Origin of the sequence: Thioalkalivibrio sp. ALE17, from assembly GCF_000425605.1 — a bacterium.
GTDB lineage: Bacteria > Pseudomonadota > Gammaproteobacteria > Ectothiorhodospirales > Ectothiorhodospiraceae > Thioalkalivibrio.
In genome coordinates this window covers 112,861-226,604 of the sequence record NZ_AUDT01000002.1, presented here as the reverse complement: position 1 = coordinate 226,604, position 113,744 = coordinate 112,861, and the positions used below count along the sequence as shown (strand labels likewise).

The 113,744-nt window shown below is 66.8% G+C and carries 100 protein-coding genes and 2 pseudogenes (2 of these 102 only partly in view); 33 read left to right on the top strand and 69 right to left on the bottom strand.

The window, feature by feature from the left end; translation table 11 throughout:
• Together H609_RS0102695 and H609_RS0102690 are read right to left on the bottom strand one after the other, a co-directional pair.
• On the bottom strand, positions 1-190 hold the 5' portion of the coding sequence (locus H609_RS0102695) for a HigA family addiction module antitoxin (protein ID WP_026279226.1). 128 nt of this gene lie to the left of the window's left edge; 190 of the gene's 318 nt are visible here — the first part of the coding sequence; its start codon is at positions 188-190; its stop codon lies off the left edge, out of view.
• A gap of 515 nt (positions 191-705) precedes the next feature.
• The gene (locus H609_RS0102690; protein ID WP_038036019.1) at positions 706-2,529 is read right to left on the bottom strand and encodes an asparagine synthetase B; all 1,824 of its coding nucleotides are present in this window, start codon (positions 2,527-2,529) and stop codon (positions 706-708) included.
• A 267-nt stretch (positions 2,530-2,796) separates the two neighbouring features.
• On the opposite strand from H609_RS0102690, the gene H609_RS0102685 reads away from it, so the two are divergent.
• The 4 genes from H609_RS0102685 to H609_RS0102670 are packed head-to-tail and all read left to right on the top strand — an operon-like array spanning position 2,797 to position 5,750.
• Positions 2,797-3,045: a phosphopantetheine-binding protein gene (locus H609_RS0102685; RefSeq protein WP_017941958.1), complete on the top strand. Its 249-nt coding sequence runs from the start codon at positions 2,797-2,799 to the stop codon at positions 3,043-3,045.
• A gap of 7 nt (positions 3,046-3,052) precedes the next feature.
• The gene (locus H609_RS0102680; RefSeq protein ID WP_028484259.1) at positions 3,053-3,856 is read left to right on the top strand and encodes a hydrolase 2, exosortase A system-associated; all 804 of its coding nucleotides are present in this window, start codon (positions 3,053-3,055) and stop codon (positions 3,854-3,856) included.
• Positions 3,853-4,740, top strand: coding sequence for a hydrolase 1, exosortase A system-associated (locus H609_RS0102675; RefSeq protein ID WP_028484258.1), 888 nt, complete (start codon positions 3,853-3,855; stop codon positions 4,738-4,740). The genes H609_RS0102680 and H609_RS0102675 overlap by 4 nt, the downstream gene beginning before the upstream one ends.
• A complete protein-coding gene (locus tag H609_RS0102670) occupies positions 4,737-5,750 on the top strand; it encodes a glycosyltransferase (protein WP_028484257.1) in 1,014 nt (337 codons plus the stop codon). The genes H609_RS0102675 and H609_RS0102670 overlap by 4 nt, the downstream gene beginning before the upstream one ends.
• Before the next feature lie 24 nt (positions 5,751-5,774).
• Here H609_RS0102670 and H609_RS0102665 read toward each other — a convergent pair whose 3' ends face one another.
• Together H609_RS0102665 and H609_RS0102660 are read right to left on the bottom strand one after the other, a co-directional pair.
• On the bottom strand, positions 5,775-6,470 hold the full coding sequence (locus H609_RS0102665) for a class I SAM-dependent methyltransferase (RefSeq protein WP_028484256.1): 696 nt from the start codon (positions 6,468-6,470) through the stop codon (positions 5,775-5,777).
• Between the two features lie 43 nt (positions 6,471-6,513).
• Positions 6,514-8,127, bottom strand: coding sequence for an amino acid adenylation domain-containing protein (locus H609_RS0102660; RefSeq protein WP_028484255.1), 1,614 nt, complete (start codon positions 8,125-8,127; stop codon positions 6,514-6,516).
• A gap of 257 nt (positions 8,128-8,384) precedes the next feature.
• Between H609_RS0102660 and H609_RS0102655 the strand changes: the two genes are divergently transcribed.
• The 3 genes from H609_RS0102655 to H609_RS14155 all read left to right on the top strand — a co-directional run bounded on the left by H609_RS0102655 (position 8,385) and on the right by H609_RS14155 (position 13,280).
• Positions 8,385-10,187: an ABC transporter ATP-binding protein gene (locus H609_RS0102655; RefSeq protein ID WP_028484254.1), complete on the top strand. Its 1,803-nt coding sequence runs from the start codon at positions 8,385-8,387 to the stop codon at positions 10,185-10,187.
• Between the two features lie 101 nt (positions 10,188-10,288).
• Positions 10,289-11,323, top strand: a complete 1,035-nt coding sequence (locus tag H609_RS13675) for a hypothetical protein (RefSeq protein WP_231369950.1) — start codon at positions 10,289-10,291, stop codon at positions 11,321-11,323.
• A gap of 1,204 nt (positions 11,324-12,527) precedes the next feature.
• Positions 12,528-13,280, top strand: a complete 753-nt coding sequence (locus H609_RS14155; RefSeq protein ID WP_155988712.1) for a hypothetical protein — start codon at positions 12,528-12,530, stop codon at positions 13,278-13,280.
• A 30-nt stretch (positions 13,281-13,310) separates the two neighbouring features.
• Here H609_RS14155 and H609_RS0102645 read toward each other — a convergent pair whose 3' ends face one another.
• Entirely contained in the window at positions 13,311-14,171 is an 861-nt protein-coding gene (locus H609_RS0102645; RefSeq protein WP_028484252.1) for a polysaccharide pyruvyl transferase family protein, read from the bottom strand.
• 103 nt (positions 14,172-14,274) lie between these two features.
• Here H609_RS0102645 and H609_RS0102640 point away from each other — a divergent pair, with 103 nt between their 5' ends.
• Positions 14,275-15,276 carry a glycosyltransferase family 2 protein gene (locus tag H609_RS0102640; RefSeq protein WP_028484251.1) on the top strand — a complete coding sequence of 334 codons (1,002 nt, stop codon included), beginning with the start codon at positions 14,275-14,277 and terminating at the stop codon, positions 15,274-15,276.
• A 27-nt stretch (positions 15,277-15,303) separates the two neighbouring features.
• Here the strand turns inward: H609_RS0102640 and H609_RS0102635 are convergent, their stop codons facing one another.
• The gene (locus H609_RS0102635) at positions 15,304-17,097 is read right to left on the bottom strand and encodes a hypothetical protein (RefSeq protein WP_028484250.1); all 1,794 of its coding nucleotides are present in this window, start codon (positions 17,095-17,097) and stop codon (positions 15,304-15,306) included.
• A gap of 62 nt (positions 17,098-17,159) precedes the next feature.
• The gene (locus H609_RS0102630; RefSeq protein ID WP_028484249.1) at positions 17,160-18,620 is read right to left on the bottom strand and encodes a putative O-glycosylation ligase, exosortase A system-associated; all 1,461 of its coding nucleotides are present in this window, start codon (positions 18,618-18,620) and stop codon (positions 17,160-17,162) included.
• A 206-nt stretch (positions 18,621-18,826) separates the two neighbouring features.
• On the opposite strand from H609_RS0102630, the gene H609_RS0102625 reads away from it, so the two are divergent.
• Positions 18,827-20,422, top strand: a complete 1,596-nt coding sequence (locus tag H609_RS0102625) for an acyl-CoA ligase (AMP-forming), exosortase A system-associated (protein WP_038036017.1) — start codon at positions 18,827-18,829, stop codon at positions 20,420-20,422.
• Positions 20,419-21,654, top strand: coding sequence for a pyridoxal-dependent decarboxylase, exosortase A system-associated (locus tag H609_RS0102620; protein ID WP_028484247.1), 1,236 nt, complete (start codon positions 20,419-20,421; stop codon positions 21,652-21,654). The genes H609_RS0102625 and H609_RS0102620 overlap by 4 nt, the downstream gene beginning before the upstream one ends.
• Positions 21,655-21,721: 67 nt before the next feature.
• On the opposite strand, the gene H609_RS0102615 is transcribed toward H609_RS0102620, so the two are convergent.
• A complete protein-coding gene (locus tag H609_RS0102615; protein WP_028484246.1) occupies positions 21,722-22,684 on the bottom strand; it encodes a polysaccharide deacetylase family protein in 963 nt (320 codons plus the stop codon).
• 721 nt (positions 22,685-23,405) lie between these two features.
• Here H609_RS0102615 and H609_RS0102610 point away from each other — a divergent pair.
• Both H609_RS0102610 and tviB read left to right on the top strand, forming a co-directional pair.
• Positions 23,406-24,536, top strand: coding sequence for a hypothetical protein (locus tag H609_RS0102610; RefSeq protein WP_028484245.1), 1,131 nt, complete (start codon positions 23,406-23,408; stop codon positions 24,534-24,536).
• A gap of 102 nt (positions 24,537-24,638) precedes the next feature.
• Positions 24,639-25,928 (top strand): Vi polysaccharide biosynthesis UDP-N-acetylglucosamine C-6 dehydrogenase TviB, encoded by a 1,290-nt coding sequence (gene tviB, locus H609_RS0102605; protein WP_028484244.1) that lies wholly within the window; start codon positions 24,639-24,641, stop codon positions 25,926-25,928.
• A gap of 126 nt (positions 25,929-26,054) precedes the next feature.
• On the opposite strand, the gene H609_RS0102600 is transcribed toward tviB, so the two are convergent.
• The gene (locus tag H609_RS0102600) at positions 26,055-26,846 is read right to left on the bottom strand and encodes a PEP-CTERM sorting domain-containing protein (RefSeq protein WP_028484243.1); all 792 of its coding nucleotides are present in this window, start codon (positions 26,844-26,846) and stop codon (positions 26,055-26,057) included.
• A 218-nt stretch (positions 26,847-27,064) separates the two neighbouring features.
• Between H609_RS0102600 and H609_RS0102595 the strand changes: the two genes are divergently transcribed.
• The 8 genes from H609_RS0102595 to H609_RS0102560 all read left to right on the top strand — a co-directional run bounded on the left by H609_RS0102595 (position 27,065) and on the right by H609_RS0102560 (position 36,442).
• Complete coding sequence (locus H609_RS0102595; RefSeq protein ID WP_028484242.1) at positions 27,065-30,412, top strand: VanZ family protein; 3,348 nt, start codon at positions 27,065-27,067, stop codon at positions 30,410-30,412.
• 206 nt (positions 30,413-30,618) lie between these two features.
• Positions 30,619-31,389, top strand: coding sequence for a hypothetical protein (locus H609_RS0102590; RefSeq protein ID WP_028484241.1), 771 nt, complete (start codon positions 30,619-30,621; stop codon positions 31,387-31,389).
• A 166-nt stretch (positions 31,390-31,555) separates the two neighbouring features.
• Complete coding sequence (locus H609_RS0102585) at positions 31,556-32,278, top strand: GAF domain-containing protein (RefSeq protein WP_028484240.1); 723 nt, start codon at positions 31,556-31,558, stop codon at positions 32,276-32,278.
• Between the two features lie 40 nt (positions 32,279-32,318).
• Positions 32,319-33,053 carry a class I SAM-dependent methyltransferase gene (locus H609_RS0102580; RefSeq protein WP_028484239.1) on the top strand — a complete coding sequence of 245 codons (735 nt, stop codon included), beginning with the start codon at positions 32,319-32,321 and terminating at the stop codon, positions 33,051-33,053.
• A 255-nt stretch (positions 33,054-33,308) separates the two neighbouring features.
• Positions 33,309-34,082, top strand: a complete 774-nt coding sequence (locus tag H609_RS0102575) for a hypothetical protein (protein WP_028484238.1) — start codon at positions 33,309-33,311, stop codon at positions 34,080-34,082.
• Between the two features lie 52 nt (positions 34,083-34,134).
• Positions 34,135-34,437 (top strand): HPr-rel-A system PqqD family peptide chaperone, encoded by a 303-nt coding sequence (locus tag H609_RS0102570; RefSeq protein ID WP_018876663.1) that lies wholly within the window; start codon positions 34,135-34,137, stop codon positions 34,435-34,437.
• Complete coding sequence (locus H609_RS0102565) at positions 34,434-35,339, top strand: HprK-related kinase A (protein ID WP_018876662.1); 906 nt, start codon at positions 34,434-34,436, stop codon at positions 35,337-35,339. The genes H609_RS0102570 and H609_RS0102565 overlap by 4 nt, the downstream gene beginning before the upstream one ends.
• Positions 35,336-36,442, top strand: a complete 1,107-nt coding sequence (locus tag H609_RS0102560) for a nucleotidyltransferase family protein (RefSeq protein WP_028484237.1) — start codon at positions 35,336-35,338, stop codon at positions 36,440-36,442. The genes H609_RS0102565 and H609_RS0102560 overlap by 4 nt, the downstream gene beginning before the upstream one ends.
• Before the next feature lie 391 nt (positions 36,443-36,833).
• On the opposite strand, the gene H609_RS0102555 is transcribed toward H609_RS0102560, so the two are convergent.
• From H609_RS0102555 to H609_RS0102435, 25 genes and pseudogenes are all read right to left on the bottom strand, one after another.
• Positions 36,834-37,793: a hypothetical protein gene (locus H609_RS0102555; RefSeq protein ID WP_028484236.1), complete on the bottom strand. Its 960-nt coding sequence runs from the start codon at positions 37,791-37,793 to the stop codon at positions 36,834-36,836.
• A 54-nt stretch (positions 37,794-37,847) separates the two neighbouring features.
• A complete protein-coding gene (locus H609_RS0102550) occupies positions 37,848-38,693 on the bottom strand; it encodes a S1C family serine protease (protein WP_038028714.1) in 846 nt (281 codons plus the stop codon).
• A 110-nt stretch (positions 38,694-38,803) separates the two neighbouring features.
• Entirely contained in the window at positions 38,804-39,658 is an 855-nt protein-coding gene (gene purU / locus H609_RS0102545) for a formyltetrahydrofolate deformylase (RefSeq protein ID WP_018878433.1), read from the bottom strand.
• 305 nt (positions 39,659-39,963) lie between these two features.
• Entirely contained in the window at positions 39,964-40,914 is a 951-nt protein-coding gene (gene ispH / locus H609_RS0102540; protein WP_018866652.1) for a 4-hydroxy-3-methylbut-2-enyl diphosphate reductase, read from the bottom strand.
• Between the two features lie 26 nt (positions 40,915-40,940).
• Positions 40,941-41,375 carry a peptidylprolyl isomerase gene (locus H609_RS0102535; protein WP_018876657.1) on the bottom strand — a complete coding sequence of 145 codons (435 nt, stop codon included), beginning with the start codon at positions 41,373-41,375 and terminating at the stop codon, positions 40,941-40,943.
• A 14-nt stretch (positions 41,376-41,389) separates the two neighbouring features.
• Positions 41,390-41,893, bottom strand: a complete 504-nt coding sequence (lspA, locus tag H609_RS0102530) for a signal peptidase II (protein WP_018876656.1) — start codon at positions 41,891-41,893, stop codon at positions 41,390-41,392.
• Entirely contained in the window at positions 41,893-44,739 is a 2,847-nt protein-coding gene (ileS, locus tag H609_RS0102525) for an isoleucine--tRNA ligase (protein ID WP_028484235.1), read from the bottom strand. Before ileS ends, lspA begins: the two co-directional genes overlap by 1 nt.
• Positions 44,740-44,772: 33 nt before the next feature.
• Positions 44,773-45,735, bottom strand: a complete 963-nt coding sequence (locus H609_RS0102520; RefSeq protein WP_018878435.1) for a bifunctional riboflavin kinase/FAD synthetase — start codon at positions 45,733-45,735, stop codon at positions 44,773-44,775.
• Positions 45,736-45,789: 54 nt separating this feature from the next.
• The gene (gene murJ / locus H609_RS0102515) at positions 45,790-47,370 is read right to left on the bottom strand and encodes a murein biosynthesis integral membrane protein MurJ (protein ID WP_018878436.1); all 1,581 of its coding nucleotides are present in this window, start codon (positions 47,368-47,370) and stop codon (positions 45,790-45,792) included.
• Positions 47,371-47,882: 512 nt separating this feature from the next.
• Positions 47,883-48,104: a cold-shock protein gene (locus tag H609_RS0102505; RefSeq protein WP_196794002.1), complete on the bottom strand. Its 222-nt coding sequence runs from the start codon at positions 48,102-48,104 to the stop codon at positions 47,883-47,885.
• Between the two features lie 541 nt (positions 48,105-48,645).
• A complete protein-coding gene (locus tag H609_RS0102500) occupies positions 48,646-49,365 on the bottom strand; it encodes an SDR family NAD(P)-dependent oxidoreductase (protein ID WP_018881048.1) in 720 nt (239 codons plus the stop codon).
• 272 nt (positions 49,366-49,637) lie between these two features.
• Positions 49,638-51,797 (bottom strand): bifunctional diguanylate cyclase/phosphodiesterase, encoded by a 2,160-nt coding sequence (locus H609_RS0102495; RefSeq protein WP_028484234.1) that lies wholly within the window; start codon positions 51,795-51,797, stop codon positions 49,638-49,640.
• Positions 51,794-53,572: a SpoIIE family protein phosphatase gene (locus H609_RS0102490; RefSeq protein WP_028484233.1), complete on the bottom strand. Its 1,779-nt coding sequence runs from the start codon at positions 53,570-53,572 to the stop codon at positions 51,794-51,796. Before H609_RS0102490 ends, H609_RS0102495 begins: the two co-directional genes overlap by 4 nt.
• Before the next feature lie 8 nt (positions 53,573-53,580).
• Entirely contained in the window at positions 53,581-53,886 is a 306-nt protein-coding gene (locus H609_RS0102485; protein WP_018866661.1) for an STAS domain-containing protein, read from the bottom strand.
• 100 nt (positions 53,887-53,986) lie between these two features.
• Complete coding sequence (locus H609_RS0102480; protein WP_028484232.1) at positions 53,987-55,186, bottom strand: methyl-accepting chemotaxis protein; 1,200 nt, start codon at positions 55,184-55,186, stop codon at positions 53,987-53,989.
• 10 nt (positions 55,187-55,196) lie between these two features.
• Complete coding sequence (locus H609_RS0102475; RefSeq protein WP_019583355.1) at positions 55,197-56,270, bottom strand: chemotaxis response regulator protein-glutamate methylesterase; 1,074 nt, start codon at positions 56,268-56,270, stop codon at positions 55,197-55,199.
• Entirely contained in the window at positions 56,271-56,894 is a 624-nt protein-coding gene (gene cheD, locus H609_RS0102470) for a chemoreceptor glutamine deamidase CheD (RefSeq protein WP_028484231.1), read from the bottom strand. It lies immediately after the preceding gene.
• Positions 56,894-57,715, bottom strand: coding sequence for a protein-glutamate O-methyltransferase CheR (locus H609_RS0102465; RefSeq protein WP_019583357.1), 822 nt, complete (start codon positions 57,713-57,715; stop codon positions 56,894-56,896). The genes cheD and H609_RS0102465 overlap by 1 nt, the downstream gene beginning before the upstream one ends.
• 20 nt (positions 57,716-57,735) lie before the next feature.
• Positions 57,736-59,946 (bottom strand): methyl-accepting chemotaxis protein, encoded by a 2,211-nt coding sequence (locus H609_RS0102460; RefSeq protein WP_019583358.1) that lies wholly within the window; start codon positions 59,944-59,946, stop codon positions 57,736-57,738.
• A 24-nt stretch (positions 59,947-59,970) separates the two neighbouring features.
• The gene (locus H609_RS0102455; protein WP_028484230.1) at positions 59,971-60,750 is read right to left on the bottom strand and encodes a ParA family protein; all 780 of its coding nucleotides are present in this window, start codon (positions 60,748-60,750) and stop codon (positions 59,971-59,973) included.
• 20 nt (positions 60,751-60,770) lie between these two features.
• The gene (locus tag H609_RS0102450) at positions 60,771-61,292 is read right to left on the bottom strand and encodes a chemotaxis protein CheW (RefSeq protein WP_028484229.1); all 522 of its coding nucleotides are present in this window, start codon (positions 61,290-61,292) and stop codon (positions 60,771-60,773) included.
• A gap of 20 nt (positions 61,293-61,312) precedes the next feature.
• Positions 61,313-62,524: pseudogene (locus H609_RS14360) on the bottom strand (chemotaxis protein CheA); the annotation flags it as partial.
• Positions 62,525-62,631: 107 nt separating this feature from the next.
• Positions 62,632-63,379: pseudogene (locus tag H609_RS14355) on the bottom strand (Hpt domain-containing protein); the annotation flags it as partial.
• A gap of 2 nt (positions 63,380-63,381) precedes the next feature.
• Positions 63,382-63,744, bottom strand: coding sequence for a response regulator (locus H609_RS0102440; protein WP_018141308.1), 363 nt, complete (start codon positions 63,742-63,744; stop codon positions 63,382-63,384).
• Positions 63,737-64,045: an STAS domain-containing protein gene (locus H609_RS0102435; RefSeq protein WP_028484227.1), complete on the bottom strand. Its 309-nt coding sequence runs from the start codon at positions 64,043-64,045 to the stop codon at positions 63,737-63,739. The genes H609_RS0102440 and H609_RS0102435 overlap by 8 nt, the downstream gene beginning before the upstream one ends.
• Positions 64,046-64,273: 228 nt before the next feature.
• Between H609_RS0102435 and H609_RS0102430 the strand changes: the two genes are divergently transcribed.
• On the top strand, positions 64,274-66,202 hold the full coding sequence (locus H609_RS0102430; RefSeq protein WP_028484226.1) for a GNAT family N-acetyltransferase: 1,929 nt from the start codon (positions 64,274-64,276) through the stop codon (positions 66,200-66,202).
• 13 nt (positions 66,203-66,215) lie between these two features.
• On the opposite strand, the gene H609_RS0102425 is transcribed toward H609_RS0102430, so the two are convergent.
• Both H609_RS0102425 and H609_RS0102420 read right to left on the bottom strand, forming a co-directional pair.
• Positions 66,216-68,231: a methyl-accepting chemotaxis protein gene (locus tag H609_RS0102425; RefSeq protein WP_028484225.1), complete on the bottom strand. Its 2,016-nt coding sequence runs from the start codon at positions 68,229-68,231 to the stop codon at positions 66,216-66,218.
• Positions 68,232-68,389: 158 nt separating this feature from the next.
• A complete protein-coding gene (locus H609_RS0102420; protein WP_028484224.1) occupies positions 68,390-70,309 on the bottom strand; it encodes an ATP-binding cassette domain-containing protein in 1,920 nt (639 codons plus the stop codon).
• Positions 70,310-70,820: 511 nt separating this feature from the next.
• Between H609_RS0102420 and H609_RS14275 the strand changes: the two genes are divergently transcribed.
• Positions 70,821-71,024 carry a hypothetical protein gene (locus tag H609_RS14275; protein ID WP_038036014.1) on the top strand — a complete coding sequence of 68 codons (204 nt, stop codon included), beginning with the start codon at positions 70,821-70,823 and terminating at the stop codon, positions 71,022-71,024.
• Positions 71,025-71,313: 289 nt separating this feature from the next.
• Here H609_RS14275 and H609_RS0102410 read toward each other — a convergent pair whose 3' ends face one another.
• The 9 genes from H609_RS0102410 to H609_RS0102370 form a co-directional block, all read right to left on the bottom strand.
• Entirely contained in the window at positions 71,314-72,654 is a 1,341-nt protein-coding gene (locus H609_RS0102410) for an MFS transporter (RefSeq protein ID WP_018880073.1), read from the bottom strand.
• 155 nt (positions 72,655-72,809) lie between these two features.
• On the bottom strand, positions 72,810-73,880 hold the full coding sequence (locus H609_RS0102405; RefSeq protein ID WP_018876863.1) for a homoserine O-succinyltransferase: 1,071 nt from the start codon (positions 73,878-73,880) through the stop codon (positions 72,810-72,812).
• On the bottom strand, positions 73,880-74,731 hold the full coding sequence (locus H609_RS0102400) for a hypothetical protein (RefSeq protein ID WP_018866677.1): 852 nt from the start codon (positions 74,729-74,731) through the stop codon (positions 73,880-73,882). Before H609_RS0102400 ends, H609_RS0102405 begins: the two co-directional genes overlap by 1 nt.
• A gap of 13 nt (positions 74,732-74,744) precedes the next feature.
• Complete coding sequence (locus tag H609_RS14215; RefSeq protein WP_012983821.1) at positions 74,745-74,891, bottom strand: hypothetical protein; 147 nt, start codon at positions 74,889-74,891, stop codon at positions 74,745-74,747.
• A gap of 24 nt (positions 74,892-74,915) precedes the next feature.
• Positions 74,916-75,491: an isochorismatase family protein gene (locus H609_RS0102390; protein ID WP_028484222.1), complete on the bottom strand. Its 576-nt coding sequence runs from the start codon at positions 75,489-75,491 to the stop codon at positions 74,916-74,918.
• Entirely contained in the window at positions 75,491-76,816 is a 1,326-nt protein-coding gene (locus H609_RS0102385) for a TolC family outer membrane protein (protein ID WP_018876865.1), read from the bottom strand. Before H609_RS0102385 ends, H609_RS0102390 begins: the two co-directional genes overlap by 1 nt.
• A 102-nt stretch (positions 76,817-76,918) precedes the next feature.
• Positions 76,919-77,575 carry a protein-L-isoaspartate O-methyltransferase gene (locus H609_RS0102380; RefSeq protein WP_018866680.1) on the bottom strand — a complete coding sequence of 219 codons (657 nt, stop codon included), beginning with the start codon at positions 77,573-77,575 and terminating at the stop codon, positions 76,919-76,921.
• A gap of 217 nt (positions 77,576-77,792) precedes the next feature.
• Positions 77,793-79,025 (bottom strand): multifunctional CCA addition/repair protein, encoded by a 1,233-nt coding sequence (locus H609_RS0102375; RefSeq protein ID WP_028484221.1) that lies wholly within the window; start codon positions 79,023-79,025, stop codon positions 77,793-77,795.
• 25 nt (positions 79,026-79,050) lie between these two features.
• On the bottom strand, positions 79,051-80,022 hold the full coding sequence (locus H609_RS0102370; protein ID WP_028484220.1) for a complex I NDUFA9 subunit family protein: 972 nt from the start codon (positions 80,020-80,022) through the stop codon (positions 79,051-79,053).
• A gap of 104 nt (positions 80,023-80,126) precedes the next feature.
• On the opposite strand from H609_RS0102370, the gene H609_RS0102365 reads away from it, so the two are divergent.
• Positions 80,127-81,494 carry an NAD-dependent succinate-semialdehyde dehydrogenase gene (locus tag H609_RS0102365; protein ID WP_028484219.1) on the top strand — a complete coding sequence of 456 codons (1,368 nt, stop codon included), beginning with the start codon at positions 80,127-80,129 and terminating at the stop codon, positions 81,492-81,494.
• A gap of 75 nt (positions 81,495-81,569) precedes the next feature.
• Here the strand turns inward: H609_RS0102365 and H609_RS0102360 are convergent, their stop codons facing one another.
• The 8 genes from H609_RS0102360 to dksA form a co-directional block, all read right to left on the bottom strand.
• On the bottom strand, positions 81,570-83,630 hold the full coding sequence (locus H609_RS0102360; protein ID WP_231369955.1) for a diguanylate cyclase: 2,061 nt from the start codon (positions 83,628-83,630) through the stop codon (positions 81,570-81,572).
• A 442-nt stretch (positions 83,631-84,072) separates the two neighbouring features.
• Positions 84,073-84,486: an HIRAN domain-containing protein gene (locus H609_RS0102355; RefSeq protein ID WP_018878507.1), complete on the bottom strand. Its 414-nt coding sequence runs from the start codon at positions 84,484-84,486 to the stop codon at positions 84,073-84,075.
• Between the two features lie 70 nt (positions 84,487-84,556).
• The gene (locus tag H609_RS0102350) at positions 84,557-85,087 is read right to left on the bottom strand and encodes an MOSC domain-containing protein (RefSeq protein WP_028484218.1); all 531 of its coding nucleotides are present in this window, start codon (positions 85,085-85,087) and stop codon (positions 84,557-84,559) included.
• Positions 85,087-86,055 (bottom strand): YafY family protein, encoded by a 969-nt coding sequence (locus H609_RS0102345; RefSeq protein ID WP_028484217.1) that lies wholly within the window; start codon positions 86,053-86,055, stop codon positions 85,087-85,089. Before H609_RS0102345 ends, H609_RS0102350 begins: the two co-directional genes overlap by 1 nt.
• A 4-nt stretch (positions 86,056-86,059) precedes the next feature.
• Entirely contained in the window at positions 86,060-86,536 is a 477-nt protein-coding gene (locus tag H609_RS13660; RefSeq protein ID WP_028484216.1) for a hypothetical protein, read from the bottom strand.
• Positions 86,537-86,771: 235 nt separating this feature from the next.
• Positions 86,772-87,419, bottom strand: coding sequence for a DUF1826 domain-containing protein (locus H609_RS13655; protein ID WP_081659409.1), 648 nt, complete (start codon positions 87,417-87,419; stop codon positions 86,772-86,774).
• Positions 87,416-88,678 carry a zinc metallochaperone GTPase ZigA gene (zigA, locus tag H609_RS0102330; RefSeq protein ID WP_028484214.1) on the bottom strand — a complete coding sequence of 421 codons (1,263 nt, stop codon included), beginning with the start codon at positions 88,676-88,678 and terminating at the stop codon, positions 87,416-87,418. Before zigA ends, H609_RS13655 begins: the two co-directional genes overlap by 4 nt.
• Positions 88,679-88,743: 65 nt before the next feature.
• Entirely contained in the window at positions 88,744-89,145 is a 402-nt protein-coding gene (gene dksA, locus H609_RS0102325) for an RNA polymerase-binding protein DksA (RefSeq protein WP_017940914.1), read from the bottom strand.
• Between the two features lie 115 nt (positions 89,146-89,260).
• Here dksA and folE2 point away from each other — a divergent pair, with 115 nt between their 5' ends.
• Complete coding sequence (folE2, locus tag H609_RS0102320; protein ID WP_081618408.1) at positions 89,261-90,205, top strand: GTP cyclohydrolase FolE2; 945 nt, start codon at positions 89,261-89,263, stop codon at positions 90,203-90,205.
• Positions 90,206-90,490: 285 nt separating this feature from the next.
• Here the strand turns inward: folE2 and H609_RS0102315 are convergent, their stop codons facing one another.
• The 10 genes from H609_RS0102315 to H609_RS0102270 form a co-directional block, all read right to left on the bottom strand.
• A complete protein-coding gene (locus H609_RS0102315) occupies positions 90,491-91,369 on the bottom strand; it encodes a class I SAM-dependent methyltransferase (protein WP_028484213.1) in 879 nt (292 codons plus the stop codon).
• Between the two features lie 31 nt (positions 91,370-91,400).
• A complete protein-coding gene (locus H609_RS0102310) occupies positions 91,401-92,174 on the bottom strand; it encodes a metal ABC transporter permease (protein ID WP_028484212.1) in 774 nt (257 codons plus the stop codon).
• Positions 92,164-92,763 carry an ATP-binding cassette domain-containing protein gene (locus tag H609_RS0102305; protein WP_018866693.1) on the bottom strand — a complete coding sequence of 200 codons (600 nt, stop codon included), beginning with the start codon at positions 92,761-92,763 and terminating at the stop codon, positions 92,164-92,166. Before H609_RS0102305 ends, H609_RS0102310 begins: the two co-directional genes overlap by 11 nt.
• Before the next feature lie 91 nt (positions 92,764-92,854).
• Positions 92,855-93,781, bottom strand: a complete 927-nt coding sequence (locus H609_RS0102300; protein WP_018866694.1) for a metal ABC transporter substrate-binding protein — start codon at positions 93,779-93,781, stop codon at positions 92,855-92,857.
• A gap of 107 nt (positions 93,782-93,888) precedes the next feature.
• On the bottom strand, positions 93,889-95,190 hold the full coding sequence (locus H609_RS0102295; RefSeq protein ID WP_018876879.1) for a TonB-dependent receptor: 1,302 nt from the start codon (positions 95,188-95,190) through the stop codon (positions 93,889-93,891).
• 134 nt (positions 95,191-95,324) lie between these two features.
• A complete protein-coding gene (locus tag H609_RS0102290; RefSeq protein WP_028484211.1) occupies positions 95,325-95,852 on the bottom strand; it encodes a DNA-deoxyinosine glycosylase in 528 nt (175 codons plus the stop codon).
• A 40-nt stretch (positions 95,853-95,892) separates the two neighbouring features.
• Positions 95,893-96,375, bottom strand: a complete 483-nt coding sequence (locus tag H609_RS0102285; RefSeq protein WP_018866697.1) for a Fur family transcriptional regulator — start codon at positions 96,373-96,375, stop codon at positions 95,893-95,895.
• A 49-nt stretch (positions 96,376-96,424) separates the two neighbouring features.
• Positions 96,425-97,453: an alpha-L-glutamate ligase-like protein gene (locus H609_RS0102280; RefSeq protein ID WP_018881857.1), complete on the bottom strand. Its 1,029-nt coding sequence runs from the start codon at positions 97,451-97,453 to the stop codon at positions 96,425-96,427.
• Entirely contained in the window at positions 97,453-98,988 is a 1,536-nt protein-coding gene (locus H609_RS0102275; protein WP_028484210.1) for an inactive transglutaminase family protein, read from the bottom strand. The genes H609_RS0102280 and H609_RS0102275 overlap by 1 nt, the downstream gene beginning before the upstream one ends.
• Positions 98,985-99,533, bottom strand: coding sequence for an ATP-dependent zinc protease (locus H609_RS0102270; RefSeq protein ID WP_038032928.1), 549 nt, complete (start codon positions 99,531-99,533; stop codon positions 98,985-98,987). Before H609_RS0102270 ends, H609_RS0102275 begins: the two co-directional genes overlap by 4 nt.
• A 123-nt stretch (positions 99,534-99,656) precedes the next feature.
• Here H609_RS0102270 and ppsA point away from each other — a divergent pair, with 123 nt between their 5' ends.
• The 4 genes from ppsA (at position 99,657) to H609_RS0102250 (ending at position 104,095) form a co-directional block, all read left to right on the top strand.
• Entirely contained in the window at positions 99,657-102,029 is a 2,373-nt protein-coding gene (ppsA, locus tag H609_RS0102265) for a phosphoenolpyruvate synthase (protein ID WP_019558855.1), read from the top strand.
• A complete protein-coding gene (locus tag H609_RS0102260) occupies positions 102,022-102,852 on the top strand; it encodes a pyruvate, water dikinase regulatory protein (protein ID WP_018866702.1) in 831 nt (276 codons plus the stop codon). The genes ppsA and H609_RS0102260 overlap by 8 nt, the downstream gene beginning before the upstream one ends.
• Before the next feature lie 87 nt (positions 102,853-102,939).
• Positions 102,940-103,503, top strand: coding sequence for a YggT family protein (locus tag H609_RS0102255; protein WP_018866703.1), 564 nt, complete (start codon positions 102,940-102,942; stop codon positions 103,501-103,503).
• Positions 103,504-103,642: 139 nt separating this feature from the next.
• Complete coding sequence (locus tag H609_RS0102250) at positions 103,643-104,095, top strand: DUF4426 domain-containing protein (protein ID WP_018866704.1); 453 nt, start codon at positions 103,643-103,645, stop codon at positions 104,093-104,095.
• 49 nt (positions 104,096-104,144) lie between these two features.
• On the opposite strand, the gene H609_RS0102245 is transcribed toward H609_RS0102250, so the two are convergent.
• Complete coding sequence (locus H609_RS0102245; protein WP_018866705.1) at positions 104,145-104,807, bottom strand: sulfite exporter TauE/SafE family protein; 663 nt, start codon at positions 104,805-104,807, stop codon at positions 104,145-104,147.
• 311 nt (positions 104,808-105,118) lie between these two features.
• Positions 105,119-105,580: a TerB family tellurite resistance protein gene (locus H609_RS0102240; RefSeq protein ID WP_018866706.1), complete on the bottom strand. Its 462-nt coding sequence runs from the start codon at positions 105,578-105,580 to the stop codon at positions 105,119-105,121.
• A 43-nt stretch (positions 105,581-105,623) separates the two neighbouring features.
• Here H609_RS0102240 and H609_RS0102235 point away from each other — a divergent pair, with 43 nt between their 5' ends.
• The gene (locus H609_RS0102235) at positions 105,624-106,265 is read left to right on the top strand and encodes a 7-cyano-7-deazaguanine synthase (RefSeq protein WP_018881586.1); all 642 of its coding nucleotides are present in this window, start codon (positions 105,624-105,626) and stop codon (positions 106,263-106,265) included.
• The gene (locus H609_RS0102230) at positions 106,262-106,501 is read left to right on the top strand and encodes a hypothetical protein (protein ID WP_018876886.1); all 240 of its coding nucleotides are present in this window, start codon (positions 106,262-106,264) and stop codon (positions 106,499-106,501) included. The genes H609_RS0102235 and H609_RS0102230 overlap by 4 nt, the downstream gene beginning before the upstream one ends.
• Here H609_RS0102230 and H609_RS0102225 read toward each other — a convergent pair.
• Positions 106,494-107,234 (bottom strand): HAD family hydrolase, encoded by a 741-nt coding sequence (locus H609_RS0102225; protein ID WP_028484208.1) that lies wholly within the window; start codon positions 107,232-107,234, stop codon positions 106,494-106,496. The genes H609_RS0102230 and H609_RS0102225 overlap by 8 nt on opposite strands.
• A 32-nt stretch (positions 107,235-107,266) precedes the next feature.
• On the opposite strand from H609_RS0102225, the gene H609_RS0102220 reads away from it, so the two are divergent.
• The 3 genes from H609_RS0102220 to cysQ all read left to right on the top strand — a co-directional run bounded on the left by H609_RS0102220 (position 107,267) and on the right by cysQ (position 109,461).
• Positions 107,267-107,980 carry an alpha/beta hydrolase gene (locus H609_RS0102220; RefSeq protein WP_081659408.1) on the top strand — a complete coding sequence of 238 codons (714 nt, stop codon included), beginning with the start codon at positions 107,267-107,269 and terminating at the stop codon, positions 107,978-107,980.
• A 16-nt stretch (positions 107,981-107,996) separates the two neighbouring features.
• Entirely contained in the window at positions 107,997-108,542 is a 546-nt protein-coding gene (nudE, locus tag H609_RS0102215; RefSeq protein ID WP_018876889.1) for an ADP compounds hydrolase NudE, read from the top strand.
• Positions 108,543-108,627: 85 nt separating this feature from the next.
• Positions 108,628-109,461: a 3'(2'),5'-bisphosphate nucleotidase CysQ gene (gene cysQ, locus H609_RS0102210; RefSeq protein WP_028484206.1), complete on the top strand. Its 834-nt coding sequence runs from the start codon at positions 108,628-108,630 to the stop codon at positions 109,459-109,461.
• Positions 109,462-109,488: 27 nt separating this feature from the next.
• Here the strand turns inward: cysQ and H609_RS0102205 are convergent, their stop codons facing one another.
• The 3 genes in view from H609_RS0102205 to purH are tightly spaced (at most 44 nt apart) and all read right to left on the bottom strand, a layout consistent with a single transcriptional unit that may run on beyond the window.
• Positions 109,489-111,975, bottom strand: a complete 2,487-nt coding sequence (locus tag H609_RS0102205) for a glycogen/starch/alpha-glucan phosphorylase (protein WP_028484205.1) — start codon at positions 111,973-111,975, stop codon at positions 109,489-109,491.
• Positions 111,976-112,019: 44 nt separating this feature from the next.
• Entirely contained in the window at positions 112,020-113,309 is a 1,290-nt protein-coding gene (gene purD / locus H609_RS0102200) for a phosphoribosylamine--glycine ligase (protein ID WP_028484204.1), read from the bottom strand.
• Positions 113,310-113,316: 7 nt separating this feature from the next.
• Positions 113,317-113,744: the 3' portion of a bifunctional phosphoribosylaminoimidazolecarboxamide formyltransferase/IMP cyclohydrolase gene (purH, locus tag H609_RS0102195; RefSeq protein ID WP_018878484.1), read on the bottom strand. The gene runs 1,138 nt beyond the window's last position; only the last 428 of its 1,566 coding nucleotides appear in the window; its start codon lies off the right edge, out of view — the gene reads right to left on this strand; its stop codon occupies positions 113,317-113,319.

The window sequence follows — 113,744 nt, the reverse complement described above, 5'->3', positions numbered from 1 at the left end:
AGCGTGCCAGACGCAGCGCCGTGCTTGGGGTAATGCCGCGCTTCTGGTTCACCAGCTCGTTGATGCGCTGATACGGAACATGGAGCGCATCAGCCAGTTGGCGCTGGGAGATGTGCATCGGCTCCAGGAACTCTTTCGCCAGCATTTCACCGGGGTGAGTCGGCTGTCGGTGGGTAGGGATGCGGACCATGATTCTGCCTCAGTGGTAATCCGTGATTTCGACCTGGTCGGGCCCGGCGTCTGTCCAGGCAAAGCAGACCCGATACTGCTCGTTTTTCATGCTATGCCAATACCGGAAAAGGGCGGAGCAGAGGGTAGCGTGGGTGCCATGGTCCGCGGATATCCCGGCTCTCCGCTTCGCTGCGGCCGGGATGACGACAGTGGTGTGCTGCGGCCCGGATGAAAGTGTCTTTCCGTCCAGAGCCTTCCCACTCTTCCATCTTCCTGTGACTCGCCCTTGGCCTGAAGGGATTGAATTCACCACGAAGCACACGAAGGCACGAAGAAATTCTTGTGATGACCTTACAGCACGCTGCGACACCCCGGTGCCGGACGGATCCAGACAGGAAGCGATCACCAGACCTACCACCCCTAATCCAGCCCTTCTCCGTGCCCTCTGTGTCCTCCGTGGTGTAACCGCCCTTGACCTTGCCCTTCTTCGTGCCTTCGTGTGCTTCGTGGTGAACAAATAGCGAGCGCAGGCGGCTAGCGGGCGGCGGGGTGCGACTCCAGCCAGAGGTCGAGCATCATCAGGACCCACACCAATTCGCCGTAATACGCCGCGTGTTCCTCGCGATGCAGGCGGATCAGTTCGTCGATGAAGTCGTCGCGCAGGAAATCGCGTCCCTTCAACCGCAGCAGGCTGTCGTAGGCCAGTTCCTGTAGCGGCGCGTGTTCCTGCATCCACACCCCGAACGGCAGGCCGAATCCGTGCTTCTTCTTGTCGATGATCGCCTCCGGCAGAAAGCCGGTGAACGCCTCTTTGTAGAAGTGGCGCAGGCGTCCTTTCTTCAGCTTCAACGCGGACGGCACGCGGCAGGAGAACTCGACCAGGTCATCGTCCAGCATCGGGAAGGTCACATCGACACCGGCCAGCTGGCACATGCCGGTCACCTTGCGCAGGTCGTTGTCGGCCAGCGTCTGCTGCCAGTCCAGATACATCATGCGATTCAGCGTGGAGGCATCCTCCGGCTGCGTATAGATCCGGCGCATGAGTTCCCATGGCGCTTCACGATCCAGCCCCGCGAGGAAGTCCGGCGTAAACATCGATTCCTGTGACAGCCGGTGCAGGTAGTTGTAGGTCTCCAGCCGGTCCGGCAGCGGGATGCGCGCCTGTTCCACATAGCTGCGCGCCTTGCCGACCACGGGGAGCGCGCGCGGAAGGCGGGTAAACAGTGGATCCAGCAGATTTCGCCGCAAAGGCGCGGGGATGCGTCCCCAGTGCTCGAACACGCCCTGCTTGGCGTACCGCGCATTCCCGGCGAACAGCTCGTCGCCCCCGTCGCCGGCGAGCAGCCGGGTCATGCCGGCGTCTTTGGCCATGCGCGCGCAAAAATAGGCTGGCAGCGCCGAGGAATTGCCGAAGGGCTCGTCGTAGCTGGCGGCGATCCGGGGTACCGCCTCGACGACATCCTCGGGAGTTACGTAGTACTCGTGTGCCTGGGTGCCGAAGTGCTGCGCGGCGATGCGCGCGTACTCCATCTCGTCGTAGCCGGGCGCGTTAAAGCCGATGCTGAAGCTGTCGGCCCCGGGCTGGATGCCGGCGAGCATGCCCGCGACCGTGGAGCTGTCCAGGCCGCCGCTCAGGAAGGCGCCGGTTCGCGGCGAGTCCGCGCGCCGGTCCACCGCGATTTGCACCCGTTCGCGAAGCTCCTGTTCCAGCGCTGCCGGCGCGGCGCTGCCGTCCTCCGCGAAGACGGGGCGCCAGTAGGCGTTCACTTCGGCCCGGTCGCCGTTGTGGATCAGGCAGTGTGCCGCGGGCAGCTTTTCCAGTCCGGCAAACAGACTGACCGGGGCTGGCAGCATGTGGAAGAAGCAGTAGTGGTAAAGCCCCTCGCGCGTTACCTCGGTGGCGACCGCTGGATGGGCAATCACGCTCCCCGCGCTGGTGCCGAAGGCTACGCCGCCATTCAACCGCGCAAAGTGCAAAGGCGTCTGGCCCAGACGATCGGTGCCGGCTACCAGGTGCCCCTGGCCTGCATCCACGATGACCAGCGCGAAGTCGCCGGTTATCTGTTCGAACAGGCCGCTGCCCTGTTGCCGCCAGGCCTCCAGCAGAGCCTGCGCGGGGTCGCGTTCGCGCGCACACTCCGCCAGCGCGGGTTTGCGCCATTGCGGGTGGCCGGTGATCGCGGCGATGACGTCCCCTTCCTGCGCGGTCCAGCCGCCCCGTACAAGGCAGCTACCCAGGCGGTTCGTGCACCGGCATTCAGGCGGCCCGGCGAGCCCCGGCAGGGCCGCCCCCTGGGCCTCGAGGGCGTCGCCCGGGGATGCGGCATTCACCGCGAACCATCCACAAAGTCCCGCCATCCGTCCGCCTGCTGCCTGGTCGGTCCAGGGAAACGCTGATTGATGTACGCACCCGGGCGTGGGCCCGGCGATCCGTGCCGTATGGATCACCATTCTACGTCCGGGGTCGCGCGTTCGAAGGCGGACCGGGTGCAGGAGGTTAACGAGCCGATCACGCGGGACCCGCGGCCTGTCAGCGACGATCTGGACAGCCTGTGCAGATCCGGTAACCTGCCGTTTACTCGCCGCCCCGGCCGGGCACGGATACCCGCCTTCAGGAATCTTCATATGTCGACGCTCGATCACACCCGCAATCTGCTGGACAGCGCCCTCAGCCTGAATGGCCGCGCTCAGCAGTTCGACCGCAACACCACGCTGCTGGGAGGGGTCCCAGAACTGGACTCCATGGCGGTGGTGTCGCTGATCACCGCGATCGAGAGCCACTTCGATATCGTGATCGATGACGACGACGTCAGCGCCGAGACCTTCGAGACGGTCGGCACCCTCGCCGACTTTATCGACGCCAAGCTCGATTAGATCTCACATGGAAGCCGGGTTCCTGGAGGGCAAGGCCGGTCCGGTGTTCCATGTGCTGCATCGACCGGAAGGCCCTTCCGTCCATGGTCGTGTGCTGTTTTTCCCGCCGTTTGCCGAAGAACTCAACAAGTCCCGCCGCATGGTGAACCTGCAGGCCCGCCGTCTGGCGCAGGCCGGGTATGCCGTGCTGGTCCCGGATCTCTACGGATGCGGCGACAGTGGCGGTGACTTCGGCGATGCCGACTGGGACCTGTGGCTGGACGACCTCGCCCGCTGTAATGACCACCTCGAGGCCTGCTGCCCGGCCCCCCTTCTGGTCTGGGGGTTGCGCGCGGGCTGTCTGCTGGCGGGCGATTTCCTGGCCGCGCGTGCCGAACCGGCCGCCACCGCGATCTACTGGGCGCCCGTCACCAATGGCGAACAACACCTGACCCAGTTTCTCCGCCTGCGCATGGCCGCCGGGATGATGGGCGGGCAGAAGGAATCCACCGGTGATCTGCGTTCGCGGCTGCGGGATGGCGAACCGCTGGAGGTGGCGGGCTACACCCTAGCGCCTGCCCTGGCCGAGCGCCTTGCCACCGCCCGCCTGGAGCCGCCCCGGGCGGCATCCGTCGCCTGGTTCGACATCGCAGCACAGGACGATGCCCCGCTGCCGCCGGCGGCCGAACGCCTGATCGAGCGCTGGCGCGAAGATGAGGCGGCCGTAACCGCAACGGTCGTGGGTGGCGACGCCTTCTGGTCCACCCAGGACATCATCGAGGTGCCGCAATTGCTGGAGGCGACCACGCAGCGCCTGGAGGCCCTGGCATGAGCGAGCGCGCCGTTGTCTTCCGGGTGGGGGAGGAGGAACTGCTGGGTATCCTGCACCCCGGCGCGGAGGGCGCCCGGCGTGGCGTGCTGATCGCCGTGGGTGGACCCCAGTACCGGGTCGGCAGTCACCGCCAGTTCCTGCTGCTCGCGCGCCACCTGGCGGCGCAGGGCATCCCGGTATTCCGCTTCGATTTTCGGGGGATGGGGGATGCCTCCGGCCGCCAGCGCGATTACGAAGAAGTCCATGACGACATGAGCGCGGCCATGGATACTTTTGCGCAGCAGGTGCCGGACCTGCGCGAGGTCGTGATCTGGGGCTTGTGCGGTGCCGCCTCGGCCGGCCTGTTCTATGCTTGGCGAGATACCCGCGTGGCGGGGCTGGTGCTGGCCAACCCCTGGGTGCGGACCGACGAAGGCCTGGCCCGCGCGTACCTCAAGACCTACTACCTCAAACGCCTGTTCAGCCGGGATTTCTGGGCCGGGGCCCTGCGGGGCCGCTTCAACCCCTGGACCTCGGTCCAGTCACTCGCGCGCATGGCCGTCGCTGCCCTGCGCCCGCGAGGCACGCAGGGCGATGGGAGTAATCCAGATGCCGCTCGCGCCGATCTGGGCAATGGGCCGCTGCCGGATCGGATGGCGGAGGGCTGGCGGCGCTTCGACGGGCCGATCCTGGTGATCCTCAGCGGCGATGACCTGACCGCGGCCGAGTTTCGCGACGTGGCCACCGCCGCCCCGGCCTGGGAGGGTCTGCTGGCAGAGCCGCGCGTGACCCTGCGCGAGCTGCCGCAGGCCAACCACACGTTCTCGCGTCGTGAATGGCGCGATCAGGTGGCCGCCTGGACACAGGACTGGGTGCAGACGGCCCCCAATCGGGGAGCTACATGACCACGAGCACGCCGCCCAGCATCAATGCGAACCCCGCCGAGGCACCGCGGGCGAGCAGCAGTGTGCCGCGGGTATCGGTGGTGATGCCGGCCTTCAATACCGCCGCCTACATCGCCGAGTCCATCGACAGCGTGCTGGAGCAGGATTACCCGAACCTGGAACTGATCGTGGTGGACGACGGCTCCACCGACGGCACCGTAGAGATCATCCGGGGCTATGGCGATCAATTGACGCTGCTGACGCAACAGAACCAGGGCGCGGCGGTGGCCCGCAACGCGGGTATCGCGGCCGCCACCGGGGAGTACATCGCCTTTATCGACTCCGACGATATCTGGTTGCCGGGCAAGATCACCGCGCAGGTGATGTACATGGAGCAGCACCCGGAGATCGGGTTCACTCACACCCATTTCCTCTCCTGGAAGCCCGGCGCCGACGGCGCATTCCCGCCACCCTCGCAGATGGCGGCCCCCAAAATGCCGGTGCGCGAGGCCCCGGGCGTGGTCGCGGAAGGCTCCGGCTGGGTCTACAACCAGCTCCTGATGGAGTCCCTGCCGCACACCATCACGGTCATGATGCGGCGGCAGCTGGTGGACGAGGTGGGCGAGTTCGATCCGCAGCTCAAGCGCGGCCAGGACTACGACTACTGGATTCGCGCATCGCGGTTATCCGAGTACCGGCAGCTGGACCGCGTCACGGCCCTCTACCGGCTGCACGGCGCCGGCTGCATCACCAAATATCCGGATGTGAACTACGAAGTCGAGGTGGTCCAGCGCGCGCTGGCGCGCTGGGGGCGGGTCGGACCGAACGGGGAGGAAACCCCGGCCGCCGCCGTGCGCAGGCGGCTTGGCGATGCCTGGTTTACGTTTGGCTACCATCACTACTGGAGCGCAAGCCCGCGTATCGCCCGGAATGCGTTTCTGCAGTCCATCCGGCAGCGCCCGCTGCGCGCGAAGTCCTGGGCCTATCTCGGGCTCAGCGCGCTCAAGTCCGTGCGTGCTCCGAGTCGGTAGCAGTTCCGGGCCGCACCCGGGCGATCAAGTACGGCTGCGGTATACCGCAACCCGGCCGATCGGCATTTTGCGAAAGCGCTTGGTGCGGTATTCGCGGTAGGTGACCGGCTCCAGAAACGGAGCCGCGTCCAGCAGCTTTCTCTGGGTTGGATTCTGATACACGACCAGCACTTCCCGTGGCTCGGTCCGCATGGCGTTTTCGAGATTTTCGAGCAACCGCTCCATGATGGCAGCCTTGAACGGGTTGAACAGGTAGATCAGCAAATCGCCCGACGGCAGGTCGTACGCGCCGGCATCGCCGCACACGGTTTCGATCTTCGCTACCTTGCGTTGCGGGTGTTGGTAGAGACGCGCGTTCTCGGTGGCAATGTCGTTCAGGCGCGCGTTGTACTCCACCCCGATCACGCGGCGGAATGGGTGGTGCGAGGCAAGCAGCAGCGCCTTGCCCTTGCCCGAGCCCAGATCAATGAAGGTGTAGCGCCCGTAGGCAATGTCGAGGGAGTGCATGATCCTGTGAAACAGCCTCGGAGGCGCGCCTTCGTAGCCTTCGTGTTCCTGCGGCAGGCCTGCATCGTCCTCGGCCTGCATCCCGGTGTTGGTGCCGTACTTGCGGTCGAAGTCCGTCAGAAAGAACAGGATGTTCCGGGGGATGAGCGTCAGGGTGCGCCAGAACCCGCGCTTGCGCAGTGAATCGCGCAGCCGACCAAACACGTGCGTCATGTCACTGTTCTCCCTTTGCCCGGCTCTGGAATCGCCAGCAGCGTCAGCCTGCGTCGGCGTCCAGGCGCGCGATCAGCGCCTTGCGGTCGACTTTGCCGTTCGCGTTCAGCGGCAGCTCGTGGGTTGCGTGGATTGCGCGGGGCACCATCACGGCGGGCAGGCGCTGGCGCAGTCGGTCGCGCAGTGCCGGTTCCTCAATGTTGTCGCCCACCACAAACGCAACGATGCCGGAGGCGCCACTTTCCGTGCGGGGCCATCCCACGGCCACCGCCTGATCTGTGCCGGCGGCCTCGCGCAGCGCCGCCTCCACCTCGCCGAGCTCGATACGTACCCCGCCGATCTTGATCTGATGGTCCAGGCGCCCGAGAAAGATGATCGGCTCGCCCGGGCCCGGGCGGCGCACCAGGTCGCCGGTCCGGTAGTGCACGCGACCGTCATCCAGGTGCACGAAGGCCTGCGCCGTGCGCTCAGGATCCTTCCAGTAGCCGGGGGTCACCTGCGGACCGCTGATCAGTAATTCGCCCTCGGACCCGACGGGCACCTCCTTTAGGGCCTCGCCCGCCACCCGCAACTTCACCTGGTTGCCCGGATAGCCGATCGGGACCATGCCGTGTTCGCATTCTGTGGGTGATTGCGCCGGGTCCCAGCGGTAGAAGCAGGCATCCACCGTGCACTCGGTGGGGCCGTAGGCGTTGTCGATCCAGGCCTTGGGCGCGGCGGCGGCCATCGCCTCGGCCAGTTCCGCCGACAGTGCCTCGCCGCCAAAGCGGCACAGGCGCAGGTCCGGAAAACGCCCCGGCGCCCAGCCGTTGCGACGGTTCATCCCGTGCCCGGCCGAGGGCGTGATGTCGATCACCGTCAGTGCTTTGTCCGCAATGTAGCGGTTGGGGTTGAACCACTCCTTCGCGGACGGGCAGCACAGGCAGGCGCCAAAGGCCCACGAGACGTACAGATCGAACATCGACGAGTCAAAGGTGATGTCGTAAAACTGCGAGAAGCGGTCCGTCTCGTCAATGCCGAAGTCCCGGTAGCGCTCCAGCGACATCTCCACAAACCGCGCCGCATTGCGCTGGAGTACGCCCACGCCCTTGGGTATGCCCGTGCTGCCCGAGGTGAAGAAGAGGCAGGCCAGGTCGTCTGGTGATACGGCCGCCGGTACCCAGTCCGAGGGGCGATTGGAGTCCCCGATCACCCGAAAGCCGTGTCCGGGCCAGTGCGCCTGGAGCTCGTCCAGCCGCTCGGCATCGGGCAGCAGGATCACGAGCGGGCGGGAGAATGTCCTCAACAGGTCATCGAGCCGCTCCAGCCCCTGATGATCAACCAGCAGCGCCGACAGATCGGCCTGCTCGGCCATCGCCAGTGTGCGCTCCGTCGGGAAGCCCGGATTCAGCGGAACCAGGGTATGTCCGGCCAGCAGCGTACCCAGGAGCCCCTGGTACATTGCCAGCGAGCGCTGGGCCAGCACGCCGATACGGCAGGGCGTGCCATTGCCGTCGACGGACTGCTGCAGGGTGTGGGCAGTTGCGGCGGCAGCCTCGAACAACTCCCCGTAGCTGAGCACCTGACCCTCCACATCCAGGGCCGGGCGCTCCGGGAATTGTTCTACCGAGCGCAGGAAGCCGCTCAGCAATCCGTTCGTTAGCCTGGCGTTTGGCACTGTTGCGGCCCCCGCTTTGCTCGAAAATCCTTTATCCGCGCGGCTTGCCGGCCCTTCCGGCCGGTTGTGGGACGAAGCCCTCGCAGTTTGTCGCGCCCTGGAACGCCTTGGGCGCTTTTCGCCAAGCTTCGGTGATCGGCACATCTCGTACAATCGAGTACATCTACAGGCCGCATGGCCTGGCTAACGGCTGCCTGATGGCGGTTCCTCCTTGGGCCGCCAATGGCCCTTTCATGAAGGATCCGGGTCGGCGCGACATGCTGGAAACCCTGCGCAAGCTGAATGCCCTGCTGGACCCCCGCGACCGCGGGAAGGTCGGGCTGCTGGCGATCCTGATGATCGTGACCGCCTTCATGCAAACGGTGGGTATCGCCTCGGTAATGCCGTTCCTCGCGGTGCTATCCGACCCGGTCATGGTCCAAGACAACGACATGCTGCGCATGGCGTACGATTGGCTGGGGTTCGAGTCCACCAGCAGCTTTCTGTACTTCCTTGGGGTGGCGGCCTTTGCACTGTTCATGACGGGCACGGCGCTGCAGGCTCTGAGCCAGTGGGCGATCATCCGCTTCACCCATATGCAGCAGTACGAGCTGTCCCGGCGGCTAATGGGCGACTACCTGACGCGGCCCTTTACGTTTTACCTCAATCGCAATTCCGGCGACCTGGCCAAGACGGTGCTCCAGGAGACCACGCAGGCGATCAATGGCTCGCTGATGCCAGCGCTCAAGTTGATCAGCCACGGATTGCTGGCCCTGGCGATTATTGCCCTTCTGATTGCGGCACAACCCGGGCTGGCCATGGTCGTAGCCGTCACGCTTGGCAGTGTCTACGCGGCCATCTATATCGTCGCGCGTAGCTGGCTCAGCCGTATCGGGGAGGACCGGGTAGAGGCGAACCGGGAGCGATTCACTGCCGCCGCAGAGGCCTTCGCCGGAGCCAAGGAAATTCGTCTTCTCGGGCGTGAGCGAGACTATCTGGAGCGTTACCGTCGGCCTTCCAAACGCTTTGCCAGCCACCAGGCAAACGCGAGCCTGCTCAAGGACTTGCCTCAATACGCCATCGAGGCCGTTGCCTTTGGCGGGGTGCTCGTTCTGGTTCTGTTCCTGATGGCGGGCGAAGGCGGTCTTGCGCAGGCCTTGCCACTGATCGGTCTGTACGCCCTGGCCGGGCGTCAGCTCATTCCGGCCTTCCAGCAGATCTTCAAGCAGGTCGCTTCGCTGCGTTTCAGTAATGCTGCGGTCGACAACATCCTCAAGGATCTGGGCGCCAGGCCGGAAAGCATATCGCTGCTCGCACGGAATTACCGGCCCGAGCCCCTTGCCCCGGACCACTCCATTGAGGTGGTCGATGCCACCTATCACTATCCGGGGCACGAACGCCCAGCGCTGAACGCTGTATCGCTGGAGGTCGTCGCGCATACCACCGTGGGATTCGTGGGCTCCTCCGGCGCCGGCAAGAGCACCCTGGTGGATCTGCTGCTGGGCCTGCTGGAACCTGACGTAGGCACCATCCGCATTGATGGCCAGCCATTAACCAGGGAGAACGTGCGCAACTGGCAGGCGGCGATCGGCTATGTCCCGCAACACATCTTTCTGGCCGACCAGACCGTCGCCGCCAACATCGCCCTCGGGGTCCCAGAAGACAAGATCGACCAAGCGGCAGTGGAACAGGCTAGCCGTCTGGCCAACCTGCACGACTTCGTCTTGCGCGACCTGCCGGATGGTTACAACACCATTATCGGCGAACGCGGTACCCGCCTCTCGGGTGGCCAGCGACAACGTATCGGTATTGCGCGTGCTTTGTATCGCGACCCCGCCGTGCTCTTTTTTGACGAAGCCACCAGCGCGCTCGACAACGCAACGGAAAAAGCGGTGATGGAGGCCCTACACAATCTTTCCGGCGAAAAAACGATCATTCTGATCGCGCACCGCCTGAGTACCGTCCGCCCCTGTTCTCGTATCTTCGTGTTGGAGCAGGGCAAGGTGGTGGATAGCGGAACCTGGGATGACCTCTCGGGCCAGAGCACCACTTTCCAGAGACTTGCAGCTGGAGCTTCATGATCTCCGCCACCAAAAGGCTCGCGATGGGCGACCGTCGCACCCTGTTACCGAATGAGCGGGGCGGTGTAGTGGCGCGATGCCGTCGATGAACAGCAGATCAAATGAACCACGTCGGCGCCATGGAAAGCCTCGGCCTCGATGGCCTCGCGTCAGCACGAGAACGCCCATTTTTTCGGCGCGTTCCGTTCCTTCTGGCGTTCAGACGCTCGGGCGTGCCTCAACACATACTGAAGAGACGATCTGTAACGATGCTTGAAAACCCGGCCGACTTCCAAGAAAACGACCAAGAGCGACGTACGTTGTCAGTGGGGAGGGCGAGTTGGCACGCTATTTCTCGGGGTGAGTTCGAGACGGTCAGGCAGCTAGCTGGCGGACCCTGGAAAGAACAGTTAGATGGTATTGAACTTCCGTGGTTGTGCTGGCACGTCGACGAACAGTGGTCGTTGGTCCAGCAACGCATGGTGAGCGCCGCCGGCTGGACGCCGGTCGTCGGGAATGATCCGCGGGCGGGAAGGCCGCCATTGATAGATGGTGCCGTATATGTCGACTTTAATGATGGTCTCGGTTTGCCCGCGCTCTCTATGTTGTTTCCGTTGGAATTTGTGTATCTTTTCTCTAGTCGGTTGGCCTTTTGGCACTCTGACTTGTTGATAAGGGAGCCGATGTTTTTTCAGTTGGCAGAGGAGTTCCGCGCTCTGCAGGATGGAGCCACTGCAGCCGTGGATGGCCGGAAGCGGTGGTATCGGAACCTGCTCGGAAAAAGAGGTCGTTATTGGGAGTTGATTGGCTGCACAACTCGAGGGGCGAGTCGGGATCAATATAAAAATGCTTGTGGTTGGTGGCGTCACCAGCACCTCCATCCCAATTGCACAACGGACTCTTCTAAAAGAGTGCGGCAACGTTACACCATCGATCACGGCGCGGGCATCTTGGTATGGGAAGAGCAACATGGAGGCGTCGTACATACTCTTCCGTCCCGCCCTCTCGAAGAAGGGCACTGCACTCGCATCGGCAATAAGCGTTACACACCGCTCTCTCCCAATGATTGGCGCCGGGATCTGAGTAAGGATCTTTCCTTCAATTACGACATAAGAGAGGTGTGTAGCCGTCTGGGTCTGACCAAGTACCTTTTTTAACTATCTACCCCTGACGCGTCACCACAAAAGTCACGGATCCTGGGGGCAAATCTTGGCGCGGCGCTAGCCCGGAGGATTCTCCCTAATGGCGCGCGTCGAATCCAGTATATTGTCTACTTGAGACGCCATGCGAGCATCAACGCCCTCTTCATCAGTCCGAAAGTTGAAAACGGCCGTATCTGGGTGGGCCTCTTTTAGTTTCGTCAGAAAGAAGGCTATTCGTTCACGCGAGAATTCTAGGTCGGAAGGTGTTTTCAATCGCTCATTTCGTCTTCCTCTGTGCTCAATGCGCGCACTGAGAAATTTGGGGTCGCCATCCAAATATATGATTGCGTCAGGCAAGTCTAGATGGACACTCCACATTCGCAACACAGGAGTAATAGCCCACCTAGGGATCCTGGTCCCGAGGCTGCTGCATAGGAAGTTCCATGGCCCTTCCTCCACAAGATAGGATCCCGTCGTTCTCTCGGTGAGCGCATACCAGGCAGCGAGCTTTCGCTGGAACATCCTAATTAGACCATGACGTTTTCGGGGGAAAAGGACAATGAAGGGTGCAAACGACAATGAAACGATAATGGCTTTCCGACGGTGCTTTTCCGTTGGTTTTGGCGCCTTGTCGAACTTGGACGCAGCGAGTTCATGAAAGTGGCTTTTTCCAGACCCTGGCGGCCCCATCAATTCGATGACGAAGCGATTCATACTGCCTCCTACGCAGCCCGTTCGGCGCGCCTCGATCGTACACGAAAGAAACGACAAATGGCGCTCCGCAGGGAGGGTCAGAAGGGATACCACAGATCGGCCCGCACGACTGGTTCCAATCGCTCAGCACGTTTGCGGCTGGCCTGCGCGTCAGCATCGGCATGCGTTCGGCTTTCGTGGTAAGCATTATATGCTGGACACGAATCCGGCCCGCGGATGACAAGGACACACGTTGTGTCCAGTGGAAGTCGCCCACCGAAAGATGCGAGCTCGACGAATGGGCAGGATCTCCTTACTAGGACTCTTTGCGGCTTGTTGTTCATGCGTTGGTGTGTGGATGGCGCCAACCGTACATTCGGAGGATTGAAGTGTGCGACCGCCTAAAAGACTGATTAAGAAGGCCTTGTTGGGCCTTGAAGAGAAATTCGGCGTAACGATAAGGCGTGGGGGTAAGGGTGAGCCGGGAAAGGTTGCAATCTGCCGCCACCCGAGGGAGGCGATGCTAATGAACAGGCGTGGCTATCCGGCGGTCTTCTTAGGTCGTATCTCGAACATTGTGATGCTGAATGGTCTAGGGTTTGGGGAGCGTCAATGGCACCCGTTTCCATGGGCCCAAGAGGAGCTGCTCGTGCAGCCCGACACCCCCTATGGTCAGTCTCGCCTCGTCAAATATTTCCGGGAGTGGAAGCCGCGCCATGCGGCTGAAGCAGTCGTAGGGTTCGATCGCATGCCATCGCTGTTCTTTGATCTTCCTTCGTATGCGTACCATCATTCTCCTTGGGCTGGGGGGACGCCTGAGGATACCAATGCAAAGGTTCGGAGTTTCGTAGAAGCGGACTTCGAGGAGCACGGAAGGCCGGAGCTTAGCGTCGACGTTGACGGGTTTAAGTATCATGGCCCTGTTAGCGATGCATTGGGCGGCTTCGAGCATCGACGGTTGCGTATCGTTCTTGATGCGCTGAGAAAGGAAGGCTTTGATGAAAGCAAGGGAAGGGTAAGTGTGTACGCGCTTAAGAGGGATGGTGAGTTACGGTTTGTTTGCAGAGGTGGCGTACACCGGTTGTCTGGAATGAAGGCTTTGAGTGAAGGTCATGTTCCGGTGAGGTTGTGTCCACCTTATGAGGTCGATGTGGATGAGGCGCACTATTGGCCGGGCGTTCAAAATGGATTTTGGTCAAAGGCGGAAGCGGTTTCCTATTTTGACCATCTTTTTGATTTCCGTTCCATAGAATGGGCTAAGCGAAAAGGCTTCGTGTAATTACAATCCAACGGCGCGAAGGGTTTGTGATTATTTTTGTTTCTGCACACCGGCGAGGTCGTTTTTCTGCATATAATTGAAGATACGAATTTTTTCTTCGGTTTTTAGAAGCCGATTTTCGAGCACGTTATCCGGTCCGAGTTGAAACGTGAAGGTGCGCGCCATTCGGTTCAGCGTTCGGGTGAACATGGTGGATTTTATCTTGGCTGCTGCGTAGCCTCTCAAGGTCGGATCTGGTGTGGGCCAGATGGTCGGAAGTTTCCTGAAAGAAACCTCGATCCCAAGGCTCGAGGCCCAGTCTTTCCACTTGTCCGGAACGATTTCCGGACTTGTTATGACGGGCAGCCAGGGGACGCGGAGCGCCTCGGCGGCAATGGCGCCGTGCATGGCGGAACAGATGAGCTTGTGGCTGCGGCCGATCTGGTCGATGACGTTCTCGCAGGGTGCTTCCGGGTGGATGAAGTGTACACCGGCGTCTTCACACAGCGCTTTCATGCGGTCGTGGCACAGGCCGTGATGTGGCATGAACGCGCAGTCGATGTCTTTTTTTTGGTTGAGGTCTTCCGTGCGGTTCAGCAGGATGCCCGGGTCCGAGATGGCGAGCGACGGATCCACGCCGAGGGTTTTGGCGGTCAGTGGCCCGCGGACAAAATGGATCTTTGCGCGGCGCATCGCGTCTGGAGTGGGTGGCGCACCATAGCCGTAGCCGGTACCGAGGATGTGCAATGTGCCCTGCTCCGGAAGGCGCTCGTTCAGCAGCGTGCCGATCCCGACCAGTACGTCTTCGGAGCCCGGCTCCGGCTCGAGCGGAGCGCGTATGAAACGGGGCCAGAGATAGTCATTCAGCTCGTCGCCGAAGTTGGGCCGTTTACGGTAGCGGTAGAGATACATCCGGGTCTCCAGCAGAATCCACGTGGTATCGCGCCATCCGGGGCGCGGTGCGAAGCGATGCCCGCTGCCATCATGAGAGCCGCCCGCGCTCAGGACAAAACAGATGTCGAACACTGATGCGAAAATTGCCGTCATCGTACCGTATTTCCAGCGCGAAGCCGGGCTGTTGCGGCAATGTGTCCAGTCCGTGCTGGATACCCGGGATGGGCTGTCGGTGCGAGTTCTTGTTGTGGACGATGGCTCGCCGCATTCCGCAGAGGAGGAGATCGGCGATCTGCAGGATGGTGAGACGGTGACCATCATCCACCAGGACAATGCCGGTCCGGCTGCGGCGCGGAATACCGGCCTGGACCGCGTGGGGGATACGCCCTTTGTGACTTTTCTGGACTCCGATGACCAGTGGACGGGCCCTTTTCTCCAGGATGCGGTACGCGCACTGGAACAGGGGTACGACCTGTTTGTCGGCGACAGTCAGCGTGGTGGCGTTCCAAGTACTCGGTTTCACTGGGGGAGCTCACCCGCCGACAATATCCGGCACGACCAACACCGGCTGGTGGATGCGGAGCAACAGCTTTACGAGTTTGTGGGCGATTTCCTCGATCTTCTGGTTCGTCGAAGCAACATTATTAGTGCAAATACGATGGCCTATCGCCTGGAGCGATTCGCGGATATTCGGTTTCCAGCGGATCTGGTGCATGGGGAAGATCGGCTGTTCAAGCTAAGGCTGGGCGCCCGACTACAGCGCGTTGCATTTTCGCCACGCGTGTACGCGGATGAGGGCGAAGGCGTGAATATCTTCGACAAGTCGGGCTGGGATACCGAGGGCTACCTCGGGCTGACCGCCAATTATGTTGCGCTCGCGCATATGATCCTTGCCGAGATCCCGCTGAATGCTCGGCAGAAAGCGTTTGTTCGCCGCCAGCTTGGCAAATCGCGGCGCGGCTTCCTGGCCGGGGTGTTGCATCAGCTACGGCATCGCAAGCCACTGGACTGGTCGGTGGTTGCTAAGACGTTTCGTAATGACCCTGCAGGTGCAATGCTAGTGGGGCCGAATATTCTTCGGTTGATGGCGGATCGCCTGACGAATCGAGGGGATCGCCTGTAGAGCAGGCACGGGCAGCTACGGTTCGCACTAGCGTGACTCGCAAGCGGTTTGAAGACTCATCCATGTGACGATGAGCTGCGCGTGGTAACGGCCGCGTGCTAGTTCAATCGGGGGCAGGCTGCGGCCAATGGCGTCTGCCGTTGCGGATGGCAGTGGTGTCGTGAGCCAGCCATCGGTGGAGCTCGTTTGTCCCTGTTCGGCAAGCCCGGACTCCGCCAGAAAAGACGCTTCGGTGGGTACAGTCCTGGTGAGTGCGTGGCCGCCGGGATTCAGGTAACGCACAACCTGGCCGCTGCGATGCTCCAGGATCAGTGTTTGTTCGATTCGCGGCCGATCCAGGTGGATGGTCCATTCTAGTTGCCCCGTAACTGGCGAAAGCTTAGGGCGGTGCAGAGCGGCCTTGCGGCCCAGCGCGCCGCCCAGCAGGCGCCAGTCAAGCGCGGCCAGCGCGCGCGGGCCCAGGCCGCTGGCGTCGGGGCGTAATAGGGCCCGGGGCTGGCCCGATAGACGGATCCGAACGGTTTGCTCGGCGCGCTCGATTTCACACGAGTCGAAATCGGTAAGGCCGTACAGCATGCCTTCGGTTTCAAAGATCGGTGTCCACCCCGCCAGTCCAGCGTTGCCTTCCAGTGCTTCCCTTGAGATACGGACGGGTGCCGGGCACAACGGGCACCCCTGCCAGGTGACATGCAGCGGTATGCCCCCGGCATAGCGCAGTTCCACCTCGCTGCGGCTGAAGGCCTGAGGTGGTTGGCCGCAACCGGACACCAGGGCGAAGACCGCGCCGGGATCACCCACACGAAACTGCACTGCGTGCGAGTCGTCAGTCGCGGTCGGCTCGCTGGCCCGCAGATCGATGCGTAGAGCGGTGCGGTCCACGCGTGCGGTTCGGTCTCTCGCCCAGGCGACGATCGCGGCCGCCCAGGCGTTGTACACCGAAAGGTGCATGTAGGTGTCCCATCCTGTGCCAGTTGCGTCCTGGTTGGCCGGGTTCAATGCGATGAAGCCGTCCGGTCGGGTCTGTTCCTGCCAGCGCTGAACAATGCCCTGCAACATTCGCCCGGCGGGCGTGGCGCGAGCCTGCGCCTGGTCTGCGCCCAGCAGTATCAGGCTGGCTACCAGGCAGGCATCGCCAAACAAGGCGTGGTTACTGCGGCCGAGACCACCGACATGACCGTGACCGTCCCAGGTTTGCAGGCTCCACTGCAGCAGTCGTTCTACGGTTGGCTGCCAGTCGTTCGCCGCATCGTATTCGGCGGCCGCTACGGCTACGAACAGCGCCTTGTGATGATAGGCGGCGGGGGTGGACCCGGTTCTGGCGCGGTCCGGGTGCGAGGGGTAGTCGATAAAGGCGCCGTTATGGTGGGACCAGTCGCTCAGCAGATGCAGCAGGCGGCGCGCAACGCGCTTCCTGTGGCGTGTGGGTGCTTCCTGGAGTTCGCACAGGCGTGCCAGCAATGCCCAGTTATTGGAAGGGTAGCGCCACGCGAGCGAGCATTCGCCGGCGAGTGCTCGAAGGGAAGCCGCGTCATGCGGGTTTCCGGTTGTAAGGGCGCGATGTTCGGCCAGAAGGTTCAGTAGAAAGCGATTGAATGGCGCGTGTCCACGGTCCGCCGGGGCAAGCGATCGCCAAGCCTCCAGTGCGTGGCGGGCGGCCATCGAATCGTCACCTTCCTGAAGGGTTAGAGCAAGCGCTGCGGCGACCTGGCCGTAATGGTCCGCGGGGCTGGGTGCCTGGTCCTCGGGGTCCCGCAGCCCCGTGCCGGGGCAGATCTGGTCGCGCAGGGCGGTGGTAAGCTGCCGCAGCGCGGACTCCAGCATGGGGGCGTCAAGGTCCTTGTCAGTGCATCCGAGGCATGTCGGTACGCGCCCCCGGGTCGAGTTCATCGGGTGGAGGGCGCATCGCGGCCGGGTTCGCTCATCAACGAACCGGACATAACGGTGCCCTGCGGGTTTGGCGCGGGATCGGGGGGCTGCGGCGGTATTGCTTCCGACTCGGAAGGCTCTGAGTTGGTGACGTTCGGGGTGGTCATGGTCTGCTGGGCCGCCACCGGGACGCTTTCAAGTTCTCGCCGCATGATCACCGCGAGGGCGATGAAGGCATACAGCAGGTTGAAATAGGCCACGTCCAGGAATGCGCCGGCCACCAGATACCCGACCAGACCAATCTGCAACGCCCATGCGTATTCGGACAGCCAGATTTGTCCGGTTCGGCCTCGGGCCGTTTTGCGCACGCGGTTGAGCGTGAAGAAGGTGAAGCCAATGAGCAGGAGAAATACGGCCAGCCCCCCGAAGCCGTGTTGACCCAAAATGCCGAAATAGACGCTATGTGGCGACAGCGGGTGACGCCAGCCGCCTTCGAAATTGGCGTAGGAGACCCACCAGTCATAGCCCATTGCGGTGTTGCGAAAGCCCATGCCGGTGAGGGGGCGTTCCACTGCCATATTCCAGTTAACCCCCCACGACTGGATGCGCTGCATCGCGGATCGGTCTTCCTCGTAAGTCTCGATGGTCTGCCAGCGTTCCACCAGCCGGTCCGGTGCGGTAACGCCGACGACCGCCACGAGGACGAAGCCCACCAGCACCATCAGCCATTTCTTCTGCATGCGCCAGAACAGGAATGGTGCGATTGCGAGCATGGCGACGAAGGCCCCGCGAGAATAGGTCGCGAGGATCGCGATGAAAGTTAGCCAGAAGACGGCGTAGGAAAACCATCCGATCGGCCGCGAGAAGCGGTTCAATAGCCCTACGCCGAGGTCGACCGCCCAGCGTCGGTCGAACATGCGGGCGGTGACCAGGATCAGGGGCAGCACCATGAGCATCGCCAGTCCGATGTAGGTGTTGCCGGACAGATAGGACCCTGTGGGTCCGAGGACGTGATGGGCTCCACCTGTCTGGATCGCGAACAGCCCGCCCTTGAACCCGTAAAAGGCAAGCGATGCGGTAATTACCAGCAGCAGCCAGACGATGCGGCGCTCGCCATAGATCAGCATCGGTGTGACGAAGGTGATCAGCAGGATCTTCATGAAGTGGATCCAGAAGTCCCACGCCCCGCTGGAGTTGACCGCGAAGTAACTGGTCATCGCAAAGTAGCCCGCCAGCACGAGCAGCATGACCGTCTCGCGTGTAAACGGGAACGGCTTTCGGTCCTTGGCCAGGAACAGCGCGACCAATGTCACACCGCCTACGTAGACGGCTAGGGAGGCGCCGCGCATGAACGTCCACGCATGCCACTGGGGCGCGAACAGCCCCACCCAGAACCACGCCAGGATCCCGATCCACGCATAGCGCACGATCAGGGGCAGCAGCACGGCGATGATCAGGGCGAGGAGATAGTCACGCATGCAGTTTGCATCTCGCACCGCTGTCGCGGGCATCTGACGAAAGGGGCAGGCTCGCGGCCTGTCTCGTTGCATGGTACACGCGGCTGCGCGCGTGTAACCCCGCGCCGACGAACGGACTACTAACGGTGCTCGCCGCGCATCCCCGGTGATGCTGGATGCCTGGGGTATGATCGGGCCGTCATTCTCCGATACATCCGGGCGCCGAGATGTCCTATCTCCTTCACGATTCCGTATGGATGCAAGCCGAGCGTGCAGCCGCCGAGCCGGCCTTGCGCCATCGTGATGGCGTGGAGGACTACGCGACACTTGCGGCCAGTATCGATCGCGCCGCCCGGCGCCTTCTGGGCTGTGGGCTCGAACGTCAGGAACGGGTAGCCGTTTATCTGGACAAGCGCCCGGAGACGGTGCACGCGCTGTTCGGCGCCGCCCGGGCCGGCGGCGTATTCGTGCCGGTCAATCCACTGCTCAAGGCGGAGCAGGTGGCGCATATCCTGCGCGACTGCAATGTGCGCACCCTGGTGACCTCCGCGGACCGCCTGGCGGCACTACATTCTGTGCTGGCTGGCTGCCCCGATCTGCACACGGTGCTGGTGGTCGGGCAGGAGGTAGATACCATCCCGGCCGAGCCCGGACATGTACGTGTGGCTGGCTGGGAAGGCGCTCCGGAACGCGATGGCATGCGATTGCACCGAGTCATCGATACCGATATGGCGGCGATCCTTTATACGTCCGGCAGTACCGGGCGCCCCAAGGGGGTCGTGCTCTCCCACCGCAACATGGTGGCGGGTGCGCAGAGCGTTGCCACGTATCTGGAGAACCGGCCCGGGGATCGTATCCTGGCTGTGCTGCCGTTCAGTTTCGATTATGGCCTGAGCCAGCTGACTACTGCGTTTCGCACCGGTGCGCAGGCCGTGCTGCTGAATTATCTGCTGCCGCGCGACGTGGTTCGGGCCGTGGCGCGGTATGAGATCACCGGCCTGGCCGCCGTGCCGCCGTTGTGGATCCAGCTCGCTGGCCTGGACTGGCCCGAGGAGGCGCAGCGGTCGTTGCGCTACCTCACCAACTCCGGCGGTGCGATGCCGAAGGAGACATTGGCCGCCCTGCGCGAGCGCCTGCCGCGTACGGATTGCTACCTGATGTATGGCCTGACCGAGGCGTTTCGCTCTACTTACCTTCCACCCAAGGAGCTGGATCGGCGTCCGGGGTCCATGGGGCGGGCCATCCCCAACGCGGAGATCCAGGTGGTGCGGCCGGATGGCAGCCTCTGTGCGCCGGGCGAGCCGGGTGAACTCGTGCATCGTGGCGCGCTGGTCGCCATGGGGTACTGGAACGACCCCGAGCGCACGGCGGAGCGGTTTCGGCCCGCACCCGGGCAGCCGCCTGGCGTGCCGTTGCCCGAGATCGCGGTGTGGTCTGGCGATACCGTGCGCATGGATGAGGATGGCTTTCTCTATTTCGTGGGGCGGCGCGACGAGATGATCAAGACCTCTGGCTATCGCGTAAGCCCCAACGAGGTGGAAGAGGCGGCCTATGCCTCCGGGCTGGTGGCCGAGGTCGCCGCGCTCGGGGTGGAGCATCCGACGCTGGGGCAGGCCATCGTACTGGTGGCCCTGCCGCAGCAGCCGGATCTGAGCCCGGAGACCCTGATCGATGCGCTGCGCCCCGGCCTGCCGGGGTTCATGTTGCCGGCGCATGTGGGGCTGCGCACCGAGCCGCTGCCGCGCAACGCCAACGGCAAGATCGACCGCAAGGCGCTGGCCGCCGAGTTCGGAGACCTGTTCCGGGAGGGCGTACCGGCATGAGTGATACCCGCCCCGAGCACTGTGCGCTGCATCCGTTCCGGGTGGTGGACGACTGCCTGGAACTTGGCGGGCAGTCGCTGGTGGATCTGGCGGCCCGTGTCGGCCAGACACCCTTCTACGCCTACAGCCGCGAGGCCATGACCGAACGGGTGGCGGAATTGCGCGCCGCGCTGCCGGACGGTCTGTCGCTGCACTATGCGATCAAGGCGAACCCGATGCCGGCGGTTGTGCAGCACATGGCCGGCTTGGTGGATGGGCTCGATGTGGCCTCCAGCCGCGAGATGCAGGTGGCGCTGGATACCGGCACGGCGCCGGGGGATATCAGCTTTGCGGGTCCCGGCAAATCGATACCCGAGCTGGAGGCGGCGGTGGCGGCCGGGATCACCATCAACCTGGAATCGCCGACCGAACTGGAGCGGCTCGGGGCCATTGCAGAACGCACGGGTCGGCAGGCGCACGTGGCGGTCCGAGTCAACCCGGACTTCGAGCTGAAGAGCTCCGGTATGCGCATGAGCGGCGGCCCCAAGGCCTTCGGCGTGGATGCCGAGCGCGTGCCCGAGCTGCTGGCCCGCATCGGCGAGCTGGGGCTTCACTTCCGCGGGTTTCACATCTTTTCCGGCTCGCAGAACCTGCGCCCCGAGACGCTGATCGAGGCACAGACCCAGACCTTCGAACTGGCGCTGCGCCTGGCCGAGTCGGCACCGGGGCCGGTTGAGATGCTCAACATCGGCGGCGGCTTCGGTATCCCGTATTTTCCCGGCGACCAGCCTCTGGACCTGGGCCCCATCGCCGATCATCTGGAAAACCGCCTGCCTGCGGTGCGCGAGGCGCTGCCGGATGCGGAGATCATGCTGGAGCTGGGTCGCTATCTCGTCGGCGAGGCGGGCATCTACGTGGCCGAGGTGCTGGACCGCAAGGAGTCCCGTGGTCAGGTCTTCCTGATCACGAACGGCGGGCTGCACCACCACCTGGCCGCCTCCGGCAACTTCGGCCAGGTGATCCGCAAGAACTATCCGGTGGTGGTGGGCAACCGCGTGCGTGGCCACGAGCGCGAGGTCGTGAACGTGGTCGGCCCGCTGTGCACGCCGCTGGATGTGCTGGCGCAGCAGATGGAGCTGGCGCGCGCCGACATCGGTGATCTGATCGTGGTGTTCCAGTCCGGTGCCTATGGCTATACCGCCAGCCCCACGCGTTTTCTTAGCCACCCGGAGCCGGTCGAAATCCTGGTCTGATGCGAGTGGCGGTGTAGCGTCGCGGTATGCCGTACGGACGTAGCCGGCGCGCGGGCCTTGGCTTCGGTCAGCCCGCGCGCTTCTCCCGCGGCTCGGTGAGGTTGCGGGCCAGGCGCAGGCCGAAGCGCAGGGGGGTGCGATCCCAGGGGGTGAAGCGCGGGAGCTGGAAGAGATCGGAATCGAGACGCGCGGCGCCCGGCGCGGTGGACACGGCGGCCTCGAAGCCGCAATCGCGCGCGATCTGCACATGTTCGGCGGCGTAGTCCTTGTTCGGGCGTCCGTTGGGGTAGGCAAACAGGCGTGGTGCCCGCCCGAGCAGGGCTTCGAGGTCTTCCCGGCCCTTCTCGATCTCGGCGCGGGCGGTGGCCGCGCCCACCTCGGTCAGGATGGGGTGGGTGGCGGTGTGGCCGCCGATTTCCATGCCCGCGTTCGCGAGTTCGCGCACCTGCTGGCCGCTCATCATCAGGTTGTCCGGCAGTAGCACGCCAAAGCGCGTGGCCAGGGCCTCGGTTCCGGCCTGACGCTTTTCGGCAGGCTGGTACTTGAAGCGGCCGATCAGGGCGTGGATCAGCTTTAGCCGGTCGTGGTCGGTCTCCAGCGTCCATTCGCCGAGGCCTTCCGGGCCCAGGTCGGCGTTTTTCGGCAGGCGGCGCACCGTCTCGATCAGGGTGTCGTTGAACATCCGGCCGCCATCGAGATAGCCGGTGGCAATGAAGAACGTGGCCGGCACGCCTTCTTCTTGCAGTATCGGCAGCGCGACCTCGGCGTTGTCCGCGTAGCCGTCGTCGAAGGTCACGCATACGGCCCGTGGCGGCAGGGTGTGGTTTTGCAGGCGTTCGACGGCCTCGGCCAGCGGTAATGGGTTCATGTGGTGGGCGAGCAGGCGCATCTGCCAGCGGAAGTCATCGGCATGCGGATCGCCATCCAGCAGCGGATCGGGCTCCGGCAGTACGCGGTGATAGATCAGGATAGACAGGCGCCCCCTGGAACCACCAGGCGACATCAGGGACAGCAGCGAGCGCAGCAGCATGTCGGCTAGACCGCCCGAATGCCCGCGACGTGGCACCGCCGGGCCCGATCAAGGCTTTGCCCCGGTTCGGGCTTTGTGATGCGCGCAGGTGCAAGGGCTGCACGCATGCTTGGGTATGACTCCGGCATCTGCAATTCGGTGTCCTGCAACAGTGTTTCCCTTGGACTTGTTGCCGATCATAGCGAAGGGAAACGCTGCACAGTGAGGGCGCCGTTGATTGAGCGTTTTTTCGTAGGCGGCACACGGGTGTCCTGCTGCAATCGATCATCGCCTGCGCCGATAAATGCGGCGTGGCCGGGTCCAGTGTTTCGTTGACGGACCTGGCCGGAAGCTTGCCGCCGTATGCCGCGGGCCCGAATGACAGGCGGCCTGTAGCGAGGTCATGCTGCTCGGAGACCGTTTGGTAGGGAGGTCGCATATGTGGGCTGGATTCGCAGTAAAACGCGCGGGATGGGGGACAGCCGCCAGTTATGCCTGGCGCGCGGCCCTGATCACTTTGATCCTTCTGCTGCTGCCGGCTACTGGGCCCGTGGCTGCGGCGGATGGTTCGGGGTCCATAGAGGCAGCGGACGGGGGATGGAACCGGATTCAGGCGATGCCGGAGGACTATCGCGCGGCGGTGGCTGCGCTGGGGCCCGGTGACTGGTTGCAGCTGGAGCCAGGGGACTATCCGCGTTCGCTGCGGTTGCACGGAGTGCGCGGGACGCCGGAGCGGCCCATCGTGATCAGCGGGCCGGCGGCGGGTGAGCCGGCCGTGCTGCGCGGGCGACGTGGGGAGAACACGATCAGCCTGGTGGATGCGGAACATCTGGTGATCCGGCATCTGACGCTGGATGGCGGCGGGGAACCGGTTGCGGGGGTGGTGGCGGAGGCGCGCGGTGACGGGGTGCATCACGTGACGCTGGAGCACCTGACCATCCGCCATTATGACCGTTCGCAGGGCAACACGGGGATCACGACGCGCGTGCCGGCCTGGGGCTGGGTGATCCGGCACAACGAGATCCATGATGTGGGTACCGGGATGTATCTCGGACAGCCGGATGGCACCAGCCCGTTTGTCGGTGGCGTGATCGAGCACAACCATGTGCACCGCACTCTGGGGTACAACATCCAGATCAAGCACCAGACGGAAAGGGAGATGATTCCGGATCAGGACCCGGGCCCGCGCGAGACGCGGATTCGCTTCAATTTTCTGAACAAGGCAGAACGCGGGAGCGACGGGGCCCGGGCCCGCCCCAATCTGCTGGTGGGGCACTTCCCGCCCACCGGTCCGGGCTCTGAAGACCTCTATCGCATCGAAGGGAATCTGTTCTACCAGAACCCGCACGAGCGACTGTTCCAGGGCGAGGGCAACCTCCTGATCCACGACAACCTGTTCGTGAATGATGTCGGCGATGCGGTGCTGGTCCGCCCGCACAATCACCTGCCTCGCGAGGTCCGCATTGTGAACAACACGGTCCTGGCAAGCGGGTTCGGGATTCGGATGGACGAGCCCGACCAGGCATACGAGCAGGTGGTGGAGGGCAATGCCGTGTTTGCCGGGAACCCCCTGCAGCTTTCAGGCGGTATCGCGGGAGCCGAGAATTTTACGGCCTCACGCGAAGCCGCGGCCCGTTACCTCGTGGCCCCGGATGCTGGGCTGGATGCCCTGGATCTCTACCCGCGCGCGGGCGGTTTGCAGGAACGTGGAGACAGCGTGAGTTCGCCCGCAATCGCGGGCGCGGATCGCGATTACAATGGCCGCCTGCGCGAACGACCGGTCTGGGGCGCCTATGCCGGTCCGCCGGGCCCCAATCCTGGGCGTGTGGAGGGGATCGGGCCGCGCGTGCCGGGTTGCGCGCCCTGCCAATAGGGAAACATGGATCCCACGTTTCCCTGAGCCGGACGCGGTCCAGGGACAGAACGGCCCCCGCCGGGGTGCCGCATGACGAAGAGCAACGAGAACGGACATCTTATGCATACGCTTCCCGCGCTGGATGAAGTCACCATTGGGGTCATCGGTCTTGGGTATGTCGGCCTGCCGCTGGCCGTCGAATTCGGCCATCACTGGTCCACCATCGGGTTCGACATCGACCCGGAACGGGTGCAACAGCTGCGGGCCGGGGTGGATCGCACGCGCGAGGTGGAGGCGGACAAGCTGGCGGCCACGCCGCATCTGGAATACACCTCGGACCTGGAGGCGATGCGGGCCTGCAACGTGTTCGTGGTGACGGTGCCGACCCCCATCGACCGGCACAAGCGCCCCGACCTCGGGCCGCTGCTCGGGGCCAGCCGCAGTGTGGGGCGGGTGCTCAAGCCGGGCGATACGGTGATCTACGAGTCCACCGTGTATCCGGGCGCCACGGAGGAGGACTGCGTGCCGATCCTCGAAGCGGAGTCCGGCCTGGTGCACAACCAGGATTTCTTTACCGGCTACAGCCCCGAGCGCATCAACCCGGGCGACAAGGAGCACGGGGTGACCTCCATCATGAAGGTCACCTCGGGCTCCACGCCGGAGGTGGCCGACTTCGTCGACGCGCTGTACGCACGGGTGATCACCGCCGGTACGCACAAGGCCGAGAGCATCCGCGTGGCCGAGGCCGCCAAGGTGATCGAGAACACCCAGCGCGACGTGAACATCGCGCTGATCAACGAGCTGGCGCTGCTGTTCGAGCGCCTGGGGCTGGATACGGAGGCGGTGCTGAAGGCGGCCGGGACCAAGTGGAACTTCCTGCCGTTCCGCCCCGGGCTGGTGGGCGGCCACTGCATCGGCGTGGACCCGTACTACCTGACGCACAAGGCGCAGGCGGTGGGGCACCACCCGGAGATGATCCTGGCCGGGCGGCGGGTGAACGACTCGATGGGCGCCCACATCTCGGACAACACGGTGCGGGCCCTGGTGCGCAAGGGCATCAACCCGGTGGGCGCTCGCATCCTGGTGATGGGGCTGACCTTCAAGGAAAACTGCCCCGACCTGCGCAACACCCGCGTGATCGACATTCACGCCACCCTGGCCGGCTATAACGCCGAGGTAACCGTCTTCGACCCCTGGGTGGACCCGGCCGAGGCCGAGCACGAATACGGCATCACCCCGGTGACCGAGACCCCGGACCCGGGGCAGTTCGATGCGATCGTCGTCGCGGTGCCGCACCGCGAGTTCCTGAAGATGGGGATCGAGGCGATCCGGGCGCTGGCACGCCCGGAGTCGGTGATCTTCGACGTGAAATCGGTCTTCCCGAGGGAGACGACCGACCTGCGCTTGTAGCCGCGGTTCGGGGTGCACTCGCAGGGAGGCATCGAATCCATCGCGTTCGGTGTCGCCCCGGTTTTGCGACGAAACGATCTTCGACGGGTGGCGCAGCGCCCGTCGAAGATCTCTGTGGTGGATGTTTCAGCTGCCGCTGTCGGACTGCTTGCGGCGCCAGAGCATCGATCCGGCTACCAGCAAACCGCTGGCAAACAACACCAGCGTTCCCGGCGCGGGAACGGGCTCTCGCTCAACTTGCTCGAGTTCACCGATGGTCATGTTGTCGAAGCTGAAGATGTCGGTCTGCGGGCCTTCGACCAGGTCAAAGTCGAGCGAAGTGAACAGGAAGTCCTCACTTGAGGCGATTGCGCCGAAGTAGAAGACCGAGCCGTCCGTAGACCCGCCGGATCCCACGGTGTGCGGGACGGTTTCCTGGTGGACGCCTCCCGAGCTCAAGTTGAAATTGATCAGCAGTTGCCCGCCGAAATCACCGATGTCGATCCCGTAGAACCCGAAGGCGGCGATGTCCTGTCCGAAGTCCACACCGAATCCGTCGTCTCCCGTCGCATCGGCCCGCCAGGTGTTGGTGCCGGATACGGAATAACGACCGAAGAAGGCGCTGCCCTCGGAGACGGTCTTGATGCGGCCGTCCCCCGTAAGGGTTGCGTCAAGCGTGCCACCACCGAAGCCGGGGAAGGTCAGATTCAGTGGCGCAGTGGTCCCCGTGGCAAAGCCTTCGAAGTCCTCGGTCCCGACGCCACTGAGCGACCCGAGAAAGGCGCTTTCGGCCGCATCGGAGTTGGGGGTCTCAGACAATGGAACGGTCGCCGAGTTGTTCAGGTCCTCTCCGAAATAAGTGATGAACGCGGCCTGGGCCGAGGTTCCAGCCAGCATCGCGCCCGCGGCGATCAGTGCAATAGCGAGTGGTCCTTTCATGCTGCGACTCCCTTGTTGGCATCCTGGGTCCCGTCCGAAGCAGAAATCGTGCCATTGCGCTGCAAGTCACTGACTTGTCGGGATTCAACGGGGCATACGAGAGGGTTTGGCCTTGTCGGTGTAAAGGTTCGTGACGCTTGTCGCGATTCCTGTGCGCTACTGCTCCGCGGACTCCACCGGGTATACAGTGATGACCCGGTCCCATCCCCGAGCGCCGCATGAACGCGATGGCGAATGCAGACGAGCCCTTGTCCCTGCGCACCTGTGCGCTGTGGGCCTGGCTGTCGCTGGGGGCGGCGATCTATCTGACGCTGCTGCCGTTCGAATTCGGCTCGATGAGTCTGGAACGCGCCTGGGAGATCTACCGCGGCATGAGCCTGACCGGCCCCGGCACCAGCGGCCGCCAGCAGTTTATGGCCAATGCCCTGATGTTCTTGCCGCTGGGGTTCTTCTGGACCGCGTGGCTGACCCATGGCCGCCGCAACCGGCTGACGGCCTTTGCGGTGTTCACCTTTGTGGCGGCCCTGGGGCTGGCGGTTACGGCGAGCGTGGAGTTCCTGCAGGTCTGGCTGCCCTATCGGCACCCCGCGGGCGCCGATATTGCCGGTAACTTTTCCGGGGCCGTGGCCGGTTCGCTCGCCTGGCTGGCCCTGCGCGATCCGCTGGTGCGCTGGAGGCAGGTGCTGGAAGGCGCGGGTGCGCAGACCCTGACCGCCGGCCTGGTGGTCTATGCCGCGCTCTACGTGCTGGTTGGCTTCGTCCCCTTTGACTTTGTACTGGCCGCGGACGAGTTGCGGGCCCGGTTGGCATCGGATGCCTGGGGCTGGTGGGTGGCGGCCGGCGCCTGCACTGGCGGCGTTCGCTGTATCAGCTGGCTGACGCTGGAGGTGGTGGTCAGTGTACCGGTGGGCTTGCTCCTGGCGCTTTGGCTGCAGCGGCGCGGAGCTTCGCTGCTAGGGGCCGGGATTCCCCTGGCCCTGCTGCTGGCGGGCCTGCTGGAGCTGTTGAATCTGGCGACTCTGTCGGGGATTGCCGAAGGACGTTCCGTGCTGCTGCGGGCACTGGGGATGGGGATCGGCCTCGTCCTGTTCCGGCGCCTGCCCGCGCATCCCCATGGCGTGATCCGGACGCTGCAGCAGCTCGCCACGCCGTTGCTTGTGACGGGTACCGTTGCCTACGCCTTGCTGCTGGTCGCGCTCAACCACGGCTTCGGTGCGTTTCACGCCGACGGGGAGGCGGCGCGGGCGCAGTGGGCCGACCTGAACCTGTGGCCGTTCTATTACCACTACCACGTGGACGAGATCCACGCCCTGCGCAGTACCGCGCTGCACCTGGCCATGTACGCGCCCCTGGGGATGCTGGTCTGGCTCTGGCAGTTGCGCCATCCATTGCAACCGGCCGCGTTGAACCTGCTGGCCGTCGTCGCGGGGGCGGTGCTGGCACTGGCGGTCGAGGCCGCCAAGCTGTTCGTGGACGGTGCCCGCCCGGACCCGGCCAGCCTGGTTCTGGCCGGGCTGGCGGCCGGGCTCATGGCGGCCTCGCTGCAGTGGCTGGAACGCGCGAGCGTGGCGGGTGTCGCGCAACCGGCCGTCGCGTCGCGAGACGAGCCCCGCAATGCAGCCCCGGGACCGAGCGTTCCCGGCCCCGTCGAGGGCTCTCTGCAGCGGTTGCGGCAGGCCCTTGGCGGTCTCCTGGCTTTGGTGGCCGTGCTGGCGGCGGTGACCTGGCCGGTGGCGCCGGTCGCGCTGGCCGCGGGGTTGCTGGCCTACGCCGCCTTGCTGGCCTGGCGCCCGCAGGCCTGGCTGGTCGTGATGCCGATTCTGCTGGCCACGCTGGACCTGACTCTCTACCACGGGCGCCTGTTCGTCTCCGAGCTGGATCTGTTCCTGCTGATGACCCTGGCCGTGGCCCTGTGGCGGGGGCCCCATGCGCTGCATGCGGGCGTATCGCTGCTGCCGCGCGGGATCCGCTGGCCACTGGGGCTGCTGGTCGTTTCCACCCTGATCGGCCTAGCGCTGGCCCTGTGGCCGCCCGGAGGCTGGAATCCCGGCGCAGCGGTGCACTTTGCCCACGAGTGGAATGCGCTGCGGGTGGCCAAGGGACTGCTGTGGGCGGTGGTGCTGCTGGCGGTGTTGCGCGTGGCGCCCATTCCGGTCCGGGAGCAGGTGACACGCTGGTTTCTCCCAGGCGTGGCCCTGGCCCTGCTGGCGCAGCTGGCCTTCGTGGTGCGGGAACGGATCACCTACCCCGGGCTGCTGGATTTCGACAGCGGCTACCGGCTCTCCGGCCTGTTCTCGGAGATGCAGGCCGGTGGCCCCAGTATCGAGAGCTTTCTGGTGCTGGCCTTTCCACTGGCCCTGATCTGGTTCTGGAGGCAGCGCCCCGGCCTGATGCTCGCCGGGGCGGCTGCGCTGGCGGTGGGGACGGCCTATGCAGTGGCCATGACGTACTCCCGCGGCGGGTATCTGGGGCTGGTCGTGGCGGTGGTGGTGCTCGCCGGCGGGGTATTGCTGGCGGCGCTGCAGGGGCGCATGCGGGCGCGCGGCGGGGCGCTGATCGGCGTGCTGTTGTCGGCCGCAGCGATCGCCCTGATTGCGGGCACGACCCTGGGTGGATTCGCCGAACAGCGTCTGGGTCAGATCGAGCGCGACTTCGGCAGTCGCGTGGATCACTGGCAGGCCGCGCTCGAATTGCCCGGTGGCGGGCCTCTGGCTCCCCTGTTGGGTCGAGGCGTCGGCAGTTTCCCCGAGCACTATCGCACCGGGAACCGCGACGGGCGCCTGCCCGGCAACCTGGCGTTTACCCGCGAAGAGGGTGAGCCGCGCCTGCAGCTGGGCGGCGGCGATTCGCTGTTCGTCAATCAGCGGGTGGACCTGCCGCGGGAGGGTGTCTATCGCATGACGGTTGAGGCGGCCAGCGCCCGACCCGCGGGTTTTCGTCTGTTCCTCTGCGAGAAGCCCATCCGCCATTCGTTCGCCTGTCGCAGCGAAGGGGTGCAACTGGAGGGGGGCGCGCGCCAGACGGTTGAGTGGACCTTCGATCTCGATCCGATGGGGTCCCGCCCATGGCCGTTCCAGCGCGGGCTGGTGCTGTCACTGGCGGTCGATGCACGGCAGCAGTCTGTCGTCGAATTTTACAACGTTCAGCTCCGGGGTCTGGACGGTCGCGAGTACGTGGCAAACGGCGACTTCCGGCATCTGGGGCGTCACTGGTATTTCACCACGGATCACCTCTGGCCCTGGAGGGTCGAGAACCAGTGGCTGGAGCTCTATTTCGATCAGGGCTGGCTGGGTCTGGTCGCCTTCGTCTGGCTGACACTGGCCGCTCTGACCCTGCTGGTACGGCGCGGGCTGAGGGGCGATGCAGTGGCGCTGGCCATGGCGGCCGCGCTGGCGGGGGCATTGACGATTGGCCTGTTCAGTACGCTGTTCTTCTCGCCGCGTATCGCGCTGTTGTTCTATCTGGTGCTGTTGCTGGGGGTGGCCTCCGCCATCATGCACGTCGAGGAAGAAAGCCGGACTCGGGTCCGGATGCCGGCCGGTTCAGACCCGCAGGGTGCCGGTTGAACACAATGTCTGGATTATTCGACAGGCCTGAACGGATGGACGGTCGGTGGGGTGTCCGATTTTTTTACGCAGCCAGGTGCGTGGTGTGTATCGGTGACGGAACACCCGGAGCGTGTTGTTAAAAAACAGCGGCCTATCGCGGGTGGCATCGTGATTGCTTGCGGGTCGGGCCAATGCCTCGGAACACCGACCAAGGGACGCGACCCATGAAAAAGGCACTTCTGATCGTACCGCTGGCGCTCCTGTCAGTCTCCGCCCACGCTGCGACGGTCGATCCGACCTACCAGTTCTTTGGCGCGTTGCCGGAAGCTGATTTCGGAGGGAGTGGCATCCCCAACGATTCCGTTGCCCAAACCCCGTTCGAGACGGCGGAGGCCCCCGGCCTGCTGGGCCTCTCCGCGGCGCAGCGTTTCGGTTCGCCCGAGGTCACCAACGACGGCGCGGGCACGTTTTTCGCGCAACCGGGTATTAGCGACCCGACCTACGAGTCGAATTTCGGGTCCGGACTGTCGTTGTGGAACCTCAATTTCTACATCGACCCCGGCACTGGGTCCCTGGCGGGCGCGCCGCTGACCTTCGAACTGTATTTCGAGACCGTGCCCGGCCAGATCAGCACTCTGCAGCTGGGGTCGCTGGAAGGGGTTGAGCAGGGTTCGCAGAACCTGGGCTTCAACTGGTTGAACGATCTGGCAAGCGCTCAGGGCAATGATCCGTTCGACCCCTTCGCGGAGGGCCTCTACAGCTTCGGGCTTGCCGCATTTGAAGAGTCTGGTGGTGTTCAGCCCCTCGGGACGATGCAGCAGGAGCGAGTCGCCGAACCGATCCGTGTGGCGGAGACCTGGATCAATGTCCAGGTGGGAGATCCGACTGCGGTGTCTGAGCCGGGCAGTGCGTGGATGCTGGGCACGGGCCTGGGGATGCTCGCGCTGATGGCCTGGGGTGTGGGGCGCCGGCGCCCCGGCGCTGGCACGGCCTGACACCGGCCTAGTCTGCCCCTGGCAACCCCCGGTGCTGGCTTTCGCCAGACCGGGGGTTTTTCGTATCGGGCTCACGTTCGCGCAGACGACTTGCCCCAAGGCGGGTATCTGTCCGGAAATCCCACCTGCTACTCTCGTTTGACCAACCTTCCTTGGATCCCGGGAGATGAACAAGGCCTTCGAGGCGTTTGACGAGCACCTGCTCGAGCTGGCCCGGTTTGTTGAAGAAGCCGAGTCCATGGAGAAGGGGCTGCACCAGTTGTCGGTCCTGGTGGGCCACGCCATGGACTGCCGGCATTGCTCGATCATGCTGGTCAAACAGGATCCGGAGACCGGCGAACCACGCCTTAGGGTCGAGGCGCACCAGGGGGCCCTTGTGCCGCAGGCCTATGGCGAGTTCCAGCGTTTCGGGGCCGGCATCGCGGGACAGGTTGCCGCAGCTGGAAAAGGACTCCTGATCAACGATCTCCATCATTCCGAATTTGCCGATGCCGCCCGGCGTGGCCAGGAGGTGGAGGTGGTCGACGTCATCTCGGTCCCTGTCGTACTCGATGGCGAGGTGATCGGCGTGATTAACATCGACACCCCGAATGATCGGCGGCGGCTGACGCGCGAGGACTTTCGCATGGCATCGATCCTGGCGCTGGTAGTGGGCAAGTCGGTGCTGGTCCATCGCCTGAAGGGGCTGTTGCGCACCAGCTTTACCCAGTTGGCGCTGGCGCGTCAGCCGGGGGCGGCCACGGGCCCGATTACCCACGCCCCGGAGCGGGTGGCCCGGTTGCTGGCGCGCACGTTGTACGACGAGATGAGTCGCGCCGGGTTTTCCCGCGATCATGTACTGACCGCAGCGACCGAACTCATCGGGCAGGTGAGCGAGGACCAGGAATGAGAGGGTGCCCGAGCGTGTCGACAGCACTTGGAGCTGTGCCATGAAAGACACCGGCTTCGAGCGCCGCTGGCGCCAGCGCTTTCTCGAGCGTGGGGCAAGCCTGGAGGATGATGCCGACATCGCGGGCTGGACGCACAGCGGCCTGAACAGTCGCGTGCGGCAGTTCGAACGTCTGTGGCGAAGCGCCGATCTGGCGCCCGGGCGCTGGCTGGATATCGGCTGTGGCGCAGGCACCTACACGCGGATGCTGCAGGCGCAGGGTCACACGGTGTGGGGCCTCGACTATTCAACCCCATCCCTGCAGAAGGCGCGCGCTCGAAGCGATGCCGCGATCCCCTGGCTGGCGGCGGATATCAACCATCTTCCATTGGCGGATGCGGCGTTCGACGGGGTGCTCTGCTTCGGTGTCATGCAGGCGCTGTCCGATCCCGCCCCCGCGCTCGCCGAGATCCGCCGGGTTCTGCGTCCCGGTGGCGAGGCCTGGGTTGATGCCTTGAACCTGCGCTGTCTGCCCACTGCGGCTCGCGAATGGCGTCGCCATCGCCAGGGCCGCCCACCGCATTTGCGCTACGACGATCCCGCGGCTTTTCGGTCGAAAGTGGAGGCCGTGGGGCTTGTGCCCGATGACCTCTACTGGCTGCCACTGGCCCCCGGTCGCCTGGTCCGCCTGCAGCCGCTCCTGGAGAACCGGGGCACCCGGGGTTTCCTGCAGGCATTACCGATCGCCGGGGCATGGCTAAGCCATTCGTTCATCCTGCGTATGCGCAAGGAGTGACGCGCCGCCCGTGCCGTGAGCTGTCGGAAAATTTTGCACTTGTCGGTGCCTGGATCCGCGTTGGATGTTTCGTGTGGCGGGCGGCCCCTCGATATCAGTGAGTTACCCGTTATTCGAAGTGGTGGCATTACGCTTGCTAAGTCTTGGTAGAAAGCGTCTGATTGCAGTGTGCCCCGAGAATTCGCCGATCGCGGTGGACTCGGTTATTCCGGCGCGAACGGCGCAAGGCCGAGTACGGAACTGGAGCAGTCAAGCATGAGTGACGAACACGAGCACAACGATGGCAAGGGCCTCAAGGGCAAGGGCGAAAACGCGTCCGGAACCCCTGCGGACCATGGCTCGGAGTCGTCGGCCCCCCGTAGCCGGAGCCGGCGCCGCCTGACCGCAGCCGGTCTGGGTGGCGCGATGCTGGTGTCCCTCCCCGCCAAGTCGGTCTGGGGTGCACAGGGGCAGTGTTCGCTGTCGGGCAATATCTTCTCCGCCAACGTCTCCAATATCGACCACGAGTGCACCGAGGGCGATGGCTGCACGCCGGGCTTCTGGAAGAACAACTGGTTCGCCTGGGACTGCACCGGCTACTCCCCGGGGACTTGCCATGAGACCAATCCGCCGGGCAACCAGTGCCGCAGCTTCGATGCGACGGTGCATCCCGGTGGCGCGACCTCCTTCGAGTCGGTGTTCGGCTACAAGCCGGAATGCCTGAGTGGCTCGCCGTCGCTGATGGAGGTGCTGCAGGCCAGTGGCGTGTGCAGTGGCTCGCTGGACTGGCATGCGGTGGGCGCGGTCCTGAACGCGGCCTGCACCTCGATCGACTTTGGTGCCTCGGTGGACGAAGTGATCAAGGCCTATTCCATGGCCCGCGAGGATGCGGACAAGTACGCGGCGGTGAAGAATGTCTTCGTCTACATGAACGAGCGCTTCTGTCCGATCAACAGCCAGGGCGATTGCGAGGATGGCTACTCGCGCAACGAACTGGGCGTATGCGTGGAGGTGCGGACCACCACGTCCAACCAGAAGGGCAATCGCTGACCTGCGGGGCGCTGCCCCGGGTACGCCTGGCCGTACGGTAAAAGAGGCGCACTTGTCCGTTCCCGAAGAACCCCTCGAACTGATTTCGCTGCCGGTCGCTCACGTGCGGGCGTGGGGCGAATCCGTGGTCGTCTTTGATCAGCGCTGTGGCGAGACACACGTGCTGCAACCGCCCCTCACCGAGCTCTTCCAGGCCCTGCAAGAGGGGCCGATGACGCCGACGGCCCTGTTCGAGTACCTTGAACAGCGTTACGAAGCCGCCGAGGGGGAGCTGGAGGATGCGATGCAGGCCGGCCTGAGTCAGTTGCGGGAGCATCACCTGATCTGTGATCCGGCGGACTCGCGGGACGCGTGACAGCCCCAGAAGACCTGCGCGCGGGGCTGCGCGGCGCCGGGGTGGCCCTTCAGGTGGGCCCGTTCGTGGTCCGGCTGCGTTCGCGGCTGGACCGGGTCGAACGCGCGCTGGCCCTGTTCTACGACCGGCAGTTGCTGCCGCCGGAACAGGCGGCGTTTGCCGATTTTCACATCACGCTCGCACGGGCCTCCGGTCTGCACTGGCTCTGGCGCCCGCAGGCGCGATTCTTCCTCGACGGTCGATCACCGTTTCGCCCCCTCCCGCTGGCCCACGCCTACCCGCTGTTCGAGTGGGGACTGAACTGGTGCATTGCCCAGCACGCCCACGACTTCCTGATGATCCACGCGGCGGTGCTGGAACGTAACGGTCGGGCGCTGGTGATGCCGGGCGAGCCGGGGGCGGGGAAGAGCACGCTGACCGCCGCGCTGACCCTGTCCGGCTGGCGCCTGCTGTCGGACGAATTCGCCCTGCTTTCCCTGACGGACGGGCAGCTGGTGGCCCTGCCGCGCCCGGTCAGCCTGAAGAATGCAGCCATTGACCTGATCCGCGAGCGCTACCCGCAGGCGGTCATCGGGCCCGCCTCGCATGACACCAGCAAGGGGACCGTGGCGCATCTGAGACCGCCGGATGCGAGTATTCAGAAGATGCACGACCCGGCGCGACCGGCCTGGCTGGTCTTCCCGCGTTTTGCCGCGGGGGGCCGTGACCACCTTGCGCCGCTGGACCGGGCCGTGGCCCTGCAGCGGCTGGTCGGGTCGTCGTTCAACTACAGCGTGGTGGGGGCCGCGGGCTTCGAGGCCGCGGCCGACCTGATCGAGCAGAGTGCGTGCCTCGAGCTCGAGTACGCAGATCTGGATGCCACCCTGGGGCTGCTGAACGACCTGACCGCGGGGGGCGCGTGACATCCTCCGCGCTGACGCAACTGCTCGCGGTCCTGGGCGCTCCGAAGTCGGCCGGGCGGCTTTCGCTGGCGGACTGGGACCTGCTGGTGCGGGTGGCGCGGGTGGCCTCCCTGGAAGGGCGGCTGCATGCATTGATCGAGGAGGCCGGGACACTGCCCGAGGTGCCACCGGCGCCGCGACGGCACCTGCACGCGGCCCGGGTCCTGGCGGACCGTCAGCACGCCATGGTCCGCTGGGAGGTGGCGCGGATCCACGAGGCCCTGGCGCCCGAGGCGATCCCGATGATGCTGCTCAAGGGCGCTGCCTATGTCATGGCGGGCTTGCCCTGCGCCCCGGGGCGTCAGTTCTCCGATGTCGACATCCTCGTCCCGCAGGCGCGGATTGAGCAGGCGGAGCAGCACCTGTTTGTCCAGGGTTGGGTCTGCGAGGGCTACGATGCCTATGACCAGCGGTACTACCGCCAGTGGATGCACGAACTGCCGCCGCTCACGCATATCCAGCGCAAGAGCGTGCTGGACGTGCACCACACCATCCTGCCGCCGACCGCGCGGCTGCATCCCGACCCGGATCTTCTGTGGCAGGCGGCGCTGCCGCTCGACGACTATCCGGGTGTGTATATCCCGGCTCCGGTGGACATGGTCCTGCACAGCGCGACGCACCTGTTCCACGACGGCGAGCTGGAGAACGGGCTGCGGGACCTGGCCGATCTGGATGCGCTGCTGCGGTACTTTGTGGCCGAGGATCCGGGTTTCTGGGAGCGGCTGACGGCGCGCGCCTTCGAGATGGATCTGGCACGCCCGCTCTTCTACGCCCTGCGCTATGGCCGCGAATTCCTGCAGACCCCCGTGCCCGATTCGGCCTTCGCGGCCTTGGCCCGCGCGCGCCCGTCGGCGCCTCTGCGTGGGCTGATGGACGGGCTGTTCCGTCGCGGCCTGATACCCCATCACTGGAGCTGCGATGGCGTCGGGTCCGGCGCCGCGCGCTGGCTGTTGTACGTGCGTTCCCACTACCTGCGCATGCCGCTCCACCTGCTCCTGCCTCATCTGGTGCGCAAGGCGGTCAAGGACCAGCGCAAGGGGAAGCGGGAACGGCCCGAACCCTGAGGGAGACGCTGATTGAATCGCACGTCCGCGTTGGTGCCCCCTGTTTTCCGAGACAAGGCGCGTCGTGCAGCGGGTAGTGGTTCTACCCGCCCGTTTTGGATGGATTCGGGGCGCAACGCAGGATCGGGCCATATTCATTCAGAATCAGGGGGGCACCAACCCCACAAGCCATTGAGAGCAGGGGCTCGGCCGCCCGTTGTTGATCAAAAACGGGCGCGGGAACGGCGTTGCGGTTCCCTTGTGCAGAATGACTGCACGGCAGTCACCGCGCCTTGTTCGCACGCAAAAGCGACTCGAGCGCGGACGTGCGATTCAATCAGCGTCTCCCTGAGGTCCGCGCGCTCCCGAACCCGCAGCTCGACCGCCGCCCGTCTACCCGACCAGCGGGCCCTTACGCGGTGGCTGGGTCTCCATCCAGGCCCAGAGTGGCGAGGGGTGCCAGGAGCAGCTCGGCGCGAAACAGGACGCGTGGGCCGGCCACCAGGCCGAGGCAGCGGTAGCGCTGCTGTGCCATCCCGGAGCCGGCCAGGCCGCGATCCGAGGTGTCCACGTGTTCGGCCGGGCTCACCAGCATATGCAGGGCATCGGCGCTGCGCAGGGCGCGCGCCAGACGCTGGTCGACGCTGATGTGATGCGCGGTATAGATCATGGGGTCGCGATAGAAATCGTGGCCATCGGCATGGGCCTTCTCCAGCAGCGCGCAGGAGATCAGGGATGCCGGAAACATGTCGGGAAAGTTGACCCGGTCCTCCAGCTCGTCGAAGTAGTCCGCCTGGCGCACGAGCGAACCCGACAGCAGATTCTTCGCGTTGCTGTTGGTCATGAACTTGCGCTTGTGGAACCACCCGTTGTCCGGCAGTTCGCGGCGGTCCTCGAACCGGTCGAGGTCGAACCCCGCGGGCAGGGGCAGTGCCGCGTCCGGCAGCGCGCGGGGGGTGGCCGTGTCGCGCACGTGTCCCAGCAGCACCAGACCGCCGGATGTGCGCATCGCGATGCGGTTCGACAGTTGCGGCCGTCCCGCCTCGTCCATGCGCCGGTTCGTGGGCTTGACCACGGTGGTCAGGGCCTCGTCCGGGCGCAGGGCCCCGGCAAAGGTGAACTGGTAGTTCCGGAATGGCCGTTCGCGGATGTTCCCGCTGTCGCCCTCCGCCTGGCGTACCTGCGTGATCAGGGCCTCGGCGAGGCATTCCAGTTGAAAGCCCAGCACAATCGGGCCGCCAAACGGGTTGCCGCGGATCCGCATCCACTTGTCGCCGTCATGGAACGGATTGAAGTCATCGGTGGCGTTGCGCGCCACGTCGATGTGGATCTGACGAAAGACGCGGGGGGCGTCGAGAGGGGGCGCGGCCATGGGCGTGCGTTCTACCGGGCAGGGCCTGCCGTGACGTGTGCGGGCGTCGATGGGTTACTCCCGGGCGTTTGCCAGCAGCGGACGAATCCGGTCCGCTGGCACCGCGTAGCTGATCCCGCTGGGGTGGCCGACCGCCGCCTCGCGTCCGCCCTGGACGAAGACCTGATTGATCACGCCGACGACTTCGCCGCTGTCGATCCGGTAGACGGGGCTCCCGCTGTTGCCGGGGTAGGCGGTGGCATCCAGCTGAAACACCATGGGTGCGCCGGCCCGCAGTTGCCGGATGCGCGCCTCGCTCAGTTCGCTCGAGCGCCGGGCGGTGATCGCCATGGGGGTGCGCGCCGCCACGCTCGCGCGATGGGTCGCGGGATAGGTGCCCAGGACCATGCCGATCGGGAAGCCGGTAAAGGCCAGTTGTTCGCCTTCCCGCACGGCATCGGAGGATCCCAGCTGCAGGGGTGGCAGCGGGGGCCCGGCAATCCGCAGCAGGGCCAGGTCGTCGTCCGCCGAATGGGCCACCAGTTCCGCGCTGTGGATGGAGGTGTCACGGCCTTCGCCGCTGACCACCACGAGTTGTTCGCGGTTCTCGTGATCCAGGGACGTCGGGATCACATGGTGATTGGTGACGATCAGACTACCGTCGCCAACCGCAAAGCCGGTGGCGAGGTAATGGGCCCGGGGGCTGCGCGCGGGCTGGTGGGTGGCGATGCTGACCACCGAGGGTTTGACGCGCTCGATGGTGTCGGGCAGCGCATCGGCCGCGGCCGGGGGCTGGACGACCAGAAGGGCCAGAAGACTGGCCGCGGCCAGGGCCTTCAGCGTCCGCCATTTGCGCGGGCGGGTGCATGGCGCAGAGGCCGGTGACAAGAGGCCGGATCGCGTGCTCGTCGTATTGTTCATGGGCCACCCCCGCCGGTTGATGGTCCAAGTCTAGGCCAGGCGTCTCCGATCGTGGTGGCAGTGCGTTAGGTGACGCGGGTAGTGGCCGGCGGAGGCGTTAAGCCGAATGTTCAGTTGAAGACGATGGTCTTGTTGCCGTGGGTGAGGACGCGGCCTTCGAGGTGGTAGCGCAGGCCGCGGGCGAGGACCCATCGTTCGACGTCGCGGCCCTTGCGGATCAGGTCCTGCACGCCGTCGTCATGGCGGATGCGGGTGACGTCCTGTTCGATGATCGGGCCGGCGTCGAGGTCCTCGGTGACGTAGTGGCAGGTCGCACCGATCAGCTTAACGCCGCGGGCGAAGGCCTGGTGGTAGGGCCGTGCGCCGACGAACGACGGCAGGAAGCTGTGGTGGATGTTCAGGATGCGTTCGGGGTATTCGTCGCACAGCGCGGGCGGCAGGATCTGCATGTAGCGCGCCAGTACGATGGCGTCGGGCGCGAGTTCGGCGAGTCGCGCCTGCAGGGTAGCGAAGGCGGTCTCGCGGTCCTCGCGCGGCACGGGGATGTGCTCGAACGGGATGCCGTAGCACCGGGCCAGCGGCTCCAGGTCACGATGGTTGGAGAGGATCGCCGGGATCTCCATCGGCAGTTCGCCGTTGCTCCAGCGGGCCAGCAGGTCGCTGAGGCAGTGCGGCTCGCGCGAGACCATCAGGACCACACGTGGTCGCGTTTCGGCGCCCGCCAGCCACCAGTCCATGCCGAGATCGAGGGCCAGCTCGTCCAGGCGTTCGCGCAGGGCGGGCTCGGCATCGACGGGCAGCGAGAATACCCAGCGCATGAAGAACCAGCCGGCCTCGGCATCGGTGTGTTGTGCGGCCTCGGTGATCCAGCCATCGGTGTTGGCGATCGCGTTGGCGATGCGCGCAACAATTCCGTGCTGGTCCGGGCAGCGAATACTCAGCCGAAAACGCGGTCGATCATCCATGTCCTTTATGTGTCCCGGATAAGGTCAAGGGCGGGTTTTACCACGAAGCTCACGAAGGCACGAAGAAGGGCAAGGTCAAAGGCAGTTGCACCACAGAGTGCACGGAGGACACGGAGAAAGACGACAAAGGCTTATAAGGGCAGGAAGCGATTCGCTACGCTCATCGGAATCCTGCCTGCCACAAAACCATTCCCAGTTTTCTCTGTGTCCTCCGTGATCTCTGTGGTTAATCCGCCCTTGCCCTTCTTCGTGCCTTCGTGTCCTTCGTGGTGAACACAAAGCGGCGCCAGGAAAGACGGGGCCTGTCAGGCGGATTCGCGGCGCAGGCCGGAGGGGATGGAGAAGGTGATGGTCTCTTCGCGGCCGGCGAGTTCGGAGACGGTATCGACGCCGTGCCCGCGCAGGAAGTCGAGCACCTCGTTGACCAGGACCTCCGGGGCCGAGGCGCCGGCGGTGACGCCGATGCGGCTCTTGCCCTCCAGCCAGGCGGGGTCGATGTCGGCGGCACCGTCCACCAGGTAGGAGGCTACGCCCATGCGGGCGCCGATCTCGCTCAGGCGGTTGGAGTTCGAGCTGTTCTTCGAGCCGACCACCAGCAGCAGGTCGCACTGCTTCGCCAGGTCCTTCACCGCATCCTGACGGTTCTGGGTGGCGTAGCAGATGTCCATCTTGCGCGGGCCCTCGATCTTCGGGAAGCGCGCGGTAAGGGCATCGATGATGCCGGCGGTGTCGTCCATCGACAGCGTGGTCTGGGAGACGAAGGCCAGACGGTCCGGGTTCGCAACCTCCAGATTCTCGACGTCCGCGATGGTCTCGACCAGCATCATGCAGCCGCCCCGGGAGTCGTCGAACTGGCCCATGGTGCCCTCGACCTCGGGGTGCCCGGCGTGGCCGATCAGTACGACCTCGCGACCCTCGCGGGCGTAGCGCGCCACCTCCAGATGGACCTTGGTGACCAGCGGGCAGGTGGCATCGAACACGGTCAGGCCGCGATCCTCGGCCTCCTGCTGCACGCGGCGCGGCACGCCGTGCGCGGAGAAGATCACCACCTGGCCGTCGGGCACTTCGCTCAGTTCCTCGACGAAGCGCACGCCCGCATCCGTCAGGCGGCCGACCACGTGGCGGTTGTGCACCACCTCGTGGCGCACGTACAGCGGCGCGCCGTAGATCTCCAGGGCGCGTTCCACGATCTCGATGGCGCGTTCCACCCCGGCGCAGAAACCGCGCGGATTGGCGAGCTGGGCCTGGATACTCATGGTGTTCTCCTGCGGTCGGCCGCGACCTATTGTGGCTCCCGTACGGATACCACATCCACCTCGAAGGTGAAGTGTTGCCCCGCCAGCGGGTGGTTGAAATCCACCGTCACGGTGTCGTCCTCCACCGCTTCGATGCGGCCGGGCACGGCCTCGCCGGAGGGGCTGTTGAACTCGTAGATGTAGTCCACTTCCAGCGGCAGGTCATCCGGGAACTGCGAGCGCGGCATGCGTTGCACCGCCGCCTGATCCCGGAACGGGAACATGACGCCGGCCTCGATCGCAAATTCCCGGTGGTCGCCGGCCTCCAGCCCGACCAGCAGATCCTCCAGGCCGGGCAGGATCTCGCCGGAGCCGATCTCCAGGGTAATGGGTTCGTCGCCGGTCCCGTCCACTACAAAGCCGTTTTCGAGGATCAGGCGATAGTGCATCTCGATGTGCGCGCCCTTGGTGGCCGTGGTCATACGTGCTCCCGTGTTCAGTGCTTGTCTTCGGAATGGCTGTGGTCACCCTCGATGAAGGTCGCCACGATCAGCGTGATCGCCCCCACCACGATGGCCATGTCCGCCACGTTGAAGGCCGGCCAGTGATAGCCCGCCCAGTGAAAGTCGAGAAAATCCACCACCGCGCCGTAGCGCACGCGGTCGATCAGGTTGCCCACGGCCCCGCCCAGTACCAGGCCCAGGGCCGTCACCGACCACCACGCCCGGCGCGGCAGGCGGGCCAGCCAGCCGATGATCAGCAGCCCGATCACCACGGCGATGCCGGTCAGCAGCCAGCGGCCCCAGTCCCCGGCGCCGGCCAGGAAACTGAAGGCCGCACCGGGGTTGTAGACCAGCGACAGATTGAAGAAGCTCGTCACCTCGACCGGGGCGAACAGCGTCAGCGCGTGTTCCGCCCAGATCTTGGTGACCTGGTCCGCGACCACGATCGCGGCCGCGATCAGCAGCCCCGGGCCCAGACCGGAACCCCGCAGTTGCATCAGGCGAAGTGCCGGGTCTCGCCCGGGCCTTCCACGTTGCTGACGCAGCGCCCGCACAGTTCCGGGTGTTGCGCGTGCTCGCCGACATCCGGACGGCGGTGCCAGCAGCGCACGCACTTGGGCTGTTCGCTCTTGTGCACCACCACGCCCAGCGCTGTCCCGTCTGTCAGTTCGGCGGTATGCGCGCCTTCCGGGGCGGCGCCCTCGGCCAGACGGGCCTCGGAGGTGATCAACACGAAGCGCAGCTCGTCGCCCAGGCGCTCCAGCAGCGCGCGCGTCGCGGAGTCGGCCGGCAGATGCAGGTCGATCTCGGCATTCAGCGAGGCGCCGATGCCCTGTTCGTTGCGCGCCAGTTCCAGCGCGCGGGCGACGTGGGTGCGCACCTCCAGGATGCGGTCCCAGTCACCGTCGGAGAACGTCGCGTCCTCCGGCAGCGGGGCCAGTCCCTCGTACCAGGTGGCGAACAGCACGCTGTCCGGCCGCTCGCCGGGCAGCAGCTCCCAGATCTCTTCGGCGGTAAAGGTCAGGATCGGAGCCACCCAGCGGGTCAGGGCCTCGGCCACGTGGTACAGCGCGGTCTGCGCCGAGCGCCGGGCGTGCGAATCCGCCTGCGTGGTGTACTGGCGATCCTTGATCACGTCCAGGTAGAAGCTGCCCAGCTCCACCGAGCAGAAGTTGTGTACCCGCTGGTAGATCTGGTGGAACAGGTAGTCGTCATAGGCCTTGGTGACCTGGCCCTGTACCTGCAGCGCGCGGGCGACGATCCAGCGATCCAGCGGCAGCAGCTCGTCCAGCGGCAGGGCGTGCTCGGCCGGTTCGAACCCGTTGAGGTTGCCCAGCAGGAAGCGCGTGGTGTTGCGGATGCGGCGGTAGGCATCGGCGGTGCGATCGAGGATGTCCTTGGAGATCGCCATCTCGCCGGAGAAGTCGGTGGCCGCGACCCACAGGCGCAGGATATCCGCGCCCAGGGTGGAGACGACCTCCTGCGGCGCGACCACGTTGCCGCGCGACTTGGACATCTTCTCGCCCTTCTCGTCCACGGTGAAGCCATGGGTCAGCACCGCCTTGTACGGCGCCGCGCCGCGCATGGCCACGCTGGTCAGCAGGCTGGACTGGAACCAGCCGCGGTGCTGGTCCGAGCCTTCCAGGAACAGGTCCACCGGCAGTCCGCCCAGTTCCGGGCGCTTCTCCACCACCGTGGAGTGCAGCACGCCGGAGTCGAACCAGACGTCGAGGGTGTCGTTCAGCTTCACGTAGTCGTCGGCCTTGTCGCCCAGCAACTCCTTCGGGTCCAGCTGGAACCAGGCTTCGATGCCGTCCTGCTCGATGCGCTGCGCGACCGCCTCGACCAGCTCCGCGGTGTGCGGGTGCAGGCGGTTGGTTTCCTTGTGCACGAAGAACGGGATCGGCACGCCCCAGTTGCGCTGGCGCGAGATGCACCAGTCCGGACGGTTGACCACCATGCCGTGGATGCGGGCCTGGCCCCAGCTCGGCATCCACCGGGTGTCGGCGATCGCCTTGATTGCATCCGCGCGCAGCTCGGCGCGCTCCATGCTGATGAACCACTGCGGGGTCGCGCGGAAGATGATCGGTGTCTTGTGGCGCCAGCAGTGCGGGTAGCTGTGCTCGAACTTCACCGCCACGATCAGCGCGCCGTGTTCCTTCAGTACGTCGATCACATGGCCGTTGGCCTGATGCACGTTCTCGCCGGCGAAATGCGGGGTGTCCGGCAGGAAGCGCCCGTCCGGGCCCACCGGGTTTTCCACCGGCAGGCTGTACTGCAACCCGACCGCGTAGTCCTCCTGGCCGTGGCCGGGGGCGGTGTGCACCGCGCCGGTACCGGTCTCGGTGGTCACGTGGTCGCCCAGGATCAGCGGGACTTCGCGGTCCAGGAACGGGTGGCGCAGCATCAGGCCTTCCAGCGCCTGGCCCTTGGCGCGGGCGACGATCCGGCCCTCGCCCAGCGAATAGCGGGCCAGGCAGTCCTCGACCAGGTCCTCCGCCAGCAGGATGCGCTCGTGCTCCAGCTCCACCAGGGCGTAGTTCAGCTCCGGGTGCAGGGCGACCGCCTGGTTGGCCGGCAGGGTCCACGGTGTGGTGGTCCAGATGACCACGCTGATCGGGCCGCGCGAGCCGTCGATGCCGTCGAAGCGGCGCAGGAAGTCGATGTCGTCGACCACGCGGAAGCGCACGTCGATCGCCTGCGAGATCTTGTCCTCGTACTCGACCTCGGCCTCGGCCAGGGCCGAGCCGCAGTCCACGCACCAGTGCACCGGCTTCTCGCCCATCTGCACGTGGCCGCGCCTGAAGATCGTGCCCAGCGCGCGAACGGTATCGGCCTCCACCTGGTAGTTCATGGTCAGGTAGGGGTGGTTCCAGTCGCCCAGTACGCCCAGGCGCTGGAAGTCCGCACTCTGGCCGTCCACCTGTTCCTGGGCGTATTCGCGGCAGGCCTTGCGGAAGGTCGCGGCATCCACGTCGCGCCCGGCCTTGCCCAGGTTCTGTTCCACCTTCAGCTCGATCGGCAGGCCGTGGCAGTCCCAGCCCGGCACGTAGGGCGCATCAAAGCCGGCCAGGGTGCGGCTTTTCACGATCACGTCCTTGAGGATCTTGTTGACCGCGTGGCCGACATGGATCGAGCCGTTGGCGTAGGGCGGGCCGTCCGCCAGCACGAAGCGCGGCCGCCCGGCACAGTGCTCGCGCAGGCGCTGGTAGCGGTCCTCGGCCTTCCAGGCCTCCAGCCATTCGGGCTCCCGCGTCGCCAGGCCGGCGCGCATGGGGAAGGCCGTCTCGGGCAGGTTGAGGGTGTCCTTGTAGGGATTCGGCGGTGCCGGTTTGCGTGCCATGAGCGAGTTCCGGATCGGCCCTGCGGGCCGGTTTCAGTCGAGTTCGGAGAGTTGCATGCGGGCCGTGTCGACGTCGCGCGCGATCTGTGCGCGCAGCGCCTCCAGGCCCTCGAAGCGTTGTTCGCCGCGCACCTGCGCGACCGGCTCGAAGCACACGGCCTCGCCGTACAGGTCGGGCTGGCCCTCGAGCACGTGGGCCTCCAGGCGCTGTTCGGTGCCGTCCACGGTCGGGCGCCAGCCGATATTGGCGACCGCCGGCAGGGACTCGCCGGAGGCGCGTCGCAGCCAGCCGGAGTACACCCCGCGCAGCGCCAGCGGCCAGGGCCCCAGGCGCAGGTTCGCGGTGGGGAAGCCGATGGTGCGCCCGCGCTTCTCGCCATGCGCGACCCGACCGTGCAGGCGGTAGGGCCGGCCGAGCAGCTCGGTCACCCGGGCGAAGTCCCCGGCGACGGCCGCGGCGCGCACCCGCGTGCTGCTGATACGGCCCTCGGCGTCCCGCACCGTCGGGGTGGACTCCACAGTGAAACCGAGGCGTCGGCCGGCGGTCTGCAGCGCGGCCTGGTCGCCCTCGCGGCCGCGTCCGAAGCGGAAGTCGTCCCCGACCAGGACGTGCCGCGCCCCCAGCCGCTGGTGCAGGACCTCCTCCATGAAGGCGTTCGCCGACAGCCCGGCCAGGTGCGCGTCGAAGCGCAGGATCCAGGCGGCATCCAGGGCGCTGTCGCCCAGGGTGACCAGGCGGTCGCGCAGCCGCTGCAGGCGCCCGGGCGGAGCCGGGGCCTGGGTCCGCGCGCCAAAGTACTCGCGCGGCAGCGGTTCGAAGGTCATCAGGAGCGCCGGCGCCTGGCGATCCTGCGCCGCCTCGAGCAGGCGCCCCAGAACAGCCTGATGACCACGATGGAGACCATCAAAGTTGCCAATGGTCACCACCGCGCCGTGCAGGCCGGCCGCCTCGAACGCCTTGCTGTCGGCCGGCCCCAGGCCGCGAATCAGCCGCATCGCCCCGATCCCGCGCAAAACCGCGAGTATAACCCGCCGGGGCCACCCCGGGCATCATTGATCCGCGCCTTCCGTGGACTCGCGCAGCAACAGGTGACGCGGGCGCAGCCCGGCCAGCCACAGCGTGGCGGCGAGCGTGGCGGTCCCGGCCAGAATCAGACCCGCGAGCGCCATAAGGCGTGTATCGATGGACCACTCGGTCCACTGGCCGAACTCGGGCGAGAGCCAGGCCAGCACGCCGATCATCGCGGCCAGGCCCAGCGGCAGCCCGAGCCGCAGCCGGCGCAGGCCCGGGCCCGGCTGGTAGATGCCCTCGCGGATCAGCCCGCGATAGAGCAGCCCGGCGTTGATGTAGGCGGAGGCCGAGGTGGCGAGCGCCAGCCCGGCATGCGCCCCCGGCATACCGGAGAGATACCACGGCAGCACGAAGGCCCCGTTCAGCACCATGTTCCAGAGCATGGCGATGATCGCGATCTTGACCGGGGTCTTCGTGTCCTGGCGGGCGAAGAAGCCGGGTGCCAGGACCTTGATCAGGATGAACCCGGGCAGGCCCAGGGCGTAGGCGGCCAGCGCCATCGCGGTCATGTAGGTGTCGAACTGGGTGAAGGCCTGGTACTGGATCAGCGTGGCCAGGATCGGCACCGCCAGCACCACCAGTCCGACCATGGACGGCAGCGCCACCAGCATCGCCAGGCGCAGGGCCCAGTCCAGCGTACGGCCGAACGCGGCCGGGTCGGCCTGGTTGTACTGGCGCGCCAGGCGCGGAAGGATCACCGTGCCGATGGCGATCCCGAACAGCGCCAGCGGCAGCTCCACGAAGCGGTCGCCGAAGTACAGCCAGGAGATCGACCCTGCGACCAGAAACGAGGCGATCAGGGTGTCCACCAGCAGGTTGATCTGCACCACCGAGGTCCCGAGGATCGCCGGCAGCATCAGCTTCACGATCCGGCGAACCCCCTCGTGGGCGCGCCGGAAGCGGGGGCGGGGCAGCAGTCCCGCGCGCCACAGGAACGGGATCTGGAAGGCGAGTTGCAGGGCCCCGGCGATGAACACGCCCCAGGCCAGGGCCATGATCGGTTCTTCGAACATCGGCGCCAGCCACAGCGCCGCGCCGATCAGCGCCAGATTCAGGAACACCGGGGTGAAGGCGGGCACCGCGAAACGCCCGATGCTGTTGAGGATGCCGGCCGCCATCGCGGTCAGCGAGATGAACAGCAGGTACGGGAAGGTGATCCGCAGCATGGTGGCGGCCAGATCCTCGCGCCCGGCCTCCTGGGTGCCCAGGCCCGGGGCGAATACCCAGATCAGCGCCGGTGCCGCCAGGACCCCGATCAGGGTCACCACGGTCACCACGGTCATCAGGGTGCCGGCGGTGTGATCCAGCAGATCGCGCAGGGCTTCGCGCCCGCGCTTCTCGCGAAACTCGGCGAACACCGGCACGAAGGCCTGGTTGAAGGCGCCCTCGGCGAACAGCCGGCGCAGGAAGTTGGGGATGCGAAAGGCGACGAAGAAGGCGTCGGTCGCGGGGCCGGCGCCGAAGGTGACCGCCAGCACCATGTCGCGCAGATAGCCCATGATCCGGGAGATCATGGTCATGCCACTGACAACGGCGGTGGAGCGGAACAGGCGGTTCATCGCGTGCGGGCGGCCGACGGGAAAGCCCCGCAGTGTACTTGAATCACCCGCACCGGACTGCTGCCTTCGCCACGAAGCCCGCGACGAAAGACCAGGTGAAAAGCGATTTCACCACGAAGGGCACGAAGGCACGAAGAAAGGCAAGGTCAAGGGCGCTTGCACCACGGAGGGCACAGAGGGCACGGAGAAAAACAGGGTTGGTTTGGTGGAAGGGGATGTGGATGAGCGCAGCGAATCGCATCAATCCCAACGGACGGCCCGGCATCGATACATTTCGCATCGCTCACCGCATCCTGCCGCCTCCGGGCCGGTATCCGCCTCAAGTCTTTGCAGCTTTCTCCGTGGTCTCTGTGTGCTCTGTGGTGAAAATGCCTTTGCCCTTCTTCGTGCCTTCGTGTGCTTCGTGGTGAATACAGGTGGTGAGATCAGAATGCCGGGCACGAAAAAGGCCGCCCGGAGGCGGCCTTCTTGGACGGTCCAGTGAAGGAGCCGTCAGCCATGGGAGTGGCGCCTTAGATGGCGGTCACTTCGCCGGCGGCGAGGCCCTTGGCGGTTTCCTGGATCTCAAAGGAGACCTTCTGGCCTTCGGCCAGGGTCTTGAAACCCGAACCGTTGATCGCGGAGAAATGGACGAACACGTCCTTGCCGCCATCATCGGGGGTGATGAAACCGAAACCCTTGCTCTCGTTGAACCACTTCACAACACCAGTATTCACAACTTGTAACCTCTTCATGTAACTAACAAATGTGTTCGCGGCATGCTGCCAACAGATCAACGGGAGCACTGGTTCAGAAACTAGAAACTTCCTAGTGTTGCCGCTCAACCACGAATCACGTCTCCGACTATACGCCGCATCCCCGGCGAAATCCAACGCCCCTCCATGAACTTTTTTTGGCGCTGCAGCGCCGATTTTCCGCACGCCGGTGGGGCAGCCGCGGCTCCACGAGGCAGGGCCAGGTCAAAAGCGGATTGACCACGAAGCTCACGAAGGCACGAAGAAGGGCAAAGGCATTTTCACCACAGAGAGCACGGAGGACACGGAGAAAGGCGGGGGCGGTTTTGTAGCGGGTGGGATGCAGATGGGCGCAGCGAAACGCATCGATCCCGTGGAGCGGCCCGCCCCCGATGCGTTTCGCTGCGCTCAACACCTCCTGCCCCCCGGGGAATCTGTCGCTTTCCTCCGTGTCCTCCGTGGCCTCTGTGGTGCGATTGCCCTTGACCTTGCCCTTCTTCGTGCCTTCGTGAGCTTCGTGGTGACAAAAAGGGGCGACAGATCAGAGCTGGCGGATGTCGACGAAGCTGCCGCGGGTGGTCTGGTGCAGGCGGGGCAGGACGTCGAGGATGGCGCGGGCGGCGTCCTCGGGGTTGGGCATGTCGCGGGTGCCGCGCGCGGCTTTCAGGCGCTGGAGGACCGGAAAGCTCTCGCGGTCGGCCTCGTCGCACAGGTAGTCCTGCATCGCAGTATCCACCAGGCCCGGGGCGAAGGCGTTGATCGCCGTCTCTTCCGGGAATTCGTGGGCGTAGAGCTGCATCATCATGTTCAGCGCCGCCTTGGAGAGCGAGTAGCCGCTCCAGCCGGCATGTCCGGAGACCGAGGCGCCGGAGGAGATGGCGATGATCTGGCCGACCCGCACGCGGTGCTTCAGCAGCGCGTCGAGGATCACCTTGTTGGCGAAGGTGTTCACGTCCATCAGCAGGCGCAGCTCGTCCATCGGCGCGTCCTGCATGCGCTGCATGTGGCCCAGCAGTCCCGCGTTGAGCACCACCAGGTCCAGCGAGTCCACGCCCTGCAGCAGGCGTTCCATCGCGGCCCCGGTGGCGGTGAAGTCGCCGAGGTCCACCCGCTCGTCACCGCTGACCCCGGCCTCGGGGCAGCCGCGACGGCTCATGCCATAGACGTTTGCGCCCTGTTCCAGCAGTACCCGGGTCAGCCCCAGGCCCAGCCCGCTGGAGTTGCCGGTCACGAGCGCCGAACCAAAACGGCCGTCCTGCATATCGCTCTCCTTCAAGGTTTCGAATGTGCGGATTGTCTACCACGAAGCGCACGAAGGCACGAAGAAGGGCCAGGTCAAGAGCATTTGCACAGGAAGATGGGAAGACCGGAAGAGGGATATCGGATGAAGCGCGAGTGCTATGCCGGACTTCTCGGATGTGCCTCGGCCGCCCATCCAGTACCCACCAAAATCCTTCCAGACTTCCCGTCTTCCTGTGAACCGCCCTTGCCCTTCTTCGTGCCTTCGTGTGCTTCGTGGTGGATTAAGAAGGTCTACCCCGGCGTACGGGCGCGTTCGCGCCAATCGCGTTCGAGGTCGGCGGCCGGCATCGGGCGGCCGAGCAGGAAGCCCTGGACCTCGTCGCAGCCCATCTCGCGCAGGAATCGGTGCTGCGCTTCGGTCTCCACGCCCTCGGCCAGCACCCGCAGCTTGAGGGTCTTGCCCAGGCCGATGATGGCGCGGGTGATGGCCTCGTCGTCCGGGTCGTTGCCGATGCCCCAGGTGAACTCGCGGTCGATCTTCAGCGTGGTCAGCGGCAGCCGCCGCAGGTAGCGCAGGGATGATTGTCCGGTGCCAAAGTCGTCGATCGCCACCGACACCCCGAGGTGCACCAGGCGCTGGAGCATGGCCGCGGCCGCGTCGATGTCCTCGACCAGGACACTCTCGGTGACCTCCACCTCCAGGCGCTCGGGGGCGAGCCCGGCTGCCTGAAGCGTCTCGAGGATGCGCTCGGGCAGGTTGGGGTCGGCGAACTGGCGCGCAGAGAGATTGATCGCCAGGCGTAGCGCCGGCAGGCCCTTGCGGTCCCATTCCACCAGTTGTTGCGTGGCGGTGCGCAGCACCCAGTCGCCGATCGGCACGATCAGCCCGGTCTGTTCCGCCAGCGGGATGAAATCCGCCGGCGAGATCATCCCGCGCTCCGGGTGGCGCCAGCGGATCAGGGCCTCGATGCCGACCGTGTCACCCCGATTCAGGCCGGTCTGCGGCTGATAGTGGAGCTCGAACTCGCTCTGGCGCAGCGCGGTGCGCAGCCCCTGCTCCAGTTCCAGTTGCTCGCGCGCCTGGGTGTTCAGCCTCTGCGTGTAGAAGCGACAGGTGTTGCCGCCGGCGTTCTTGGCATCGTGCAGGGCGCTGGTGGCATGGCGCAGCAGGTCGTCCTTGCCCCGTGCATCCTGCGGGAACAGGCTGACGCCGGCACTGATCGTCGCCACATGCTGGCCATCCCCCAGGGCGAACGGCTCGGCGCAGTGTTGCAGGATGGCCTGCGTGCGATCACGGGCCTCGGCCGGGTCCGCGATCGCGGTCAGGACCAGGGCGAATTCGTCCGCGGCCAGTCGTGCGAGGGTATCGCGTGGCTGCAACTGATGCTGCAGCCGTTGTGCGAGTGCGTTCAGCAGGGCGTCCCCGGTGTCGTGTCCCAGGGTGCTGTTGATCGAGGTGAAGCGGTCGATGTCCAGCAGCAGTACCGCCAGTGGTTCCCCCTGGCGCTCGGCCTCGTCGAGGGTGGCGCGCAGGCGGGTGCGCAGCCCGGTCCGGTTGGGGAGGCCGGTCAGGGCGTCGAAGTTGACCAGCTTGAACAGGGCCTGTTCGGTCTTCTCGCGTTCGGTCAGGTCCTGATGGATACCGAGGATGCGGGTGGGCGTCTCCTCTGCGCGTTCGCCTTCGGCCAGCATGTAGCGCTCTTCGCCGTGGGGCAGCAGCAGGCGATGCCGGATGGAGAAGCGGTGGGTCTGGCCGTTGGCCAGGCGCAGCAGGGCGAATGCCAGCGCGGCGCGATCATCCGGATGGGTGGCCTCCACCAGGGCCTCGCGGGTCAGGGTGCGGGGCTGGTCGCCATGTCCGAAGAGTTTGCTTGCCTCGGGCGAGAGGTGGATCTCGTCGGTCTCCAGGTCCAGGTCCCAGTGGCCGATGCGGGCCACACGCTGTGCGGCCAGCAGGCGTTGATGGCTGTCCTGCAGGGCCTGCTCGGCGCGCATGCGTTCCTGCACCTGATGGGTCAGCAGATCGATAGCCTCGCGCAGGTGTTCGGCCTGCTCCGGTGTGTCGTCCGGTCGGTCCGCGCGCTGTTCGCGCAGGACCGCGAACTGCAGCGGCTCTTGGGCGTGCTGGCAGGTCCCGATGTCGATTAGGGCGGGACGGGGCCGGCCGTCCTCGCGGACCAGGTCCACCGGGTCGCGCCGCGGGATCCAGCCCTCTGCCCGGGTCGCCTCGCGCAGCCGCTCGTGCAGGTCGAAGGCCGGGTCTCGCGGCGTGATCAGGCGGGCCAGGTTGCGGCCGTCCAGGCTGCAGGCGGTGGTGCCGAACAGGCGTTCCGCCGCCGGGTTGGCGTAGCGTACGGTGCCGTCGGCCGTGACGAAGAGGATCGCCTCGCTCAGCGCGTTCACCAGATCAAGCGGGGCGGGGCTTTGACGGGTCTCCAGGGCGTAGGTCATGGCGTATCGCCGGATTCGCGCTGGGCGTCGGGGTCCTCTTGCCAGCGGTAGTCCGCCTCGACCCGGTTGCCGCTGCCGTGATAGCGCACCTGCTCGCACAGCTGCCGCACCAGGGTCAGTCCGCGCCCCCACAGGCGCTGGTCGCCGCGACCCTCCAGGGCCTCCTGGATCCGCTGGTGGTCGAAGCCCGGTCCGCTGTCGCGCACGCGGATGCGGATGCAGTGCTGACCATCCAGCGGGCGGTAACTCAGGGAGAGGGCGATCCGGCCGCGGATGTCGCTCAGGGCCGCGGCGCGCTGGTGATAGTACTGCTCGAAGCCCTCCACCGTGGCCTTCATGCCGGAGTCCAGCCGCAGGACGCCGTGTTCGAAGGCGTTGTTGCACAGCTCCGCAATCACGGTCTGCAGGGCTTCGGCATGGCCCCCTCCCAGGTTCGGCAGCCATTCGAGCAGCTGGCTGCGCGCTGCGCCGACCAGGTCGACTTCGGCGAGGCGCTGGTCGCTGGCCTCCAGGGACCAGCGCAGCGTGCCCCGAAGCTCGTGGCTCTGCGGTCGTTCGCTCTCGGTGACCACGCCCGGGCTGCAGTCGATGGTCACCAGAGTCATGTCGTCGGCCGGCGTCTGGTCGCCACAGTGGGTATCCAGTGCCTCGCGGATGCGCTCGAAGGCGGTCCCGGCCGATTCGCCGGCCTGGCAGTGGCGAAGGATTGCGTCCTCGCCAAAGGCCGTTCCGGCGATATCGGTGGCTTCGAGGACGCCGTCGCTGACCAGCGTCAGCCAGTCGCCGTCGTCGAGTTCGTAGCTGCGTGCCCCGGTGTCGAGGTCCAGCCGGGCGAGGATGCCCAAGGGCATGGCCCGGGACTGGATACGCCGGACTCGGTCCTGGCGGGTATTGCACAGCCAGGCGTCCGGCATACCGCCATTCCACAGGCGTACCCGGCGGCCGTCGGCGGAGAAGGTGGCGAGCAGGGCCCCCATGAACATCGCCGGCGGCAGGAAATCATGCAGCACATGGTTCAGCTCGTGCAGCAGCTCCTGGTCGTCCACGCCGGCCTCGGTCAGGGTGTGGAAGGTCTCGCTGACCGGGTAGGCGCCGATCGCCGCGCTCAGGCCGTGGCCGGTGAAGTCGCCCACCAGCACGCGCAGGGCCCCGTCGGGCCTGTAGTCGGACAGCACCACGTCGCCGCTGAAGGTGGAGGCCGCGCAGCGATGCAGCTGCAGTCGGTCCAGCCCGCGGTTGCGGCGGGTGATGGCGCGCGAGAACAGGGTCTCGGCGGTTTCCTCTTCCCAGGCCTGGCGTGCTTGGGCGCGGAGCAGGGCGGCGTTGCGGCTTTGCAGACCGGTGTGCAGATCGCGCAGGCGTTCCATCGCGTGGATCTTGGCTTTCAGGACTGCGAGGTTCAGCGGCTTGGTGAGGAAGTCGTCACCGCCCGATTCGATCGCCCGCAGCAGGGCGTTTTCGTCGTCCAGCGCGGTCAGGAAGATCACCGGGATGAAGTGCGCGCCCATCTCCGCCTTGATCCGGGACGTCGCCTGGTAGCCGTCCATCTCCGGCATCATCACGTCCATCAGGATCAGGTCGGGGGCCTGCTCCCGGCAGGCCTGCACGGCTGCCCGGCCATCCGCGGCCTCGCGCACGTCGTAGCCGGCTCCCTGCAGCATCATGCGCAGCAGCCGCCGGTTGTGGGGGTCGTCGTCGGCGACCAGTACCCGGCCTTCGCCGGAGATCAGGTCACCGGGCGGGGTCGAGCGCGGCTCGGGGGCGGTGTCGTCCACGGGGCCGGTTACTGGATGCGGAACAGGCGGCCGAAATTGGCGATGTCCAGTACCTTGCGCACGCCCTCCGAGGCACCGGTGATGCTGACGTCGGAGAACTCGCCACCGGCGTGTTCGCGCAGCAGGAGCAGCATGCCGAGTGCGGAGCTGTCCATGTACTCGGTATGGGCGAGGTCGACGATGTAGCGCACGCCGGTCCCGCCGGTGTCGCGGTAGGCGGCGCGGAAATCCTGGTGCTGCTCGAAGTCGAACCGGCCCTTGACCCGGATGCGGACTTCCTTGCCGTCGTCGGAGGTGTACTGCTCGATGCTCATATGCGGTTCCTGGCGCTGTGGCGGGCTTCATGCCCGGTGAAAGTTGGATGCGCGGCCCCGGGGTTCGCGATCGGGTACGCGGGGGTTCGACGGAAAAACCTCAGAACAATTCCACCTCGCCGGTGCCCATGTCCTGCTGGTCCACCGCGCGGTGATAGGTCTCCTGGCGGCGTTCGCGCCATTCGCGCACGCGGGTGGCCATGGCCCGCGCATCCTCGGTGGAGCGGGCCTCGTGCAGGATGCTTCGCAGCTCCTGCAGATGTGCCACGGCCTCCTCCGCGGTGCCCAGTGACTGGCGGGCGATGTCCTCGAACTGCAGCGAGCGCACCGCAGTCGCGACCGCCTGGTTCATGCGCTCGCTCAGCTCGGCCTCCTCGCGGATGCGGGCCTCTACCTCGTCGGTGGCCCGCTGTGCATAGCGAAGCAACCGGGTCATGCGTTCCTTCTCGCCCATGCTCTTGCTCATGTCGCGCGAGGCCATGTCGTGCACGGTCCCGTGGACCTTGTTGATCGATTCGCGGGCCTGGTCGATCTGTGCACGGATGTCGTCGTGGAAGTTCGCCGAGCGCTGGGACAGCGAGCGCACCTCGTCGGCGACCACCGAGAAGCCACGCCCGGCCTCGCCGGCCCGCGCCGCTTCGATGCTGGCGTTGAGCGCCAGCAGGTTGGTCTGCCCGGCGATCGCGCCGGCGCTGTCCAGCAGCTTGAACACCCCGTCCATGTGCTGGCTCATGTCCTCCATGTGGTGGGCGCTCTCCACGCTCTGGCGGCTGATCTGCACCAGGGTGTCGATGAACATCTGCAGGGTCTCGTCGGACTTGCGGGTGAGTTCGGTGATGACCTCGGCATGGGTCATCGCCTGATCGTCGCCGTCTTCCTGGGCAAGGTCGCTGGTCATCAGTTCCATCTGGCGGCCGGCGATCTGGTGCATCTCGTTGAAGCTGGTGCCCAGTTCCTGCACGGCCTCGGCGATCAGCCCGCGCTGGCGGCCGATCTCCGCCTCCAGCTGGTCCAGCTCGAAGCGCATCGCCTGGTCCAGCGCGTCGGACAGCTCGCCGCCGCCGGTGGGCTGGTTCGTCGTCGCGGTCTCGCCGGATGCGGCCGGAGGGGTCGGCCCGCGCAGGTGCGTGCCCGCGGCGAGCAGGGCAGCCACACCGGCCAGGGCTGCGGCCCCCAGGGCGACCCAGCCGGCCCCATCCAATGTGGCCAGGACTGCCCCGACCAAGAGCAGGGCGGTAAGGACGAGCGCCAGCGCCTTCTGGGTGGTGTCACGGGTCAGCCATTGCATACGGTGGTCCATTCCGGTGCTCCTATTCGCTGGCTGCGGCGGGGTTGCGGTGGTCCTGGATCAGCGCGGAAGCGATGCCTGCCAGCGGCAGGACTTGCACGGCCGCTCCCCTCTTGACAGCTGCACCGGGCATGCCCCAGACAAGGCTGGTTTTCTCGTCCTGGGCGATGGTGTGCGCCCCGGCATCGCGCAGGGCCCGCAGGCCGCGGGCGCCGTCGTCGCCCATGCCGGTCAGCAGGGCGGCCACGACATTCGCGCCCGCCTGTTCCGCGGCGGAGTTGAACAGTACGTCGACGCTCGGACGGTGGCGGTTCACCGGGGCGTTCTGGTCGAGACGGCAGACGTAGCGCGCACCGTCACGCGCCAGGCGCAGGTGGTAGTCGGTGCCCGGGGCGATGTAGGCATGCCCGGGCACCACGATATCGCCGTCCTCGGCCTCTTTTACGGTGAGCGCGGTGCTGCGGTCCATGCGTTCGGCAAAGGCCCGGCTGAAGCCGGCGGGGATGTGTTGCGTGATCAGGATTCCCGGAGCATCCGGCGGCAGCGCGACAAGCACCTCGCGAAGGGCTTCGGTGCCGCCGGTCGAGGCTCCGAGGGTGATCACGCGATCAGTTGTCTTCAGACGTTTGCTGACTGGTGCCAGGCGCTGCGGATCGACCGTGGCACGGGCGCTGCGTGTCTGAAGGCGTACACCGGCGGCGGTTCGCACCTTGCGGGCAAGCTCGTCGGCGTAGCCTTGGAAGGCATGCGAGACATCGACCTTCGGCTTGGTGACGAAATCCACTGCGCCGACCTCCAGTGCCTCCAGGGTGACCTCGGCTCCGGCCTCGGTCAGGGACGAGACCATCACCACCGGCATCGGACGCAGGCGCATCAGGTTGCGCAGGAAGGTGATGCCGTCCATCTTCGGCATCTCGACATCAAGGGTCAGCACATCAGGCGCGAGCTGCTTGATCTTCTCGCGCGCGTCGTAGGGGTCTGTGGCCGTCCCGACTACCTCGATGCCGGGCGCCTGCGACAGGATCTCGCCTAGCAGCTTGCGGATCAGGGCCGAGTCGTCGACCACCAGCACGCGGACGGTACGGTCTTCGGGCATTCAGAAAAGCTCCACGTCGCCGCCGACCGGCTGGTTCTCCAGGCGGCGCCGGTAGTCCTGCTCGCGGTCGAGCAGGGTGTTGTTGTGCAGGGCCACGAGCTTCTTTACCCGGGCGCGACCGCTTGAGGGGAAAAACACGACCTTGCGCGGCCATGTCCCGCCGACATCTTCGGCCACCAGCCGCAGCCCCTCGTCGCGCATGAACTGGCGCAGGAACTGGATGTTGCGCATTCCCACATCGCTCATGCCCGCCATCACACGACCACCTCCGAACATCTTGACGTGCAGATCCTCGCGGCGTGCCCCCAGTTTCAGCAGTTCATTGACCAGAAACTCCATCGCGTAGGTCCCATAGCGGGTGGCACTCGAGGCAGCCGGCCCCCAGCCGCGGTCGCGATCTCCGTCCGGTAGCATAAAATGGTTCATGCCACCGACACCCGCCTGGGGTGACCATACGCAGGCCGATACACAGGACCCGAGCACCGTGGTGATCAACTCGGACTCCGAGACCGAGACGTAGCATTCCCCCGGCAGCAGTTTCGCGGCGGGGCAGGCGTGCATCCGGTCCCAATAGCGGTTGATGTGCGCGAAGGCGTTGTCGTGCAAGTTCGGTAATCCTGCCATCAGGTGGCCTTCCGGTATAGCGTCTGGTTCAGCAGGCGGAAGTTCTCGGTTACCCGGAATAATGACTCCGAGTGCCCGATGAACAGGTACCCTTCAGGGCGTAGCAGCTGGGCGAAGCGGTCCACGAGCTTTTTCTGGGTTGGCTTGTCAAAATAAATCAACGTATTGCGGCAAAAAATCGCGTCCAATGGCCCCTGAATCGGCCAGGTGTCGAACAGGTTCATCTGCCGGAAGCGCACCATTGACCGCAATTCGTCGCGAATCTTCACCTTGCCCTCGTTGGCTCCGCGGCCGCGCAATAGCCAGCGCTTCTGGCGCCCCCCGGGGATTCCGGTAACCCGGGCGGCGTCATATACCCCCGCATCGGCATGCGCGACCACCCGTGAGTCGATATCCGTGGCCAGGATGCGAGCGCCTTCTGTCGATCCCAGGGCCTCGGCCAGGGTCATCGCGATGGAATAGGGCTCCTCGCCGGTTGAACAACCGGCCGACCAGACCTTCAGCGGTCCGGACGGATTGCGCTTGCGCATCTCTTCGAGCACGGGGCCGCCCAGCATCTCGAAGTGGTGTGCCTCGCGGAAGAACGCAGTCAGGTTGGTGGTCAGGGCGTTGACGAATTCCTCCAGCTCCTGGTCGTCGCCACCTTCGACCCGGTCCAGATAGGTATCGAAGGCATCGAGCCCGAGTACGCGCAACCGTCGTGAGAGCCTACTGAATACGAGCTCCTTCTTGCTCTCGTTGAGCATGATCCCGGTGCGTTCCTGCGTCAGGCGGGCAACACGCCGGAAGTCGCGCTCGCTCAGGCGATCGGAGGCGGCCATCTAACGTCCATCCTCCGTGCTCAAAACTCTTCCCATTCTTCGGAGGCGTTCTGGCGCGAGGGTCCCGCCGCCGGGCGGCTGGGGGCGGCCCCGGCAGTCCCGCCCGCCGAGGTCGGTCGCTTCAGCCCGGTCGCACCCCCGGCTGTCTTGCTGGTGGCTGTGACTGGCCGGGTAGCGGGCTGCTGCATTGCCTGGCCGGCCGCCGATGCCTGGACGCCCTTGAAGAAGCTCATCATTTCGAGGAGTTCGCGTGACTGGTCATCCAGCGACTCGCTAGCGGCGGCGGCCTCTTCGACCAACGCGGCGTTTTGCTGAGTTACTTCGTCAAGCTGGGTGATGGCCTTGTTGATCTCCTCGAGTCCGGTGGACTGCTCCTCGCTGGCCGCGGCGATCTCGGCGATGATGTCGGAGACCTTCTTCACCGAGTCGACAATGTCCTCCAGCGACTTCCCGGAGTTGTCGACCAGCTTGCTGCCCTCGCCGATGCGCTCGACCGAGTCGTTGATCAGGGTCTTGATCTCCTTGGCGGCCTGGGCGCTGCGCTGCGCCAGGTTGCGGACCTCGGTCGCGACCACCGCGAACCCACGACCCTGCTCCCCGGCGCGGGCCGCTTCCACGGCGGCATTCAGGGCCAGCAGGTTGGTCTGGAACGCGATCTCGTCGATCACGCCGATGATGTCGGCGATCTTCTTGGACGACTGGTTGATCTCGCCCATTGCGGCGACCGTTTTCTCGACAACCTCGCCGCCTTCCTGTGCCTTTTCGCGCGCAGCGGCGGCCAGTTGATTCGCCTGCCGGGCGTTGTCGGCGTTGGACTTGACGGTGGAGGTCATTTCCTCCATCGACGAGGCGGTCTCCTCCAGCGAGGAGGCCTGTTCCTCGGTGCGCTGGGACAGGTCGGTATTGCCCTGGGCAATCTCGGCAGAGGCCGATCGCACGTTGCCGGCCCCTTCGAGGATCTGTCCGACCAGGTTGTCGAGGTTTTCCAGCGAGGTGTGGATCGCATCGCGGAACTCGGCGAACTCGCCCTGGAACTCGCCCTCCAGACGTCCGGTCAGGTCGCCCTCTGCCATTGCCTGCATCACCCGCGAGCCTTCGCGCAGCGGCATGACGACCGCATCCAGCAACTCGTTGACGCCCTCGGCGATGTTGCGTGCGAAGCCCTGATAGTCCTCTGGGCTCAGCCGTTCGCCGAGGTTGCCGGCCGCCGCATCCTTGATCAGGGCGTCGATCGCGTCCTCGGCGCGGCGCATCTCGGTGGTGTCACGCCACTCGACCATGTTCCCGGCGTAGTTGCCATCGGCATCGATGATCGCGGTGGCGTTCAGGTTGAAGTAAAGGTCGGCGACCTGGATGTTGGCTTCAAAGGGCAGTCGGGCGGGGTTCTGGAGGATCGCCCGCTGATGCGTCGGATCCTTGTGGAACTGGTCGATGGACTGCCCGATCAGGTTGTCCGGGTCGAAGTTGGGGAACTCCCGGCGCAGCACGTCGCTGCGGCTGCGCAGCAGACTCACCACGGACGGGTTGGCATAGACAATGTTCATGTCCGGGTCGCACATCATCAATGCGGTCTGCGAACCCTCGACCGCCGCCCGCATGCGTGCGCGCTCCTGCTCTACGCGCTCCTGCTCGGTGCTGTCCTGCCACTCGACCATGTTGCCCAGGTAGTTGCCGGCATCATCCAGTACCGCCGTCGCATTCAGGCGGAACTTGAGATCGGCAACCGTGATCCGGGCCTCGTAGGGCAGATTGGCGGGGTTCTGCAGGATCGCGCGCTGGTGTGTCGGGTCCTTGTGGAACTGGTCGATGGACTGCCCCACCAGGTTGTCCGGATCGAAGTTCGGAAACTCCCGTCGCAGGACATCGCGCCGATTGCGCAGAAGCTCGATAACGGCCGGGTTGGCGTAGACGATGTTCATGTCGCTGTCGCACATCATCAGGGCAGTCTGGGCTCCCTGAACGGCGGCCCGCATGAACAGGGCGTTGTGGTCACTGCCGGTATCGGTTTTTGGATTGGCGGCCATGGTGGTGTCCTCACTTCGGTTGTTCGTCTGTCGCGGAGCCGGTTTCCGGCGCCGCGGGGATTGGTTTGGCGTTTCTGCCGGGGGCTTTTCGGGCGCGGAGGGGCGCTCGGTCACAGTCTTGTCATCAGTCGGGTCGGTGGCCTCATCGGGTGAGCCGATCCAGCCCAGCGGATCATTGCCCAGCTTGTTGCGTTTGCGTGTCGTCATGGCCCGTTCTCCCTGGCTCTCGGCTCAGGCATGCGCCGCCGACGGGCGGGTTGTCGCTTGTGCCCCGGCCGCGACCAGGTCGGCGGCCAGCTGTTGAAAATCCGTGGCCGCGCGATGGCGCGGCTGGTACTCGAAGATCGTCTGCCCGAAGCTCGGGCTCTCGGCCAGCACCACCGACTCGCGGATGGTGGTGGGCAGCAGGGCATCGGCGAAGTGTTCGCGGATGCGCTCGCGCACCTCGCGGGCGTGGCGGCGCTGTTCGACAAAGCGCGACAGCACGATCCACTTGCGACGGCTCGTACCCAGGCGCGCCTCGATGCCCTGCAGGATGCGCATCAATCGCGACAGCCCGTTCAGGGCCAGGAAGTCGCCGGCGACCGGGATCAGCATCTCGTCGGCGGCGATAATGGCGTTCATACCCAGCAGGCCGGCCGACGGCGGGCAGTCGATCAGCACGAAATCGAAGGGCTGTTCCAGTCTGTCCAGCGCCTTCTGCAGGCGCCAGCCCCGCTCGGCTCCGCCTTCGTTCAGGTTCTCGACCTCCTGCAGCTGTTCTCCGGCGGCGACGATCTGCAGCCCGTTTCCGGCTTCGCTGAAGGCGTCCTCCAGGCGCGCGCCAAACTGCAGGACCTGATCCAGGCCGGCCGGGTCCTCCAGCCCGAAGGCCATGGAGAGATGCCCCTGCGGGTCGGCGTCGATCGCCAGCACCCGATGCCCGGCCAGGGCCAGGGCATGCGCCAGGTTCAGGGTCACGGTCGTCTTGCCGACGCCGCCCTTCTGGTTGATCACCGCGATGGTCCGCATGGTTCCCCGGCAGCCCCCGGCTACGCCGTGGCCTCCGCTTCGATGGCGTCGGTGCTGGCAATCAGGCCCGGGCCGAGCAGGGTGTCGATGTCCAGCATCAGGATCATCTTGTCGTCGACCGTCGCCAGGCCGCGTACGAAGTCGATCCCGATGCGGGTGTTGAAGTCGGGGGCCGGCTGCATCTCGTCAGCGCCCACGCTGTAGACCTCGGACACGGCATCGACGACGATCCCCATCACGCGCTCGCGGTCCTCGTTGATCACGCGCAGCATGATCACCACGGTGGTCGGGCCGTATTCCATCGGCTCCATGCCGAAGCGCAGGCGCATGTCGATGATCGGTACGATCATCCCGCGCACGTTGATCACCCCGCGGATGTAGTCCGGGGCATTGGGCAGCGGCGTGGGCCGCTCCCAGCCCTTGATCTCCTGCACCCGCAGGATGTCCACGCCGTATTCCTCCTCCGCGAGGATGAAGGTGAGATACTGGTCCTCGCCGGCGGTGGCGGGGTCGTGGATGGACTGGGTTGCGTCGTTCGCCATTGCGTTGGGCTCCTTGATTTTTACGCCGCGCGGGTGTCGCGCCCGGAGGCCATCCGCGCGATCCCGGCGACATCCAGGATCAGCGCCACCTGGCCGTCTCCGAGGATGGTTGCGCCGGCGGTGCCGGGGACCTTGCGGAAATTGGTTTCCAGCGTCTTGATCACGACCTGCTGCTGACCCAGGAGGTCGTCCACGCGCAGGGCGACGCGCTGGTCGTCGGCCTCGGCCACCACCAGCAGGGCGCGCTCCGGCAGCGGGCTGGGCTCGGCCCGGCCGAACAGCGCGGCCAGATCGACGATGGGGATGTATTCGTCCCGCAGCCGGTACAGCGGCAGCTTGCCGAACGCCTGCTTCACGCTCTCCGGCTGCGTCTGCAGTGATTCGACGATCGCGATCAGCGGGATCACAAAGGTCTCGTCGCCGATCTTCAGCAACTGACCGTCCATGATCGACAGCGTCAGCGGCAGGCGGATGGTCAGGCGCGAACCCTTGCCGGGTTCGGATTCCAGTTCGACGTTGCCGCCTAGGCCACGGATATTCTTCTTCACCACGTCCATGCCGACGCCGCGGCCGGACAGATCGCTGACCTGGTCCGCGGTGGACAGCCCCGGCTCGAAGATCAGCTGCAGGATCTCGTGGCGGTCCAGTTGCTGGTTCGGCCCGACGATCCCGGCGTCGCGGGCCTTGGCCAGGATGCGGTCGGCATCCATGCCCTTGCCATCGTCGCGGATCTCGATGACCACGTTGCCGCCGCGGTGGTAGGCCTCCAGGCTGACCTGGCCGGTCTTGGGTTTGCCCGCCGCCGCGCGCGCATCGGGCATCTCGATGCCGTGATCCACGGCATTGCGCACCAGATGCACCAGCGGGTCGCCCAGGTGCTCCATGACCGTTTTGTCGATCTCGGTGTATTCGCCCTTCAGGGTCAGCTCGATCTGCTTGCCGAGCTGACCGGAGATGTCGTGTACCAGGCGCGGGAAGCGGTTGAAGACCTGGGCGATCGGCACCATGCGGATGCCCATCACGCTTTCCTGCAGCTCGCGGGTATTGCGCTCCAGCTCCGCCAGGCCGGTGCGCAAGCGCTCGATCTGCGCCTCAATCTGCGAGGGGTCTTCCTCCAGCTGTTCGCTGATATCGGTCAGCATCGACTGGGTGATGACCAGCTCGCCGACCATGTCGATCAGCGCATCGATCTTGCCGGTGTTCACCCTCATGGAGCTGGATTCCGCGCTGCGTTTATTGCCGGCGCGCGCAGCGGGCGGCTCGGCGGGGGTCTCCGTGGCAGGGGAATCCGGGGGCTTAACCGGTTGCTCTGCCACTGTGTCCGTGGCCGTCTCGGGGACGGCGAGGGGTTCGATCTCCAGATCGCATTCGTCCTCGACCCACTCGAAGACCTCTTCGACCTGGTCGCGGCTCGCGTCCCCTTCCAGTTCCAGGGTCCAGGCGAGATAGCAGTCCTCCGGGTCGAAGGCCTCCGCGCTGTCCGGCAGGCGGTCGGTCTCGCAGTGCACGGTCAGTCGGCCCAGCTCCTCCAGCACCTCGAACATGCGCAAAGGGTCGTTGCCGGTGCGCATCAGGTCCGCGTAGGGGCGGAACTGGATGCGCCAGCCGCGCGGGCCGTTGCCGCCGCCACCGTCGCTATCGGCGGCGGCGTCTCCGCCCGATCCGCCGTTTGCCGTGCCGCCCGGGGCGCTGTCAGCTGGCGCGGCATCATCCAGGTGGGCTTCGATCAGGGTGCGCACCTCGGCCACCTCGCCGGCGTCGGCCTCGCCCCCGTCGCGGGCGGCATGCAGCTGAGCGCGCAGGATATCCACTGCGCGCAGCAACAGATTCACGGTCTCCGGCGCGGCTTCCTGCTCGCCGTTGCGCATTCGGTCCAGCAGGGTCTCGACGCCGTGGGTGAACTCGGAGATGGCGCCGAACCCGAACGTCCCGGCCCCGCCCTTGATCGAGTGGGCGCAGCGGAAGATGGTATTCAGGGTCTCCGGGTCGCCCCCATCCAGCGCCAGGAGTTCGGTCTCCATGCGCTCCAGCCCCTCGAAGCTCTCCTCGAGAAAGGCATCGACGAACTGGGCCATGTCGATCGACATGACTAGCGAAGCACCCGGTTCACGGTGTTCATCAGCTGGTCCGGGTCGAACGGCTTGACCAGCCAGCCGGTCGCACCCGCCGCCTTGCCTTCCTGTTTCTTCTCCGGGCCCGCCTCGGTGGTCAGCACCAGGATGGGGGTGAACTTGTAATCGCCCAGCTTGCGCAGTTCGCGGGTCAGTTGCAGCCCGTCCATGCCCGGCATGTTCACGTCGGTGATCACCAGGTCCGCCTTCGTCCCCTGGGCCTTGCTCAGGCCGTCGTTGCCGTCGCGCCCCTCGGTGACCTCGTGTCCGGCCTGCTTGAGGGTGAATGCGACCATCTGGCGCATCGAGGCGGAATCGTCCACCACCAGAACCTTAGCCATTGATCTCTCCTGAATCGGTATCGTGTTCTTGTCCGGTACTCGCGGCGGATCTTTCCGCGCCGAGCGCCTGGAAGGCCTGTGCGAAGACGGCGCTTGCGCCGTTGATTGAAAAACCCTGCGCATGGCGCGTCGCCGTATGGCGTGCCATCAGCAGCACCTGTACACCGGCCGCGTCGATATCGGCCACGGCCGCCGCGTCCACCTGAAGGTCCTCGCCGGCATCCAGTGCCGCGCGCAAGTCCTGCCAGCAGGCGCTTGCGGTGTCGATGCGCAGGCGTTCGGGCAGCGCTATGGTGGTCATCGCCATTACCTTGCTGTGAGTTCATTCACACTGTACAGGTGTTGTACAGGAACTTTCTATCTCTTCGTAAAAAGTTATACGGCGGCGGGTGGGAAAACTTGAGGACGGATTCACATGGAAACGCCGGCAGCGCGCTGGACTTTCGTCGCGCCAGTGTGACCAGATGCCGTGTGCGCCCGCGCAAGCCCGCTTTTTCCATGCAACCTTCGACCCCGGTGAGATGCTGAGATGGAGGCCCGTTCGCTCTACCGACTACCGGCCGACCCGGCGGCCCGGCAGGCCGCCGCGGCCTGGCTGCGGACCGCCGCAGCCCGGGGTCCGGTGCTCTGGGTGGGACGGCATGTCCCCGGCGGCCTGCCGCACGTGGCGCCGGCACAGGCCGGGCACTGGCTGGGCCACGAAGTGCAGGCCCTGGTGTTCGAGGCCGGGGATCCGCTCGCCGTGGATGCGCTGGTCACGGCGGCTGGGTTGCTCCGCGGCGGTGGCACCCTGGTGATCCTCGACGGGGTCACCGGTGAGGGCGCGTTTGCCCGACGCTGGCGGGCGGCGCTGGCCGAGGCGTGGGTGCGGACGCCCGCATCGGCGGAGGAATGGCCCGAGGTGCCGGCACGTCCGGCGCCCGCCTTTGCGTGGACGCCGGATCAGGCCGCGGCGCTGGATCGTCTCGCGCATCTTGGCGCCGACGAATGCCTGGCGCTGATCGCCCCGCGCGGTCGCGGCAAGTCGACCCTCCTGGGCGAGTTCCTCGGCGGGACACTCCAACACGGCGGGCCCGCGATCACGCTGACGGCACCGAGTCCACGGGCCGTGGGTGCCCTGCTGGCGCGCGCCCGCCGGTGGGTCGACACGCCGGAGCGTCTCTACCGGGCACCGGATATCCTGCTGGAAGCGCCCGAACTCGTGGATACTCTGATCATCGACGAGGCAGCGAACCTGCCGGTGGAACGCCTGCTGCGCCTCGCCCGCCGTGCCCGGCGCCTGGTGTTGTCCACCACGACCGGCGGCTTCGAGGGGAGTGGCCAGGGCTTCCGGCTGCGCGCGCTGCCGACCCTGGAGGCGGCGGGTTTCCGGGTGCGGTTGCAGGCCATGGCGACCCCGGTGCGCTGGGCGCCGGGGGATCCGCTGGAGGACTGGCTCGATCGGCTGTTCCTGCTGGAGGCGGAAAGCCGGACACCGGCTACCCAGGCCGTCCGTCTGCGCTGGACGACCGGGGCGGCCCTGGCGGAGTTGCCGCAGACCCTGGAGGCCGTGACGGGCCTGCTGGCGGATGCGCACTACCGGACCCGTCCGTCCGATCTTCTGCGCTGGCTGGAGGACCCCGGCGTGCGCGTGCTGTGCATGGAGGGCGTGACGGACGGGGCGCTGTTCGGCGTCGCACTGATCCAGGAGGAACCCGGCCTGGATCGGGCCCTGGCCGAGGCGGTGTGGGCGGGTGAGCGCCGTCCGCAGGGGCAGTTTCTGCCCTGCACACTGGCTGCTCTGGGGGGCTTCGAGCTGGCGGCGGAGCGTACCTGGCGCATCCAGCGCATCGCGGTGCACCCGCGCTGGCAGGGGCGGGGCCTGGGCGGCCGCCTGCTGCGGGCGGTCGCGGATCGGGCCGTTGCCGAACGGGTGGCGCTGCTGGGGGTGAGTTTCGGGCTGCAGCCCGCCTTGCTGCGGCTCTGGCAGCGGGAGGGCTACGTTCTGGTGCGCGTGGGGACCCAGCCGGACGCGGCCAGTGGTCAGGTCAGTGGTGTGGTCCTGCGCGCACTCCGGCCCCGCACGGCCTCCGGTCTGCAGCCAATCCAGCGCGCCTTCTGGCGCGACTGGCCGGTCTGGTACCCACGCTTCCTGCCGGCATCCGCCGCGGCCATGGTGAGTGCGGTCCTGGAGGAAACGGCCCGGCCGTTGGCGGAGGCCGACCCGGCCACCGATCTCGCGGAGGTTCGAGCCTTTGCGTACCGCGCGCGGCCGCTGGAATGGGCGTTGCCGGCCCTGTTGCGGCAGCTGGAAGCAGCCCCGCCGGCCGATCCGGAAGGCCGCCTGCTGGCGGCGACCCTGGCCGCGCCCGTTGACTGGGATCAGCGGGCGCGTGAGCTCGGGGTGTCCGGGCGGCGCGGCGTCACCCGCAGGCTGCGCCGCGCCGCCCGGACCTGGCTGGAGGTACGTAGCCCGTAGCCCGTAGACCGGGTCAGAGCCGGAACTGCGCCAGGGCCTGCTGGATCTCCTTTTCCACCTGCTTGAGTTCGTCGGAGGCGGCGCTGACCCGGTCGGCGGTGTTGGCCGACTGATCCGCCTCGTCGGAGATCTGCACGATGTTGCGGTTGATATCCTCGACCACCGTGCTCTGCTGGCGCGAAGCGACCGCGATCTGCTCGGTCATCTCCACGATGGTGGTGACCGACTGCCGGATCTGTTGCAGGGCGCCGTTGACCTCGGCGGTATGCTCCATGGTCGACTCGGCCTCTTCCTGACCCTGTTCCATGGCCTTGACGGCACTGGTGGTGGCGGTTTGCAGGCGCGAGATCATGGACTCGATCTCGTCGGTGGATTCCTGCGTGCGGGTCGCCAGCTTGCGGACCTCGTCGGCGACCACCGCGAAGCCGCGGCCATGTTCGCCGGCGCGGGCGGCCTCGATGGCCGCGTTCAGGGCCAGCAGGTTGGTCTGCTCGGCGACCCCGCGGATCACCTCGAGGATGGTTCCGATCTGCTTGGAGTCCTCGCCCAGCTTGGAGACGGTCCCGGCGGCCTGCTCGACGGTGCCGAGCAGCGAGGCCATGGACTCGATGTTCTTCTGCATCACCTCGGAGCCGTTGTTCACTGCATCCCCGGCCTCCTGGCCGGCCTGGGAGGTCGCGTCGGTGTTGCGCGCGATCTCCTCGGCGCTGCTTTGCAGCTCGTTGATCGCGGTGGCGACACGCTCGGTCTCGTCGCGCTGGCGCGAGACCGCCTCGCGGGCCTCGTAGGCCTCCTGGTTCAGGTTCTCGGTGGCGCGGTTGAGTGTCTCGGTGCTGCCGCGCGCGTGGCCGATGGCCTGGGCGATCTTGTCGGTGAAGCGGTTGAAGGCGCGGCCCAGTTGCGCGGTCTCGATCAGCCCGTTCTCGTCCAGGCGGCGGCTCAGATCGCCATCGCCGTCGGCGATCTCCTCGAGCGCCGCGGTGGAGTGGGCCAGCGCGCGCCGCACGACCAGGATGATGAACACCGCGCCGGCCAGCCCGAGGATCACGCCGATCAGAGCCAGGATGCCCTGGGTCGTCTGGGTGGCGCGCATGTCGGCGGTCAGGGCGGCGGCGCTGCGTTCGGCGCGGGCAGTGATGCGCTCGCTGAGTCCTTGCAGATGATCGCGGGCCTCGACCAGCAGCGGGCCGATCTCGGTCCGAATCAGGTAGGCATCCTGCAGGGCCTGTTCGCTGCCGTGGATCTCGATCAGGTCGTCCAGCGCGGTGTTCTGGGTATCCAGGGCCATCTGGAAGTCTTCCAGCGCGATCTGCTGTTCGAAGTCGAGATCGTCGAACTGGTCCATCAGCTGCGCGGTGATGTCGTTGGTGCGGGTCGAGAACAGGCGCACGTTCTCGCGGAAGGCGTCATCGCGGAAGGCGATGAACCCGCGCAGGTTGGAGGTGACCTGGACCACCGACATGCGCAGCTCATGCAGGGTGTCGAGACGGTCCCAGGAACGCTGGAAGCGCGGCAGGGCCATCTCGGCGTCGATCATCATGTTGGTCTGCTGGGTCATCTCGCGGCTGGCCGGGTTGGCCCGGGCGTTGGCGATTCCCAGGGCCGGCATATTCTCGGCCGCGTTCTCCGCCACCTCGATCAGGCGGTCCTCGAAGCTGGCGAACTGATCCACCAGGCGGCGTACCTCGGTCGCGCTGGCGGCGAGTTCCTCGTCGGCCGCGATGACCGGATTCTCGTTCAGGGCCCGCGTGGCCGCATCGAGCTCGCGCATCGCGTTTTGCCATGCATCGCGATGCGACTGCTCCTCGCTCATCAGGTAGAAGCCGAGAAACGCCGCGCTCTCCTGCAGCAGCTGCTCGACATCGTTGACCCGGGCGACGGCCGGGTAGTCGGCCTGCGTGAGTTGCTCGACCCCCTGACTGCCCGTGCTCATCGCGCGCAGTGCCAGCAGGGAGTTGATGATCAGGATGGCGACGACCAGGCCGAACCCGGCAATCAGCAGCCCCCGAATGGAGAGTTTGTCCAGCATGCGATGACTCCTTCAGCGCGCCCTGTCCCGGGCGCTTCGCGAACCGGCCGCGGTCTCGGAGAGCGCGGACCCGAAAGGTGGCTATTCAACCCCTGTTACGGCAGACCCCCGGCAGAGTTGAGGGGTGGCCGGAAACCCGAGTGTAGACGCGCCGACGCTCAACCGGATTCCAGCTGCTCCCAGCGCTCGAAGCAGTGGGCCAGCTCGGCCTCCACGGTCTCGAGCCGCGCCTGCAGGTCGCGCATGCGTTCGCCGTCGCGCAGGGCCTCGGGATCGGTCATCGCCGTGGTCAGTTCCTGTTGCTCGGTTTCCAGGGCCTCGATCCGGGCCGGGAGGGCCTCCAGTTCGCGCGCATCCTTGTAGGACAGTTTGCGCGGGGTCGCCGGAGCGTTTTCCGATGTCTGCGGCGATGGTTCGGGAGCGGGCTCGGCCCGCGGCTCCGGGGCGCCGGGGCGGGCGGCGGCCGCGGTTTCGCCCTCCAGCAGCCGCCGCGTGACACGTTCGGGCAGGTCGGACCAGCCACCCACGAACTCTTCCACCGATCCGTCGCCCGGCAGGACCAGGGTCGAGGTCGCGACATTGTCCAGAAACGAGCGGTCGTGGCTGACCACGATCACCGTCCCGGTGTACTCGATCAGGAGCTGTTCCAGCAGCTCCAGGGTCTCCACATCGAGGTCGTTGGTGGGTTCGTCGAGCACCAGCAGATTTGCCGGGCGCAGGAACAGCTTGGCCAGCAGCAGGCGATTGCGCTCGCCCCCGGACAGCGCCGACACCGGCTGGCGGGAACGTGATGGCGGGAACAGGAAGTCTTCCAGGTAGGACAAAATGTGCCGGCTCTCGCCATTGACCATCACCCGGTCGCGCCCCTCGCCGACCGCGTCCTGCACCGTGGTGTCCTCGTCGAGATGCGCGCGCGCCTGGTCGAAGTACGCGATCTCCAGCTGGGTGCCCAGCTTCACGTGACCGGCCAGCGGCTCCATCTGTCCGAGCAGGCCGCGCAGCAGGGTCGTCTTGCCCGCGCCGTTGGGTCCGACGATGCCCAGGGCATCGCCACGCTGCAGCAGCAGGTTCACGTCCCTCACGATCGGTTTGTCGTAGCCAAAATCGGCGTGCTCCGCCTCGATCACCAGCCGGCCCGAACGCTGTTCCGGGCTCAGCTTCATCTTGACCTGGCCGCTGCGTTCGCGGCGCTCGGCGCGCTTCTTGCGCAGGGCCTGCAGTGCCCGCACGCGCCCCTCGTTGCGGGTACGCCGTGCCTTGATGCCCTGGCGCACCCAGGCCTCCTCCTGCGCCAGCTTGCGGTCGAACTCCGCGCGCTGGGTGGCCTCGGTCTCCAGGCGTTCGGCCTGACGGCGGCGGAATTCCTCGATCGACGGCGGGTGTTCATACAGCTGCCCGCGGTCCAGCTCCAGGATGCGGGTGGCTACACTCTCCATGAACTGGCGGTCATGGCTGATGAAGACCACGGTCAGGCCGCTCTCGAGCAGGAACTCTTCCAGCCAGCGGATCGCGGCCACGTCGAGGTGGTTGGTCGGTTCGTCGAGCAGCAGCAGCTGCGGGCGCTGCACCAGTTCGCGTGCCAGCCAGACCCGGCGCTTGAGTCCGCCGGATAGGGCGGCGAACTGCGCCTCGGGGTCCAGGCTCAGGCGGGAGATGGTGGTCTCCACCCGGTTCTGCAGGCTCCAGCCATCGATCGCGTCCAGCTGCGACTGCACGGGCCCCATTTTGTCCAGCGCCTCCATGTCACCACTGGCCGCGGCCTGGCTCAGGTGGTGGAAGCGTTCCAGCAGGCGCCCGGCCTCGCCCAGGCCCTCGGCCACGACATCGAACACCGTCCCTTCAATGCCCGGGGGCAACTCCTGGGTCAGGTAGGCGGTGGTGAGGCCATCCTGGCGGGTGATCTCGCCCGAATCCGCCTGTGCCTCGCCGTTGAGCACTTTGAGCAGGGTGGACTTGCCCTCTCCGTTGCGCCCGGCGACGGCGACGCGCTCGCCGGGTTCCAGGCTCAGGTTGATGCCGTCGAGCAGGGCGGCCATGCCGTAGGCCAGGTGGATGTTGCGCAGGGTGAGCAGTGCCATTCGAGTTCCGGTCGCGAGCGAGTGTTGTAGCGGGCGCCAAGCCTATCACCTTGGCGTGCTGGGGCGTGCGGGTGGTTGCGTCCGGCCGCGTGCCATGATGTGGCTGGCCCTGGTTCGTCGTTCGGTGTTTACGGTGGCTCCGGCCGGTCGCCTGCCGATTTTTGGCTAGGCCTGGTTCGTCCTCTGGTGTTTACGGTGGCTCCGGTCCGCATACTGCCCGGCGCTGACTCGCCAGCGCGCCGCGCCCGTTGTTGATCAAAAACGGGCTTCTTTGCTCGTGCAAAGAAGTACCCAAGAAACACGCCCGACTGCCGCGACCCCGGCCCGCTGCGCGGGCCGGGGTTTCCCTCGCTCCGAGGTTTTTCGCGGGCGGCGCTGAACTCGCTGCGCCTTCGGCTCCGCTCAGACATCCAGCGCCTTTTCCCCGCGAAAACCCTCTCCACTCGGCGCGACGACAACGGGGGATTCAAGGTCAAGACAACAGCCGTCCCGACGGTCGTGCCAGGGCAGGATGGCTAACTTTTCGGACATCTTGGGCACGCTCGGCCCTCGGCCGTTGCGTGCCGCGCCCGCAGGGCGGGCGCCAGGGGCTTTCGAGCGGCGTTGCCTATGGTTAGGCGCAAACATGGGGATGCGTTCGGTTTTGACCTTCGCCTCCCGTATGGAGCCCCTCGCGGAGGGCGTGATGGGCCGGGAGAAGGCGCTGGATGTCTGAGCGAAGCCGAAGGCGTAGCGAGTTCAGCGCCGCCGGCCCGAGGGCCCTGGAGCAAGGTCCCCGGGCGAAATCCGGGTGCCCTTCTTTGGGTCCTTTCTTGGGCAAGCAAGAAAGGACCTCGCGGCGCGTTGGCGAGTCAGCGCCTGGCAGTATGTGGACCGAAGGCACCGTGAACACCCGAGGCCGAACCAGGACCAGCCACCACGAGGCAGGCGGCCGGACGGAGGCACGTAAAACCGAGAGCGCAAAGCCTGTCTCGCTGGGGGCGAGGGCAAGAGAGGGCCGCGTGTCAGGCCTCGCCCATGAGCCAGGCGCTGGCGGCTCCGGCCAGACTCATCAGCGCGAGGACGAAGATCGCCACCTCGGTGCCCGCCAGCTGCGCCAGCAGCCCGAACAGCCCGCCGACCAGCAGCAGGGCACCAATGACCGTGTTGCTGACCGCGGTGAACGCGGCCCGGGTCTCCTGCGTGGCCATATCCACCAGATACGTCTTGCGCCCCAGGCGCACACCGGCATGACTGACCCCGAGCAGGAAGAACAACGCCGCATAGAGCCAGCCGCCGGGGACCAGTGCGTGGTCGGTATCCACCGGCACGAACCAGACGCCCACCGCGACCGCAATGCCAAGCCCGGCGGCCAGAAGGCCAGACAGGATCAGCACCCAGCGCGCCGAGCGGTCGGACAGGCGCCCCCAGACCGGGGCGCTGACCGCCGAGGCCAGGCCGCTGGCCAGGATCAGCAGCCCCAGGGTTCCGAGATCGCCGGCGGTGGCGTCCTCCGCGAGAAGGACGTAGAAGGGCAGGGCCAGCGCGGTGCTCATCAGCAGGGCGCGGGTCAGCACGAAGTGGCCAAAGGCGCGGTCGGTCCACAGCAGGCGCATGGAGCGGATGGCCTCGGTCACCGCGTTGCCGCCGCCCTCGGTGGAGCCCGGGTCCTCGCGCAGCCGGGTAAAGGTCGCGGCGGCCACCCACCAGGCCCCGGCCGAGGCGGCCAGCAGGGCGACGAAGACCCCGATGCCGGCCTCTTCGAGGTTCGCCAGCGTCAGGTAGATACCCAGGCCCAGGGTGAAGAAGCCGGCGAGGGAGGCGGCATAGCCCATCACGGTTCCGCGCTGGTGCTTGGCGATGGTCTTGCCGAGCACATCCTTGGAAGCCACCGAGTTGATCCCCCGCGACAGGGCAAAGACGATCAGGAGCCCGAGGATGGCCCAGCCGGCGGCGGCGCCCTCCAGGGTCAGGGCGACGACAGCCATGCCGGCGACGGCCAGGCCGGACAGGACACTGCCCAGCACCCAGAAGCCCTTGCGGATCGCCCGGCGGCGAATGGAGGCGGCAACGAACAGTTGAGGCAGCAGCGAGCCGGATTCGCGGATCGGCACCAGGAAGCCGGCGAAGGCGGCCGGGGCGCCCAGGGCGCCGAGCAGCCAGGCCAGCACCAGTCGGGCCGAGGCGAGCTCGTCGCCAATCTTGCTCAGGGTGTTGGCGACCAGGTGGACGAAGAAATTGACCGGCTGGGCGCGGCAGGCGTTTTCGGGGATGTCCTTGCAGACGCGCGCGTCCTCGTCGCCGGCAATGGTTTCGTACAGTCCGATAATCGGGCGCGGAAGCTTGTCCAGGTCGTTGGCGGTCATGAGGTCTTTCCGTTGCGTTGTCCCGTCATTGCGAGGAGCCGAAGGCGACGTGGCAACCTCCAGATGCTGGCAGGGCGGCGGGATCCGGTGGTGCCGGAAGGCAGATTGCCACGGTGCCTGCGGCACCTCGCAATGACAGGGGCGGGTGCGACGCGCTACCGGCGCCCGGCCAGCGGGTCGCTCGGGTCGACGCTGTCGCGGAACGGCTTGCGCCGGTCGAGGTTGGTCAGCTGATAGACGTTGCCCAGCCAGTTGTTGATCACCGCCAGCGCGGTGTCGTGCCAGGTGTTGTCCAGGCGGTCCAGCAGCAGCGCCTCGGGCAGGGCCGGGATCTCGGTGCAGTGTTCCAGGGCGGCCTCCACGTGCTCGCGGTGCTCGTCGAGGATGGCGGCGGCCTGCGGCATCAGGTAGTTCTCCGGCAGCGGCGGGTAGGCGTCGCGTTCGCCCTGGATATAGCGCACCACCTCGCGTTTGTACTCCTTGAGCAGGCTGATCGAGTCGTATTCCGGGTGGCCCTGGAAGAAGACCATGCGGAAGCCGTCGGGCGAGGCCCCCAGGTGGATCCCGGACTGGTCACTCTCCACCAGCACGCGCAGTCCGTGGCGCTCGAACTGGTCGCGCGAGACGTCGTTGTAGCGCGAGTGCGGCACGTCGAAACGGGTGTTCACGCCGGTGACCAGCGGATGCCCGCGGTCGACCACGCGATGCGGGAATACGCCCCACAGCTTCTCGCCCATATGCCGGCGGTGCTCGCCGTAGCGCGCCTGCAGCACGGCGTGGGTGGCCAGGCAGGAGCACAGGGTGGAGGTCACGTTCTCCCAGGCCCAGTCGACCACCTCGGCCAGCGGTTCCCAGAAGGGTTCCAGGGCCAGGTCCGGCTGGGTCACGTTGGCGCCGGTGATGATCAGCGCGTCGAGGCCCTCCTTCTTCAGGTCCTCGAAGGATTCGTAGTACTGCTTGACGTGGTCGCGCCCCTTCGGCCCGCGCTTGAGCTGCGGCAGGGTGAACGGGTGGATATAGAACTGCGCGATCTGGTTGCTCTCGCCGATCAGGCGAAAGAACTGGCGCTCGGTGGCCGCGAGGGCCGCGTCCGGCATCATGTTCAGCAGCCCGATGTGCAGGGCGCGGATTTCCTGCTGCTGGGCGAAGTCGCTGGGCAGGACGGTCTCGCCCTCGCTCTTCAGGCGGGCAAAGGTGGGCAGGTCGGAGTAGGCGACAAGTGGCATTACAGACGCGCCTCCCGTTCCAGGGCCATGCAGACCAGGTCGTCGAAGTCGGCCGCGTTGCGCACCCGCGCCAGTTCCGTGGTGCTGATGGTGTAGCCGTGACTCTCGGCGATCGCTTCGTAGCGCGGCAGGCGCGCGCGGAACAGCCGCGAGAAGACCCAGCGCACGAAGGCGTCCGGGTCGATCTGGGCGACGTAGTCCAGCCCCTCGTCGCGCATGTATTCGGCCAGCTGCTGGTCGAGGAAGGCCTCGCGGTAGTACAGCGGCTTGGGATCGCTCTCGGCGCGCTCGATCAGCTGGCGCTCGTCCTCGTCGGTCGCCTTGATGTAGAGGATCAGCGTGTGCTCCGCGAGGGTCTCCAGCACGCCGGGGCTGTCCAGCTCGCAGACCGAGCCGCCGGCATCGTTGACGAAGTGCGGATAGCCGAACAGCGTCTGGGACTTGCTGATGAAGTCGGGCACGTCGAGCATGGCCTGCACCTCGGCCTCGTGGTGCAGGGTCTGGCGGCGCTTGAACTCGGTCAGCGGCAGCCCGCCCAGCTCCGGGTTGCCGAGCTTGCCGAGGAAGCTCGCCACCGGGTGCAGGTTGTCCACCGTGATGTTGTTGATGATCTGGATCGAGTCCGAGCGCAGCAGGTCACGCAGGAACGGCACGGCCATCGCCTGGGCCTTGATGTTGTCCAGGATCGGTTCGCTCAGGTAGCGCGTGCCGATGCGGTAGTCGCCGGAGTAGTGGAACCAGTCCTCGCGCCGCAGCATGTTGGACAGGCGCGTCTTGCCGACACCGGACATCCCCAGCAGGGTGATGCGGCGGTGGTCCTGATTGCGGTACTCGTCGGGGGTCAGGCGCATGGCTCGGGTTCGGTTAGCGTCGCAGGATGAACAGGATACCGGCGATCACCGCCAGGCCGCTGATGACGTAGTGGTCGTACTGGAACTGCAGCCCCAGCAGACCGCGCAGGCCGAACAGGATCAGCCAGGCGCCGAGCAGAATATTTCCCAGAATGCGCATCCGTGCGTGTCTCCCGGTTCGTGATTAGCGGATCAACTGGCTCAGTTCGCGGAACTGCGGATCGGCCGCGTCGCGCAGCCACTCGAACAGTACCGATTCGTGATTGGTGATGATGGCGCCGGCGGCGCGCAGGCGCTCCAGTCCGTTGCGTTTGCGCCCGGTGTCGCGCGAGCAGACTCCGTCCTCGACCACGAACACGGTCACGCCCGCCTCCAGCAGTTCCAGTGCCGTCTGGGTCACGCAGATGTGGGTCTCCGCGCCGGTCAGGATGATCTGGTCGCCGCGGGTCAGGCGGGTGTGCAGGTCGGCTTCGGCGCAGCAGGAGAAGGCCGTCTTGTCGGTGACCGCGCCCTCGCCGTCCAGCGCCTGCTGCAGGGGTGCGGTGACCTCGCCGAGGCCTTTGGGGTACTGGCGCGAGACCTCGATCGGGATGCCGAGCTTGCGCGCCGCCTCGATCAGGCGCGCGGCATTGCGCTCGACCTCGGCACGGGCCGCCTCGGGCATCGCGGCCAGCAGGCGTTCCTGCAGGTCGATCAGGACCAGGCGCGAGCGCGCCCGCTCGCAGCGGGCCCGTGGGTTATGCGTGGCGGAGGCGGACATTACTCCAGCAGGTCGTCGATGGCCTCGAGGTCGGCTACGCTCAGGCGACCGGCCGCGCGCTGCAGGCGCAGCGACTCGCCGAGGAAGCCGTAGCGGGCCTCGGCGTAGTCGCGTTCGGCGCGGAAGACCTCGCGCAGGGCGAGCAGGACGTCCACCTGGGTGCGGGTACCGACCTCGAAGCCGGCCTCGGCCGCCTCGAACGCGGACTGGGTCGAAACCAGCGCCTGCTCCAGCGCGCGCACCCGCGAGTTGTTGGAGATCACCGACAGGTAGGCGCTGCGGGTGTCCTGAGTGGTGCGGCGCTCCACCAGCGACTGGCCTTCCTGCGCGGCCTGGAAGTCCTCGCGGGCCTGGCGGGTCAGGGCGCTGACGCGCCCGCCGGTGTAGAGCGGGATCTCCAGTTGCACGCCGACCTGGGCGTCGGTGCCCTCGAAGAAGGCGCCTCTGGCATCAGCTGGTACATCCAGGCCGTGGTAGCGGTTCTCGCGCACCGAGGCGTTCAGGTTGAGCCGCGGCAGGCCCTCGGCGCGCTGGCGCTGGATCTGTTCGCGGGCGGTCTCGGTGCTCAGGCGCTGGGCGGCCAGTTCCAGGTTGTTGGCGAGCGCGATATCGACCCAGGCCTGCGGATCGGCCGGTTCCGGCGGGGTCAGCTCGGCCTCGTCGCGCAGCATGTCCAGCTCGTCCCAGTAGGTGTTGGTGATCACCGCGAGCTGCTCGCGGGTCAGGTCCAGCTGGTTCGCGGCGGCGATGCGCTCGGCCTCGGCGATGTCGCGCTGGGCCTGGGCTTCGGTGACGTCGGTACGGGCGACCAGGCCGACATCGAAGCGGCGCTGGGTCTGTTCCAGCTGGCGCTCGATCGCCTCGACCTCGGCCTCGCGGAAGGCCAGGGTTTCCTGTGCGATGAGCACGTCGAAGTAGGCCTGGGCCACGCGCAGGATCAGGTCCTGGCGGGCGGCATCCAGTTCGGCCTCGGCGCGGGCGATCTCGAGATCCACCTGCGCCAGCTCGATGTAGTTGCGGCGGTCGTAGAGGCTTTGGGCCAGATTGACGCCGAAGCTGGTCTCGCGCCCATCAATGCTCGGTTCATTGCGGCCGTCGCGGTAGAACGCGCCGGCCTCGGCCTGCCCGGAGATCTGCGGCAGCAGGGCGGAGCGCGCGAGCGGCCGGTTCTCCAGCACGCTGCGGTACTCCGCCTCGGCGGTGCGCAGTTCGGCGTCTTCCGCGGCCGCGCGCTCGTAGACCTCCATCAGGCTGGAGGCGGTGGCGGGGGCCGAGATCACCAGGGCCAGCCCGGCGGCGGCGAGAAGCGACGGCAGACGGTTCATGGACGCGACTCCGGAGGATATTAGGAAACGCCTATCCTATCAGAGCATGTTCCGGCATGGGGCCTCCGGCGCGCGCCCCGTGTCGGGGCGCAGGCGACCGGCTCAGAATTCGAACGCGGGCTTCGGCTCGAAGCCAACCAGCGGCTTCACGCGGGTCTCGAACAGGCCCTCGTGGCGGCAGTCGTCTTCGGTGGTCCGGGTGATCAGCTGGGCCTCCATGATCGGGCCATCGCCAGTGACCACGAATAGCCGGCCGCCGAGCGTCAGGTAGGGCTCGAGGAAGTCGTCGTATTCGGTCATGCCGCCAGTGAGGATGATCGCGTCGTAACGCGGGCGCGGCGGGGTCCAGTCACGGGTCACCGTGGCGGTGCGCAGGTGGGCGTTATCGAGACCCAGATCCGTCAGGCGGTTACGCGCCGCGAGACGCAGATCGTCGATCCGCTCGATGCTGTCGACCCGGGCCGCGAGGTGGGCCAGGCAGGCGGTCACGTAACCGGAACCGGTGCCGATCTCCAGTACCGTCTCGGTGGGCTGCGGCGACACGGCCTGCAGCAGCCGGCCGACCACCACCGGCGGCAGGGTGTTTTCGCCGTGCCCCAGCGGGATCTCGGAATCCGCATATGCCAGGGCCTGGTAGGGCTCGGGCATGAAGCGTTCACGCGGCAGGGTTTCCATCACGTCCAGCACGCGCGTATCGAGCACGTCCCAGGGGCGAACCTGCTGCTCGACCATGTTGATCCGGGCCTTGGCGAAATCCATCGCGGTTTCCTCTGTACGCTAAACAGCCGCGAAAGAGTACGTTCACGCGCCGAAACAGGCAAGTAGGAGGCCAGCCCTCTGGCCGATGGGGTGTTGACCAGACCCCATCGGCCAGAGGGCTGGCCTCCTGCGGGGGGGTGCCGCTATTGCCCGTAGGAGCGCAGCCCCCTGCGCGATGGGGTTCTGGTGATGCCCTATCGGCCAGAGGGCTGGCCTCCTACGCGTCGGGGTGCTCGCCCAAGACCTCGGCAATCGCCCGGATGCGCTCGCGCTGCAATGCCTCGCCCAGGGCCTTGCCCTTGTAGCCCTCGGCCATCAGGGCTTGCGGTTGCACGGCCTGCGCGGCGGCCACCGTGCGGCGTACGGCATCGGTCTGCGGGTAGGGCTTGTCTTCCCAGCCGGTGCGCCCGCGGAAATCCGCCTCCACCGCGAGCAGGAAGGGCTCGACGTTCTCCGGGCGGCGCAGGGCGTCCAGTCCGTCCACCAGCTTCATCACGGTCTTCGGGCGCAGTTCGAACACGCGATGGACCAGACCGTGGTAGCGCGCCACGCGCACCGCAAGGTCGCGGTAGCGGTTGGGGATGCGCAGGCGCTCGGCCAGGGCGCGGATCAGGTCCACGCCGCGCTCCTCGTGCCCGTGGTGACTGGGCAGGATGTCGGGGTCGGTGGTGCCCTTCCCGAGGTCGTGCACCAGCGCGGCGAAGCGCACCTCCGGGGCGTCGGACAGGCGGGTCGCCTGGTCCAGGACCATCAGCGTATGCACGCCGGTGTCGATCTCCGGATGGTAGCGCTCGGGCTGGGGTACGCCGAACAGCCGCTCGATCTCCGGGAACAGGATGGCGAGTGCGCCGGCCTCGCGCAGTACCTCGAGGAAGCGCCGCGGGGCCGGGCTCTTCAGGGCCTTCTCGCATTCTGCCCAGACGCGCTCGGGGACCAGCGCGTCGACCTCGCCGGAGGTGACGAGCTCGCGCATCAGGGTCAGCGTGTCGGGGGCCACCTGGAAGCCCCAGGGCGCGAGCTGGGCGGCGAACCGGGCCACCCGCAGCAGACGTACCGGATCTTCGGCAAAGGCCGGGGAAACGTGGCGCAGCCATCGGGCTTCCAGATCGTCCCGTCCGCCATAGGGGTCGATCAGGCGGCCGTCGGTGTCCTCGGCCATCGCGTTGATGGTGAGATCGCGGCGTTCGAGGTCGTCCTCCAGGGTCACCTCGGGCGAGGCATTGAACTGGAAGCCGTGGTAGCCGCGCGCGGTCTTGCGCTCGGTGCGCGCCAGCGCGTATTCCTCGTGGGTCTCGGGGTGCAGGAAGACCGGGAAGTCGCGTCCGACCGCGCGAAAGCCCGCGGCCTCCATCGCCTCCGGCGTGGCACCGACGACGACGTAGTCGCGTTCCGTGAACGGGCGTCCCAGCAGGCGGTCGCGAACCGCACCGCCGACGAGATAGGTCTGCATGGCGGCCCCGAGTTCGCGATCCGGGTCAGCCGCGGCCCGATCCACGGTTGAGGGTGCGCAGTTGCTGCATGCGGGCCTCACGCCCGGCGCCGCCGCCACCCAGATAGCTGGGGGCAATGGATTCGAGCCGGGTCGGGCAGGGCAGTTGCTGCTCGCCGTCGCAGACCGAGTCGATGGTCAGCGAGGCGAAGTTGTCGCGCGACAACGGTTTGCCGGGCACGAATTCGAGCACGCTGGCCTGCAGCTTGCCGGCCCAGTCGGGCAGGCCGATCACCGGGCGCCGGTGACCGGAGACGCGTCCGACGTAGCGCACCAGCTCGGCCAGGGTATAGGTCTTAGGGCCGCACAGTTCAAAGCCCTGCCCGAAGGTATCCGGGTCGTCGAGGGCCTCGACGAAGTGCTCGGCCACATCGCCGACATACACCGGGGCGAAACGCGCCCGGGCGCGGGCCAGGGGCATCATCGGCGAGAACTTCAGCAAAGTCGCGAAGCGGTTCAGGAAGGAGTCCTCGGGGCCGAAGATCACCGACGGGCGAAAAACCGTGACCGCCAGGGATTCGCTGGCGAACACCGCCTGTTCCGCCGCGCCCTTGCTGCGCAGGTAGTGGCTGGGTGCGTCGTCCATGTCCGCCTTGAGCGCGCTCATCTGCAGGAAGCGGCGCACGCCCTGGGCCTCGGCGGCCGCCAGGGCCTTCTCGGTCAGCTCGGTATGGGCGGCGCGGAAACCGGCGCCGCTGTGCCCGCGCTCGTTGAGGATGCCGACCAGGTTGATCACCGCGTCCTGCCCCGCGAACACGCGCTCCAGGGTGGCGGGGTCATGGGCGCTGCCTTCGACCAGATCCACCTCGGGGTTGACCAGGAGATCGCGGTGGCGATGCGGACGGCGGGACAGCACGCGGACCTTCAGGCCGCGATCAATCAGTCGGCGAATGATGTGGTGGCCGACGAAGCCCGTGCCGCCCAGCAGGCAGACATTGCGAATCGAATCGATCGACATGGTGGCAAGGTCCTTCCGAAAGCGAATGCGGGACGTCTTATACTCGGGTGACCTGCATTGTTCAAACAAGCCCGTATTTCGGGCCCTGACGCCGAGGCACCGATATGCCCGAACTGACTGCGATCAATCCTGCCACCGGCGAGACCCTCGCGCGCTACCCGCGCATGAACGAGGAAGCGCTGGAGGCCGCATTGTCTCGTGCCGCGAGCGCGGCGCCGGACTGGGCGGCGCGCCCCGTGACGGAGCGCGCCGCGCGCCTGCGCGATCTGGCCGGCGTGCTGCGCGAGGAACGCGAGACCCTGGCGACCACTGCCACACAGGAGATGGGCAAGCGCCTGGCCGAGGCGCGGGCCGAGGTCGACAAGTGTGCCGCCGCCTGCGAGTACTACGCTGAACACGGCCCGGATTACCTGCAGGACACCATGATCGCCTCGGACGCGAGCCGCTCGTTCATTGCCTGGCAGCCGCTGGGGACCGTGCTGCTGGTGATGCCCTGGAATTTTCCCTACTGGCAGGCCTTTCGCCAGGCGATCCCGGCCACGCTGGCCGGCAACACCGTACTGCTCAAACATGCCTCTAACGTTCCTGGCTGCGCCGAATACCTGGAGCGGGTGTTCCTGGCGGCCGGGTTCCCCGAGGGCGTGTTCCGCAATCTGCCGGTGGGCTCCGACGCGGTGGAAGGCATCATCACCGACACCCGCGTGCAGGGCGTCAGCCTGACCGGATCCGAGGGGGCCGGCCGCGCGGTTGGGGCGGCCGCAGGCAAGGCGCTGAAATCCTCGGTGCTGGAACTGGGCGGGTCGGATGCCTTTGTGGTGCTGGCCGACGCGGACCTTGACCATACAGTCGAGCAGGCGGTGCGGGGGCGCTTCCAGAACAACGGCGAGACCTGCATCGCCGCCAAGCGCTTCATCGTAGAGGAGGCCATCGCGGATGCCTTCGTGGAGCGCTTCCGGGCCGCCATCGAGGCCCTGGCCATCGGCGACCCGATGGACGAGGGCACGAACATCGGCCCGCTGGCGCGCGACGACCTGCGCAGTGAGCTGCACGATCAGGTCACCCGCAGCGTGGCCGCCGGGGCCCGCCTGGTCGCCGGCGGCGCGCCGCGTGTCGGCGCCGGCTACTTCTACCCGCCGACCCTGCTGGATGGCGTGGAACCCGGCATGCCGGCCTTCGACGAGGAGACCTTCGGCCCGGTTGCAGCGGTCACCCGGGCGCGCGACGCGGACCATGCCATCGAGCTCGCCAACCGCTCGCGCTTTGGTCTGGGCGGGAGCGTCTGGACCGCCGACCCGGCCCGCGGCGAGGCGCTGGCCCGGCGGCTGGAATGCGGTTGCGCCTTCGTCAACGGCATCGTCAAGAGCGACCCGCGCCTGCCCTTCGGCGGCGTGAAGGACTCCGGCTACGGCCGCGAACTCTCCGAACTCGGTGTCCGCGAATTCGTCAACGCCAAGACCATCTGGATCGGCTGAGTCGACTGGGCGCACGGCGCAGATGTCTGCCCTCTCGAAGGCGCCGGGGCCCGGCTTTGGGGGGTGGGCGGGGCCTCAAAGGTCGGGTGCGTCCCCGTCCTCCACGATCACACGGTTGCGGCCGGTGTTTTTGGCCTTGTAAAGGGCCTGGTCCGCTCGTGCCATCACGCTGGTCGGTGTATCCCCGGCACGAAAGGTCGTGACCCCAAGGCTGATCGTGACGGCGCCCGCGGTCGGGGAGGGTTCGTCTTCAATGGCCCGGCGCAGGCGCTCGGCGATGCGGGTGCCCTCACGTCGGCCGGTTTCCGGGAGCAGGACCACGAACTCTTCGCCGCCCCAGCGTGCCAGGATGTCGGTATCCCGCAGTTCCCTGGCCACCCGGGCGGTTGTCTCCAGCAGGACCTGGTCCCCGGTCTCGTGACCATGGGTGTCGTTGATCGCCTTGAAGCGGTCCAGGTCGAACATCACGAGCGCGCTGGAGCCTCCGTGACGATGGTAATAGGCCAGGGCTCGCTTCAGTTCCGCGTCCAGGTGCTGGCGGTTGGCCACGCCGGTCAGATGGTCGGTCGATGCCTTCCGCCGGAGTCCGATCTCCAGCCGTTTGCGCTCGGAGATGTCGATCCCGACCCCGAGGAGATAGAGCTCGCCATCGAGCTCGACCCGGAAGCCGTTGAAAAGATAGGGGGTCTCTGTGCGTCTGGTAATCAGTCTGCTTTCGACCTGCGCGTAGCCCTGGGTGAGCACTTCCTGGATGGCGCGCGCCGTGGGTTGGCGGTCTTCTTCCGCCAGAAGTTCCAGGGCATTGAGCCCGTTCAGCTCCGTGGCCGTGCGGCCAGTCACCGCCATCATGCGGTCGTTCCAGCGCACCAGGTGCCCGCGTGAATCCAGCTGATAGAACACCCCGGGGAGGCTTTTCAGGATGGAGTCGGAGAGCCTTTTCTCCTGGCGCAGTCGATCTTCCAGGGCGCGCCGCTCGGTAATGTCCCGGATGATGGTCGAGGTCTGGCGGATTTCGCCGGTCTCGCTGTGCTGCACGATGATGGCCTGGGATACCGGCACCTCCCGGCCCTGGGCATCGAAGAGCGCGGTTTCGCCCTCCCAGAAACCGGAGCGACGGGCTGTGGGCAAAGCCTCCTCGAGGACCTTGCGGGCGGCCCATTCGGGATGTACTCGCCACACGGTCTCCTCGACACTCAGGGTCTCGGGCGGGAGCCCGGAACGGTCCCAGCCGTGTTCGGGCCTCATGAGCGCCCGTCCCGTGGCATCGGGCAGCCCGAAGAACTGGCGCGCGGCGGCATTCATGTAGAGCATCGCGCCCTCCCCGTCATGCATGCTCACCAGGTCCCGGGTGTGGTCCAGCACCGCCGCCATTCGCCGCAGGTTGGTTTCCAGTTCTCGTTGCTCGGTGATGTCCTGAAGGGCCACGATCATGCGTGCCGGTGCGCCATCGTCACCACACTGGATGTGGCCGCGATGGCGCAGCATGCGCACGTTGCCGTCCTGGTCCACGACGCGGTGGACAATATCCAGCTGTCCGCCGTTGAGGGCATGTTCGATGGCCGCCCGGACCCTTTCCCGGTCGTCCGGGTGTACGGCCAGAACGAAGGATTCCAGGGTGCAACCCGGGGCCTCGCGGTCGATGCCCAGGATGCGGCAGGCCTCGTCGGACCAGTTCACCTCGCCAGCGCAGAGGTCGGCCGTCCAGCCGCCGAGGTGCGCGATTCGGTGGGCCTCGGCCAGTTCCTGCTCCCGCTGTCGCAGGGCCGCTTCGGTTTCGCGGCGGGGGCTGATATCGCGCACTGTAGCCAGGATCTCCGTGCCGCTGTCCAGGTCCAGGCGGCTCAGGAGGACCTCGGCCGGGAACTCGAGGCCGTCCCACCGGCGGTGACGCCATTCGAAGAACGCCTCACCCTGCTGCATGACCTGATCGAGACGGGCGATGGAGGCCAGCCCGCTGGGGCGACCATCGGGCTGATGGGAGGGAGACAAATCGGTGATGAGGAGCGAGGTGAGTGTGGCCTTGTCGGGTACCCCGAACATGCTCACTGCGGCAGGGTTGGCGTCCCGCAAGCGGTCGCCGTCGAGAAACAGGATTGCATCCCGCGACTGCGCGAATGCCGCCCGATAACGACACATCCCGCGGGAGGAGTCCGGCTCGACTTGTTTGCGCGTGCACTCCATGACCGCAGTCCGCTCCGGGCTGATTCTTCGTCAGCCGCTTGTGTCTCGTGATGGTCCGGTTTTTACCGTTCTCCCTGATCTCAATTGTAGCGGGCCGACGCAGAGAATAGAAGCAAACGCTAATATTGGAATCCCGAAGCCGCGCCGTGACCGTCTGCCCCTTGGGGGCCCGGCGCGCACCTCCCGTAATTGCCAGCAGACCCCACAACCAACGCCGTAGCAGTTGGTTGGAGGGCTTGTTGCAGGAGATAAGTGAAGCGGGCGGCTGACGCGGATGACCCCGTCGTCGGAGGCCAGGACCTCGCGCTGGCAGCCGTGACGCTGGGCGGGGGCAAGCATGCCGCCGTTGTGGCCGTCGGCGAGTACTCGGAGGGGTATAGCCGCCCACCGCTTGTCGTCAGGCGCTGCAGGCGCGGCGCATCCGATACAGTCCCAGTTCCAGTTGCTTGCGGCTGCCGTGGTGGTCGCGCTTGGCGATGATCCGGGCGACCAGGGGCTCGTCGCGGTCCAGCAGGTCGGCGGCGAGCTGGTTCTGTTCGCGTGGCAGATAGCCGAGCTGGTGGTCGATCCAGTCGATGGCAACGGCCTTGTCATCGTGCGGGTTCAGCCGCTCGCGGCGCAGGGTCAGGGCCTGGCCGCGCTTCAACGCATTCCACAGCTTCGGGGCGTCGTGGTGGCGGTAGCCGGCCAGCGGGATGGTCTGCAGCAGTTCCTCGGTGGTGGCGGTGGCGTTGTAGCGGCCGCGCTGGGCGTAGTAGCCGCGCAGTACGGGGGTGCGGCGAGCCTGGCGGTTGGGGGTGTTCGATTGCATGGTCGCGCTCCATCTGGGGGGTTGCGACCTTTGTAGCACCGGGGGTGGCTCACAGAATGAGCCACCCCGGCTAATCGTGTCTTGCGGGCCCCGGGGCGGCCTCCCAGTGCACGGGGTCGCCCCGCCGGATGGTGCCCGGCTCCAGTGGCCGCAGGCAGATGCCGCTGTCCTGGCGCAGGGCGCCGGCGAGGTTGTAGCCGACCACCTGGTTGAGCCAGCCGCAGGGCGGGCGCGGCCGGGTGATGGCAAAACGCACGGTACCGATGCGCAGGATGCCCGCGCGCGGGCTGCGCCGGAGGCCGCTGACCACGAGGTTGCGGCGGTGGTCGCCGGGCGTCGGGGTTGCGGGCTGGCGCAGGCGTCGCGCCCGCCGTGTGGCGCGCTCCAGCTCGGCGCTGCAGATGAGGGTGACCGGGCAGGATTCCACCGTGTGCCAGTGGCCCTGCCCGGTGGCGTAGCGGTCGCCGGCCAGGCCCGCTTCGGTGACCTCCACGGCGGCGCACGCGTGCATGGGTGTGCCGGCGCGATCAGCGATCCAGATCGCTTCCAGCCGGCCGGAGGCGGTGGCGGCTTTGCGGCGGGCCAGCCAGCGGCCCAGCATCAGGACGAAGCCGGGTATTGCGCAGCGGCCTCGCGCAGGGTGGTGGCGACACGGGTGCGCAGGGCTTCGGGGGCCAGGACCTCGACCCCGGGGCCGTGACGCAGGATCTCCTGGATCAGCTCTGTGGGATCCCCGAAGGGCACCCGCAGGTGGTAGTGCGCGCCCTCGAAGTGGCCGGTCTGGTCTGGGTGCCAGGTCTCGTCGGCGACCCAGCGGGCGTGTTCCGGGGTGAAGCGCAGCACCGCCCATTCCTGCGCGGGGCCGGTGAAGATGCCGAAGGCCGCGCCGGTGTGGCCATCCAGAGTCGCTTCGTCGATGTCGTGGTAGGGGCCGTCGGTCGCCCGGGTGGACCGGATGCGTTCCAGCGCGAAGGTGCGCAGGGCCCGGGCCTGCTCGCACCAGGCGATCAGGTACCAGTTGTCGCGGTAGTACAGCAGGCGCTGCGGGTGCACGACGCGTTGGGTGGCGGAGTCGCGGGCACGGCCGTGGTACTCGATCGCGATCGGTTGTTCGTCCAGGGTCGCGGCGGCCACGGCCTGAAAGCCGTCGCTGCGGTTGCCACGCTGCGCCAGCGGCTGGATGCGGATGCGGCGGCGCACGGCGTCCGGCTGGTGCCCGCCGCTGGCGAGCAGTTCGCGGATCCGCTCCTTCAGCGGCCCCAGGGTGGGCGCCAGCAGGCCCGGCTGTACGTCCTCCAGGAGCTGCTCCATGGTCAGGAGCGCGAGCAATTCGGATTCGTTGAACCACAGCCCCGGCAGCTCGAAGGCCGGCACATCCTGTGCGTAGCGGTAGCCGTTGGCCTCCGCGTCGTACTCGATCGGTGCCTGCATGAAGTCGCGCATGTACTCGAGGTCGCGTTTGATGGTCGCCCGCGAGACCTCGAGCGCTTCCATCAGGCGCGCCAGCGACGGCGGCTGGCGCGCCTGGAGCAGGCGGTGCAGATGGAAGATACGCTCGGCGCGGTTCACGAAGTCAATGCAGGGATGGACATTTCCGGAACGCTACGTGGAGAACCTGCCCCTTGGCAATGTCACGGGTTTTTTTCGTCGGCTGCGCCGCTCCGGGGCCCTGGGCACAGGTCATTTGCCGAGAGCGGCTGCGAGCGGCAGCGGGCTCGCAAGACGCCCCTTTCGGATGGGGATTGCGGGTGGGATGGTCGTCGCCGTCCGCGGGTCGTGTCATGGATGCGGGCATGTCCGGCCGTGGCTCCGGTGGTCTGCGCTGGACGGTGATACCTTCGAGGCAGGCCTCCAGGATGAGCTCGCGGATCGTTTCGTGGGCTTGGTCGCGGGCCTGCGGTCCGCAGCAATCGGTGGGGGCGATGATCCCCGCATCCAGCAGATCGCGGAGTTCCTGGCCGCGCCATTCGGCCACGATTCGGCGCGACGGCTCGTCGATGATCCGGAGCGAGGGGTCGGGGTTTTCCAGCCATGCGTCGAGCGTGAACATTGTGCCTCCTATTAAATGCGAACCATTCGCGTTTATGGTCGTCGAGGGAGAGGCGCGAGTCAAGCATTGAATGCGAGCCATCATAAAGATTGACGGATTCTGTGGGCCGGTCCGCTTTCTCCGGCCCTGCCCGGGGCAGAGGACCGAGGGCCGTCAGTGTCTCCTCGGGGGAGCCTGACGGACTGACTCTGCCAGACGCGCAGCAGATCCGTCCCGGGTCCGACTGGCTTGAGGGTCAGGGGTGGTCGAGTCGTACGAGCAGGCGCTGTTGATCTCCCGCAACCGGCGGCGAGCGATGGACGGCTCCAAGCCCCCCGCACGTGGGTGAGCGTTCCCCTTTCATGAGGATCACGGATCCGCACTCAAGCGCCAAGGGCGGATGGCCTGCAAGAACGCCCTCGTTGTCGCCGCAACGGAGCCGGTCGCGGTTCAGGAAACGGTCGTCTGCATATTCGGTTCCGGGGCCGGTGTAGCTGCAGACCATCCGCAGCACGTTGTTGTCCACGTGAAACAGCGGGCATGGCTGGTGGGCCAGCACTTCGAGCTGGAGGCGGACACTGATCGCATGCGCGACGACCGCAAAGTTGTGCGCCAGGCGCTCCAGATCGTATGCCAGACGATGAATCCTGAACGGTGCGTGGTCGATCGCGCCGTGCAACCGTTCGCGCACCTGGTCCGGTCGGCAGTGGATGTCCAGAACCATCCCGGGGCCGCGGGACAGCAGCGCCCGGGCCTGGTCCCGGAGTTGCGGATCCAGGCTTCGGCGCCAGATCAGCGCGTTCACATCGTGGCGGTGAATGCCCTTGAGCTCGGCGGCGCGGTCGACGAAGCGGTGCCTTGACGGCGCGCGCTCGACCGGCTGCGACGTTCGCGCAGTGTTCATGCGGTTACGTCCGGGCGGGACTCTCTGGTTTCCGGGGCATCCACCTCGGGCTCGGCGGTCTCGGACCCCAGGCGCCAGACCGGGAAGGGATCCGCGTAGCTCAGCCAGCGTTCCGGGCCTTCCAGCATCTCGTCGTCGGTGAGCAGGCAGGCGTCGAGACGTCTGCGCATCGCATCCGCGTCCATGTGGATCCCGATCAGTACGATCTCCTGGCGTCGGTCCCCGAAACGGTCATCCCAGACCGGCGCGATCGCCGTCTCCCACCAGTCTTCGTGGGTGGGGCGCTGCTCCGGGGATACGGCAGCCCACCAGAACCCGGCAGCGTGGTGGGTCAGCGCCCCGCCGGCCTGAGACAATGTGCCGGCCCAGTCGGGGCGCGAGGCCAGCCAGAACCAGCCCTTGCTGCGGATGATGCCGGGCCATTCCTCGTGCAGCAGGGCAAAAAAGCGCTCCGGATGAAATGGCCGATTGACGCGGTATACGATGCTGGAGATGCCGTATTCCTCGGTCTCCGGGGTGTGGCCACCCATCATCTCCTGGGCCCAGCCGGCGGCCTGGGACGCGCGGTCGAAGTCGAAGCGTCCGGTGCCCAGCAGGGACTCCGGCGCGACCTGGCCGTGTGTGGTTTCGATGATTCTGGCGTCCCGGTTAAGGGCGCGCACGACGCTGCGGACGGTATCCAGTTGTTCCGGCGACGGGCGATCCACCTTGTTCAGGACAATGACGTCCGCGAACTCGATCTGATCCACCAGCAGGTCAACGACGGTACGGTCGTCTTCCTCCCCCAGGGATTCGCCGCGGTCGCCCAGAAAATCGCTGGACGCGTAGTCCTGCAGCAGGGCACCTGCATCCACCACCGTGACCATCGTGTCGAGGCGGGCGACATCGTCCAGGGACTGGCCGTCTTCGTCGCGGAAGGCGAAGGTGGCCGCGACCGGCATGGGCTCGGAAATGCCGGTGGATTCGATGACCAGGTAGTCGTACTGCCCGGATTCGGCGAGGCGGCGCACCTCCACCAGCAGGTCGTCGCGCAACGTGCAGCAGATACAGCCGTTGGTCATCTCGACCATACGGGCGTCGGTGCGGGTAACCGCGTCCTGACCGCCACGGATCATGGCGCTATCGATATTCACCTCGCTCATGTCGTTGACGATCACGGCGACGCGCAGGCCTGCCTGATTGTGCAGGATATTGTTTAGCAGTGTGGTCTTGCCGGCGCCGAGAAAGCCGGAGAGGACGGTGACGGGCAGACGTTTCATGGTACCTCCAGGGAGTCGGGATGCCCGGGCGCCGGAATGCGCCCGGATGGAAGGGTTGGGCAGGCTCAGCGAACGAACACGTGTTCGGCCTTTTCCTGGCGTTCCTTGACCTCGATGCAGAGGGTCGCCGTCGGGCGTGCCAGCAGGCGGGGCAGGCCGATCGGTTCGCCGCTTACCTCGCAGTAGCCGTAATCGCCGGTTTCGATGCGATGCAGGGCCGCATCGATCTTTCGCAGCAGGCGGCCTTCGCGCTCCTGCACCCGCATCGACAGGAGGCGCGACTCCTCCATTGCCGCGCGGTCAAGCTCGTCCGGGGTGCGCTCGTTGTCGCGCAGTCCGTCCCGGGCGCCCTCCATGTCGGCCAGGATCTCGTCGCGCATTTCGAGCAGGCGCTCGCGGAAGTACGCGAGTTGGGCCTCGTTCATGTAGGCCGCGGCAGGCATGGCCAGCAGTTCGTCGCGGGTCATGGGGTTCCGTCGGTTGCGATCAGGATGTTATACCATAACGTTTCGATTGCGCCCCGACAACACGGATCGGCCACCGTCCTGTGATGGGGTCGACCCGCCTGCAAAAAGGTGTCTTATGTCCTCTACCTGTGTGTCTCCGGCCTCGCCGGATACGGAAACCTCCGCGACCGATCCGCTACCGGATATTGCCGCGTCGGCTGCTACGCACGCCTCCGCGCTCGACTGGGTGGGTATGGAAGACATCACCCTTCCGCTGTATCTGACCGGCCAGCCAGTGATCGCCCGGGCAAGCGCGGGGGTGAGCCTCGACGACGCGGGCGCGCGCGGTATCCATATGTCACGGCTCTACGGGGCCCTGCGACAGCTGGAGTCCCGCGAGCTGGACGTTGCGCGGCTGTGGGGCGTGCTCGAAGCGTTTCTGGCTTCGCACGATGGCCTGTCCAGCGTGGCCGAGGTCCGTCTGGCCGGGGAGCTGCCGCTGGAACGGCCGGCCCTGGTCAGTGCCGCCGCGGGCTGGAAGCGCTACCCGTTCCGGATCGCTGCGCGCAGCGAGTCCGGGGCGGTGTCTCTGGAGCTGGAGGTTCAGGTGGGCTATTCCTCCACCTGTCCGTGCTCCGCCGCCCTGGCGCGGCAGGCGATCCAGGAGCAGTTCGACCGTGACTTCACGCGAGCGGCCGTGGATGCGGCAACCGTGCGCGAATGGCTGGGCCGGGCCGAGGGGATCGTCGCGACGCCCCACAGCCAGCGCAGCGAGGCAACCGTCACGGTCGGTCTGGAACCGCTGGTCTCAACGCTGCCCCTGCCCGATCTGATTGATCGCGTGGAACAGGCGCTGGGCACCGCCCTGCAAACGGCGGTAAAGCGCGTGGACGAGAAGGCCTTCGCGCTCGCCAACGGCCGCAACCTGATGTTCTGCGAAGACGCCGTACGGCGCCTGGACAGCGCCCTGCGCCCGGAGTACTACGCCCGCGGCTATCGCATCCAGGTTCGCCACCGCGAGAGCCTGCATGCACACGACGCCGTGGCGCGGGTCGTGCGTCTGCCGTCAGCGGAACGCTGAAGCAGCCAGTCGGAGCGTGGACCGCCACAAGGCGGTGGGGTTGGTCAGGCATCTGCCAGGTCGCTCTTCGGCAAGCGTGTGGACACGTAAAAAAGCCGCCGGAAACGCAATCCGGCGGCAATGCTTACGGAGGTTGGAGAGACCAAAGGCAGGAAGTCACCTTTCGTCCTGGCGACACACAGCTGTCCGGGCTGCGCATCGAAATGAGAATCATACGCACTTGCGGTGCATTGTCAAGCGGACTGAGGCCTGCTCGGGCCCAGGGGGGCGATGGCGTAGCCCGTGCTACGGCCCGGACGGCACTGACTGAGAGGTGCCTGCCGCGTCGGGCAGGCTGCGATGCCGGTCGGCCATCGGCTCGGCCGTGATCAGGTAATCCGCCCCGTGCCGCAGGCCCTCCTTGCTTCGGGCCAGCGGCAGGGCGGTTTCCCGCAGCGCCTCGATCTTCTGGTGCATGGCCTTTGCCAGGCCATCGTCATTGAAGTGCGACAGCTGGCGCAGGCACAGGTCGAGCTGGCCGTTGACGAAGCGCTCGCGGTAGTGAATCGGGAAATAGCGGACATCCAGAACCCGGAAGCCGGCGATTCCGAGATGGCGCATGACCCAGGACGAAGGGTATTCGCGATAGGGGCGGTTCCCCGCGAGCAGCAGGCAGGCATCCCGCAGGCGACCGATTTCGCGCACGATGCGGTCAGACTCGGTCTTGGGTTCGGTCAGTACATAGGGTTCCACGCCGACGAGATACAGCCGCTCGCCCACATGAGGCCGCTGTCGATGCAGCGCGCGGTCCTGCCAGTAGGGCGAGAAGCCCTCGATTGCTCCGATGAAGTAGTCGAGCAGGACGGTGTCGAAGCGCTCGCCGAACAGCAGCTGGTCCGACATCCAGTTGCCGACGAGGATGCGATCTTCGCGTCGTCGGTCTTTTCCTGCCGCCTTCTTCACCGTGTTCGCCATCTCCTGCGAGGCCGTGACGGCGGTCCAGCGCTCGGTCTCCAGCGCACAGATCCACTCGATGGATGCGCGTCCGGTGCCGGCATCGAGCACACTTCCCCAGGGTCGGTCGCCCTGCAGCTTCTCGATCGCCCGGAAGATCGGCGAGTGGGTGCCCTGGCGCTTCGGCCCGCCGGATGGGGGTACGCCATGGGAGGTTGGCTTCGGGGGCATGATTCTGCTCCGCGGTGACTTCTTGATCGTTTCAGGGACGTGACATTGCGAGCAGTCGGGCCGCCAGGGCGAGGCCGACATTGACCAGGACGAGTACCGGCGCAAACGGCTGATCCAGCGGCAGGCTGACGCTCCAGGCGATCAGGAAGCCCGCGAGGGCCAGGGCCTGGGCCCACAGGAACAATCCGCGCAGATTGCGTGCGAGATAGGCGGCGCCCCAGGCGGGCAGGAGCAGCGTGGCGAGGGCAGCGGGCAGGCCCAGCACCATGCTGCCCAGCACCACTGCGGCCACCAGCCAGGCGATCTCCGTGAGGCGCAGCCACGTGCGCGGGCTGCGCGTGCCGGGGACGTCGGGGGCGAGCTGTGCGTGTCGCCAGACGTGGTACAGCCCGGGCGCGAACACGAGGCTGGCCAACCCGAGCGCGACCACTGCCCATAGTTCGCGCGGTCCGGCGAAGTACAGCTGGCCCTCGGCCCAGGCGGCCGCGGCGAGGCTGGCCTGCGCGAAATTGGCGGCCAGCAATGTCACTGCCGCCAGTCCGGCCAGAAAAACGGCCAGCGGCAGGCGCTCGCGGTCGGGGCTGCGTTGCAAAAGGGCCATCACTGCGGCACCGAGTGCCAGGGCCACGGGCAGTACCGGCCAGTGCACGATCGACGCCAGGACGCCCCCGGCCGCGGCCCACTGCCCGAGCGCCAGGGCCTGCCAGACCGACCCGCGCAGGAACAGGCCGGCCCCGGCCAGGGCGAGGACGCCTGTGATCAGCAGTCCGGAGACAAACGGTTCGAACAGCAGGTCACCGAGCATCGAGGTAGTCCGTCAATGGATGGCTCTCGACCCCGACGGCCTGCAGGAACTCGTCGTCGTGGCTGGTCATCACCAGTGTCGTAGCAGCCGGGAGGGAGGTAATCAGGTCGACCGCATCGCCGCGCACCTCGGCGTCGAGGTGGTTGGCGGGCTCGTCCAGAAGGACCAGGCGTTCCCCCGGTGGCCGGTGGGCGCTGCTGTGCAGGGCCGCGGCCAGGCGCAGCAACTGCCACTGGCCGCCACTCAGGCGGTCGAGGCGACGATCCAGCAAGGCCTGCACCCGGGGTTGATCGGGCGGGGTGGCGCCCATCGCCCTGAACCAGTCGTGACCGCACAAGGGCCAGGGGTCCCGCCGGGGGTGGTCCTGCGCCAGCAGGCTGACACGCGTCGCGGGGCCAAGCCGCAGGGTGCCTGAGTGGACCCGAGCCTGGCCGGTTACGGCCTTCAGCAGCAGCGACTTGCCGATGCCATTGGGGCCGGTCAGGGCCCATCGGGCCCCCGTGGGTACGTCGAGGGACAGCGGGCCCAGCACCGGACGATCAAAGCCGAGGTGCGCGGCCTCTGCGTGCAGCGCGGTTTGAGGGGGCATGCGGACTCGAAATCGTTGGAGGGGCCTGAATGATATCGGGCCCGGAAAGCATTTTCCGGGCCCGATCGTGAGGAAGATGTTTCGCCCCGGGTTAGCGTTGGGGCAGCGTTCGCGCCCAGGTGGTCATCAGGTCCAGGTACCCATCCAGGCTGGAGTCGGCCGGCGGATCCAGAGGGACCGCATGGCTCGGCCAGCCCAGGTTGCGTTCGAGGAATTCGGCGCCGCGAGGCGGCTGGAACTCGGCGTACAGGACAGTGCCCTCGGTGCCTTCGAGATCATCCACGAGGCTGCGCAGATGGCGCGCGGTGGGCGGGATCCCCGGCGCCGGTTCCAGATAGCCGACGATCTCGACCGGCAGCCACTCTTCCAGATAGTCGAGGTCCTCGTGGTAGACCACGATGCGCTGCTCCGGCACGACCTGCTCGGCCAGCGTCTCGGCGTGTGTACGCAGGCGGTCGGCGGTGCGTTCCGCTCGCTCCATGAAGCTGTCGGCATGGTCCGGACGCAGTTCGCCCATGCGCTGGCCCAGTGCGAGGGCGAGTTCGGCCATGCGCCGCGGGTCGGCGTTGAAGTGCGGGTTCCCCTCTTCATGCACGTGCCCCATGTTCGGGCCATCCATGGTGATGGAGCGGCGCAGCTCGATCATGTCCGCAGCGCGGAAGTGCCCCGGCTGCCCGGAATTGATGGCACGGTTGCTGGCACCCCGCTGCGCGGCCGGCAGCCAGCCCTCTTCCAGGCCGGCGCCCAGCTCCAGCAGCATGTCGGCCCGGCGCAGGGCGGCCATGAAGCTGGGGCGGGCATCGAGATAGTGGGCGTCGCGGTCCGGTGGCGCGAGTACGCGGACCTCGGCCTGGTCGCCGCCAATTTCGCGGGCCAGGGCGCCGAGGCTGGAGGTGGTGGCGACGACGTTAAGACCGGCCGCGGCCTGGGCGGGCGCCAGGACCAGCGCGGTCAGGGTAAGGGCGGCGATGGAAATCAGCCACCGGGTGCTGCGGGTGCGAGTCTTGCGAAAGAACATGCGGGACTCCTTGGGGGATATGGTGTGCTAGCACGGTACCGATGCCGGCCGGATTGGCCGACACGGGCGGAAGCGAGCGGGCCCGGGCGGGCCCGCGCGAGTGGGCATCAGAAGCGATGGGCGCCGTGGGCGCCGAGGGCTACGTTCAGCTGCAGCATGAACTCCAGCCCGCGGTCGCGGTGGCCGTCGTCATCGATGAAGTCATTCTGCGACAGCTGGGCGCGCAGGAACACCGGCTCCACCGGGCGGAAAGTGACCTGGGCGGAGTGGCGATAGGAGGTACCGAAGGAGTCGCCGTCGCCGCGGCCGACGTCGTTGGTCAGGCCAAGGGCCTCGGCGCGAAGACCGGCCTCCCAGCGCGGGGCAAAGCCGTAGACGCCCTGGACGTAGATACCGTCCTGCTTGTTCTTGAAGCTTTGCTCGTTGCGCACGAAACCCACGGGGCCATTGCCGTCTGCCTCGAAGTTCACGTCACGGCGGTCGACGTCGATTTCGCGGTAGAAGTACTCGCCCTGCAGCCGCCAGTCGCCATGGCCGTAGGCGCGCCCGGCGCTGTACTTGTAGACGGCATCCAGGCCGGCGAACCAGGCGCTGCCGTCCCAGTCCTCGAAGCGGGTGGAGTGCTCGTCCGTCACCTGATAGCTGCGGGCGTAGCCACCGGAGACGCCGAACTGCGCGGCGTGGTCAGGGCCAAGATCCGGGCCGAACTTGGCGAAGGCGGTGACCAGGCGCGGGCCGGAGCGGTCCCGAAGAATGCGTTCCTGACCGTTGAGCGCCGACTGACTACCCTCGTAGTTGGCGATTCCGCTGGTTTCGCCCTGCAGCAGTTCCACCCCGAGTTGGGTGTAGGCCTCGGTCGGTGCGACCCAGGTGGCCTGGACGCCGGTTTCCTGGAGGCCGTGGTCGCCGAAGATGTACTCGTTTACCAGCGGACGGTCGACGAAGTCCCAGTCGTGGCCGTGGCGGCTGTTGATGTACCCGATATCGGACAGGAACTTACCGGCCTTGATCTGGAAGCCGCCGGGCAGGGCGCGGGTAGTCAGGTAGGCCTCTTCGACTTCGATGTCGCTGTCGTCGAAGCCGAGCATCAGCACGCCGTCGAACAGGTCGCCCAGGTTGGCCTGGAAGACCAGCTCGCTGTGGCCCAGGTTGAATCCGTCGTCGAAGCCATGATCGTGTCCGTGGTCGTGACCATGGCCGTGGTCGTGGCCATCGTCGAAGCCGGCGGGTTCGTCGATCCCGTGCGAGAGTTCGTTGTAGTAGACGCCTTCCAGGATCAGCGAAACGTCCAGACCCCAGGAACGGTCTTCGGACTGGGCGCTCCATTGCGCGGCAGCGGCCCCGGGGGCGGCGAGGGCCAGGGCGGTGAGTCCGGCAAGGACGGGGCGGGCGTATGGGGCGCGGGACATGTCGAGCTCCTTGTTGCACGGCAGACTGCAGCCAGGATCAGTGGGTCCGCCGATGAAGGTGAGTTGTTATAGCGTAACGTCAAGGCATGAACGTTATACAATAACAACCCTGGGTTCAACCCCGTTCCAGCCAGTCAGCTTGTGGCGGATCGGTCTCGGGGGAGGCCCGCGCGGGCGAACGCCGCGCGCCAGGGCTCCAGCTTTTCGGTCAGGTTCAGGCGGGCGTTGGCGGGGCTGGTGGAGGGCAGCCGTAGGGCCTCGACGCCCAGGGCGCGGGTCTCGCGGATGCGCCGCGCGCTCTCGGCGCCGTTGTGGATGATCACGCGCAGGCCCGGGGCCTCGCGGGTCAGGCGGGCCAGATCGTTGGGGACCGGTTCGCGGATGGCGCTGTCCAGGCTCCCCTCGCGCGAGCAGGCCCCGTAGACGTCCCAGAGGCCCACGCCGTGGTCGAGCAGGCGCTGGATGCGCTCCGGGTAGTCCAGCTCCGGGAAGGGTTCGCCGAGGATCTGCCCGGCAATGGGCCAGAACTGGTTGCGCGGGTGGGCGTAGTAGGCCCGGGCCTCCAGCGACGCCACGCCGGGAAAGCTGCCCAGCACGACCAGTCGGGTATCCGCTCGCAGGATCGGCGGGAACGCTTCAAGGGTGGCTGAGCCTGCGGTCACAGGAAGGTGGAAGCGAGCGGGCTGAGAGGGTGGGGCGGTGTCAGGCGCGGTCCTGCTGACTCCGACGGCAGTCGCCGCACTGGCCGTGCAGTTCCACCATGCGCGACTCGATGGCGAAGTCCTGTACCTCGGCCTCCTCTTCCAGTGCGCGGCTGGCCGGTTCCGGGGTGTGGAACTCGGTGATCTGGCCGCAGCCGTCGCAGATCATCAACGCGGATTCGTGGCGCTCCCCGGGATGCGAGCAGGCGACGAATCCATTGAGGCTCTCGATGCGGTGGATCAGCCCCTGCTCCAGCAGGAAGGCCAGGGTGCGGTAGACCGTCGGCGGCTTGATGCTGTGATCGTCGGAGGACAGGGCGTGGATCAGGTCGTAGGCCTTGATCACGCCCTCGGTGCGCAGGATCTGTTCGAGGATGCGCCGGCGCTGCTCGGTCAGGCGCGCACCCTGGCGGGCACAGACGCGTTCGGCGTCGGCAAGGGCCTGTTCGATGTCCGGCGTCTGGGTCTCGGCGGCGGCAGTCATGCGCCTAGCATAGCCCAAACACTCATCGCGTCCGTAACCGCCCCGGGCATCAGGCGGGTTCGGCATCGGCCGCGGGCTCCGGGTCGGGCTGTTCGGGGCGCGTGGCGTTGGGACGGGCGAAGATCTCGGCGGACCAGCGGGCGCGGTCGGCCGCCGGTTCGGTCTCGCGCGCCACCATGTGCGCGTCCACGGCGGTGATCCGGTGGTCCAGGCCCTCGCCATTGGCGATCTGGATGGCGAGCCCCGGGCGAGCATTGAGCTCCAGGATCAGCGGTCCGCGGTCGGCGTCGATGACCACGTCCACTCCCAGGTAGCCGAGCTGGCTCAGCTCGAAGCAGCCCGCGGCGAGCTCCATCAGCTGGCCCCAGTCAGGAATCTGCAGACCGACGATGCTCTGCTCGCTGTCAGGGTGTTCGCGGCAGGGCTTGTTGTAGCGCACCCCGCCGATGGTCCGGCCGGAGCCCAGGTCGATGCCCGTGCCGACCGCGCCCTGGTGCAGGTTGGCCTTGCCGTCGGAGTCCTGGGTCGGCAGGCGCATCATCGCCATGACCGGGTAGCCGCGATAGACGACCGTGCGGATGTCCGGCACGCCCCGGTGCGAGACCGCGTCGAACACCGAGGAAAAACGCACCCGCTGTTCGATCATGGCGACGTCCGGGCGCCCGCCCAGGCTGTACATCCCTGACAGGATGTTGGAGATGTGGTCGTCCAGCTCGCTCAGCTCCATGGCGCGGCCACCCGCCCGGCGCGGCCGGTCGCCGCGCCAGCCCTCGATCACCAGGATGCCGTCGCCCGCGGCGCCATGCGCTGGCTTGATCACAAAGCCGTCTTCGTAGTCCCGCAGCTGGCGGCGTACGTCGCGGATCTGGCGGTGGGTGCGCACGACCCCGTAGAGATCGGGCACCGACAAGCCGGCATCCAGCGCCAGTTTTTTGGTCTGCAGCTTGTCGTCCACCCGCGGGTAGAAGCGCCGGGAGTTCCAGGCCGCGATGTAGCGGGCATTGCGGGCGTTCATGCCCACGATGCCCTGTTCCTTCAGCAGCTTCGGGCGCACGAAGCGCGGGAACCAGGCCGGCATCAGTCGGGCCTCCGCATCGCGTCCTGGATACGGCCGAAGCGGAACAGTTCCGTCAGGCGGTAGCCGGTGTAACGCCCGAGCAGCAGGGTCACGGCCAGCAGCACCAGCAGCAATTCCGGGAACACGAACAGCAGGTGCTCCAGCTGACGGTTCGCCATCAGGCCGTACGCGGCGGCCGCCACGACCAGGCTGCCCACGCCCTGGGTGATGGCGTCGGCCGGGCCGTGTTCCTCCCAGACCACGGACATGCGCTCGATGGTCATGGCGAGGATGACCATCGGGAACAGCGACAGCGCCAGGGCCCGCTCGAAGCCCAGCTGATGCGACAGTACGCTGATCCCGAGCATCAGCATGATGACCACGCTGACCACCGCCGCCAGACGGGGCACCAGGAGCAGCCGCAGGTGCTCCAGGTAGAAGCGCACGGCCAGGCCCAGTGCGACGATCAGGGTGAACAGGATGATCCCGGCCAGCAGCTGGGTTTCGCGGAAGGACAGCGCGATCAGCACCGGCATGAAGGTGCCGAAGGTCTGGATGCCGATCACGTTGCGCAGGAACACGATGATCATCGCACCCAGGGGCACCATCAGCAGCACGCGGTAGGTGTTCTGCGTGCCCAGCGGCAGGTTCAGGGTGGAGAAGTCGAGGATGCGGGTGTCCAGGGTGTCGCCGAAGCGCTGGATGGTCGCCAGGGCATCCTGGACCCCGCGCGAGACCGCGAACCGGACCTCGGCGGCCTCGCCATTGGATACCTCGAGCAGCGGGGCGCTGCCGTGCGACCAGACGACTACGTCCGCGGGATACTCGATCTCGCCGGTCTCCGGGTCGATGGGGACCCAGCGCCGGGTGTTGTGGACCTCCAGCCAGGTCTGCGGCTCGATGTCGCGGCGGCCATCGACCAGCCGGAGGGCCGTCACCTGGCGCGCGGGGATCCGCGCGGTGGCCAGCAGTTCGATCAGGGTCTCGGTGCGGCGCGTGCGGTTGTCGTCGCTCTCGATGAACACCGCCGCGTTGGATGCGGGGGCGGCGTTGGCGAGGTCATTGACCAGCACCGAGGCAAAGCTCTGGATATCCGAGGAACGGCCGCGTACGTCGTCGATCAGGGCATCGGCGGCGGAACGGAAGGGCTCGGTCCAGTCGGGTACGGTCACCGGCCCGGGGTACTCCGACTCGGAGCGGTCGTTGCCGTCGCGATAGAGCGTGGCGCGGTAGTAGAGAACCTGTTCACCGCGTGGCTGGCGGGTGGTCCACTGGGCCAGGCGATCCTCGGCCTGGGTAATGGAGTTCAGGCCGTAGCCGCGCGAGACGAAGCCTTCGTCCAGAATGGAGAAATTGGGCAGGCGATGCGGGATGCGCAGCTCCACCGTGGCCGCGCCGCCGGTGGGCTGATAGCGCACCCGTGCCTCCACCTGCCAGGTCTCGGCGGTGGCGTCCGGCTGCAGGGGCATGCCCAGCGCGCTGACCTTGTAGGCGAAGACCCCGAGCCCGACCGCGCTCAGCAGCACGATCAGGATCGGCAGGTGAAAGCGCTTCACTGGTCATCCGCCGCGCAGTCGGGCGCGCGCAGGTGTTTCTCGCCGGAATCGACCAGGATATGGCCGGCCATGTGGCTGCGACCGATCAGGGCCTGATAGGTCAGTGCCGTGCGGTCGATCAGGCTGGTGTCGGCGGTCAGGAGCTGGTTGCCAATGCAGAACTCCATGCGCACGACCGGGCGCTCCTGCGACTCGCCGCTGTGGCGCCGGATACGGACGATCCGTTCGATCGGGCGCTCGAGGGTGATGCGGGCGTCCTCGTCTTCCGGATCGATGATCTCGAAGCGGATCCAGTCCTCGCCGTCCTTTTCGAAGCGTTCCTTGTTCAGCGCGTTCAGGGAGGAGGAGGTCGCACCCGTGTCCATGCGTGCCTCCAGCACGACGTTTTCCTCGACGATCTGTACGTCCTCCACCGCGCCCAGGATGGCCATGGACGGGCCCGATTCGTGGGCCACGGCGGATTGCGCGAGGAACGCCAAGCCGAGCAGCATGGTCGGCAGGATGGAGTGGGTTAAGCTGGAACGACGGGCGGCTGGGGCAGTCACGCAGTCTCCTGAAGGTTACAAAACATCGAAGTCTAGCTGATCATAGTGGTTCACCCCTGTTAAGGGGTTCACAAACCCGCGGCCGTCTTCGTGCCGGCCGGTCACCGCAGTCCAGGAGTTGCCATGCACTGGGTAGTCGATCTCGCCGACCTGACCATGAACGATGTCGCGAAGGTGGGCGGCAAGAATGCGTCTCTGGGGGAGCTGCTCGGACAGCTGGGCGCGGCCGGGGTGCGCGTGCCGGGCGGGTTCGCCACCACCGCGGATGCCTATCGCGCCCTGCTGGCGAAGGACAGCCTGGATGAACGGATCAAGGCTCGCCTGGCGGATCTGGATATCGACGACATCGAGGCGCTGCGCGCCGCCGGGCGCGAGGTGCGCGGCTGGATCGAGCAGGCCGAACTGCCGGCCGAGCTGGAACAGGCGGTGCGCGAACACTACGCACAACTGGGGGACGAGGTCCCGGTGGCGGTGCGCTCCTCGGCGACCGCCGAGGACCTGCCCGAGGCCTCGTTCGCCGGACAGCAGGAGACCTTTCTCAATGTGCGCGGCATCGACGCCCTGCTGCAGCGGCTGCGCGAGTGTTTCGCCAGCCTGTACAACGACCGCGCCATTGCCTATCGCGTGCACAACGGTTTCGCTCATGACGAGGTCGCGCTGTCGGCCGGTATCCAGCGCATGGTGCGCTCCGACGTCGGCGCCAGCGGCGTGATCTTCACGCTGGATACCGAGAGCGGCTTTCGTGATGCGGTGTTCATTACCGGGGCCTGGGGCCTCGGCGAGACGGTGGTGCAGGGCGCGGTGAATCCCGACGAGTATCAGGTCTACAAGCCGGCGCTGGCGGCCGGCAAGCGCGCCATCATCGGCCGCACCCTCGGCACCAAGGCGGTGCGCATGGTGCTGACCGGGGATGGCACGCGCACCGAGGACACCCCGGAGGACCTGCGCCAGCGCTTCTGCCTGTCGGATGCCGACGCCGAGCAGCTCGGGCGCTTTGCGGTGGCGATCGAGCAGCACTACGGCCGGCCGATGGACATCGAGTGGGCGCAGGACGGAGAGACCGGCGAGCTGTTTATCGTGCAGGCGCGCCCGGAGACCGTGGAGAGTCGCGTCGAGTTGGGCGCGGGCGAGCGCTACGAACTGGCGCCGCACGAGGCGGAGCCGCTGGTTACGGGCCGGGCGATCGGCGCGAAGATCGGGGCCGGCGTGGTGCGCGTGCTGGATTCCCCGGATGCCATGCACACCATGGAGGAAGGCGACATCCTGGTCGCGGACATGACCGATCCCGACTGGGAACCGATCATGAAGCGCTCCGCCGCGATCGTCACCAACCGCGGCGGGCGTACCTGCCACGCGGCGATCATCGCCCGCGAGATGGGCATCCCAGCGGTAGTGGGCTGCGGCAATGCGACCGAGGTGCTCTCCGACGGGATGCAGGCGACCGTCTCCTGCGCCGAGGGGGATGATGGTCACGTGTATCCGGGCACACTCGAGTACACGGTGAAGAAGACCGACATCGGCGAACTGCCGAAGCTGCCGGTCAAACTGATGCTGAACGTGGCCAACCCGGGTCGTGCCTATGCCTTCTCGCAGCTTCCGCATGCCGGGATCGGCCTGGCGCGGCTGGAGTTCATCATCAACGGCACCATCGGGGTGCACCCGCTGGCGCTGCTGGACTACGCCGAGGATCCGGGCCGCCTGGACCCCGAGGTCCAGGAGCGCATTGCCGAGCGTTTGCGCGGGTTCGACGACGGCCCGCGCGAGTTCTTTGTGCGCAAGCTGTCCGAGGGCATCGCGACGCTGGCGGCGGCCTTCGCCCCGGAGCCGGTGATCGTGCGCCTGTCCGACTTCAAGTCCAACGAGTACGCCCACCTGATCGGGGGACGCGGCTACGAGCCGCAGGAAGAAAACCCCATGCTTGGCTTTCGCGGGGCCTCGCGCTACCGCTCGGAGACCTTCCGCCCGGCCTTCGCGATGGAGTGCGAGGCCCTGCGGCGGGTGCGCGACGACATGGGCCTGGACAACGTGCAGATCATGGTCCCGTTCGTGCGCACCCTGACCGAGGCCGAGGACGTGATCCGGGTGCTGGACGAGGAGGGGCTGCGCCGCGGCGAGAACGGCCTGAAGGTCGTGATGATGTGCGAGATCCCCTCCAACGCGCTGCTGGCGGCGCGTTTTCTCGAGCATTTCGACGGCTTCTCCATCGGCTCCAACGATCTGACCCAGCTGACCCTGGGAGTGGACCGCGACTCCGGACTGGTGGCGGAGTCGTTCGACGAGCGCGACGATGCGGTGAAGGCGCTTCTGAGTATGGCCATCCGGGCCGCCCGGCGCGCCGACAAGTACGTCGGTATCTGCGGCCAGGCCCCGTCCGACTATCCGGAGCTGGCGGCCTGGCTGATGAACGAGGGCATCGAGTCGCTGTCGCTGAACCCCGATTCGCTGTTGTCCACCTGGGAACAGCTCGCACAGGGGCGGGAGCCCGGTAATGGCTGATGCCGCCGCCCAGTGCCCGCAGGTCTACCTGGTTTCGGACGGGACCGGGATCACCGCGGAGACGCTGGCGCGCTCGCTGTTCACCCAGTTTCCGGATGTCGACCCGGCCTGGCACCGACTGCCATTCGTGCAGACCCCCGGCCGCCTGGCCGGCGTGTTCGCCCGGGCCGAGGCCGGTCCGCAGCCGGCCCTGGTGGTCGCCACCCTGGCGAATGCCGACCTGCGGGCCGATCTGCGCCATTGCCCGGTGCCGGTGATCGATGTCTTCGGCGAGCAGGTGGAGCGACTGGAGGGCCTGCTGGGGGTCGCGTCGCAGTCCGTGTCCGGACGGGCCCATGGCATGGGCGACGTCAGCCGCTACGACCGCCGCATCGAGGCGCTGAACTACACCCTGGCCCATGATGATGGCCTGGCCACTCAGGATCTGTCGGTCGCCGACGTCGTGCTGCTGGGGGCCTCGCGTTCCGGCAAGACACCCACCAGTCTCTATCTGGCGATGAACTACGCCCTGTTTGCCGCCAACTACCCGCTGGTCCCGGAGGACCTGCACCAGGGCGATATCCCGCACATGCCCGAAGGGCTGCGGGGGCTCGGCGGTCGACTGGTGGGCCTGACCATTACGCCACAGCGCCTGGCGCAGATTCGCGAGGGGCGCCGTCCCGACAGCCGCTACGCGAGTCTGGCGCAGTGCCGGGCGGAATGCGTGGCGATCCAGGAGTTCTTCGACACCTGGCGGATCCCGCACCTGGACGTGACCGAGCTGTCGATCGAGGAGATCGCCACCCGGGTGCGCGACTGCATGGATGCCCGCCGCGGCGGCTGAGCCGCGCCGGTCGCGTCACAGCTTGGCATCCCGCCGGGCTTGCCGGAGAATGGGCGCGGTTAACTCGCTGCACCGCAAGGAGCCCGCATGCCCGCCGCCGGAACCGGACAAGAGATCGCCATCTTCCTCGTCAGCGTTGTCTTCGGGATCTACATCATCCTGCTGATCCTGCGGACGATCTTCGGCCTGGTGCGGGCCGACTACTACAACCCGATCTCGCAGACCATCGTGATGCTGACCGATCCGCCGCTGCGGGTGCTGCGGCCGGTGATTCCGTCCGTGGGGCGGGTCGATCTCGCCGCGATCGTGCTGATGATCGTGCTCAAGTTCATCGAGATCTGGTTGCGCGTGCTCATCGTTGGCGTGGACGTGGGGCTCGGGCTCATCCTGGCCGTGGCGATCCGCGAGCTGCTGACCACCGTGATCTGGGTCTTCATCATCGCGCTGATCGTCGAGGTGGTGATGAGCTGGATCCAGGCCGGGGGCGGCGGCGCCGCCAACAACCCCATCATGCGCCTGGCCGGCGCGGTGAACCGTCCCATCCTCGGCCCGCTGCGCCGGGCCCTGCCGAACACCGGTGCGATCGATTTTTCGCCGATGATTGCCCTGGTCGGGCTCTATATCCTGCTGATTATCGTCCGCTCTTTCTGAATCCGCCGAGCGGGGGTCGGCACGCGCGCCGCCACCCCCGGTTTCAATCGCAGCAAAAGCGGCTAGACTCGAAGACGGGGGTACCTGAGAGCCTGTCTCCGCAGGGCCCCGCTTTCCCCATCAGGCAAAGGAGTCAGCCATGGCAAGAGTGCATCGGGTCTTTACCGGCTTTCTCGTCGCTTTGGCGGCGGTCGCTCTCGGCAGCTCGATCGCATCCGCCAACGAGGCGGAGTTCGACAATTACGTCGTCCACTACAACGTGATCAACACCACCTTCCTGTCGCCGGAGGTCGCGCGGGCCTATGACGTGCGGCGCAGTTCCAACCGGGCGATGGTCAACGTCAGCGTGATGGAGCGGGGCGATAACGGTCTGCAGGCGGTCTCCGCCGAGGTCACCGGGTCGGCCACCAACATGAACGACCAGATGCGCAACCTGCGTTTCCGCGAGATCCAGGATGGTGATGCCATCTACTTCCTGTCGGAGGTGACGGTTCGCAGCGGCGAGACCCTCGACTTCGCGATCGATGTCGCCCCGGCGGGCAGCGAACGCGTGCTGCCGGTGCGCTTCTCGCGCGACTTTTTCGTGGACTGAGCCCCGCCCGGGGCCTTCCGAATGATCCCCCGCCCGCCCGGGCGGGGGATCACATCGCCACACTCAGCAGCATCCAGACCCCATACAGCGCGACCCCGCCGCCGGCGATCCGGCGGACCCAGGGGCGGCGCACGAAGGCCGCCAGGCGTGCGGCGAATACCCCCATCAGCAGCAGATTGGGCAGCGTGCCCAGAGCAAAGGCCCCCATCAGCGCGGCGCCCTCCAGGGCCCCGCCGGCGCCCAGTGACCAGGCCAGCACGCTGTACACCAGCCCGCAGGGTAGCCAGCCCCACAGCCCGCCGACCACCAGGGCCTGCCCGGCGTGGCGCACCGGCAGGAAGCGTCGCCCCAGCGGCTCGATGCGCCGCCACAGCACCCCGCCGGCCTGTTCCAGGCGCGCCAGGATCGGCCACCAGCCGGCGAGATAGAACCCGAGCAGGATCAGGAAGACCGCGGCGAAGCCCTGCAGGATCGCCTGACCGGCCGGCAGGCCGCCCAGCAGACTGGCCCCCAGCCACCCGGCCAGGGCCCCGGCGACGACATAGCTCGCCATGCGCCCGAGGTTGTAGGCCAGCAGCAGGTCCAGCCCCGGCCCGCGGCGACCGTGGCCCATGGAGATTGCGCCGACGATGCCGCCGCACATCCCCAGGCAGTGCACGCCGCCGAGGATGCCCACCGCCAGCGCGGCCAGCAGGGTACCCGGGTCACCCATCAGTGCGTGCCCCGGTCAGTCCGGATCGGCCGCATCGCCCAGGGAAACACTGCTTGATGTATACGCTCGCGCTCGAGTCGCTTTTGCGTGCGAACAAGGCGCGGTGACTGCCCTGCAGTCATTCTGCACAAGGGAACCGCAACGCTGTGCGCGCGCAAAAGCGGCCGAGCCCCTGCATTGAATGGTTTGTGGGGTTGGCACCCCAGGTTCCCCGATACGGCGTTGCGCCGCTTGCGGGTAGAACCACTACCCGCTGCACGACGCGCCTTGTCTCGAAGAACCTGGGGTGCCAACGCGAGCGTGTACATGAATCAGTGTTTCCCTAGGACCTCGTGCTTGGTCCGGATGAAGGTGGCGTGCGGCACGTAGAGCAGGTCCGCGAGGTGCCGGATGACCGCCTCCTGACGCTTGTGCAGGTCGCGGTTGGCCCAGGCGGCGCGCCACAGGGCGCGCAGGATGTCGGCCTTCTGCTCGGCATCGAAGGCCGCATTGACCTCGCGCACCATCGGGTGGATGGAGATCAGCGCGTCGCTCTCCTCCTGCGCGATCTCCAGCAGCGCATCGGCGGTATCGTTGTCCAGGCGGAACAACTCGATCAGGCTGCCACGTACCGATTCGAGCTCCTCCGCGCGCAGTTCGAAGTCGGCGCGGCAGACTTCCATGATCAGGGCCGCGGCGGCGCGCTGCAGGCGCTGTTCGGGATCGCCCTCGGCGCGATCGCTGCGTTCGGCGCCCAGCAGGCGCTGCCAGTGGCTGCGTAGTTGTTCAATCACCGCGTGGTCTCCGTCTACTCGCGCTGTGCGGTATGGTGCCCGAATGGAATCCGTTCGGCCCGAATCCCCCGATCTCCTCCTGCTCTCCGGCGGCATCGAGAGCAGCGCCCTGCTGGCGCAGTGCCATGCAGCCGGCCAGGTGCTGCGCGCCGTCTGGGTCGACTATGGCCAGCGCAATGCGGCCCGCGAATGGGCGGCGGTGGAGCATCTGGCCGGGGTCTACGGCGCGACGCCCGTCGCGCTGGACCTGCAGTCCCTGCGCGCGGCCTTCACCCGGCGCAACGACTGGGTCGGGCATGTGCCGTTGCCCCAGCGCAATCTGCTGGTGCTGGCGCTGGCGGTCAACCTGGCCGAACACCACGGTGCCGGGCGTATCCTTTTGGCCCTGAACCGCGAGGATCAGGGGCATGGGCCGGGTTCGCAGCCCGGGTTCGTGCAGCAGGTCTCGGCGCTGGCCGGGACCCTGGTCCCGCATCTGCAGGTCGAGGCGCCGCTGATCGAGCAGTCGAAGGCGGAAATCATCGCCACGACGGATCCGCTGGGGATCGACTGGCGCCGCACCTGGAGCTGCCTTCTGGCACAATCGCGCCACTGCGGGCGCTGCCCGCAGTGCCAGGCCCGGCGCGCCGCGTTCGCCGCGGCCGGCATCCCCGACCCGACCGACTACCGCGAAGCACCCCGATGACCGATGCCGCCATTCCCCGCCATGTCTCCGAGCGTCTGGAGATCGCCATCCTCACCGGCGAAACCCTGCAACTGAACTGGGCCGAGCCCGGTTCCAGTCAAGCCTGGTGGGGCAAGGTAACGCCCCGCGAAGTGCGCGAGGCGGATGGTTATCACTGGCTGGATGGCGAGTGCGAAGGCCGGCCGGTGCAGATCCGCCTGGACCTGATCCGCAACCTGCCGACCCCGGTCAAGTAGCCGCCGAATCGCCGGCCCTGTCTCTCGTGGCGGGCAGGCCGGACATCAGGTCCGCGAGCGACTCCAGCAGCACGAAGTCCTCCGAGTGCATGGGCTCGCCGCGCTCGTCCGGGTATCGCATGCCGCGCAGCTCTGCGATGCCCGCCCCGGCGGCGCTCGCCAGCGCCAGCAGGTTGTCGTCCACCAGCAGGGTGCGCTCCGGGTCATGGGGGGCGACCCGCTGCAGGCGCTCCCAGAACGCGGCCTCTTCCTTCGCGCAATCCAGATCGTGGGCGGAGACGATGGTGTCCAGGCGGTCGCCGATGCGGGTGAGCCGGTGCTTGAAGGCGTAGACCTGCGGGTGGGCATTGGTCACCAGCACCCGCCGTCGGCCGGCACGTTGCAGGGCGGCCAGCAACGCATCGGCATGCGGTTTCAGGGCGATATGATGGGCCAGTTCACGTTTCAGGCCCAGGATGTCCAGCCCGGTGAAGCGCGTCCAGTGATCCACGCAGTACCATTCCAGCTTGCCGCGCACCCGCTGCATCTCGTCCTCCAGGCGGCGGCGTGCGCATTCCGGGTCGTCCGGCTGGCAGCGGATGTACTCCCGCGGGATCAGCTCGCGCCAGAAGCGGTTGTCGAAGTGCAGGTCGAGCAGCGTGCCGTCCATGTCGAACAGCACGGTGTCGATGCGACTCCAGTCCACGGCGAGCGCGGGGGCGTGTGGATTTTTTTCGGGGTTTTGCGGGTCCACAGCAGACGGCCACATGATCGAGGGGATTGGTTATGGCTCTCATGGTACCCCAGGTGCGGTTTCTGCCCGCGCCCCTTCTTGCCGCGCTTCTGGCCCTGCCAGGCCCCACCCTGGCGATGGACCCGGATGATCCGGACTACGATCCGCTTGAGGATGACGCCCTGTGGGGCGAGACGGTCTCCCCGGACCAGACCCAGACGACCAGTCCGGAGCTGACGTTCCTGCTGGAGGAGCCGGACCGGACGCCGCATCACCACCAGAATCAGATCCGCATCACGGCCTCCTCCCTGGAGGACGGTTGGGCCGATCTGCGCCAGTGCCACAACGATGTGGCGGCCATTCGGCGCATGGTCATTGTGTACAATGAGGCGACCATCGACGAACTCCAGGTCGAGTCCACCCGCAACATCGAATCCGCGCGCGCCGAGGGCGATCGTGTGGATCTGCGCGGGGTGGAGGAGGACGCCGAGGTCTGTGTGACCGCGCGCATGAAGATCGTCGAGCACGAGGGGGACGGCGTCTATCGCCTGGAGAACGGCCCGTTCGTTCGCCGCTTCCTCGACGGCTATTTCCCGATGCGCGTCACCATGGCCGTGAGCTGGGGTGATCTGGATCTGCGCCTGGCGGAGACCGAGCCGGCCGAGCAGGACGGGTTCGAGGTGGTGACCTCCGATCACGGGTTCATGTTCGACACCCTGTTCGAGGGCGAACTGCGGACCCTGGTGCGTCTGCGCAACAGCCACTGACCGCCCGGGAGGGCGCATGAGCCGAGACAAGCCGGATGTCCAGGGGCGACGCACGGTCGCCAGCAGTCGCCTGTTCGAGGTGGAAGAGCTGGACCTCGAGTTCAGTAATGGCGCGCGCACCTGCTTTGAGCGCCTGGTCAGCCGCGGCCATGGTGCGGTGATCATCGCCCCGGTGCAGGCCGACCGGACAATCCTCCTGATCCGCGAATACGCCGCGGGCACCCACCGCTACGAGCTGGGCCTGCCCAAGGGACGGATCGAGGCGGGCGAAGACATCCTGGCTGCCGCCAACCGGGAGATCATGGAGGAGGTGGGGCACGCCGGACACCGCCTGACCCACCTGGGCGCGTTGACCGTGGCGCCCGGCTACATGGCCCACCAGACGCATCTGGTGCTGGCCGAGGATCTCTATCCCGAGACCGCAGAGGGCGACGAGCCGGAGGCGATCGAGGTGGTGCCCTGGTCGCTGGACCGCCTGACGGAGCTGGTTGCACGCGAGGACCTGACCGAGGCGCGTTCCATTGCCGCCCTGTACATGGTGCGCGACTACCTCGACGGATAGAGGCCTCCTGGCGCGCGCCGGTGTTCCCCCGGGGCCGCAACCCTGCCAAGCTAGGGGGAATGTTCCGGGAAAACGGGAGTTCCCCATGCATGCTCCGCCGAAGGATGCGGCCCTGACTGCCCTGATGCACGAGGTTTCGAGCCTGGCCGACGCGGCCGGCCACGCCATTCTCGAGCTCTACGAGACCCGTTTCGCGGTCACCGAGAAGGCCGACCACTCGCCGCTGACCGAGGCGGATCTGGCCGCCCACCGTATCCTGGTCGGCGGGCTGTCGGATATCGACCCGGACTGGCCGGTGCTGTCCGAGGAGGGGCAGGACGTGCCCTTCGCACGGCGTCGCCAGTGGTCGACCTACTGGTTGATCGATCCCCTCGACGGGACCCGCGAGTTCGTGAAGCGCAATGGCGAGTTCACCGTGAACGTGGCGCTGATTCACAACCACGAGCCGGTCCTCGGCGTGGTCTGGTGTCCGGTGCTCAAGCGGCTGTATGCCGGGCACCGCGACGGGGTGGCGATCCGGCGGGACGAAGACCAGGCCCCGCGCACGATTGCGGTCGCCCGCGAGCGCATCGGCACGGATCATCCCGTGGTGGCGGGCAGCCGTTCGCACGGGGCGGAACGCCTGAAGCTCGCGCTGGACCGGCTGGGCCCGCACGAGCTGGTCAGCATGGGCAGCTCGATGAAGCTGTGCCTGGTGGCCGAGGGCGCCGCCGATATCTATCCGCGCCTGGGGCCCACCAGCGAATGGGATACCGCGGCGGCCCATGCGGTGGTGCGGGCGGCCGGCGGCCGGGTGACCGACCTCCAGGGCCAGGAGCTTCGCTACAACACGCGCGAGAGCCTGCTGAACCCCGAGTTTCTGGTGTGCGCCGGCAACCCCGACGGCTGGCTGCGCCGCCTGGGATTGCCGGAGGCCTGAGGGAAACTCTAAGCGCGCGCCGCCGCGTCAGGCGGCGCCGTTGGTGCGCGACGGGGCGACCGGCTCCGGCGTGATGTCCCAGATCTCGCGGGCGTAGTCGCGCACCGTGCGGTCGATCGAGAAATACCCCATGCGCGCGACATTCAGGATGGCGGCCTCGGCCCAGGCGGCGCGGTCGGCGTACAGGGTGTCCGCCCGCGCGCAGGCCTCGGCGTAGGCCGCATAGTCGGCGATCACGAAGAAGGGATCTTCCTGGCGCAGGTAGCGACCGAGGTCGGCGTGGGTGCCCGGGTCGTTGCAGGTGAAGAACCCGGACTCGATCATCTCGACTGCGGCGGCGAGGCCCGGCTGGCCGGCCAGTATGGCCTCCGGGGACGGGCCGTGGCGGCGGTGCTCGACGACCTCGTCGGCGGTCATGCCGAAGATGAAGATGGAGTCCTCGCCCACCGCGTCCCGGATCTCGATGTTGGCACCGTCCAGGGTGCCGATGGTCAGGGCGCCGTTGAGCGCCAGCTTCATGTTGCCGGTCCCGGAGGCCTCGAAGCCGGCGGTGGAGATCTGCTCGGAGACATCCGCCGCCGGGATGATGATGCTCGCCGAACTGACCTCGTAGTTGGGGAAGAACACGCACTTCAGGCGGTCGCCGATGGCCGGGTCATGGTTGACGATGTCGGCGACCTCGTTGATCACCTGGATGATGCCCTTGGCCCGGGCATAACCCGGCGCGGCCTTGCCGCCGAACAGCACCACGCGCGGCGGGATGTCCTCGCCGGCGCGGATGCGGCGGTACAGGTCCACCACGTGCAGGAGTTTCAGCAGCTGGCGTTTGTACTCGTGGATGCGCTTGATCTGCACGTCGAACATGACGTCCGGGTTCAGCTCCACGCCGGTGCGCTCGCGCACCAGGTCCGCCAGGCGCTGCTTGTTCGCGAGCTTCACGTCCATGAAGGCCTTCTGCAGGTCGGCGTCGTGGGCGTAGGGTTCCAGCGCGCGCAGGCGATCCAGATCGTACTGCCAGTCGTCGCCGATGCGCTGGCCCAGCAGTTCGGTGAGCGCGGGGTTGGACTGGATCATCCACAGGCGCGGGGTCACCCCGTTGGTGACATTCACGAAGCGCTCCGGCCACAGGTTGTAGAAGTCCTCGAACAGGGTCTCCTGCAGCAACTGGGTGTGCAGCGCCGCCACGCCGTTGACGCGGTGCGAACCCACCACCGCGAGGTGGGCCATGCGGACCCGGCGGCCGTGTTCCTCGTCGATGATGGACAGCCGCGCCAGGCGGTCGTTGTCGCCCGGATAGCGGTGGCGTACCTCCTCCAGGAAGCCATGGTTGATCTGGTAGATGATCCCCATGTGGCGTGGCAGTACGCGTTCCATCAGCTCCACCGGCCAGGTCTCCAGGGCCTCGGGCATCAGGGTGTGATTGGTGTAGGCGAAGGTGCGCCGGGTCAGCTCCCAGGCGCGCTCCCAGGGCAGCTCGTGCTCGTCCATCAGCAGGCGCATCAGCTCCGCGACGGCGATCGCCGGGTGGGTGTCGTTCAGCTGGATCGCGACCTTGTCGGGCAGGGCGTCGAGGCTGTAGTCCAGAGCCAGATGGCGCTCCATGATGTCCTGCAGCGAGGCCGAGACGAAGAAGTACTCCTGCTTCAGGCGCAGTTCCTTGCCGATCGCGGTGGCGTCGTTGGGGTACAGGACCATCGAGATGGTCTCCGACTCCGCCTTGTCCGCGACCGCGCGAATGTAGTCGCCTTCATTGAAATAGCGCAGGTCGAAGTCGCGGGTGGCCTTGGCCGCCCACAGGCGCAGGTTGTTCACGTTGCGCCGGCCATAGCCCGCGGTGGGGTAGTCGTAGGCCATGGCCAGGACTTCCTCGCCGTCCTCCCAAGTGTAGCGGGTGGAGCCATCGGGGTGATGGTGCTCGACCACGTAGCCGTAGAAGTGGATCGGATACTTGCGGTCCGAGCGCGGGAACTCCCAGGGGTTGCCGTAGCGCAGCCAGTTGTCCGGGTGTTCCACCTGATGGTAGGGCTCGAACTGCTGGCGGAACATGCCGAACTCGTAGCGGATGCCGTAGCCGTAGCCGGGGTAGCCCTGGGTCGCCAGGGATTCCAGGATGCAGGCGGCCAGGCGCCCCAGCCCGCCATTGCCCAGGGCCGCGTCGTCTTCGAGGTCCAGAATGGTGTCGAGGTCGACGCCGAGATCGGCCATGGCCTGGCGGGCCGGCTCGAGGATGCCCATGTTGCGCAGGTTGGCCTCGAGCATGCGCCCGATCAGGTATTCCAGCGACAGGTAGTAGACGCGCTTGACGTCCTCGTCGGCGAACTGCCGGCGGGTCAGCAGGCGGCGCTCCACCATGCGTTCGCGGATGGCGAAGGCCAGGGCCTCCATCCAGTCGCGTTCGGTGGCCTGGCGCGGGTCCTCGCCGACCACGCGGACCACAGCATCGCGGATCGACTGCCGCAGACCCTCCACATCGTTGGGGAGGTTGGGCAGGTGGGTCACTTCGGGGGCGGCCATCGGGCGAATCTCCAGAAAGGGGGTAGAAGCGCCGCTGCCTGGAATTATCCTTCCCGGGCGACGGCGCGATAGCCGATATCTGTTCGGCAGTATATATCGTCGAAATGAATCTGGTGTACGGCCGCGTAGGCCTTTTTCTGCGCGCTCTTCACGTTGGCTCCGAGGCCGACCACGCAGAGTACGCGACCGCCGGCGGTCACGATGCGACCCTCGGCATCGCGGGCGGTTCCGGCATGAAACACGTGGGCGTCGGGATCGGCCTCCACGGTCTCCAGGCCGCTGATGACGTCGCCCTTGCGGTAGTCCCCCGGATAGCCCCCGGCGGCCAGGACCACGCCCAGCGCTACGCGCGCATCCCAGCGGGCCTCGACCGCGTCCAGACGCCCGTCCAGCGCCGCCTCGACCAGTTCGCTGAGGTCCGATTCCAGGCGGCTGAGGATCGGCTGGGTCTCGGGGTCGCCGAAGCGGCAGTTGAACTCCAAGACCTTCGGGTTGCCCGCAGCGTCGATCATCACGCCGGCATACAGAAAGCCGGTGTAGCGTTCGCCGTCGGCGGCCATGCCCTGCACGGTCGGTTCGATGACGTCGTGCAGGATGCGCGCATGCAGCGCATCGGTCACCACCGGGGCGGGTGAATAGGCCCCCATGCCGCCCGTGTTCGGGCCCTGGTCGCCGTTGTCGCGCGCCTTGTGGTCCTGCGAGGAGGCCAGCGGCAGCACGTGCTCGCCGTCCACCATGCAGATGAAGCTGGCCTCCTCGCCGGTCAGGAATTCCTCGATGACCACGCGGTTGCCGGCCTCCCCGAAGGCGTTGCCGGCCAGCATGTCGTGCACCGCCGCGCGGGCCTCGTCCTCGGTCTGCGCGAGGATCACGCCCTTGCCGGCGGCCAGGCCGTCGGCCTTGACCACAATGGGCGCGCCGTGGGTGGCGATGAACTCCAGCGCGGCCCGTTCGTCCTCGAAGCTGCCGTAGGCGGCTGTCGGGATGTGGTGGCGGTGCATGAAGTCCTTGGCGAAGCTCTTGGAGCCCTCGAGCTGAGCGGCCTTTGCCGTGGGGCCGAAGCAGCGCCGGCCGGCGGTGCGGAAGGCATCCACCACGCCGGCGACCAGGGGTGCCTCGGGGCCGACCACGGTAAACGCGATGGCCTCGCGTTCGGCCAGGGCCAGCAGCGCGTCGATGTCGGTGACGCCGACGTCGACGTTCTCGCACTTGGCCTCGCGCGCGGTGCCCGCGTTGCCGGGGGCCACCAGGACGCGCTCGACGCGCGGCGACTGTGCCAGCTTCCAGGCCAGCGCATGCTCGCGCCCGCCGTTGCCGATTACCAGTACGTTCATCGGGACCTCAGTGGCGGAAGTGGCGCATGCCGGTGAACAGCATGGCGATGTCGTGCTCGTTGGCGGCGTCGATCACCTCCTGATCGCGCATCGAGCCGCCGGGCTGGATCACCGCGGTGATACCGGCCTCGGCCGCGGCGTCGATGCCGTCGCGGAACGGGAAGAAGGCATCCGAGGCCATCACCGAGCCGGCGACCTGCAGGCCTTCGTCCGCGGCCTTGATGCCGGCGATGCGCGCGGAGTATACGCGGCTCATCTGGCCCGCCCCGACCCCGATGGTCTGCTGGTCGCGGGTGTAGACGATGGCGTTGGACTTGACGTACTTGGCGACCTGCCAGGCGAAGCACAGGTCCTTCATCTCCTGTTCCGACGGCGCGCGCGCGGTCACGGTCTTCAGTTCCACATCGGCCAGGCTGCCGCGGTCCGCATCCTGGA

Excerpts from the sequence above, each read along its gene's own strand:
- H609_RS0102585 (WP_028484240.1), top strand. The coding sequence starts at position 31,556 with ATGAACAAGGCCTTCGAGGCGTTTGACGAGCACCTGCTCGAGCTGGCC.
- lspA (WP_018876656.1), bottom strand. The coding sequence starts at position 41,893 with ATGCAACTGCGGGGTTCCGGTCTGGGCCCGGGGCTGCTGATCGCGGCC.
- H609_RS0102300 (WP_018866694.1), bottom strand. The coding sequence starts at position 93,781 with ATGTTCTTTCGCAAGACTCGCACCCGCAGCACCCGGTGGCTGATTTCC.
- cheD (WP_028484231.1), bottom strand. The coding sequence starts at position 56,894 with ATGGCAGGATTACCGAACTTGCACGACAACGCCTTCGCGCACATCAAC.
- H609_RS0102690 (WP_038036019.1), bottom strand. The coding sequence starts at position 2,529 with ATGGCGGGACTTTGTGGATGGTTCGCGGTGAATGCCGCATCCCCGGGC.
- H609_RS0102535 (WP_018876657.1), bottom strand. The coding sequence starts at position 41,375 with ATGACCACGGCCACCAAGGGCGCGCACATCGAGATGCACTATCGCCTG.
- H609_RS0102625 (WP_038036017.1), top strand. The coding sequence starts at position 18,827 with ATGTCCTATCTCCTTCACGATTCCGTATGGATGCAAGCCGAGCGTGCA.
- H609_RS0102280 (WP_018881857.1), bottom strand. The coding sequence starts at position 97,453 with ATGCCGGCCTGGTTCCCGCGCTTCGTGCGCCCGAAGCTGCTGAAGGAA.
- H609_RS13675 (WP_231369950.1), top strand. The coding sequence starts at position 10,289 with ATGAACCACGTCGGCGCCATGGAAAGCCTCGGCCTCGATGGCCTCGCG.
- H609_RS0102595 (WP_028484242.1), top strand. The coding sequence starts at position 27,065 with ATGAACGCGATGGCGAATGCAGACGAGCCCTTGTCCCTGCGCACCTGT.
- ileS (WP_028484235.1), bottom strand. The coding sequence starts at position 44,739 with ATGGCACGCAAACCGGCACCGCCGAATCCCTACAAGGACACCCTCAAC.
- H609_RS0102575 (WP_028484238.1), top strand. The coding sequence starts at position 33,309 with ATGAGTGACGAACACGAGCACAACGATGGCAAGGGCCTCAAGGGCAAG.
- H609_RS0102350 (WP_028484218.1), bottom strand. The coding sequence starts at position 85,087 with ATGCTGGGCCGCTGGCTGGCCCGCCGCAAAGCCGCCACCGCCTCCGGC.
- H609_RS0102655 (WP_028484254.1), top strand. The coding sequence starts at position 8,385 with ATGCTGGAAACCCTGCGCAAGCTGAATGCCCTGCTGGACCCCCGCGAC.
- H609_RS0102390 (WP_028484222.1), bottom strand. The coding sequence starts at position 75,491 with ATGTCCGCCTCCGCCACGCATAACCCACGGGCCCGCTGCGAGCGGGCG.
- H609_RS0102355 (WP_018878507.1), bottom strand. The coding sequence starts at position 84,486 with ATGCAATCGAACACCCCCAACCGCCAGGCTCGCCGCACCCCCGTACTG.
- H609_RS0102425 (WP_028484225.1), bottom strand. The coding sequence starts at position 68,231 with ATGCTGGACAAACTCTCCATTCGGGGGCTGCTGATTGCCGGGTTCGGC.
- H609_RS0102305 (WP_018866693.1), bottom strand. The coding sequence starts at position 92,763 with ATGCCCCCTCAAACCGCGCTGCACGCAGAGGCCGCGCACCTCGGCTTT.
- H609_RS0102665 (WP_028484256.1), bottom strand. The coding sequence starts at position 6,470 with ATGACGCACGTGTTTGGTCGGCTGCGCGATTCACTGCGCAAGCGCGGG.
- H609_RS0102475 (WP_019583355.1), bottom strand. The coding sequence starts at position 56,270 with ATGCCCGAAGACCGTACCGTCCGCGTGCTGGTGGTCGACGACTCGGCC.
- H609_RS0102460 (WP_019583358.1), bottom strand. The coding sequence starts at position 59,946 with ATGACGACACGCAAACGCAACAAGCTGGGCAATGATCCGCTGGGCTGG.
- tviB (WP_028484244.1), top strand. The coding sequence starts at position 24,639 with ATGCATACGCTTCCCGCGCTGGATGAAGTCACCATTGGGGTCATCGGT.
- H609_RS0102550 (WP_038028714.1), bottom strand. The coding sequence starts at position 38,693 with ATGAACAATACGACGAGCACGCGATCCGGCCTCTTGTCACCGGCCTCT.
- H609_RS0102590 (WP_028484241.1), top strand. The coding sequence starts at position 30,619 with ATGAAAAAGGCACTTCTGATCGTACCGCTGGCGCTCCTGTCAGTCTCC.
- H609_RS0102250 (WP_018866704.1), top strand. The coding sequence starts at position 103,643 with ATGGCAAGAGTGCATCGGGTCTTTACCGGCTTTCTCGTCGCTTTGGCG.
- H609_RS0102675 (WP_028484258.1), top strand. The coding sequence starts at position 3,853 with ATGAGCGAGCGCGCCGTTGTCTTCCGGGTGGGGGAGGAGGAACTGCTG.
- H609_RS0102645 (WP_028484252.1), bottom strand. The coding sequence starts at position 14,171 with ATGTATCTCTACCGCTACCGTAAACGGCCCAACTTCGGCGACGAGCTG.
- H609_RS0102480 (WP_028484232.1), bottom strand. The coding sequence starts at position 55,186 with ATGGACCACCGTATGCAATGGCTGACCCGTGACACCACCCAGAAGGCG.
- folE2 (WP_081618408.1), top strand. The coding sequence starts at position 89,261 with ATGTCCTCTACCTGTGTGTCTCCGGCCTCGCCGGATACGGAAACCTCC.
- H609_RS14155 (WP_155988712.1), top strand. The coding sequence starts at position 12,528 with ATGAACAGGCGTGGCTATCCGGCGGTCTTCTTAGGTCGTATCTCGAAC.
- H609_RS0102680 (WP_028484259.1), top strand. The coding sequence starts at position 3,053 with ATGGAAGCCGGGTTCCTGGAGGGCAAGGCCGGTCCGGTGTTCCATGTG.
- H609_RS0102450 (WP_028484229.1), bottom strand. The coding sequence starts at position 61,292 with ATGGCGAACGACGCAACCCAGTCCATCCACGACCCCGCCACCGCCGGC.
- nudE (WP_018876889.1), top strand. The coding sequence starts at position 107,997 with ATGAGCCGAGACAAGCCGGATGTCCAGGGGCGACGCACGGTCGCCAGC.
- purD (WP_028484204.1), bottom strand. The coding sequence starts at position 113,309 with ATGAACGTACTGGTAATCGGCAACGGCGGGCGCGAGCATGCGCTGGCC.
- H609_RS0102205 (WP_028484205.1), bottom strand. The coding sequence starts at position 111,975 with ATGGCCGCCCCCGAAGTGACCCACCTGCCCAACCTCCCCAACGATGTG.
- H609_RS0102360 (WP_231369955.1), bottom strand. The coding sequence starts at position 83,630 with ATGTGTCGTTATCGGGCGGCATTCGCGCAGTCGCGGGATGCAATCCTG.
- H609_RS0102495 (WP_028484234.1), bottom strand. The coding sequence starts at position 51,797 with ATGACCTACGCCCTGGAGACCCGTCAAAGCCCCGCCCCGCTTGATCTG.
- H609_RS0102600 (WP_028484243.1), bottom strand. The coding sequence starts at position 26,846 with ATGAAAGGACCACTCGCTATTGCACTGATCGCCGCGGGCGCGATGCTG.
- H609_RS0102635 (WP_028484250.1), bottom strand. The coding sequence starts at position 17,097 with ATGCTGGAGTCCGCGCTGCGGCAGCTTACCACCGCCCTGCGCGACCAG.
- H609_RS0102310 (WP_028484212.1), bottom strand. The coding sequence starts at position 92,174 with ATGCTCGGTGACCTGCTGTTCGAACCGTTTGTCTCCGGACTGCTGATC.
- H609_RS0102315 (WP_028484213.1), bottom strand. The coding sequence starts at position 91,369 with ATGCCCCCGAAGCCAACCTCCCATGGCGTACCCCCATCCGGCGGGCCG.
- ppsA (WP_019558855.1), top strand. The coding sequence starts at position 99,657 with ATGCACTGGGTAGTCGATCTCGCCGACCTGACCATGAACGATGTCGCG.
- H609_RS0102380 (WP_018866680.1), bottom strand. The coding sequence starts at position 77,575 with ATGGATTTCGCCAAGGCCCGGATCAACATGGTCGAGCAGCAGGTTCGC.
- H609_RS0102230 (WP_018876886.1), top strand. The coding sequence starts at position 106,262 with ATGACCGATGCCGCCATTCCCCGCCATGTCTCCGAGCGTCTGGAGATC.
- H609_RS0102430 (WP_028484226.1), top strand. The coding sequence starts at position 64,274 with ATGGAGGCCCGTTCGCTCTACCGACTACCGGCCGACCCGGCGGCCCGG.
- H609_RS0102555 (WP_028484236.1), bottom strand. The coding sequence starts at position 37,793 with ATGGCCGCGCCCCCTCTCGACGCCCCCCGCGTCTTTCGTCAGATCCAC.
- ispH (WP_018866652.1), bottom strand. The coding sequence starts at position 40,914 with ATGAGTATCCAGGCCCAGCTCGCCAATCCGCGCGGTTTCTGCGCCGGG.
- H609_RS0102285 (WP_018866697.1), bottom strand. The coding sequence starts at position 96,375 with ATGACTGCCGCCGCCGAGACCCAGACGCCGGACATCGAACAGGCCCTT.
- zigA (WP_028484214.1), bottom strand. The coding sequence starts at position 88,678 with ATGAAACGTCTGCCCGTCACCGTCCTCTCCGGCTTTCTCGGCGCCGGC.
- H609_RS0102465 (WP_019583357.1), bottom strand. The coding sequence starts at position 57,715 with ATGGCCGCCTCCGATCGCCTGAGCGAGCGCGACTTCCGGCGTGTTGCC.
- purU (WP_018878433.1), bottom strand. The coding sequence starts at position 39,658 with ATGGATGATCGACCGCGTTTTCGGCTGAGTATTCGCTGCCCGGACCAG.
- H609_RS0102620 (WP_028484247.1), top strand. The coding sequence starts at position 20,419 with ATGAGTGATACCCGCCCCGAGCACTGTGCGCTGCATCCGTTCCGGGTG.
- H609_RS0102295 (WP_018876879.1), bottom strand. The coding sequence starts at position 95,190 with ATGTCCCGCGCCCCATACGCCCGCCCCGTCCTTGCCGGACTCACCGCC.
- H609_RS0102685 (WP_017941958.1), top strand. The coding sequence starts at position 2,797 with ATGTCGACGCTCGATCACACCCGCAATCTGCTGGACAGCGCCCTCAGC.
- H609_RS0102420 (WP_028484224.1), bottom strand. The coding sequence starts at position 70,309 with ATGGCACTGCTCACCCTGCGCAACATCCACCTGGCCTACGGCATGGCC.
- H609_RS0102505 (WP_196794002.1), bottom strand. The coding sequence starts at position 48,104 with ATGAAGAGGTTACAAGTTGTGAATACTGGTGTTGTGAAGTGGTTCAAC.
- H609_RS0102375 (WP_028484221.1), bottom strand. The coding sequence starts at position 79,025 with ATGCAGACCTATCTCGTCGGCGGTGCGGTTCGCGACCGCCTGCTGGGA.
- H609_RS0102615 (WP_028484246.1), bottom strand. The coding sequence starts at position 22,684 with ATGCTGCTGCGCTCGCTGCTGTCCCTGATGTCGCCTGGTGGTTCCAGG.
- H609_RS14275 (WP_038036014.1), top strand. The coding sequence starts at position 70,821 with ATGGCTAACTTTTCGGACATCTTGGGCACGCTCGGCCCTCGGCCGTTG.
- H609_RS0102260 (WP_018866702.1), top strand. The coding sequence starts at position 102,022 with ATGGCTGATGCCGCCGCCCAGTGCCCGCAGGTCTACCTGGTTTCGGAC.
- H609_RS0102455 (WP_028484230.1), bottom strand. The coding sequence starts at position 60,750 with ATGCGGACCATCGCGGTGATCAACCAGAAGGGCGGCGTCGGCAAGACG.
- H609_RS13655 (WP_081659409.1), bottom strand. The coding sequence starts at position 87,419 with ATGAACACTGCGCGAACGTCGCAGCCGGTCGAGCGCGCGCCGTCAAGG.
- cysQ (WP_028484206.1), top strand. The coding sequence starts at position 108,628 with ATGCATGCTCCGCCGAAGGATGCGGCCCTGACTGCCCTGATGCACGAG.
- H609_RS0102640 (WP_028484251.1), top strand. The coding sequence starts at position 14,275 with ATGTCGAACACTGATGCGAAAATTGCCGTCATCGTACCGTATTTCCAG.
- H609_RS0102400 (WP_018866677.1), bottom strand. The coding sequence starts at position 74,731 with ATGCGCCTGACCCCCGACGAGTACCGCAATCAGGACCACCGCCGCATC.
- murJ (WP_018878436.1), bottom strand. The coding sequence starts at position 47,370 with ATGAACCGCCTGTTCCGCTCCACCGCCGTTGTCAGTGGCATGACCATG.
- H609_RS14215 (WP_012983821.1), bottom strand. The coding sequence starts at position 74,891 with ATGCGCATTCTGGGAAATATTCTGCTCGGCGCCTGGCTGATCCTGTTC.
- H609_RS0102220 (WP_081659408.1), top strand. The coding sequence starts at position 107,267 with ATGGCTCTCATGGTACCCCAGGTGCGGTTTCTGCCCGCGCCCCTTCTT.
- H609_RS0102405 (WP_018876863.1), bottom strand. The coding sequence starts at position 73,880 with ATGCCACTTGTCGCCTACTCCGACCTGCCCACCTTTGCCCGCCTGAAG.
- H609_RS0102410 (WP_018880073.1), bottom strand. The coding sequence starts at position 72,654 with ATGACCGCCAACGACCTGGACAAGCTTCCGCGCCCGATTATCGGACTG.
- H609_RS0102255 (WP_018866703.1), top strand. The coding sequence starts at position 102,940 with ATGCCCGCCGCCGGAACCGGACAAGAGATCGCCATCTTCCTCGTCAGC.
- H609_RS0102485 (WP_018866661.1), bottom strand. The coding sequence starts at position 53,886 with ATGAGCATCGAGCAGTACACCTCCGACGACGGCAAGGAAGTCCGCATC.
- H609_RS0102500 (WP_018881048.1), bottom strand. The coding sequence starts at position 49,365 with ATGCAGGACGGCCGTTTTGGTTCGGCGCTCGTGACCGGCAACTCCAGC.
- H609_RS0102245 (WP_018866705.1), bottom strand. The coding sequence starts at position 104,807 with ATGGGTGACCCGGGTACCCTGCTGGCCGCGCTGGCGGTGGGCATCCTC.
- H609_RS13660 (WP_028484216.1), bottom strand. The coding sequence starts at position 86,536 with ATGTTCACGCTCGACGCATGGCTGGAAAACCCCGACCCCTCGCTCCGG.
- H609_RS0102670 (WP_028484257.1), top strand. The coding sequence starts at position 4,737 with ATGACCACGAGCACGCCGCCCAGCATCAATGCGAACCCCGCCGAGGCA.
- H609_RS0102630 (WP_028484249.1), bottom strand. The coding sequence starts at position 18,620 with ATGCGTGACTATCTCCTCGCCCTGATCATCGCCGTGCTGCTGCCCCTG.
- H609_RS0102385 (WP_018876865.1), bottom strand. The coding sequence starts at position 76,816 with ATGAACCGTCTGCCGTCGCTTCTCGCCGCCGCCGGGCTGGCCCTGGTG.
- dksA (WP_017940914.1), bottom strand. The coding sequence starts at position 89,145 with ATGACCCGCGACGAACTGCTGGCCATGCCTGCCGCGGCCTACATGAAC.
- H609_RS0102365 (WP_028484219.1), top strand. The coding sequence starts at position 80,127 with ATGCCCGAACTGACTGCGATCAATCCTGCCACCGGCGAGACCCTCGCG.
- H609_RS0102520 (WP_018878435.1), bottom strand. The coding sequence starts at position 45,735 with ATGCGGCTGATTCGCGGCCTGGGGCCGGCCGACAGCAAGGCGTTCGAG.
- H609_RS0102435 (WP_028484227.1), bottom strand. The coding sequence starts at position 64,045 with ATGACCACCATAGCGCTGCCCGAACGCCTGCGCATCGACACCGCAAGC.
- H609_RS0102580 (WP_028484239.1), top strand. The coding sequence starts at position 32,319 with ATGAAAGACACCGGCTTCGAGCGCCGCTGGCGCCAGCGCTTTCTCGAG.
- H609_RS0102370 (WP_028484220.1), bottom strand. The coding sequence starts at position 80,022 with ATGTCGATCGATTCGATTCGCAATGTCTGCCTGCTGGGCGGCACGGGC.
- H609_RS0102235 (WP_018881586.1), top strand. The coding sequence starts at position 105,624 with ATGGAATCCGTTCGGCCCGAATCCCCCGATCTCCTCCTGCTCTCCGGC.
- H609_RS0102440 (WP_018141308.1), bottom strand. The coding sequence starts at position 63,744 with ATGGCTAAGGTTCTGGTGGTGGACGATTCCGCCTCGATGCGCCAGATG.